This window comes from Campylobacter concisus (assembly GCF_050447445.1).
In the GTDB taxonomy this organism is placed as follows: domain Bacteria; phylum Campylobacterota; class Campylobacteria; order Campylobacterales; family Campylobacteraceae; genus Campylobacter_A; species Campylobacter_A concisus_BI.
This window is the reverse complement of record NZ_JALMFW010000001.1, coordinates 519,044-634,386: the sequence shown is the minus strand read 5'-3', so window position 1 is coordinate 634,386 and position 115,343 is coordinate 519,044. Positions and strand designations below refer to the sequence as shown.

126 protein-coding genes, 4 tRNA genes and 1 pseudogene (2 of these 131 running past the window's edge) are annotated in these 115,343 nt (G+C 36.2%); 71 read left to right on the top strand and 60 right to left on the bottom strand.

The window, feature by feature from the left end:
- From MTT30_RS03320 to MTT30_RS03270, 11 genes and pseudogenes are all read left to right on the top strand, one after another.
- Positions 1-1,362, top strand: partial view of a C4-dicarboxylate ABC transporter gene (locus tag MTT30_RS03320; protein ID WP_429800976.1) — the 3' portion only. Its footprint begins 159 nt before the window's first position; 1,362 of the gene's 1,521 nt are visible here — the last part of the coding sequence; the start codon falls outside the window, past its left edge; the stop codon is at positions 1,360-1,362.
- Entirely contained in the window at positions 1,359-2,006 is a 648-nt protein-coding gene (locus tag MTT30_RS03315; protein WP_429800975.1) for a type 4a pilus biogenesis protein PilO, read from the top strand. The genes MTT30_RS03320 and MTT30_RS03315 overlap by 4 nt, the downstream gene beginning before the upstream one ends.
- On the top strand, positions 2,006-2,419 hold the full coding sequence (locus MTT30_RS03310; protein WP_167496254.1) for a hypothetical protein: 414 nt from the start codon (positions 2,006-2,008) through the stop codon (positions 2,417-2,419). The genes MTT30_RS03315 and MTT30_RS03310 overlap by 1 nt, the downstream gene beginning before the upstream one ends.
- Positions 2,397-3,917, top strand: coding sequence for a pilus (MSHA type) biogenesis protein MshL (mshL, locus tag MTT30_RS03305; RefSeq protein ID WP_429800974.1), 1,521 nt, complete (start codon positions 2,397-2,399; stop codon positions 3,915-3,917). The genes MTT30_RS03310 and mshL overlap by 23 nt, the downstream gene beginning before the upstream one ends.
- Positions 3,910-4,737 (top strand): ATP-binding protein, encoded by an 828-nt coding sequence (locus MTT30_RS03300; protein ID WP_054196616.1) that lies wholly within the window; start codon positions 3,910-3,912, stop codon positions 4,735-4,737. Before mshL ends, MTT30_RS03300 begins: the two co-directional genes overlap by 8 nt.
- Complete coding sequence (locus tag MTT30_RS03295) at positions 4,730-5,608, top strand: CDC27 family protein (RefSeq protein ID WP_429800973.1); 879 nt, start codon at positions 4,730-4,732, stop codon at positions 5,606-5,608. The genes MTT30_RS03300 and MTT30_RS03295 overlap by 8 nt, the downstream gene beginning before the upstream one ends.
- Entirely contained in the window at positions 5,605-6,144 is a 540-nt protein-coding gene (locus MTT30_RS03290; RefSeq protein WP_429800972.1) for a hypothetical protein, read from the top strand. Before MTT30_RS03295 ends, MTT30_RS03290 begins: the two co-directional genes overlap by 4 nt.
- A gap of 9 nt (positions 6,145-6,153) precedes the next feature.
- The gene (locus MTT30_RS03285) at positions 6,154-7,905 is read left to right on the top strand and encodes a GspE/PulE family protein (protein ID WP_054196613.1); all 1,752 of its coding nucleotides are present in this window, start codon (positions 6,154-6,156) and stop codon (positions 7,903-7,905) included.
- Positions 7,902-9,140: a type II secretion system F family protein gene (locus MTT30_RS03280; protein WP_429800971.1), complete on the top strand. Its 1,239-nt coding sequence runs from the start codon at positions 7,902-7,904 to the stop codon at positions 9,138-9,140. Before MTT30_RS03285 ends, MTT30_RS03280 begins: the two co-directional genes overlap by 4 nt.
- 22 nt (positions 9,141-9,162) lie before the next feature.
- Positions 9,163-9,663 carry a PAS domain-containing protein gene (locus MTT30_RS03275; protein WP_085657368.1) on the top strand — a complete coding sequence of 167 codons (501 nt, stop codon included), beginning with the start codon at positions 9,163-9,165 and terminating at the stop codon, positions 9,661-9,663.
- Between the two features lie 572 nt (positions 9,664-10,235).
- Positions 10,236-10,925: pseudogene (locus tag MTT30_RS03270) on the top strand (methyl-accepting chemotaxis protein); the annotation flags it as partial.
- Between the two features lie 9 nt (positions 10,926-10,934).
- On the opposite strand, the gene MTT30_RS03265 reads toward MTT30_RS03270, so the two are convergent.
- From MTT30_RS03265 to MTT30_RS03255, 3 genes are all read right to left on the bottom strand, one after another.
- Positions 10,935-11,429, bottom strand: coding sequence for a SixA phosphatase family protein (locus MTT30_RS03265; RefSeq protein WP_149717767.1), 495 nt, complete (start codon positions 11,427-11,429; stop codon positions 10,935-10,937).
- On the bottom strand, positions 11,429-12,238 hold the full coding sequence (locus MTT30_RS03260; protein WP_429800970.1) for a ferritin-like domain-containing protein: 810 nt from the start codon (positions 12,236-12,238) through the stop codon (positions 11,429-11,431). The genes MTT30_RS03265 and MTT30_RS03260 overlap by 1 nt, the downstream gene beginning before the upstream one ends.
- Before the next feature lie 108 nt (positions 12,239-12,346).
- The gene (locus MTT30_RS03255) at positions 12,347-13,027 is read right to left on the bottom strand and encodes an NlpC/P60 family protein (protein ID WP_087580055.1); all 681 of its coding nucleotides are present in this window, start codon (positions 13,025-13,027) and stop codon (positions 12,347-12,349) included.
- A gap of 139 nt (positions 13,028-13,166) precedes the next feature.
- On the opposite strand from MTT30_RS03255, the gene murA reads away from it, so the two are divergent.
- From murA to MTT30_RS03180, 15 genes are all read left to right on the top strand, one after another.
- Entirely contained in the window at positions 13,167-14,435 is a 1,269-nt protein-coding gene (gene murA, locus MTT30_RS03250; protein WP_087580054.1) for a UDP-N-acetylglucosamine 1-carboxyvinyltransferase, read from the top strand.
- Between the two features lie 2 nt (positions 14,436-14,437).
- On the top strand, positions 14,438-15,598 hold the full coding sequence (locus tag MTT30_RS03245; protein ID WP_429800969.1) for a molybdopterin molybdotransferase MoeA: 1,161 nt from the start codon (positions 14,438-14,440) through the stop codon (positions 15,596-15,598).
- A gap of 51 nt (positions 15,599-15,649) precedes the next feature.
- A tRNA-Gly gene (locus MTT30_RS03240) sits at positions 15,650-15,724 on the top strand.
- A 65-nt stretch (positions 15,725-15,789) separates the two neighbouring features.
- Entirely contained in the window at positions 15,790-16,596 is an 807-nt protein-coding gene (gene flgA / locus MTT30_RS03235; protein WP_429800968.1) for a flagellar basal body P-ring formation chaperone FlgA, read from the top strand.
- A complete protein-coding gene (locus MTT30_RS03230) occupies positions 16,593-17,144 on the top strand; it encodes a UbiX family flavin prenyltransferase (protein ID WP_429800967.1) in 552 nt (183 codons plus the stop codon). The genes flgA and MTT30_RS03230 overlap by 4 nt, the downstream gene beginning before the upstream one ends.
- Positions 17,141-17,611 carry a pantetheine-phosphate adenylyltransferase gene (gene coaD / locus MTT30_RS03225; protein WP_012001782.1) on the top strand — a complete coding sequence of 157 codons (471 nt, stop codon included), beginning with the start codon at positions 17,141-17,143 and terminating at the stop codon, positions 17,609-17,611. Before MTT30_RS03230 ends, coaD begins: the two co-directional genes overlap by 4 nt.
- A gap of 1 nt (position 17,612) precedes the next feature.
- Positions 17,613-18,200, top strand: coding sequence for a dTMP kinase (gene tmk / locus MTT30_RS03220; protein ID WP_429800966.1), 588 nt, complete (start codon positions 17,613-17,615; stop codon positions 18,198-18,200).
- 28 nt (positions 18,201-18,228) lie between these two features.
- Entirely contained in the window at positions 18,229-19,455 is a 1,227-nt protein-coding gene (gene hisS, locus MTT30_RS03215) for a histidine--tRNA ligase (protein ID WP_429800965.1), read from the top strand.
- Complete coding sequence (gene speA, locus MTT30_RS03210; protein ID WP_084041350.1) at positions 19,452-21,287, top strand: biosynthetic arginine decarboxylase; 1,836 nt, start codon at positions 19,452-19,454, stop codon at positions 21,285-21,287. Before hisS ends, speA begins: the two co-directional genes overlap by 4 nt.
- An 11-nt stretch (positions 21,288-21,298) precedes the next feature.
- Positions 21,299-22,477, top strand: a complete 1,179-nt coding sequence (locus MTT30_RS03205) for a pyridoxal phosphate-dependent aminotransferase (RefSeq protein ID WP_429800964.1) — start codon at positions 21,299-21,301, stop codon at positions 22,475-22,477.
- On the top strand, positions 22,477-22,680 hold the full coding sequence (thiS, locus tag MTT30_RS03200; protein WP_103604620.1) for a sulfur carrier protein ThiS: 204 nt from the start codon (positions 22,477-22,479) through the stop codon (positions 22,678-22,680). Before MTT30_RS03205 ends, thiS begins: the two co-directional genes overlap by 1 nt.
- Positions 22,681-22,687: 7 nt before the next feature.
- Entirely contained in the window at positions 22,688-23,539 is an 852-nt protein-coding gene (gene thiF / locus MTT30_RS03195) for a sulfur carrier protein ThiS adenylyltransferase ThiF (RefSeq protein WP_429800963.1), read from the top strand.
- The gene (locus MTT30_RS03190) at positions 23,493-24,305 is read left to right on the top strand and encodes a thiazole synthase (RefSeq protein ID WP_374220221.1); all 813 of its coding nucleotides are present in this window, start codon (positions 23,493-23,495) and stop codon (positions 24,303-24,305) included. The genes thiF and MTT30_RS03190 overlap by 47 nt, the downstream gene beginning before the upstream one ends.
- Positions 24,305-25,459: a 2-iminoacetate synthase ThiH gene (gene thiH, locus MTT30_RS03185; protein WP_429800962.1), complete on the top strand. Its 1,155-nt coding sequence runs from the start codon at positions 24,305-24,307 to the stop codon at positions 25,457-25,459. Before MTT30_RS03190 ends, thiH begins: the two co-directional genes overlap by 1 nt.
- Positions 25,446-26,066 carry a thiamine phosphate synthase gene (locus MTT30_RS03180; RefSeq protein ID WP_429800961.1) on the top strand — a complete coding sequence of 207 codons (621 nt, stop codon included), beginning with the start codon at positions 25,446-25,448 and terminating at the stop codon, positions 26,064-26,066. Before thiH ends, MTT30_RS03180 begins: the two co-directional genes overlap by 14 nt.
- Positions 26,067-26,370: 304 nt before the next feature.
- Here MTT30_RS03180 and mog read toward each other — a convergent pair whose 3' ends face one another.
- The 10 genes from mog to MTT30_RS03130 all read right to left on the bottom strand — a co-directional run bounded on the left by mog (position 26,371) and on the right by MTT30_RS03130 (position 37,269).
- On the bottom strand, positions 26,371-26,910 hold the full coding sequence (gene mog / locus MTT30_RS03175) for a molybdopterin adenylyltransferase (protein WP_429800960.1): 540 nt from the start codon (positions 26,908-26,910) through the stop codon (positions 26,371-26,373).
- 10 nt (positions 26,911-26,920) lie between these two features.
- Complete coding sequence (locus tag MTT30_RS03170) at positions 26,921-28,573, bottom strand: ATP-dependent metallopeptidase FtsH/Yme1/Tma family protein (protein WP_429801803.1); 1,653 nt, start codon at positions 28,571-28,573, stop codon at positions 26,921-26,923.
- A complete protein-coding gene (gene mtaB, locus MTT30_RS03165; RefSeq protein WP_429800959.1) occupies positions 28,560-29,798 on the bottom strand; it encodes a tRNA (N(6)-L-threonylcarbamoyladenosine(37)-C(2))-methylthiotransferase MtaB in 1,239 nt (412 codons plus the stop codon). The genes MTT30_RS03170 and mtaB overlap by 14 nt, the downstream gene beginning before the upstream one ends.
- Positions 29,798-31,387, bottom strand: a complete 1,590-nt coding sequence (locus tag MTT30_RS03160; protein ID WP_429800958.1) for a mechanosensitive ion channel domain-containing protein — start codon at positions 31,385-31,387, stop codon at positions 29,798-29,800. The genes mtaB and MTT30_RS03160 overlap by 1 nt, the downstream gene beginning before the upstream one ends.
- Entirely contained in the window at positions 31,384-32,421 is a 1,038-nt protein-coding gene (aroB, locus tag MTT30_RS03155; protein WP_087577007.1) for a 3-dehydroquinate synthase, read from the bottom strand. Before aroB ends, MTT30_RS03160 begins: the two co-directional genes overlap by 4 nt.
- Before the next feature lie 2 nt (positions 32,422-32,423).
- Positions 32,424-33,842: a COG3400 family protein gene (locus MTT30_RS03150; RefSeq protein WP_429800957.1), complete on the bottom strand. Its 1,419-nt coding sequence runs from the start codon at positions 33,840-33,842 to the stop codon at positions 32,424-32,426.
- Positions 33,843-33,935: 93 nt separating this feature from the next.
- Entirely contained in the window at positions 33,936-34,496 is a 561-nt protein-coding gene (locus MTT30_RS03145) for an ABC-type transport auxiliary lipoprotein family protein (protein WP_148798557.1), read from the bottom strand.
- Positions 34,493-35,425, bottom strand: coding sequence for an MlaD family protein (locus tag MTT30_RS03140; protein ID WP_429800956.1), 933 nt, complete (start codon positions 35,423-35,425; stop codon positions 34,493-34,495). The genes MTT30_RS03145 and MTT30_RS03140 overlap by 4 nt, the downstream gene beginning before the upstream one ends.
- Positions 35,426-36,166 (bottom strand): ABC transporter ATP-binding protein, encoded by a 741-nt coding sequence (locus tag MTT30_RS03135; RefSeq protein WP_087585848.1) that lies wholly within the window; start codon positions 36,164-36,166, stop codon positions 35,426-35,428.
- Entirely contained in the window at positions 36,163-37,269 is a 1,107-nt protein-coding gene (locus tag MTT30_RS03130) for an MlaE family ABC transporter permease (RefSeq protein ID WP_429800955.1), read from the bottom strand. The genes MTT30_RS03135 and MTT30_RS03130 overlap by 4 nt, the downstream gene beginning before the upstream one ends.
- A gap of 77 nt (positions 37,270-37,346) precedes the next feature.
- On the opposite strand from MTT30_RS03130, the gene tgt reads away from it, so the two are divergent.
- Both tgt and MTT30_RS03120 read left to right on the top strand, forming a co-directional pair.
- On the top strand, positions 37,347-38,477 hold the full coding sequence (tgt, locus tag MTT30_RS03125; RefSeq protein ID WP_429800954.1) for a tRNA guanosine(34) transglycosylase Tgt: 1,131 nt from the start codon (positions 37,347-37,349) through the stop codon (positions 38,475-38,477).
- A complete protein-coding gene (locus tag MTT30_RS03120; RefSeq protein WP_429800953.1) occupies positions 38,467-39,165 on the top strand; it encodes a CorA family divalent cation transporter in 699 nt (232 codons plus the stop codon). The genes tgt and MTT30_RS03120 overlap by 11 nt, the downstream gene beginning before the upstream one ends.
- Before the next feature lie 202 nt (positions 39,166-39,367).
- Here MTT30_RS03120 and rplS read toward each other — a convergent pair whose 3' ends face one another.
- The 17 genes from rplS to MTT30_RS03035 form a co-directional block, all read right to left on the bottom strand.
- Positions 39,368-39,724, bottom strand: coding sequence for a 50S ribosomal protein L19 (gene rplS, locus MTT30_RS03115; RefSeq protein WP_021090978.1), 357 nt, complete (start codon positions 39,722-39,724; stop codon positions 39,368-39,370).
- Between the two features lie 8 nt (positions 39,725-39,732).
- Positions 39,733-40,425, bottom strand: a complete 693-nt coding sequence (gene trmD / locus MTT30_RS03110) for a tRNA (guanosine(37)-N1)-methyltransferase TrmD (RefSeq protein WP_429800952.1) — start codon at positions 40,423-40,425, stop codon at positions 39,733-39,735.
- Complete coding sequence (rimM, locus tag MTT30_RS03105) at positions 40,422-40,952, bottom strand: ribosome maturation factor RimM (RefSeq protein ID WP_429800951.1); 531 nt, start codon at positions 40,950-40,952, stop codon at positions 40,422-40,424. Before rimM ends, trmD begins: the two co-directional genes overlap by 4 nt.
- The gene (locus tag MTT30_RS03100; protein WP_072594183.1) at positions 40,945-41,187 is read right to left on the bottom strand and encodes a KH domain-containing protein; all 243 of its coding nucleotides are present in this window, start codon (positions 41,185-41,187) and stop codon (positions 40,945-40,947) included. The genes rimM and MTT30_RS03100 overlap by 8 nt, the downstream gene beginning before the upstream one ends.
- Positions 41,187-41,414, bottom strand: a complete 228-nt coding sequence (gene rpsP / locus MTT30_RS03095) for a 30S ribosomal protein S16 (RefSeq protein WP_009293992.1) — start codon at positions 41,412-41,414, stop codon at positions 41,187-41,189. Before rpsP ends, MTT30_RS03100 begins: the two co-directional genes overlap by 1 nt.
- A gap of 72 nt (positions 41,415-41,486) precedes the next feature.
- A complete protein-coding gene (gene ffh, locus MTT30_RS03090; RefSeq protein ID WP_429800950.1) occupies positions 41,487-42,827 on the bottom strand; it encodes a signal recognition particle protein in 1,341 nt (446 codons plus the stop codon).
- Positions 42,828-42,889: 62 nt separating this feature from the next.
- Positions 42,890-43,648, bottom strand: coding sequence for a pseudouridine synthase (locus MTT30_RS03085; protein WP_429800949.1), 759 nt, complete (start codon positions 43,646-43,648; stop codon positions 42,890-42,892).
- Positions 43,645-44,781 (bottom strand): lipid IV(A) 3-deoxy-D-manno-octulosonic acid transferase, encoded by a 1,137-nt coding sequence (gene waaA, locus MTT30_RS03080; RefSeq protein WP_429800948.1) that lies wholly within the window; start codon positions 44,779-44,781, stop codon positions 43,645-43,647. The genes MTT30_RS03085 and waaA overlap by 4 nt, the downstream gene beginning before the upstream one ends.
- 8 nt (positions 44,782-44,789) lie before the next feature.
- A complete protein-coding gene (locus MTT30_RS03075) occupies positions 44,790-45,497 on the bottom strand; it encodes a zinc ribbon domain-containing protein (RefSeq protein WP_429800947.1) in 708 nt (235 codons plus the stop codon).
- 17 nt (positions 45,498-45,514) lie between these two features.
- Complete coding sequence (locus tag MTT30_RS03070; protein ID WP_429800946.1) at positions 45,515-46,237, bottom strand: Nif3-like dinuclear metal center hexameric protein; 723 nt, start codon at positions 46,235-46,237, stop codon at positions 45,515-45,517.
- Between the two features lie 6 nt (positions 46,238-46,243).
- A complete protein-coding gene (glyQ, locus tag MTT30_RS03065) occupies positions 46,244-47,104 on the bottom strand; it encodes a glycine--tRNA ligase subunit alpha (RefSeq protein ID WP_021090594.1) in 861 nt (286 codons plus the stop codon).
- Positions 47,105-47,122: 18 nt separating this feature from the next.
- The gene (locus MTT30_RS03060) at positions 47,123-48,661 is read right to left on the bottom strand and encodes an AbgT family transporter (protein WP_429800945.1); all 1,539 of its coding nucleotides are present in this window, start codon (positions 48,659-48,661) and stop codon (positions 47,123-47,125) included.
- A 5-nt stretch (positions 48,662-48,666) separates the two neighbouring features.
- Positions 48,667-49,086, bottom strand: coding sequence for a GyrI-like domain-containing protein (locus tag MTT30_RS03055; RefSeq protein ID WP_429800944.1), 420 nt, complete (start codon positions 49,084-49,086; stop codon positions 48,667-48,669).
- 3 nt (positions 49,087-49,089) lie between these two features.
- Positions 49,090-49,563, bottom strand: a complete 474-nt coding sequence (locus MTT30_RS03050) for a DUF3972 domain-containing protein (RefSeq protein ID WP_084041391.1) — start codon at positions 49,561-49,563, stop codon at positions 49,090-49,092.
- 12 nt (positions 49,564-49,575) lie between these two features.
- A complete protein-coding gene (gene purE, locus MTT30_RS03045; RefSeq protein WP_429800943.1) occupies positions 49,576-50,070 on the bottom strand; it encodes a 5-(carboxyamino)imidazole ribonucleotide mutase in 495 nt (164 codons plus the stop codon).
- On the bottom strand, positions 50,067-51,326 hold the full coding sequence (locus tag MTT30_RS03040) for a peptidase U32 family protein (RefSeq protein ID WP_429800942.1): 1,260 nt from the start codon (positions 51,324-51,326) through the stop codon (positions 50,067-50,069). Before MTT30_RS03040 ends, purE begins: the two co-directional genes overlap by 4 nt.
- On the bottom strand, positions 51,326-52,084 hold the full coding sequence (locus MTT30_RS03035) for a chemotaxis protein (protein ID WP_429800941.1): 759 nt from the start codon (positions 52,082-52,084) through the stop codon (positions 51,326-51,328). The genes MTT30_RS03040 and MTT30_RS03035 overlap by 1 nt, the downstream gene beginning before the upstream one ends.
- Before the next feature lie 135 nt (positions 52,085-52,219).
- On the opposite strand from MTT30_RS03035, the gene MTT30_RS03030 reads away from it, so the two are divergent.
- The 3 genes from MTT30_RS03030 to MTT30_RS03020 all read left to right on the top strand — a co-directional run bounded on the left by MTT30_RS03030 (position 52,220) and on the right by MTT30_RS03020 (position 56,462).
- A complete protein-coding gene (locus tag MTT30_RS03030) occupies positions 52,220-52,999 on the top strand; it encodes a histidinol-phosphatase (protein WP_429800940.1) in 780 nt (259 codons plus the stop codon).
- Between the two features lie 88 nt (positions 53,000-53,087).
- Entirely contained in the window at positions 53,088-54,518 is a 1,431-nt protein-coding gene (gene glnA / locus MTT30_RS03025) for a type I glutamate--ammonia ligase (RefSeq protein ID WP_429800939.1), read from the top strand.
- A gap of 306 nt (positions 54,519-54,824) precedes the next feature.
- Positions 54,825-56,462 (top strand): DNA polymerase III subunit gamma/tau, encoded by a 1,638-nt coding sequence (locus MTT30_RS03020; protein ID WP_429800938.1) that lies wholly within the window; start codon positions 54,825-54,827, stop codon positions 56,460-56,462.
- Here the strand turns inward: MTT30_RS03020 and ccoS are convergent.
- Positions 56,459-56,689, bottom strand: coding sequence for a cbb3-type cytochrome oxidase assembly protein CcoS (gene ccoS / locus MTT30_RS03015; RefSeq protein WP_087578757.1), 231 nt, complete (start codon positions 56,687-56,689; stop codon positions 56,459-56,461). The two genes, MTT30_RS03020 and ccoS, sit on opposite strands and share 4 nt — an antisense overlap.
- Positions 56,689-59,070: a heavy metal translocating P-type ATPase gene (locus MTT30_RS03010; RefSeq protein WP_429800937.1), complete on the bottom strand. Its 2,382-nt coding sequence runs from the start codon at positions 59,068-59,070 to the stop codon at positions 56,689-56,691. The genes ccoS and MTT30_RS03010 overlap by 1 nt, the downstream gene beginning before the upstream one ends.
- Before the next feature lie 289 nt (positions 59,071-59,359).
- Here MTT30_RS03010 and rho point away from each other — a divergent pair, with 289 nt between their 5' ends.
- From rho to MTT30_RS02995, 3 genes are all read left to right on the top strand, one after another.
- A complete protein-coding gene (gene rho / locus MTT30_RS03005) occupies positions 59,360-60,700 on the top strand; it encodes a transcription termination factor Rho (RefSeq protein WP_429800936.1) in 1,341 nt (446 codons plus the stop codon).
- Positions 60,701-60,846: 146 nt separating this feature from the next.
- A complete protein-coding gene (locus MTT30_RS03000; RefSeq protein ID WP_429800935.1) occupies positions 60,847-61,317 on the top strand; it encodes a hypothetical protein in 471 nt (156 codons plus the stop codon).
- Between the two features lie 90 nt (positions 61,318-61,407).
- Positions 61,408-61,860 carry a hypothetical protein gene (locus MTT30_RS02995; protein WP_429800934.1) on the top strand — a complete coding sequence of 151 codons (453 nt, stop codon included), beginning with the start codon at positions 61,408-61,410 and terminating at the stop codon, positions 61,858-61,860.
- Between the two features lie 54 nt (positions 61,861-61,914).
- On the opposite strand, the gene MTT30_RS02990 is transcribed toward MTT30_RS02995, so the two are convergent.
- Positions 61,915-62,394 carry an N-acetyltransferase family protein gene (locus tag MTT30_RS02990; protein ID WP_429800933.1) on the bottom strand — a complete coding sequence of 160 codons (480 nt, stop codon included), beginning with the start codon at positions 62,392-62,394 and terminating at the stop codon, positions 61,915-61,917.
- Positions 62,394-63,497: a transcription termination factor NusA gene (gene nusA, locus MTT30_RS02985; protein WP_429800932.1), complete on the bottom strand. Its 1,104-nt coding sequence runs from the start codon at positions 63,495-63,497 to the stop codon at positions 62,394-62,396. The genes MTT30_RS02990 and nusA overlap by 1 nt, the downstream gene beginning before the upstream one ends.
- 173 nt (positions 63,498-63,670) lie before the next feature.
- Here nusA and MTT30_RS02980 point away from each other — a divergent pair, with 173 nt between their 5' ends.
- From MTT30_RS02980 to MTT30_RS02945, 8 genes are all read left to right on the top strand, one after another.
- Positions 63,671-63,913, top strand: a complete 243-nt coding sequence (locus tag MTT30_RS02980) for an HP0268 family nuclease (RefSeq protein WP_002941786.1) — start codon at positions 63,671-63,673, stop codon at positions 63,911-63,913.
- Positions 63,913-65,214: a tRNA (N6-isopentenyl adenosine(37)-C2)-methylthiotransferase MiaB gene (gene miaB, locus MTT30_RS02975; RefSeq protein ID WP_103576345.1), complete on the top strand. Its 1,302-nt coding sequence runs from the start codon at positions 63,913-63,915 to the stop codon at positions 65,212-65,214. The genes MTT30_RS02980 and miaB overlap by 1 nt, the downstream gene beginning before the upstream one ends.
- Positions 65,195-65,974, top strand: a complete 780-nt coding sequence (locus MTT30_RS02970) for a lysophospholipid acyltransferase family protein (RefSeq protein ID WP_103576346.1) — start codon at positions 65,195-65,197, stop codon at positions 65,972-65,974. The genes miaB and MTT30_RS02970 overlap by 20 nt, the downstream gene beginning before the upstream one ends.
- Entirely contained in the window at positions 65,964-66,410 is a 447-nt protein-coding gene (locus tag MTT30_RS02965) for a hypothetical protein (protein WP_429800931.1), read from the top strand. The genes MTT30_RS02970 and MTT30_RS02965 overlap by 11 nt, the downstream gene beginning before the upstream one ends.
- A gap of 60 nt (positions 66,411-66,470) precedes the next feature.
- Positions 66,471-67,475, top strand: coding sequence for a hypothetical protein (locus tag MTT30_RS02960; RefSeq protein WP_021090634.1), 1,005 nt, complete (start codon positions 66,471-66,473; stop codon positions 67,473-67,475).
- Entirely contained in the window at positions 67,472-67,993 is a 522-nt protein-coding gene (locus MTT30_RS02955; protein ID WP_103577260.1) for a hypothetical protein, read from the top strand. Before MTT30_RS02960 ends, MTT30_RS02955 begins: the two co-directional genes overlap by 4 nt.
- Positions 67,986-68,522 (top strand): hypothetical protein, encoded by a 537-nt coding sequence (locus tag MTT30_RS02950; protein ID WP_429800930.1) that lies wholly within the window; start codon positions 67,986-67,988, stop codon positions 68,520-68,522. The genes MTT30_RS02955 and MTT30_RS02950 overlap by 8 nt, the downstream gene beginning before the upstream one ends.
- Before the next feature lie 379 nt (positions 68,523-68,901).
- On the top strand, positions 68,902-69,222 hold the full coding sequence (locus MTT30_RS02945; protein WP_429801802.1) for a 2-hydroxyacyl-CoA dehydratase: 321 nt from the start codon (positions 68,902-68,904) through the stop codon (positions 69,220-69,222).
- Between the two features lie 37 nt (positions 69,223-69,259).
- Here MTT30_RS02945 and MTT30_RS02940 read toward each other — a convergent pair whose 3' ends face one another.
- From MTT30_RS02940 to MTT30_RS02925, 4 genes are read right to left on the bottom strand one after another with little or no spacing between them, the layout of a single operon-like run.
- A complete protein-coding gene (locus MTT30_RS02940) occupies positions 69,260-69,883 on the bottom strand; it encodes a tetratricopeptide repeat protein (protein ID WP_429800929.1) in 624 nt (207 codons plus the stop codon).
- Positions 69,884-70,537 carry a tetratricopeptide repeat protein gene (locus MTT30_RS02935; RefSeq protein ID WP_429800928.1) on the bottom strand — a complete coding sequence of 218 codons (654 nt, stop codon included), beginning with the start codon at positions 70,535-70,537 and terminating at the stop codon, positions 69,884-69,886. It lies immediately after the preceding gene.
- A gap of 10 nt (positions 70,538-70,547) precedes the next feature.
- Positions 70,548-71,888: a dihydrolipoyl dehydrogenase family protein gene (locus MTT30_RS02930; protein ID WP_429800927.1), complete on the bottom strand. Its 1,341-nt coding sequence runs from the start codon at positions 71,886-71,888 to the stop codon at positions 70,548-70,550.
- A 2-nt stretch (positions 71,889-71,890) separates the two neighbouring features.
- The gene (locus tag MTT30_RS02925) at positions 71,891-72,211 is read right to left on the bottom strand and encodes a hypothetical protein (RefSeq protein WP_021090811.1); all 321 of its coding nucleotides are present in this window, start codon (positions 72,209-72,211) and stop codon (positions 71,891-71,893) included.
- A 77-nt stretch (positions 72,212-72,288) separates the two neighbouring features.
- On the opposite strand from MTT30_RS02925, the gene MTT30_RS02920 reads away from it, so the two are divergent.
- Positions 72,289-72,840: a tetratricopeptide repeat protein gene (locus MTT30_RS02920; RefSeq protein ID WP_429800926.1), complete on the top strand. Its 552-nt coding sequence runs from the start codon at positions 72,289-72,291 to the stop codon at positions 72,838-72,840.
- 21 nt (positions 72,841-72,861) lie between these two features.
- On the opposite strand, the gene prfB is transcribed toward MTT30_RS02920, so the two are convergent.
- The gene (prfB, locus tag MTT30_RS02915) at positions 72,862-73,962 is read right to left on the bottom strand and encodes a peptide chain release factor 2 (protein ID WP_429800925.1); all 1,101 of its coding nucleotides are present in this window, start codon (positions 73,960-73,962) and stop codon (positions 72,862-72,864) included.
- 120 nt (positions 73,963-74,082) lie between these two features.
- Here prfB and panC point away from each other — a divergent pair, with 120 nt between their 5' ends.
- From panC to tilS, 3 genes are read left to right on the top strand one after another with little or no spacing between them, the layout of a single operon-like run.
- Positions 74,083-74,904: a pantoate--beta-alanine ligase gene (gene panC, locus MTT30_RS02910; RefSeq protein WP_429800924.1), complete on the top strand. Its 822-nt coding sequence runs from the start codon at positions 74,083-74,085 to the stop codon at positions 74,902-74,904.
- Positions 74,905-74,906: 2 nt separating this feature from the next.
- Positions 74,907-76,217 carry a 30S ribosomal protein S12 methylthiotransferase RimO gene (gene rimO, locus MTT30_RS02905; RefSeq protein ID WP_429800923.1) on the top strand — a complete coding sequence of 437 codons (1,311 nt, stop codon included), beginning with the start codon at positions 74,907-74,909 and terminating at the stop codon, positions 76,215-76,217.
- Positions 76,214-77,194: a tRNA lysidine(34) synthetase TilS gene (gene tilS, locus MTT30_RS02900; protein ID WP_429800922.1), complete on the top strand. Its 981-nt coding sequence runs from the start codon at positions 76,214-76,216 to the stop codon at positions 77,192-77,194. Before rimO ends, tilS begins: the two co-directional genes overlap by 4 nt.
- Positions 77,195-77,254: 60 nt before the next feature.
- Here the strand turns inward: tilS and MTT30_RS02895 are convergent, their stop codons facing one another.
- Complete coding sequence (locus tag MTT30_RS02895) at positions 77,255-78,181, bottom strand: ribose-phosphate pyrophosphokinase (RefSeq protein ID WP_429800921.1); 927 nt, start codon at positions 78,179-78,181, stop codon at positions 77,255-77,257.
- 227 nt (positions 78,182-78,408) lie between these two features.
- On the opposite strand from MTT30_RS02895, the gene MTT30_RS02890 reads away from it, so the two are divergent.
- A complete protein-coding gene (locus MTT30_RS02890; RefSeq protein ID WP_429800920.1) occupies positions 78,409-78,768 on the top strand; it encodes a DUF488 domain-containing protein in 360 nt (119 codons plus the stop codon).
- A 9-nt stretch (positions 78,769-78,777) separates the two neighbouring features.
- Here the strand turns inward: MTT30_RS02890 and MTT30_RS02885 are convergent, their stop codons facing one another.
- From MTT30_RS02885 to gmhB, 14 genes are all read right to left on the bottom strand, one after another.
- Entirely contained in the window at positions 78,778-79,602 is an 825-nt protein-coding gene (locus tag MTT30_RS02885) for a pyridoxamine kinase (protein WP_429800919.1), read from the bottom strand.
- A complete protein-coding gene (locus MTT30_RS02880; RefSeq protein WP_429800918.1) occupies positions 79,603-80,520 on the bottom strand; it encodes a radical SAM protein in 918 nt (305 codons plus the stop codon). It abuts the gene before it with no gap.
- A complete protein-coding gene (gene hemE, locus MTT30_RS02875; RefSeq protein WP_429800917.1) occupies positions 80,510-81,532 on the bottom strand; it encodes a uroporphyrinogen decarboxylase in 1,023 nt (340 codons plus the stop codon). The genes MTT30_RS02880 and hemE overlap by 11 nt, the downstream gene beginning before the upstream one ends.
- Before the next feature lie 92 nt (positions 81,533-81,624).
- Positions 81,625-82,131 carry a YqhA family protein gene (locus MTT30_RS02870; protein ID WP_429800916.1) on the bottom strand — a complete coding sequence of 169 codons (507 nt, stop codon included), beginning with the start codon at positions 82,129-82,131 and terminating at the stop codon, positions 81,625-81,627.
- Between the two features lie 16 nt (positions 82,132-82,147).
- Entirely contained in the window at positions 82,148-83,173 is a 1,026-nt protein-coding gene (locus MTT30_RS02865; RefSeq protein WP_429800915.1) for an aspartate-semialdehyde dehydrogenase, read from the bottom strand.
- A gap of 49 nt (positions 83,174-83,222) precedes the next feature.
- On the bottom strand, positions 83,223-84,377 hold the full coding sequence (locus MTT30_RS02860) for a sigma-54-dependent transcriptional regulator (RefSeq protein WP_429800914.1): 1,155 nt from the start codon (positions 84,375-84,377) through the stop codon (positions 83,223-83,225).
- A gap of 11 nt (positions 84,378-84,388) precedes the next feature.
- Positions 84,389-84,781 (bottom strand): hypothetical protein, encoded by a 393-nt coding sequence (locus MTT30_RS02855; protein WP_429800913.1) that lies wholly within the window; start codon positions 84,779-84,781, stop codon positions 84,389-84,391.
- A complete protein-coding gene (locus tag MTT30_RS02850; RefSeq protein WP_429800912.1) occupies positions 84,757-85,257 on the bottom strand; it encodes an LPP20 family lipoprotein in 501 nt (166 codons plus the stop codon). Before MTT30_RS02850 ends, MTT30_RS02855 begins: the two co-directional genes overlap by 25 nt.
- A gap of 43 nt (positions 85,258-85,300) precedes the next feature.
- Positions 85,301-87,919 carry a DNA gyrase subunit A gene (gene gyrA / locus MTT30_RS02845; RefSeq protein WP_429800911.1) on the bottom strand — a complete coding sequence of 873 codons (2,619 nt, stop codon included), beginning with the start codon at positions 87,917-87,919 and terminating at the stop codon, positions 85,301-85,303.
- A gap of 98 nt (positions 87,920-88,017) precedes the next feature.
- On the bottom strand, positions 88,018-88,413 hold the full coding sequence (locus MTT30_RS02840) for an SseB family protein (protein WP_429800910.1): 396 nt from the start codon (positions 88,411-88,413) through the stop codon (positions 88,018-88,020).
- A 1-nt stretch (position 88,414) separates the two neighbouring features.
- The gene (gmhA, locus tag MTT30_RS02835; protein WP_429800909.1) at positions 88,415-88,984 is read right to left on the bottom strand and encodes a D-sedoheptulose 7-phosphate isomerase; all 570 of its coding nucleotides are present in this window, start codon (positions 88,982-88,984) and stop codon (positions 88,415-88,417) included.
- Entirely contained in the window at positions 88,959-90,377 is a 1,419-nt protein-coding gene (rfaE1, locus tag MTT30_RS02830) for a D-glycero-beta-D-manno-heptose-7-phosphate kinase (RefSeq protein WP_429800908.1), read from the bottom strand. Before rfaE1 ends, gmhA begins: the two co-directional genes overlap by 26 nt.
- A complete protein-coding gene (gene rfaD / locus MTT30_RS02825) occupies positions 90,370-91,359 on the bottom strand; it encodes an ADP-glyceromanno-heptose 6-epimerase (protein ID WP_429800907.1) in 990 nt (329 codons plus the stop codon). The genes rfaE1 and rfaD overlap by 8 nt, the downstream gene beginning before the upstream one ends.
- Positions 91,356-91,871, bottom strand: a complete 516-nt coding sequence (gene gmhB / locus MTT30_RS02820; protein WP_429800906.1) for a D-glycero-beta-D-manno-heptose 1,7-bisphosphate 7-phosphatase — start codon at positions 91,869-91,871, stop codon at positions 91,356-91,358. The genes rfaD and gmhB overlap by 4 nt, the downstream gene beginning before the upstream one ends.
- Before the next feature lie 91 nt (positions 91,872-91,962).
- Here gmhB and MTT30_RS02815 point away from each other — a divergent pair, with 91 nt between their 5' ends.
- The 4 genes from MTT30_RS02815 (at position 91,963) to MTT30_RS02800 (ending at position 93,528) form a co-directional block, all read left to right on the top strand.
- Positions 91,963-92,265, top strand: coding sequence for a c-type cytochrome (locus tag MTT30_RS02815; protein ID WP_072594134.1), 303 nt, complete (start codon positions 91,963-91,965; stop codon positions 92,263-92,265).
- 444 nt (positions 92,266-92,709) lie between these two features.
- A complete protein-coding gene (locus MTT30_RS02810; protein WP_429800905.1) occupies positions 92,710-92,832 on the top strand; it encodes a hypothetical protein in 123 nt (40 codons plus the stop codon).
- A gap of 127 nt (positions 92,833-92,959) precedes the next feature.
- Positions 92,960-93,253: a type II toxin-antitoxin system RelE/ParE family toxin gene (locus tag MTT30_RS02805; RefSeq protein WP_103649333.1), complete on the top strand. Its 294-nt coding sequence runs from the start codon at positions 92,960-92,962 to the stop codon at positions 93,251-93,253.
- Positions 93,250-93,528, top strand: coding sequence for an addiction module antidote protein (locus MTT30_RS02800; protein WP_054196527.1), 279 nt, complete (start codon positions 93,250-93,252; stop codon positions 93,526-93,528). Before MTT30_RS02805 ends, MTT30_RS02800 begins: the two co-directional genes overlap by 4 nt.
- Before the next feature lie 6 nt (positions 93,529-93,534).
- Here MTT30_RS02800 and MTT30_RS02795 read toward each other — a convergent pair whose 3' ends face one another.
- Positions 93,535-94,344 (bottom strand): hypothetical protein, encoded by an 810-nt coding sequence (locus tag MTT30_RS02795; protein ID WP_429800904.1) that lies wholly within the window; start codon positions 94,342-94,344, stop codon positions 93,535-93,537.
- 2 nt (positions 94,345-94,346) lie between these two features.
- Entirely contained in the window at positions 94,347-94,565 is a 219-nt protein-coding gene (locus MTT30_RS02790; RefSeq protein WP_054196526.1) for a helix-turn-helix domain-containing protein, read from the bottom strand.
- Between the two features lie 258 nt (positions 94,566-94,823).
- On the opposite strand from MTT30_RS02790, the gene MTT30_RS02785 reads away from it, so the two are divergent.
- The 9 genes from MTT30_RS02785 to MTT30_RS02745 all read left to right on the top strand — a co-directional run bounded on the left by MTT30_RS02785 (position 94,824) and on the right by MTT30_RS02745 (position 102,776).
- The gene (locus MTT30_RS02785; RefSeq protein WP_429800903.1) at positions 94,824-95,201 is read left to right on the top strand and encodes a hypothetical protein; all 378 of its coding nucleotides are present in this window, start codon (positions 94,824-94,826) and stop codon (positions 95,199-95,201) included.
- Positions 95,202-95,292: 91 nt separating this feature from the next.
- On the top strand, positions 95,293-95,514 hold the full coding sequence (locus tag MTT30_RS02780) for a hypothetical protein (RefSeq protein ID WP_429800902.1): 222 nt from the start codon (positions 95,293-95,295) through the stop codon (positions 95,512-95,514).
- Positions 95,515-96,036: 522 nt separating this feature from the next.
- Positions 96,037-97,254: a hypothetical protein gene (locus MTT30_RS02775; RefSeq protein WP_429800901.1), complete on the top strand. Its 1,218-nt coding sequence runs from the start codon at positions 96,037-96,039 to the stop codon at positions 97,252-97,254.
- Positions 97,255-97,438: 184 nt separating this feature from the next.
- Positions 97,439-97,855, top strand: a complete 417-nt coding sequence (locus MTT30_RS02770; RefSeq protein WP_429800900.1) for a hypothetical protein — start codon at positions 97,439-97,441, stop codon at positions 97,853-97,855.
- Between the two features lie 2 nt (positions 97,856-97,857).
- A complete protein-coding gene (locus tag MTT30_RS02765) occupies positions 97,858-98,997 on the top strand; it encodes a zonular occludens toxin domain-containing protein (RefSeq protein WP_429800899.1) in 1,140 nt (379 codons plus the stop codon).
- Positions 98,948-100,090, top strand: coding sequence for a type II secretion system protein GspD (locus MTT30_RS02760; protein ID WP_103644431.1), 1,143 nt, complete (start codon positions 98,948-98,950; stop codon positions 100,088-100,090). The genes MTT30_RS02765 and MTT30_RS02760 overlap by 50 nt, the downstream gene beginning before the upstream one ends.
- Positions 100,091-100,319: 229 nt before the next feature.
- A complete protein-coding gene (locus tag MTT30_RS02755) occupies positions 100,320-101,660 on the top strand; it encodes a rolling circle replication-associated protein (RefSeq protein ID WP_429800898.1) in 1,341 nt (446 codons plus the stop codon).
- 10 nt (positions 101,661-101,670) lie between these two features.
- Positions 101,671-101,904, top strand: a complete 234-nt coding sequence (locus MTT30_RS02750; protein ID WP_429800897.1) for a hypothetical protein — start codon at positions 101,671-101,673, stop codon at positions 101,902-101,904.
- A complete protein-coding gene (locus MTT30_RS02745; protein ID WP_429800896.1) occupies positions 101,904-102,776 on the top strand; it encodes a tyrosine-type recombinase/integrase in 873 nt (290 codons plus the stop codon). The genes MTT30_RS02750 and MTT30_RS02745 overlap by 1 nt, the downstream gene beginning before the upstream one ends.
- A gap of 46 nt (positions 102,777-102,822) precedes the next feature.
- On the opposite strand, the gene MTT30_RS02740 is transcribed toward MTT30_RS02745, so the two are convergent.
- The 4 genes from MTT30_RS02740 to flgL form a co-directional block, all read right to left on the bottom strand.
- Positions 102,823-102,897: transfer RNA gene (locus tag MTT30_RS02740), tRNA-Met, on the bottom strand.
- 26 nt (positions 102,898-102,923) lie between these two features.
- Positions 102,924-102,998: transfer RNA gene (locus tag MTT30_RS02735), tRNA-Gln, on the bottom strand.
- Positions 102,999-103,105: 107 nt separating this feature from the next.
- Entirely contained in the window at positions 103,106-105,187 is a 2,082-nt protein-coding gene (locus MTT30_RS02730) for a DNA translocase FtsK 4TM domain-containing protein (protein ID WP_429801801.1), read from the bottom strand.
- A gap of 142 nt (positions 105,188-105,329) precedes the next feature.
- Positions 105,330-107,645, bottom strand: a complete 2,316-nt coding sequence (gene flgL / locus MTT30_RS02725; RefSeq protein ID WP_429800895.1) for a flagellar hook-associated protein FlgL — start codon at positions 107,643-107,645, stop codon at positions 105,330-105,332.
- Positions 107,646-107,783: 138 nt separating this feature from the next.
- Between flgL and MTT30_RS02720 the strand changes: the two genes are divergently transcribed.
- The 11 genes from MTT30_RS02720 to MTT30_RS02670 form a co-directional block, all read left to right on the top strand.
- A complete protein-coding gene (locus MTT30_RS02720) occupies positions 107,784-108,530 on the top strand; it encodes a YaaA family protein (RefSeq protein ID WP_429800894.1) in 747 nt (248 codons plus the stop codon).
- A 123-nt stretch (positions 108,531-108,653) separates the two neighbouring features.
- Entirely contained in the window at positions 108,654-108,956 is a 303-nt protein-coding gene (locus MTT30_RS02715) for an HU family DNA-binding protein (RefSeq protein WP_012001719.1), read from the top strand.
- Between the two features lie 68 nt (positions 108,957-109,024).
- Positions 109,025-109,111, top strand: a tRNA-Leu gene (locus MTT30_RS02710).
- 163 nt (positions 109,112-109,274) lie between these two features.
- Positions 109,275-110,702 (top strand): hypothetical protein, encoded by a 1,428-nt coding sequence (locus tag MTT30_RS02705; protein ID WP_429800893.1) that lies wholly within the window; start codon positions 109,275-109,277, stop codon positions 110,700-110,702.
- Between the two features lie 419 nt (positions 110,703-111,121).
- Entirely contained in the window at positions 111,122-111,337 is a 216-nt protein-coding gene (locus MTT30_RS02700) for an FAD-binding protein (protein WP_087578718.1), read from the top strand.
- Between the two features lie 472 nt (positions 111,338-111,809).
- Positions 111,810-112,625, top strand: a complete 816-nt coding sequence (locus tag MTT30_RS02695) for a DUF932 domain-containing protein (protein ID WP_429800892.1) — start codon at positions 111,810-111,812, stop codon at positions 112,623-112,625.
- An 11-nt stretch (positions 112,626-112,636) separates the two neighbouring features.
- Complete coding sequence (locus tag MTT30_RS02690; RefSeq protein WP_429800891.1) at positions 112,637-113,227, top strand: siphovirus Gp157 family protein; 591 nt, start codon at positions 112,637-112,639, stop codon at positions 113,225-113,227.
- A gap of 10 nt (positions 113,228-113,237) precedes the next feature.
- On the top strand, positions 113,238-113,903 hold the full coding sequence (locus MTT30_RS02685; RefSeq protein WP_429800890.1) for a Rad52/Rad22 family DNA repair protein: 666 nt from the start codon (positions 113,238-113,240) through the stop codon (positions 113,901-113,903).
- A gap of 151 nt (positions 113,904-114,054) precedes the next feature.
- Entirely contained in the window at positions 114,055-114,258 is a 204-nt protein-coding gene (locus tag MTT30_RS02680; protein ID WP_429800889.1) for a hypothetical protein, read from the top strand.
- A 5-nt stretch (positions 114,259-114,263) separates the two neighbouring features.
- Positions 114,264-114,701, top strand: a complete 438-nt coding sequence (locus tag MTT30_RS02675) for a type II toxin-antitoxin system VapC family toxin (protein WP_429800888.1) — start codon at positions 114,264-114,266, stop codon at positions 114,699-114,701.
- Between the two features lie 139 nt (positions 114,702-114,840).
- Positions 114,841-115,343, top strand: the 5' portion of a protein-coding gene (locus MTT30_RS02670; protein ID WP_429800887.1) for a hypothetical protein. The gene runs 115 nt beyond the window's last position; 503 of the gene's 618 nt are visible here — the first part of the coding sequence; it begins with the start codon at positions 114,841-114,843; the stop codon falls past the right edge of the window.

The following is a 115,343-nucleotide window of genomic DNA, read 5'->3' as shown; positions in this document are numbered from 1 at the left end:
ATAATAACAGCTACCATAAACATCTCAAGAACAATAGATGATGAGGATATTGAAAACAATATCTCTATCAAAATTTACGAAGAGCTCTCTCTTGATCCTGCGATTGACTATAAAATAGTTTATTTTGAAAGCAATGTTGAAAAAGAAGATAGAATTTTTAATGTTTTTATTGCTACAAACGAAACTATAAATAAAATTTTTAAAAATATTTCTAAAAGAGCGCCTTTTATAGATTATGTCGTTGTAGAGCCACTTTTATATAGTGCTATATATAAAAAAGGCTTGCTTCCTAGCACTCAGAGTGATTGTTTTTTGACATTTAGGGCCGATGAAGCATTTATAAGCATTTATGTAAATGGAGAATACCTTACATCAAGAGGTTTAAGATACACACTAAATTATCTAAAAGATAAATTTATAGAGCAAAGTGGCGAAAGAGTAAGCCTAGTAAGCTTTTTGGATATCCTAAAGACAAGAGGACTTTTAGATAGCAATGAAGAAGGCTTTAGCTACGATCTAAATACTGTTTTTGAGGACTATATATTTTACGTAAATGACACGATAAATGTTGTCAATAGAATTTATAGCATAAATATAAAAAATATCTATATTGACTGCGACTATAAAATAGAGCGTTTTGAAAAATTTATCAATACAAAGCTCGGCACAAATGCTACGAAATTAAATACAAGCACTGTAATAAATTCTAAAAATTTAGCCATTAGTGAACGATATAACATGATGGCTTTGTATGCAAATTTTTATAAAAAAGAGGCCTTTAATGCTGATTTTAACTTCTCAAATTTGCTTAGACCTGATCCATTCACAAAAAGAAAAAGTGGTAAATTTATACTGACATGTGCTGCTGCTTTTTGCCTAAGCATGTCCTATCCACTTTATAATTATATAGCTGGCAGTATTTTAGAGGCAGATTCGCAAAGACTAAGCGATGAGCTTGATGTGCTTAATGCACAAGCAGAACAAATAAGAAGTACTCTTGAAAGACTAAAAAAAGAGCAAAATGATATAAAAGGATTAACTGACAAAGAGGAAGAGAAGTTAAATTTTAGAAAAGGGTTGCTTCAAGAAATTGAAAATAAAAAAGATCATTACGTAATGAAAGGTTTAAATCTTTTTGAGATTACCGATATGATAAACAACAATAGCATTTTTATAACAAATATTAAAAACAACGATAAAAATTTAACAGTAACAGTTGTTAGCGATAATGAAAAAAGGATTACACAGCTAATAAAAGATATCAGCAAGATGCCTAAATATTCAGTAAATACAAAAAAAATTAAAGAAGATAGGCAAAACAACGAGTATGAAAGCAATATAAGTATAGAGATTAGACAATGAGACAAGACGTTTTAAGTAAAATAGATAAGTATTTTGACGCAAAAAAACAAAGCGAAACAAATATAATTTTTTTGGGTTCAGCTTTAATTATTATTTATATTGTTTATATGCTTTGCTTTGATCCGTCGCAAGATTTTTATGATGAAAGATTTAATTCGCATACTAAAATTAGCAATGATCTTTCAAGAACAAGAGATTATTTAAGATCGACCAGCTCACCTAGCGGGGATAAAAATTTTAAAATAAATGAAGAGTCCAAAATACTTGAAACGCTTAAAGGCAAATACTCTAGTGTTTTAAATTTTAATGCTCATTTTGATTCAAAGCTAAAAGAACTATCGTTTTTATTATTTAACGATCAAAATTGGGCAAATTTTTTAGACAACATCGTATCTTTAGCAAAGCAAAATAATATAAAAATTTTAGAATTAAAAAGTGATATAAAAGAGCCAAATTTCCAAAAGATTGAGCAAATTTTAAATATTGACTTGACATTTTTGGGAGGTTTTAAAGATATGCTTTCATATATAAATGGCCTTGAAGAATCAAAGCTAGTAGTTGATCTTCATAAAATGGATGTAAATTCTACCCAAAAAGAGCTTGGCGCTAAGATCTCAATATCTGTTTGGGGGATGAAATACTAATGAAAATAAAAATTTTATTGGCTTTTTTATTTTTAAATATTGCTTTTGCTAATCAGCTTCAAGAGGAAATGGACTCTTATGATAAAATTTTTGAAAAAATAAAGGAAAAAAGAAGCGGTCTTAGTGATATTGAGCTTTCGAGCATAAAAAATCCTTTTAAGCAAGAACCTATCAAGACGGTAACAGATCAAAATTTATCAATTATCACTCAGGCTTCAAAAGGGCTTAGTTTAAAAGCAATTTTATTAAACAAAGCAAATATTGATTCCAAATGGTATGCTGTCGGTGATATTGTTGATGGTTACAAAATAGCCAACATTACTAGAAACAGTGTTTTTTTAGTAAAAGGCGATGAGAAACAAGAGCTAATTTTAAAAAATGGAAGTAAAAATGTTGAGATTAAGATTAAATAAAATATTAATAATGGGTGCACTCATTTGCTTAAATATGAATTATGCTAGTGCTAATGAGAGTAGTTGTTTAAGCAAGAATTTTAATATGAAAATTTCAGATGATGTTGCGCTAGTAGATGTGTTAAATCAGCTTTCAGAGATGTGTAACTTTAGTATTGTTGCAAAGGACACTTATAGCAAAACAGAGCTAAAAGATAAAGTTTTTGGCGTTAATATCAGAAATATGAGTCTTAGCGAAGTTTTTGACCTACTTTTAAGTGAGAAAAATTTAAGCTACGAGTTTTCAAATAATGTATTAAAAATTTCATCTTTAAAAACTCAAATTTTTAAACTAGATTATATAACTTCTATTAGAGAAGGAACTGCTGTCACCCAAGCTTCAGTGGATGCCACTCCATCTGAAATTTCTAGTGGTTCAAGTAGTAGCGATAATTCCCAAGATGATAGTTCTCAAGGCTCAAGCAACCTTATAAAAACTACTGAAAGGTTTGACTTTTGGGAAAAACTAGATGCTGAGCTTAAAGCTATTTTAAATAATAGTAGCGAACATATCACAGCGCCTGATCCTATCATAAATCAAAATGCGGGCCTTATCACTGTTACGGCCACTCCTTCTCAACTTAAGCGAGTCGAAAAATATATAGATGAAATGCAAAAAAGACTAAAAAAACAAGTAATTATTGATGTTTCTATTATCTCAGTTGAATTAAATAATGAATATAAGCAAGGCGTCGATTGGAGTAAATTTGAACTTGGATTTAATACATACATTGGTAATTCAAGAAATAATCCGAGCTCAAGTGCTACTTGGACAAATAAAGGAAATAGCCTAAGTGATGGATTTGGACGTACATTAAATATCGCAGCTAATTTAAATTTTAGCCTTGATGGAATGATAAATTTTCTTGAGACAAATGGAAAGACAAAGGTTATATCAAGCCCAAAAGTAACAACACTTAATAATCAACAAGCACTAATCTCAGTTGGCGATAACATAAACTACCGTGTTCAACAAAAGACCGATAATGGAAACAGCAATAGTGATAGGCTGACAACTACTTATAAACAATACTCTGTTTTTATAGGCATATTATTAAATTTATTACCAGAAGTTTCTGATAATAATAAAATCATGCTTCGAATCAATCCATCACTTAGTAACTTTAAATACGCTGAAGACGACACAAGACAAAATGCGTTAAGAGAGATTGCTCCAGATACAGTACAAAAGAAGCTTTCAACTGTTGTTCAAGTTGATAGCGGTGATACTATTATTCTTGGTGGATTAATAGGTCAGACAAAGGGTAAAAATAATACTTCTGTACCTCTTCTTTCTGATATCCCCCTTATAGGTGGTGTCTTTAAAAGTACAAGAGACAATATAAAAACAACAGAGCTTATATTTGTCATCACTCCTCATGTGGTTGATTTTGACAAAAAAAAGTCACTTAATCAATCATTAAAAGACTTAGGTTTTTCTAAAACGATCTATGAATAACAAGAATATTTATACAGATATAAAAGATATCTTTATCAACGAAGATGAAGTAGCTGATTTTGTTAACCTAGATAACTCAATCACTTGTTACAATAAGATCGTCTCGGCTCTAAAAAAGCCATTAAAGCTTATACTTTTTTATGGCAAGCCTGGTAGTGGAAAGACCTTTTTGTTAAATAAGATAGCCTCTGATCTTCAAAAGGATAAAAAATTAATTTTTTTCCCGCATCCTTTTTTTAGCGAGGCTACTTTTATAGAAGCTCTTTGTGAAGATATATACGGAAATAAGCTTGATAATATAAATAATTTTGAAAGTTTTGTTGCACACTACTCAAAAGAATTTAAAAATAAAGATGAAATTTTACAAAACCAAATAGTCGTTATCTTGGATGAAGCGCAACTTTATCCTACTGAATTGATCGAAAAAATAAGGCTGATGGCCGATACAAGATTATTTAAATTTCTATTTACGATTCATAAAACTGAAAATGAAGATGTGTTAGCAAAGGACTATTTTCAAACTAGAATTTGGGAGAGTATAGAGCTTGGAAGTGCAAACACGAATGAAATCATAGTTTATTTGCAAAGAAAAATAGGACAAAAAGGCTACGATAAATACCTAAATTTTCAGAAAAAAGACTATGACAAAGCCTATGAGCTTTGTTGCGGAAATCTACGCACACTAAATAAAATTATGTATAAATTTTATGAAATTTGTGAATATTACGAACAAAATCAGCCATCAAAATTAAGTAGCGAGGACGCAAATATTAAAATTTTGACAATGTCTGCACTTGATACAGGAATAATTCATGCTTGAATTACAAGAAATTCAAAGGCTAGAAAAGCTCTATGAAGAGTACGAAAAAAAGAATAAAAATAGCCTTTTAAAATTGTTGTCACATAAAAAGCTAGGTCTTTTGATAATTACGATCTTGCTAATTGCTTTTATCTTTGGTATTTTTTTATTTTTCTCAAACGCCAAAAACAAAAAAGAGACAACCAATACTCCAACTTTAATTGAGAAAAATTTGACAATACAAACAGATATAAAAGAAAAAAATATAACCTTTGCTGAAACTAATGTCAGCAAAAATATTTTAGAAGATGGCAAACAAAAAAGCGAGCAGGCAAAAGAGAGATTTGAATCAGATAAGAAGCAAGATGAGCTTGCCGAGAAAATAGCCAAAAAGCTAGAACAATCTATAAAGCTAAATGAAGACAATAAAGAGCAGGCATCAGATAAAAAACAAAGAAGTAGTGGCGGTTGGCTAAAGCTAAATTTACCAACTGAAAATGAAAATATACAAAATGAACAGCCTCTACCAAATGAAGAGATAATAGAATTAGAACCAAAGGCAAAGCCAAAAATTGATATTCAAATTTCAAGTGAAAACAATGAAATTTCTATGCTAAAAGAAAATTTTAATAAAAGCAAAAATCCAGAAATCGCCCTTAAAATAGCAAGAAAATGCTATCAAGATAAAAGATATATCGACACTATAAAATGGGCACTATCAGCAAATAATTTAGATAGTAGCATTGAGGAGTCTTGGGTCATGTTTGCTAAGGCAAAATATATGCTAAAACAAAAAGATGATGCCTTGCGCGCATTAGAAGAATATAATAAAAATAAAAATAAGCCAGAAATAAATGAGCTAATAAATAAGATAAAAAGTGATACGTTGTGAAATTTTTACTTGTTATATTTTTATCATTAAATGCCTTTGCACTTGGGGCGGCTGACATTAAAAGTTATTTTGAAAAAGCTGAATATCCTAAAATTTGTAATCAAAAAATACAAGATCTTTTAAAAGATTCACAAAATGAAGAATTTCTTAATATCTTTGGCATATCTTGCTTAAAAACAAATGATATAGATAGGCTCGCTCTTCCAGCAAGCAAACTATCAAAAACACAAAGTTCAAGAGAGAATGCAGCATATTTTGCTGATATATTGCTTAAAAAAAAGCTATTGCTTCATGCTATCTTGGATGGGGCTGATATAAGCTATATTAGGCTTCCAAAGAGCGATTACATTCTTTCATTTATATTTGATAAATTTGTCAAAAAAGAATACGTTGAGGAGCTTGGCGTATTTATTTTTGAAGAGCCAAATTCAGATACAAGATATGAGCTTAGTGCAATCGCTGGCTCAAATTTTGCAAAAATGATTTTAAAAATTTTTAAAAATGACGATCTTACTTCGCAGATTGAATATAGATAAAGAGAAGAGATGAATAATTTAGAAAATTTAACACTTAAAACATTAGAGCAACTTAATAAACTAAATGATGAGCAAATTTTAAAGATTATAGAGATAAAAAAGATAAACGAAAAAAGTCTTTTGGCTATTTTGCTTGAAGAAAATATGCTAGAAGAAGAGATTTTTTTTGAAATTCTATCTGATATTTATAGAAGAGGACACACTGACATTGATGAAATTTCGACTAGTCTTCAGATAGATCAAAAGCGCTTTATTCAATATGTATGTGATAAATTTAAAATCACATTTTTTGATCTTGATGATATAGATATCGACTACCGTATCAGTGAAAAACTAAGCACCTCGCAGCTAAAATCATATAACGCCATACCCGTAAAAGAAGACGAGATAAGCGTTTATGTTGCTTTTAAAAATCCTTTTGACGTGATCATTCAGGATAAAGTTCAAAATTTATTTAACAGAAAGCTATTAAAAGTAGCTTGCGCCGATCCAGCCCAGATAGAAAAATATATAAACAAAATAGCTCTTAATGAAAGCATAAAGGACGTTATTACAGAGATCAGAAAAGAGCTTTCAAGCTCTAGCAGCCAAGGGCAAAGCACAGAAAGCTCTGGAATTTTAAAGCTAATTGAGATAATTTTAAAAACATCTATTCAAAGCAGAGCGAGCGATATTCACATCGAGCCAACCGAGACAAACTGTATCGTAAGAAGCAGGATAGATGGTATGCTAAGTGAGACATTTATATTTGATAAAGATATCTATCCGCCGATGGTAAGCCGAATGAAGCTACTTTCAAACATGGATATCGCGGAGCGCCGCCGCCCGCAAGATGGTAGGTTTTCAGCTCAAATTTTAGACAAAGAGTACGATTTTCGTATCTCTACGCTACCTATCTTAAATGGTGAGAGCATAGTCTTAAGAATTTTGGACAAATCAAAAGTTATCATAAACATTGAAGACCTTGGTATGCATCCAGATAACTTTGCTAAGTTTAAAAAGAGCATGAAAGCACCTTATGGCATCATCCTAGTTACTGGTCCGACAGGATCTGGAAAAACGACTACGCTTTATGGTGCATTAAATGACATAAAAAGTGTAAAAACCAAGATCATCACTGTTGAAGATCCAGTCGAGTATCAGCTAAATATGATCCAACAAGTACATGTAAATGAGAAGGCTGGGCTTACTTTTATCTCAGCTCTTCGCTCTATTTTAAGGCAAGATCCAGATATTATCATGATAGGTGAGATCAGAGATCAAGAGACGCTTAGGATCGCGATTCAAGCAGCACTAACTGGTCACCTAGTTTTTTCCACGCTTCATACAAATGATGCTATTAGTGCTTTACCTCGTATGGTTGATATGGGCATTGAGCCATATTTAGTAAGTGGTGCATTAGTTTGCATTGAGGCTCAAAGGCTTGTAAGAAAGCTTTGCCCGTATTGCAAACAAAAAGTCACGCTATCTCAAAAAGCTCTTGATGAGATTAAGAAATTTCTTCCTGAAGATTATCAGTTTTATAAAAGCGTAGGTTGCCAACACTGCTCACAAACCGGATATCTAGGGCGTGAAATGATAAGTGAAATATTATCTATCAGTGATCACATAGCAAGTATCGTAGCAAATAACGCTTCAAAAGAAGAGCTTAAAAAGGCCGCCTATGACGAAGGCTTTATAGATATGTTCCATGATGGCGTTATACGCGCAGCAAATGGTGTAACAACAATCGAAGAAGTATATAGAGTTGCCAAGATATGAAATTTTACGAAATAGAATATATAAAAGATGGCAAACGCAAAAAGATGAGCTTAAAGGCTAATAGCAAAAATGATGTAAAAAATCGTGCAAATATTCAAGGTATGATAGTAAAGATAAAAGAAACTCAGGTCTCAAGTATCAACAATGATTTTTTGGACTTGCAAGAAAAATTTAACAAAATTTTCTCTTCTTCGAAAGTAAAAATTCCAGCTCTAGTCGCTACCATAAGGCAACTTAGCGTTATGACTAATGCTGGTATATCAATACATGATGGCATAAAAGAGACAGCAAATGCTACTGAGGATAAAAGGCTAAAAACAATATTTCAAACATTAGATGAAGACCTAAATCAAGGTGCAAGCTTAACTCAAAGTATAGAAAATTTTCAAGAAGAGCTAGGCGATGTCACTGTCGCCATGGTAAGACTTGGAGAGAGTACTGGTAACATGGCTGACGCATTATCAAAGCTAGCTTCTATCTTGCAAGAAGTCTGGGATAACCAGCAAAAATTTAAAAAAGCTATAAGGTATCCAATAACCGTAATATGCTCTATAATTTTGGCTTTTATTGTGCTTATGACATCAGTTGTTCCACAATTTCGAGAAATTTTTAGCCAGCTTAATGCCGACCTCCCTCTTCCTACTAAAATTTTACTAAACATTGAATACATAATGAGCAATTACGGTATATACATAATAATTGTTCTTGTCGCATTTGCTTTTTTGCTAAAAAGGCAATATTCAAATGATGAAAATTTTAGGGATAAGGTCGATAAATATCTACTAAAAGTCTATCTTGTGGGCAAGATAATATTTTTTGCAAATATGAGTAGATTTAATCTAATCTTTACAGAGCTTGTTCGCGCGGGACTTCCTATCGCTGATGCGCTAGATACTGCCGTTGTAACTGTTTCAAATCAAGACATAAGAAATAAGCTAACTGCTGTAAAAGTACTGGTTGGTCGCGGCATAAGCTTAACCGAGGCCTTTAGGCAAACTGGGCTTTATGAGGGTATGCTTATACAAATGATAGGCGCTGGCGAACAAAGTGGTAGCTTAGATGATATGACACAAAAAGTTACTGATTATTATAGAGTAAAATTTAATGATATTATTGATAATATTTCAAACTATATTGAGCCGATACTACTAATATTTATCGCAGCTATGGTGCTTTTGCTCGCCCTTGGTATATTTATGCCAATGTGGGATATGGCAAAAGCTGTTAAAAATTAAATCAACATTTAAAGGAGTAAAATTGTCTATAGAAAAAGAATATGGCGTTGATGAGAACGCATTTTTAGTTTCAAAAACGGATACAAAAGGAAGGATCACTTATTGCAACGAGCCTTTTTTAAATATCGTAGGAGTAAAACAAGGTGATCTCTTGGGAAAACCGCACAATATAATAAGGCACACTGATATGCCAAGAGTTATTTTTAAGCTACTTTGGGAACGCATACAAAATAAAGAGGAAATTTTTGCCTTTATTAAAAATAAAACTCTCAATGGTGGATTTTACTGGGTATTTGGCAATATCACAGCCTCGCTTGATCAGCAAGATAATATCGTTGGATACTATTCTGTTAGACGTAAGCCAAACGCAAAAGCAATAGAGACCATAAAACCACTTTATGCAAAACTACTTGAGCTAGAACGAGATGGCGGTATTGAAGCGTCTAAAAAATATTTATTAAAATTCTTAGAAGAAAAATCAACAAGCTATGATGAATTTATAAACAACTTACAAAGGTTCTAGATATGTTTAAGAAAAAATCAAATGCAATAAATGAGATTTTAAGTGTTGTCAAATCGGCAAGCAATGGCATACTAGAGCCTCGCATTGTAAATGTTGGAGAAAAGGACGAGATGTATGAAGTCGCCCTTGGCATAAATGATTTGCTAGATCAAGTTGAGGCGCTTCAACGTGAAATTTCAACCTCAGTCCAAGCTGCACAAAACTCAAAAACATATAGAAATATATTTGTAGAAGGGTTTAGGGGTTTATTTAAACGAAATGCCATATCTATGAGCAAGGGTGTCACAGGTATAAAAGACGGCCAAAAAAGCAAGGTTAGAGGTCTTCTATCAAGCGAGCTTGACAAACTTGGAAACGGTATAAATGGTATAAATTATGTAAGAGATGATCTAAATGAAAGTATCAAAAATTTAAGCCAAACAGCAACAGATGCTAAACAAACTGCACAAATAGCAAAAGAAAATATGTCAAACATCGCCGAACTTAGTCAAAACATGGGAGAGCTTGATGGTCTAGTACAAAGCTGCTCAAATGCTACTGGCATGCTAAGCACTAGGGCTTCTGAAATAAGCTCTATTTTAAATTTAATAAAAGATATTGCCGATCAGACAAATCTGCTTGCTCTTAACGCCGCCATTGAAGCTGCCCGCGCAGGAGAGCACGGACGTGGTTTTGCTGTAGTTGCTGATGAGGTAAGAAAGCTAGCTGAAAACACACAAAAAGCTGCAAGTGATATCGAAGTAAACATAAAAACACTTCAGCAAGAGGTAAATGATATCGACGAAAATTCTAAAAAAATCGATGAAATTTCTAAGCTAACGACACAAAATGTAGAAAATTTCAAAAAGGTATTGAGTGAGTTTAATGCGAACGCACAAAATACTGCTCAAACATCAAAATATGTCGAAAATAAAACCTTTGCCATAATCGCAAAAATTTCGCAAATTGCCTACAAAACTAAAGTGTACTCTGATCTTATAAACGAGCAAGGATGCAGCGAGGAAATACGTGATTTAGCGCAAAGTCTGCTAGATTGGTATGAGAACGAGAGTATAAGCGAACACAAGCAAAACAAAAATTTTGATAAGTCAAAAGAGCTTACATCGTCGCTAAATAATGAAATCAAACTCTTGCTCGAGAAGTCAGCCTCTGGCTACAACGAACAAAATTTGAATTATTTTGTTGATAAGTCTAAAAAAATAGAAGATCTAAGCGAGCAAATTTTTACTTCGTATAACGAAATTTTTAAAGATAAAAAATAAAGCAATAAATTATCTTTGATGTTTTTTGGGGTGGTCAAAAAATAACGCTTTTGCACTACCCTCTTTTAACTCACTAAATTTACATCCAAACTCAACGCAAAATATTCCAGAAGTTGGGATATTGTCTATTGATGAATCGCTTAAATACTCGCAAATTTCGGTTATGCTTGGATTGTGCGTGATGATAAAAATCTCATCCAAACTCTCATCTATATTTTTGACAAATTTTAAAAGATCTTCAAAGCTTATATCATAAAGCTCATCTATAAGACTGGTCTCTTCTTTAAATTTTAAAGTTTTAGCGATAATCTTTGCTGTTTGTTCGCACCTTTTAGCACTGCTTGAAAAGATGGCTCTTGGCATCACATCATACATTTTTAGCCTATTTGCCATAAATTTAGCGTCCTCTTTGCCTTTTTGACTAAGCTCCCTTAAGGCATCTTTAGCTCCATCCTTATTCTCATCAACCGCTTTTGAATGTCTTATGAAATAAATTTTACTCACTATCTCTCCTTTGAGAAATTCTTTATCAAGCAAAGCTCTTCTTTGCTAAATCCAGCTTTTAAGCGATCTTGCTCATTGATATCTCTAACATTTTTAAATGAATTTGGATACAAACTTAAGATAATGTCAAAGTAACTATTTTCATCAATGCCCTCTTTTTTGCAAGAAAATTTAAACCACTTATCGCCTTTATAAACATGAGAGATTTCTTCTTTTAAGATGACCTTCAGGCACTCAATGAGCTCTTCATTTCCGCCCTCACCTTCGAGCCTTTTTATAATATGAGCGTTTGCATCAAGTCCATTTGCCTCCATATATCTTGGCAGTAGCGCCATACGGCTAGTTAGACTACTTGAAGTCTTTTGAAGTGCGATAAAAAGCCCATCATGCACACTTAGCTCACCATATCTACCGCCTTGTTTTAAGAGCAAATTTTCTATCATGCAAAAGTGTCTGATCTCATCTTCAGCTACTTCTAGCCAATCTTCATAAAATTCTCTTGGCAAATTTCTAAATCTATAACAAGCATCAAGCGCGATGTCAATAGCACTAAATTCAATATGAGCTACCGAGTGGATAAAATTTAAATTTTTATCCTTTGGCTTTACTTTTTTGTTTAGCTCTTTCATGCTAACCACTTCACAAAATTTTGCATAGCTAGGCGTTATTAACTCATTTGGTTTAGGGCTTTCACAAAAATTTATATTAAAATCTCGTTTAAATTTTTCATAAAATAGCTCAAATTTTAAAAATTTAAGCCCAATCTCGCCTTCATTTAAAATTTCCCAAATTTCATCGTAAAAATTCATATTTTCTCTTTATATAAATCTGTATTTACGAGTGTAAATTTATATAAATAATGCTTAAAATTTGAGCCTAGTATTTGTTTTAAAAGGTCTTTAGTAAAAATTTCTGATTTATTTTGCTTTGCCATATCCAGCAAATCTATTTGCTGCCAAGCAACTTGAGTTTGAACATCTTACAAGGTAGCTATTTATCTCTTGATTTCCTTTTAGATGCACGTTTTTTTGTTTTAGATTCATATAGCTATGAATTATCTTTCCGCCAGAATTATGTATAAATTTTACTGTCTCATCGCCAAGAACAGCCGTAACTATGCCAACATGAGTGATATTTTTCTTATCTTTATTTTTCTGAACACCCTTGCCAAGAGTATTTGAGAAAAATACAAGATCGCCTATTTTTGGATTTTTATGAGTAATTAAATTTTTACTTTCATAAAAATTATAGATCGCTTTTGACTTTCTACCGCCATTATCGTAGTAGCGATTTATTATCTTTTCATCAAAATACATATTTTGATACTTTGCATTTACGATAGAAACGAATCCTGAGCAATCACCGCCAGCTCTTGTATTTAGGTATTTTTTAAAAAAAGAACCAAATTTTTTATCTTCTCTATCATTATCTTCATCTATGATTTCACCAATCATTTGCTCACTAAAATCAACGCTTGAAGTTACGGTCTGATTTGTTTCATTTTGCGGAGTTGTCGGTTGATTAGAGGTAAAAGAACAACCTGTAAAAAATATAATGCTAAGTATAAAAAAGATTTTTTTATTTATTGAATTTGACATATTTATATCCAAAATTTTAGTGTTTGCAATTTTAACTTTTAAACGTAAATGAACCGGAAATAGTGCTTTGCTTTCTTTATTCTAAGTTAAAAAGCAATATAATATCGGCAAAAAACATATTTTCTTAAGGCAAAAAACAATGATGCACTATTTAAAGATAAAAGGAAATGCCAAATTAAGTGGCGAAGTAAAAATAAGCGGTGCTAAAAATGCTGCTCTACCTATTATCGCCCTAACCTTACTCGCAAAAAAAAGTGTAAATTTAACAAATATCCCAAATGTTGCTGATATAAAAACGCTTTGCCAACTGCTAACTAATCTAGGAGCAAGGTGCGAATTTAAAGATAAAAATTCACTAAGCATAGACACAAGCAGTGTAAGCTCGACGACTGCAAACTATGACATCGTTAGAAAGATGAGAGCATCAATCTTAACGCTTGGACCGCTTCTTGCACGTTTTGGCCACTGCGAAGTGAGCCTTCCTGGAGGCTGTGCGATCGGACAAAGACCAATAGACCTGCACCTAAGTGCACTTGAGAAAATGGGCGCAAATATCGAAATAAAGCAAGGCTACGTCATTGCAACAGCACCAAATGGACTAAAAGGTGCAAAAATCGTTTTTGATAAGATCACTGTAACTGGCAGCGAAAATATCATCATGGCTGCAGCCCTAGCTTACGGTACGACAGAGCTTTTTAACGTCGCACTTGAGCCTGAAGTAGTGCAAATTTGTGAAATTTTGGCAAAAAGTGGCGTTAAAATAGAAGGCATCGGCACAAGTGAACTAAAGATAACCGGAAGCGGTCAAAAATTACTTGAAATTTGCGATATTGAAGTCATCCCTGATAGGATCGAAGCTGGCACTTACCTTTGTGCTGGAGCTATAACAAATAGCGAAATTTCAGTCACAAAGGCAAATGCAGCCCATATGACAGCCATTTTAAATAAATTTGAAGAGATGGGCTTTGGTATCGAAGTAGACGGCGACAAGATCACGATATTGCCAGCAAAAGAGATAAAACCAGTGGAGATAAGAACCACCGAGTATCCGGGCTTTCCAACAGATATGCAAGCTCAATTTATGGCACTTTGCCTTGCAGCAAATGGCGTTAGCACGATAGATGAGAGACTTTTTGAAAACCGCTTTATGCACGTTAGCGAGCTTGCTAGAATGGGAGCGGATATTAAATTAAATGGGCATATTGCAAGCGTTTATGCGCCAGCTAAGCTAAATGCAGCCGATGTAATGGCGACAGATCTTAGAGCCAGCTCAGCGCTGATACTAGCCGCTCTTATAGCAAATGGCGAAAGCTTGGTACATAGAATTTATCACCTTGATAGAGGATATGAAAATTTAGAAGAGAAATTTCAAGGCCTTGGTGCAAATATTATTAGGCTTGAGGAGTAAAAATGCTACTAAATGATGCATTAGATGCGCTTAAATCTAAATTTAAATTAAAAATAGATAGTGAAATTTTACCTATCAGCATGGCTCTTGGTAAAACATTGGCAAATGATGTAGTGGCGGTAAAAGACTTGCCATGTTTTGATAACTCTGCGCTTGATGGCTTTGCTGTGAAATTTGAAGATAAAGATAAGCCATATAAAATAGTTGCAAGTGCCTTTGCAGGCGATAAAGAGCAGCTAAGCATCGGCAAAAATGAGTGCGTTAAGATAATGACTGGTGCGAAGATGCCAAAGGGTGCTGATACAATCATAAAGATTGAAGATTGTGTTGTTGATGGAAATTTTATAAAAGCACCAAATAATCTTAAAAAAGGTGATGGGTATCGCTTTAAAGGCGAAGAGGTAAAGATTGGTGAAATTTTGCTAAAAAGTGGCGAGGTCTTAAACACTAGAGGCATAATGATGCTAGCAGCACAGGGCATAAGTTTTATAAATATTAAAAAACAGCCTAGTGTTGGAATTTATTCAAGTGGAAACGAGATCATAGAGCCTTGGCAAAGAGCAAGCGAGGATGAAATTTACAATGCAAATGCCTTTGGCATCGCTGCACTTTTAAGTTCTATTGGGCAAGATAGCTCATATCTTGGCATCATAAAAGATGAGCTAAGTGCTGTCAAACAGGCATTTTTAAACGCTGTAAACTACGACATAGTTATCTGCTCTGGTGGAGCAAGCGCTGGCGAGGCTGACTTTATGAAAATAGCTCTAAGCGAGCTTGGATACAATGAAATTTTTTCAAATATTGATATAAGACCTGGCAAACCTTGCAAGGCTTATGAAAAAGATGGCAAACTTATTTTTGTTCTCCCTGGAAATCCAATGGCAGCTTATGTTTGCATGATGATGCTTGCTTTGCCTCTTTTAAAAGAGGATTGCTTTGTGATGCAAAATGCTACAAATGCGCAAAATTTAAAGGTAAAATCAGGTAGGATCAATGCCATTTTTGGAAATATTGAAAATGATAAATTTATAGCAATAAATGGTGGAAAATACGGCTCTGGCATGATAGATCATATTTTAAAAAGCACTTTTATGTTTTTAACTAGCCCAGATCAAAGCGAAATTTTACAAAATAGTGAAATTTCTCTTATAAAACTTCCATAAAATCTTGACAAATGAAAAACAATCTGATAGAATGCGGACTTCATTTTGACTGCGGGAATAGCTCAGGGGTAGAGCACAACCTTGCCAAGGTTGGGGTCGCGAGTTCGAATCTCGTTTCCCGCTCCATCTTTTTTATACTCATTTTTTTACTTTCCACAAAACTTTTTGCAAATGAAGTCAACATCTATCCGATGTATTGCATCGTGAATGATCAAATTTCACTTCGCACACTCGGCTTTGACGGCGAAGATAACGAAATTTTAAACCTAGAGGGCAAAAGAGCTGCCAAGATAGATAGCAAAAAACTCTATGAAATTCTAACAGCAAATTTTAAAACATATAAAGATAAAAGCGGTGGAAGCGTTGCTTTTGTAAAAAACTGCTCTATTATGGACGAGATTCAAATGCAATTTTTAAGATCGATTAGTGATGAATATCCTGGTATCAGCATAAGTGATCTTAGTATTAGCCCACAAAATAAGCTTCCAGCAAATTTCAAAGAGTTCGTCCTAAAAAATATCTTTTTAGGTGATCAAAATAGTCAAAAAGGTACATTTAGAGCTTCATTTGAGGATGTTGATCTGAGCCTAAAAAGTATCTATTTTAAATTTAGCTTTAACGCTAAAATGCCAGCCTTTATAGCAATAAATTCAATGAATACAAACCACATTTTAAGCCTGCTTGACTATCAGCCAACGATGATTGAGTTTGGCAAATGGCCAAAAGATGCACTTTCTAGCTCAAATAGCTTAGCTCTTATAACAAAAGCGCAGATAAAAAGCGGTGAAATTTTAACCAAGCGTCAGTTTAATGCCATTAGTTTAGTCAAAAAAGGTCAAATGCTAAATGCAGTTTTAAGCGAAGGTGGTGTCAAGATAATCGCTGAAGTAAAGGCGCTTGAGGATGGAAATTTAGGCGATATGATAAAGATAAGAACAAAAGAAAATAAAATTTTACAGGCCACAGTTTCAGGCAAAGATGAGGCAGTTATAAGATGAAAAAAGTAGTTTTTGCAGCCACTGGAGCAAGCGGGGCTGGGCTTTTTCTAAAGCTAATAAATGCCACCAAAGATAGTTGCGAGGCGCACGTCATAGTTAGTAAAAATGCCATGAAAGTTTTAGAAGCTGAAGAAAATTTGAAGCTAAATTTAAATGATCTTGGCGTAAAAATTTATGATGATCAAGATCTTAGCGCAGGTCCAGCTTCTGGCTCGTTTGGCACGGATGCTATAATCATAGCGCCCTGCTCTACTAATACTTTGGCAAAGGTCGCAAACGGCATAAGCGACACGCTCATCACAAGAGCCGCAAGTGTCGCGCTAAAAGAGAGACAAACCTTAGTTTTGGGCGTTAGAGAGATGCCATTTTCTACCATTGCGCTCTCTCAGATGCAACTTCTCTCATCTCTTGGAGCTACCATCGCTCCGCCAGTTTTAGGCTACTACGCAGGCATAAAGAGCCTTCAGGATATGGAAAATTTCATCATCGGCAAGTGGCTTGATGCCTTAAAAATCGAAAATAATCTTTATAAAAGGTGGCAAATTTGAAAAAATCTTGCATCTATCCAGGGACCTTTGACCCCATTACAAACGGCCATTTAGACGTCATTATAAGGGCTACAAAAATTTTTGACAAGGTAATCGTCGCAGTTGCAAAAAGTGATAGCAAACAGCCGATGTTCGCACATGAAAAGCGCATAGAGATGGCAAAAGAGGCAGTTTGCGAGCTAAAAAACGTGAGCGTGCTTGGCTTTGATAACTTGCTTGTTGATTTTGCTAAGTCGCACGGCATAAACACCGTCATCAGGGGGCTTCGTGCGGTTAGTGACTTCGAGTATGAGCTACAAATAGGCTATGCAAACGCTGCACTTTGGGATGAATTTGAGACGGTTTATCTTATGCCAAGCTTAAATAACGCCTTCATCTCAAGCTCGATCGTCCGCTCAGTCTTGCGCCACGACGGCGATGTGAGCAACCTAGTGCCAGCAAAAATTCTAAAAAATTTAAAGGCGTAAAATGTATGTTTTATTTGAAGGCATTGACGGCGTTGGCAAGAGCACGCAGATAGAAATTTTAGCTTCTAAATTTAGTGATGCCATCGTCACAAAAGAGCCAGGTGGCACGCAGCTTGGTGAAAATTTACGAGAAATTTTACTAAATTCGAGCATAAAAATAGGCAAAAGGGCTGAAATTCTACTCTTTTTAGCTGATAGGGCTGAGCATTTTGAAAAGCTGGTTGCTCCAAATTTAGGCAAATTGATTTTAAGTGACAGAGGCTTTATCTCTGGCATCGCCTACGCTTTGGCAAATGATGAAAGCTTAGATGAAAACGTGCTTTTAGAACTTAATAAATTTGCACTAAATGATAAATTTGCAGACAAGATCATCTTTTTTGAAGCAAGCCATGAGCTAATAAATGCGCGGCTAAAAACAAGAGGTACAAGCGATAAGATCGAGGCTCGCGGGCTAGAGTATCTTTTAAAAGTGCAAAGCCTGATGAAGCAAATCCTTATCAAAAATGGCTTTGAAACGCTTTTTATAGACGCATCTAAAAGCATAGAGCTAATTTCAAAAGAGATAGAAAATTTTATAAATTTTAAGTAAAATCACAAAAAATAAAAAGGATAATGCGATGATAACGGCACTTCGTGGCATGAAAGATATGCTTCCAGCTCGCGCAAAACTTTACGCACAGATAATCAAAACCTGCGAGGAAGTCGCAAAAAACTACGGATATGAGCAAATTTTGACCCCACACCTCGAGGAGACGGCGCTTTTTAAAAGAAGTGTCGGCGAGAGCAGTGACATCGTGGGCAAAGAGATGTATCAGTTTGAAGATAAAGGCGGCAACGACGTTTGCTTGCGTCCTGAGGGCACGGCTGGCGTGGTTAGAGCCTTTATCGAGGCAAAACTTGACAGGGCAAATGTGACAAAACGCTGCTTTTATCATGGCTCGATGTTTCGCTACGAGCGCCCACAAAAAGGTCGTTTGAGAGAGTTTCACCAGTTTGGCTGTGAGTGTTTTGGCGAGGGTAGCGTCTATGAGGATGCGAGCATTATCTTAATGGTGAGTGAAATTTTTAACAGACTAAATATAAAAACAACCCTAAAGATCAACTCGCTTGGCGACGAGAGCTCGATGAAATCTTATAAAGAAAAACTTGTTAAATTTCTAGATGAAAATGACGATAAAATCTGCGAAGACTGCAAAAGACGCAAGCTTTTAAACCCTATCCGCGTGCTTGACTGCAAGGTCGAGAGCTGCCAAGAAATTTATAAAAACGCTCCAGTTATCACTGATAGTCTAAGTGATGAGGCGCAGGCTGATTTTGCAAAACTGCAAGAAATTTTAACGGCAAATGGCGTTAAATTTGAGATAGACACTAAGCTCGTTCGTGGGCTAGACTACTACTGCAAGACGGCGTTTGAGTTTATCAGCAATGAGATCGGCTCACAAAGTGCAGTAGCAGGCGGAGGCAGATACGACAGGCTAGTCGAGTACCTTGGCGGTAGAGCAAGTTACGGCGTTGGCTTTGCGATGGGCGTTGAGAGGATAATGGAAATTTTAGGTGAAGCTGGGGATGAGCGAGACGGAGTTTATCTTTGCGCGCTTGATGCGGCGAATGTTGATTTTATCTATAATCTTGGCTCAAAACTTCGCAAAAAATATCAGGTTGAAATTTCTTATGAAGCTAAAAAACTCCAAAAACATCTGCAAAATGCCGACAATAAAAATGCAAAAATTTTCCTTTGCGTGGGCGAAAACGAGATGAAAGAGAATAAAATTTGGTATAAAAATTTAGAAACCAAAGATGAAAAAACGATAAATTTAGATGAGCTTGAAAAGGAGCTGGGATGAATGATTTTGGACTTAGCATTTGGGGCAATTCAAATTTTGTTATAGAAGATGGCAAAGTCTGTATAAATGCAGCCAGCAAACCAGCGATCATAGACATCGTAAAAGAGATAAGAGACGACGGATATAGAGGGCCACTACTGCTTCGCTTTCCGCACCTTATCCAAAAGCAGATTGAGCAGATCCACGCAAGCTTTGCAAAGGCAAAGAAAGAATTTGCCTACAAAGGCAGCTTTAATGCCGTATTTCCACTTAAAGTCAATCAATATCCTGGCTTTGTAAAAAACCTAGTGCGTCTTGGCAAGCCCTATAACTACGGCCTTGAAGCTGGCAGTAAGGCTGAGCTACTTTTAACAATGGCTTACAATAACGAAAAAGCTCCCATAACCGTAAATGGTTTTAAAGATAAAGAGATGATAAATATAGGCTTCATCGCCGCTGAAATGGGACACAACATTACGCTAACGATCGAGGGCTTAAACGAGCTTGAAGCGATAATCGCCATCGCAAAAGAGCGCTTCAAACCAAAACCAAAGATCGGACTTAGAGTAAGACTACACTCTACAGGATCGGGTCTTTGGGCAAAGAGTGGCGGCATACACTCTAAATTTGGCCTAACATCAACAGAACTAATAGAAGCTGTAAAGATGCTAAAAAAAGCAAATTTACTTGAAAATTTCACGATGATACACTTTCACATCGGCTCTCAAATAAGCGAGATACATCCACTCAAAAAGGCTCTCATCGAAGCTGGTAATATCTACGCTGAGCTTAGAAAAATGGGTGCCTCAAATTTAAAAGCGATAAATTTAGGTGGCGGTCTTGCGATAGAATACTCACAGTTTAAAGAAGAAAGCAGCAGAAACTACACACTAAACGAATATGCAAACGACGTTGTTTATATGCTTAAAACTATAAGCGAGCAAAAAAAGGAGATCGAGCCAGATATTTTCATAGAGTCAGGTCGCTACATCGCCGCTTCTCATGCACTTCTAGTCGCCCCTGTGCTTGAGCTATTTTCTCAAGAATACACCGAAGAGAAGCTAAATTTAAAGAAAAACAATCCAAATTTAATAACCGAGCTAGTCGATCTTTATAAATCAATCAAACCTTCAAACGCACTAGAATACTTGCACGACGCTATCCATCACACAGAGAGCGTTTTAACACTTTTTGACCTTGGATATGTTGATCTTCAAGATAGATCAAACGCCGAGGTGCTTTTAAGACTTATTAGCAAAAAAGCCGTTGTCATGCTTGGCAACAAGAGCAACTCAAGCGATCTGGCCAAAATTCAAAAAGAGGTCCAAGAGAGATATCTGCTAAATTTCTCAATCTTTCAAAGCTTGCCTGACTTTTGGGGACTAAAGCAAAATTTTCCTATCATGCCACTTGATAGGCTCGATGAGCGCCCTACTCTGCCAGCTTCGATCTGGGATATCACCTGCGATAGCGACGGCGAGATCAGCTATGATGACGAGAAAAACCCACTACTTTTGCACGACGTGGATGTGGAAAAAGAAGATTATTTCTTGGGATTTTTCCTAGTTGGCGCATATCAAGAGGTGATCGGCATGAAACACAACCTCTTCACCCATCCGACAGAAGCCACGATAGAGCTTTCAAATGATGGCTACAAGATCACAAATTTACTTGAGAGCCAGTCTATTTTAGACATTATGGAAGACATGGACTATGATATCTACGAGATCCAAGACACTCTAAACGAGCGCTTAGTAAAATCAACTTTGATAAACGAAACACAAAAGAAGCAAATTTTGGGCGAACTTTATCTATTTTTAAATGATAATAGCTACCTAAAAACAATCAATTAAAAAGGAAAACAATGCAACTAGCAAATAGAATGCAAACATTAAGCGAATCAATCACAATCGCGATCAGCACAAAGGCCAAAGAGATGAAGGCTGCTGGTATTGATGTGATCTCGCTTTCAGCTGGTGAGCCTGACTTTATGACTCCAAAAAAGATAAGAGAAACTGTAAAAAACGCACTAGATAACGATAATAAAAGTGGCAAATACACGCCAGTACCAGGTCTTCCTGAGGTGATTGATGCCATTAGAGCAAAGTTAAAAAGAGATAACGGACTTGACTATAAAGCAAATCAAATCGTCACAAACATCGGCGCAAAACACTCACTTTTTAATGTATTTCAAGCACTTATCAACCCAGGCGACGAAGTCATCATCCCATCTCCATACTGGGTTAGCTACCCTGAGATCGTTAAATTTTGTGGCGGCGTTCCTGTCTTTATCGAAGCAGACGAGAGCACAAATTTCAAAGTCACAGCCGAGCAGCTAAAAAAAGCGATCACGCCAAAAACAAAGGTCTTTTCGCTAAATCACCCGACAAATCCAACTGGAGCTGTATATACAAAAGATGAGATCGCGGCATTTGATGAAGTTTTAAAGGGCACTGACATTATCATCACAAGCGATGAAATTTATGAAAAAGTGATCTACGGCAAGAAATTTCACGCAGTAGCCTCCGTAAGCGAGGATCTTTTTAAAAGAACGGTCACGATAAATGGTCTAAGCAAGTGTGGCGCGATGCCTGGCTGGAGATTTGGCTACATAGCAAGCTCGATGGACTGGCTGATTGCCGGCATCAAAAAGCTTCAAAGCCAAAGCACAAGCAACATCAGCTCGATCGTGCAAATAGGCGCTATCCCGTCACTTCTTGGCGAAACTGACGATGATATCGAAAACATGAGAAAAGAGTATGAGAGAAGACGCGATGTGGCAGTTGAGATGATAAATGCTATCCCTGGGCTAAGCGTAGTTAAGCCTGATGGCGCGTTTTATCTATTTGTAAAATGTAAAGATGTAGATAGCGACTCACTTAGATTTTGCAAAAAGATGCTTGAAGAGGCGAACGTAGCGACCGTGCCAGGTGTGGGCTTTGGCATGGAGGGATACTTTAGAATTTCTTTTGCGACAGACATCGAGAGCATAAAAAAAGCGATCGAGAGGATCGCAAATTTTGTAAAAAGCTACAAAATTTAATGATCAAATTTAGAGTAAATGGCAAAATTTTCGAGCTTGAAAACGATATAAATGTTTATGATTTTTTAGCTCAAAATGGCTATGAGCTTAAATTTATAGCCCTTGAGCGAGACGGAGAAATTTTGCCAAAAAAGCTTTGGAGTGAGCGCTTCATGAGCGAGGGCAAAGCTTATGAGATCGTCACTTTAGTTGGCGGTGGATGAGGAGAAAATGATAGAGATTGTATTAAACGGCGCAAAATTTAAGGTGCCGGTAAAAAGCCTTGGCGAGCTAAAAGAGCTTGCTCTTGGCGATAAAGAGAGTGAAATTTATAAATTTTTAGAGAAATTTAACGCGACAAAGCCAGATATTTTTATCGTTGATGGCTTTGCCATAAAAGAAGATAGCGAGCTAAAAGATGGCTCAAACGTCGTATTTATAAGGCGTGGCGTGATGCCTGAGCGTGAAGTTTTACGCGCGATGATCGCTTCAAGAAACAGCCCTGAACTAAATTTAGCCCTAAGTAAAGCAGTGATCGGCGTAGCTGGACTTGGTGGTCTTGGCTCAAATATCGCGCTAAGCCTTGCAAGAGTTGGCGTAAAAAAGCTAGTGCTTGCCGACTTTGACGTCGTTGAGCCAAGCAATCTAAACCGCCAGCAGTATTTCGTCCGCCACATCGGCTTAAAAAAGACACAGGCGCTTAAAGAGCTGATAAATGACGTCAATCCCTTTGTCGAAGTCGAGACTCACGATATATTTTTGGACGAAAAAAACGTGGCTAGCGTATTTGGCGAGTGCGAAATTTTATGCGAAGCCTTTGACAACGTTGCTGGCAAGGCGATGATACTAAATGAAGCTGGGGCAAGCTTAAAAGATAAAAAGATCATCGGCGCCTCTGGCATGGCTGGATACTTTAGCTCAAATCTCATAAAAACCATAAAATTTGCCAAAAATGTCTATCTTTGCGGTGACCTCACAAATGAAGCAAAGATCGGTCAGGGGCTGATGGCGCCACGCGTGGCAATCTGCGCAAATCATGAGGCAAATTTGGCCATTAGGCTACTTATGGGTTTGGAGGCGTAAGTTGCAAAATGATAGCTTGATCCTTGGTGGCAAAGAGTTTCAAAGCCGCTTTATCCTTGGCTCTGGCAAGTACTCGCACGAGCTCATCGACTCAGCCGTAAACGAGGCTGGCGCGCAAATTTTAACCCTTGCTCTTAGGCGCATAAACGAGAGTAAAGAGCGCAATATACTTGACTTTATCCCAAAAGGCGTGACGCTTCTGCCAAACACAAGTGGCGCTAGAAACGCCAAAGAGGCCGTTCGTATCGCCCAGCTCGCACGTGAGCTTGGATGCGGCGAGCTTGTTAAGATAGAGATCATAACTGACTCTAAATTTCTCTTTCCAGACAACGCTGAAACCATAAAAGCGTGCGAAGCCTTGGCAAATGACGGCTTTGTGCCAATGCCATATATGTTTCCAGATCTAAATGCCGCAAGAGCGATGCTAAGCGCAGGAGCTAGCTGCATCATGCCTCTAGCTGCACCAATTGGCTCAAACCAAGGGCTAGTTTTTAAAGATATCATTGAGATTTTGATAAACGAGCTTGATACGCAGATCATAGTTGATGCAGGCATCGGTAGGCCCTCACAAGCGTGCGAAGCGATGGAGATGGGAGCGGCTGCGATCATGGCAAACACAGCCATAGCCTCATCTAAAAACATCCCGCTCATGGCAAGAGCTTTCAAAGAGGCGATCATCGCTGGTCGCAACGCCTATCTAGCAGGCCTTGGTGCAAAGAGTAAAAGCGCAAACGCCTCATCTCCGCTCACTGGATTTTTAGACTGATGAAATTTACAAGAACCGACCACATGCAGCTACTACCTCACATGCAGGACGTTGGCAGTGAGATCATGGATGAAATTTTAAAAGAGCGCGCGAACTACAAACCTGAAATTTACACCGAGGCTGACGTAAAGGCAGCTCTTAATGCAAAGCACTGCTCGCTTGAAAATTTAAAAGCCCTGCTCTCGCCTGCTGCAGTGCCATTTTTAGAGCCAATCGCCCAGCTTGCCCAGGCAAAAACAAGGGCAAATTTTGGCTCAAACATCACGCTTTTTACACCGCTTTACATAGCAAACTACTGCGATAACCTCTGCGTTTATTGCGGTTTTAATGCTAAAAATAATATAAAAAGGGCAAAGCTAAGCGACGAGGAGATCACAAGGGAGCTAAGAGAAATTTCAAAGAGCGGCTTAGAAGAAATTTTGATCCTAACTGGCGAGAGCGAGACCAACTCAAGTGTCGCCTACATCGCAAATGCCTGCGCTTTGGCAAAGAAATTTTTTAAAGTCGTTGGGGTTGAAATTTACCCGCTAAACTCAGACGGCTACGCTCTGCTTCACAAAAGCGGCGTGGACTATGTGACCGTCTTTCAAGAGACCTATAATCCCACAAAATACGAGAAAATTCACCTTGGTGGCAACAAAAGAATCTTCCCATACCGCATAAATGCGCAAGAGCGAGCGCTTCTTGGAGGCATGAGAGGGGTTGGCTTTGCCGCACTTCTTGGCATAGATGACTTTAGACTTGATGCCTTTGCGACTGCACTTCACGCAAGCTTAGTTCAGGAAAAGTATCCACACGCTGAGATCGCATTTTCATGCCCAAGACTTCGCCCTATCATCAACAACAACCGCATCAATCCACGTGACGTGGGTGAGCGCGAACTTTTGCAAGTGATCTGCGCTTATAGAATTTTCATGCCAACAGCTAGCATAACTATCTCAACCAGAGAAAAGGCGAAATTTCGCGATAACGCCATAAAGATCGCCGCAAATAAAATAAGTGCTGGCGTAAAAGTAAGCATCGGCGCTCACGGCGAAGAGAAAAAGGGTGACGAGCAGTTTGAGATAAGTGACAACAGAAGCGTGGATGAGATAAAAGCAATGATAAAAGCAAACGGACTAGAGCCATTAATGAGCGAGTATGTCTATGTTTAAAATTCTCTGCGTGGCTGACTTTGAAAGCTATGAGGGTGATGACTTTTTAAAGAGAATTCAGCTACTTTGCAAGGCTGGCGTGGATGAAATTTTACTTCGCGCAAAGGGGCTAAGCGAGGCTAATTTTTACGATCTTGCTAAGGTTGTGGCTCAAATTTGTGAAAACTACCGCAAGAAATTTATCATTAATCAATTTTTTGACGTAGCTTGCAGGCTAAAGAGCAACTTTTGGCTCACTTCAGCACAGCTTAACTTTTTTAAAAATCACAGCATTTTTTTGGATGAATTTAAAAAAACAGCTAAAATTTACGCCCCAGCTCACGACTTAGAGCAGTCTAAAATTTCAGCCTCTATCGCTGACGTGCTAGTTGCTTCTCATATATTTGCTACTCCTTGCAAAGAAGGCCTAGAGCCAAAAGGGGTAAATTTTATAAGCGAGCTAAAAAGCTTTTATAAAGAAATTTACGCACTTGGCGGACTAGATAGCAAAAACTACAAAGAGGCCATAAAAGCTGGCGCAAGTGGCGTTTGTTTTATGAGCCTAGCAATGAACGGCGATCTAGAGCTTATAAAAAAGATAACAGAGAGCAAAAACGAGCAAATTTAGCTTACAATGCTTAAATTTTATATAAAATAATACATAAAATTTTACTAATTTTTCTAGTGATATAACCATTTTATATCTAGTATATGTAGTGCTATAAAGCCTGGTAACACATATAGTAAGAGTACAAAAGCATCAATAAACTAAAGAAGTGAAAAGATGACAAAAAACAAATGCGACTAAACATGGAGATATAACCTGTTCTAGCTTAAAATAAGTTAACACACAAAAAGCTAAATTTTAATAAAAAACCACTGCCTATCCATAAAAGCAGTGGCTTTAAATTTAGCCTCTTTGATAAACTAATTTACGAAATTTTCTTTTGTTTTGGACGAAATACTTTCATGACATTTTCGTCAGTTTTAATAAATGCCCCCTCAATCAAGTCAATGCAGTATGGCACCGCTGGAAATACCGGCTCCAAGCACTCTTTTATCGCTTTTGGCTGACCTGGTAAATTTATGATGAGCGCGTGCCCTCTGATGCCTGCTGTTTGGCGTGATAGGATCGCTGTTGGGACGTATTGCAGGCTTGCAGCTCTCATTAGCTCGCCAAAGCCTGGCATCATCTTCTCGCAAACCGCCTCAGTAGCCTCTGGTGTCACATCTCTAAGAGCTGGCCCAGTACCGCCAGTAGTTAGCACAAGGTCGCAGCCAAGCACGTCCACCATGTGCACAAGCCTCTCTTTTATCAGCTCAAACTCATCTGGTATAACCTCGTAAAAGTACTCACGCTCGCTCACTATCCAGCTATCAAGCACATCTTTGATCGCTGGGCCTGATTTGTCCTCATATGTTCCTTCGCTTGCACGGTCTGAGAGAGTTAATATACCTATTTTTGCTTTCACTTTTTCTCCTTTAATAGTTTTCGTTTAAAATTTTTGCCAGCGTCTCTTTATCTACACTCTCGTACGCTAGCAGATATGAACTGATCTTTGCAATCTGCTCGTTTGCACCCTTTAAAAAAGACATAATCTCTTCTTTTGCTTGTTTTAAAATTTCTTCTACATCATTTGGATTAGGGACAAATGAACTTCCCATACCGTATTCATAAACCATTTTTGATGCGATCTCTTTGGCTAAATTTAGATCACTGCTCGAGTTTGAAAAAATATCATTTTCATCTATTTCAAGCTTACACATGCCAGAGATTAATACTTTAATGCGAGATATCATCTGCGACTTAGACTCGATCTCTTGCTCGGTTGCCATAAAGCGGTCTTCAATGAGTGAAATTTTTTCAAATTTTACATCAAACCAGTATGCACTAAGCGCCTTTGCACCTTGATAGACGGCTTGGATTTTTTTCTCACTCTCGCTGTAGCTTAAAACCTTTTTCTTGCCGAGCAAGACCTTGTTTAAAACAGCCTCAAAGTCCCTTATCTTAAGCACGCTCTCGCCGTTTCTTAGGGCATTTATCGCAGCTTCATTTACAAGCGTACTAAGTGCCGCACCTGAAAAGCCAACGCTCATTTTGGCGATATCCTCAGCGGCCACTTCGCAGTTTTTATCTTTTAGATATGTGTTTAAGATCGCTACTCTGTCGTTAAAATCAGGCATAGAAAGAAAAATTCTCCTATCAAAACGCCCTGATCTAAGTAGTGCCTCGTCGATCATTTCGATCCTGTTTGTTGCGGCTATCACTATGACGCCCGAGTTATCTTCAAAGCCATCCATCTCGGTTAGTAGCTGATTTAGAGTGGCTTCTCGCTCGTCGTTTCTAGTCCCACCCCTGCTCTTACCAACGGCGTCTATCTCGTCGATAAAGATGATTGAGGGCGCATAGGACTTGGCTCTACTAAAAAGTTCTCGTACTCTTTTTGCACCCATGCCAACATAAATTTGAACAAAGCTTGCACCGTTTTGATAAAAAAATGGTACATTTGCTTCGCCAGCAACTGCCTTTGCTACAAGCGTCTTACCAACGCCTGGAGGGCCGATCATCAGTACGCCTTTTGGCATTTTAATACCAAAATTTCTATATTTTTGTGGATTTTTTAGAAAATCAACTATCTCGCTAAGCTCGCTTTTGACCTCACTAATACCTGCCACATCGCTAAATCTCACATTTGAGATGACTGGCATAGTGTTTTGATTTAGCACGCTTTCTATCTCAAATGCGCCCTCTTTTTTGCTAAGCAAGCCCTCCTCTTTTTTCCTGATACTTCTAAAGATATAAGCGTACCAAAGCACGAAGCAGACAAAGATGATAAAACCCCAGATCATGCCAGGAGTGATGTATTGCTTAGTCTTTTCAACAGGCACTTTTTTAATAAGCTCTTTTAGATCGATGCCCTCTTTTATGATTGAAAAACGATTGTTTTGTGCATAAAGCACGACTTCATCATCATTTATTACAGCGCGGTCTATAAAATTTCCATCCATTAGCTGCATATATTGCGAATATGTGATATTTCGTGGCTCTTTGCTAACGGCAAATAACAGCACGCTGATTAATGCGATAGCTGCGATTATTAGGATATTTTTTTTATTAAATTTAAATTTTTGCATAATTGGCATCTGGCTTAACTTCATATTCGCTTACCTCCACCCACTCTTTTGTTATATCTTTTTGGCTTAAAATTTTAGCTTTGTTGTAAAACTGATCAAAACCTTCGTAAAATTCACCATTTTTTTGCTCGACTAAAATTTTCAAAGCTCCGTTATGTTTTTTTCTAAAATTTTCATTATTTTGCAAAGTAATGCCTTGTAAAATTTTTAGCCTACCTTTTGCCACATCGCCACTAACGTTGCTTTTTAGCGTTGCTGAGTGCGTATCACGCCTTGGCGAATAGACAAAAGCATGCAGATGTGTGATAGGAAATTTCTTAAAATTTTCCACAGCCTCTGCCCAAATTTCCTCACTCTCACCAGGATGACCCACGATATAGTCCGTACCAAGGGCAAAGCCAAGTGAGCTAAGCTCATTAAAAAGCTCCAAATCGCTAAATGCGTTATTTCGTCTTCGCATGATCTTTAACATCGCCTGACTCGTGTGCTGAAGCGCGATGTGCAAATGACGCTCCAGCCACTCTTCTTTTAAAATTTCTCTAAAGCTCTCATCTATCTGGCTTGGCTCAATACTTCCGAGCCGAATACGTCTAATGCCAGAAATTTTACCCAAGTTCGCCAAAAGCTTACCAAGAGAGCTATTTGTATCTTTACCGTAACTGCCTATATTCGTGCCAGTTAGCACAAGCTCATTATATCCGTTTTGAGCTAAAATCTTTGCCTCTTTTAATATCATAGCCTCATCCATGCTTCTAGCCCTGCCGCGCACTGAAGGGATGATGCAGTAGCTGCAGCTAAAGTTGCAGCCTTCTTGAATTTTTATAAAAGCCTTTGTGTGATTTTCGTAATTTGTAACTATATTTTTATCAACTGAGTTTAAATTTCCAAGCTCAAAAAATGGCTTTTCTTGCTTTAAAAGCTCATTTAGATCGCTCTTTTTACTAGCTCCAAGCACGCCAAATATACCGCTATTAAATAGCTCTTTGCCCTTGCTAACCGCACCACATCCAGTCAGCACCACCTTTGCCCCACGCCTTTTTACGCCGTTTATGTAGTTTCTGACACCGCTATCGGCAGAATTTGTAACAGTGCACGAGTTTATGACCACAATATCAGCGCTCTCTTCGTCGTTTGTGATCTCGTAGTCCTTGATGTAGCTTTTTAAAAGCTCAGTATCATAGATATTTGTGCGACATCCAAATGTTTTAAAAAATATCTTTTGCATTAAGAATTTTCGCTCTCTTGCTCACTGTGAGCGGTATGATCGCTTGGATTTTCTTTTTTACCTATAAACATGGTTTGTGTTGGATAAGCGATCTTTATATCATCTTGAGATAAAAATGCCTCTATTATCTCTGCACTAATAGTGCTTCTAAGAGCCAAAGTCGCATAAGAATTTGCCATATACCAACATGAGACATTTATACCATAAGGCTCAAAAAATGTATAAATTCTTGGCTCGACATTTGGATTTTTGATACTGTATTGGCTTCTTAATTTATTCATTTGACGTTTTGCGATATCAGTATAGCCTTTTGAGTATTTTTTAACGACATTTCTTGCTAGATACACAGCTTTTTTATGATTACTATCAAAGCTAATAACGATATCTATACCATCCCAAACGGTCTTCATACCATAATGAGCATAGTTTGCGATGAGGTCGGTAAAGATATAGTTATTTGGCACAAAGATAATTCTACCTGCACGGCGGTTTGTCTTATAAGTCGAGTAGCTAACATCCTCAAAAACGGTCAGCCTAAGTAAAGAGATGTCGATCACATCACCTACAAATTCACTACCATCATGAAGCACCCTTATCCTGTCACCTACATGTATAGAGCCACCAAACATGATCACCATCCAACCAAGCATGCTCATAAACATATCTTTCATCGCAATGGCGATACCAGCTGAAGCAAAACCTAGCACGGTTACTAGATATGTGACGTTTTCGATATACGAAAAAAGTAAGATTATAATGATAACGGTGATATTTAAAACGTTTAAAAATTTATTGACCGTGTAAAATCTCTCATTATCAGTAATTGTTCTTTTAACGATAAATTTGGCGATAAAGGTTAGTCCGATAGTCAAAAGAATGATGATAGCTGTATAGCCCATACTTAAAAACTGAGCTTTTATATCAGAGGTGGTTAAATTTATAGCCTCATCAGCCCTTTTTTCATAGACATTATAAGTTGTATCAGCAATCTGTTTTGCCGCTTTAAAGTCGCCTATTTCTTGTTTTACCAAGTTTAGACTTTCCCTATTTTGTTCATTTTCTTCTATCAAATTTAGTCTATTTAGTAAATTTTCTTTTGTTTCAAGCTTTTCCAAAAGCGTATCAAGCTCTTTTATATGCCTTTGATACTCGATCTTATCGCTCTTTATCTTTTTGATATACGAAAAGCCAGATATAAGTGCAACAGGACTTGTTATCCTTGGTGGAGTATCCATTTCAGGAGCTGCTAGCATATTTGAAAATGGCGTCTTTTCATACTCTTTTAGTAAATTTATCTGCTCTTTTAGAGTTTGGATTCTCTTTATGATATCGCTGCCTCTTCTTGAGCTTTTGTCCAGTTTCTTTAGTTCATTCTCGTTTTTTTCAAGCTCATCAATAAGCCTTTGATAAGTGTTATAGTTAGCATATCTTGTGATCCAGATATTGTTTTTTAAGGAGTTATCTAGATTTGAAATATCTTTTATAAGCTCGTTATTTTGTAAATTTTGCGAGATATTTTGCTCAAGCGTAACGTTTTCTTCAGCATAAAGGGCAAAGCAAAAAAGTATTAAAACTAGGATCTTTTTCATTTAAATTCTCTTAAAATTTTTAAAACGTCTTCTTTTTTGACGTCATTTTTGATGATCGCACTGCCGATTTTATCTGCAATGATGAAATTTATCTTATCATCTTTTGTCTTTTTATCCATAAAAAATGCCTCGTAAAATGCATATTCATTTTCTATTTTGTAGCTTACTGGAAGGCCAAATTTTACCAAAACCTGTTTGACACCCTCTGCTTCTGCCTCGCTCATGAGCCCTAGTCTTACACTTAAGCGATTTGCCATATTCATGCCTATTGCCACCGCTTCGCCGTGTAAAAATTCTTTATAATTTGTCTCATTTTCTATAACGTGAGCAAAGGTATGGCCGTAGTTTAGGATAGCTCTTAGCCCCTTTTCCTTCTCATCTTGCTCAACCACTTTTGCTTTTAAAATTACCGACTTTTCGACTAGCTTGGCTAAATTTTCATCATCTAAATTTACGATCTTTAGCCAATCAAACATCTCTTTGTCAAAAGTTATCGCCATTTTTAAAGCCTCAGCCACGCCAGCTGCAAATTCTCTTTTTGGCAACGTTTTTAAGAAATTTATCTCGCAAAAAACTGCTTTTGGCTGACAAAATGAGCCTATTAAATTTTTACCAAATTTGTTATTCACACCGGTCTTTCCGCCCACACTCGCATCAACTTGTGCCAAAAGTGTAGTTGGGATATTTATGAAATTTATCCCTCTTTCATAAATGCTCGCCGCAAAGCCAGTCATGTCGCTTATGACGCCACCACCAAAGGCGATTAGCGTAGATGAGCGATCAAATTTACTAACAAAAAGCTGCTCTAAAATTTGTTCTAACGTCTTTAAATTTTTATACTCTTCGCCGTCAGGAATGCTTATGATAAATTTCTCATCGCACTTTAGAACGCTAAGTAGTTTTTCAAGGTGAAGACCGGCCACTTTAGCATTTGTAACGATACCAACCTTGCCTTTTAGTTCTAGTCTCTCAAGCTCGTTTATATAAATTTTATAGCTTGACGCTTTTTCTTTAAGATTTAAATTTATCTGCATTTTTACTCACTTACTGGCACAAAAAGCTGTGCATTTTGGCTTAGTTTTTTATAAAGCCTATTTAAATTTGTCGATAAAAAGGCAAATGCCCCACCATTTGCCACGCTTTTAGTAAACATTACAAAATGAAGCAAATCTTTTGTATTTTTTAGTTTTACAAGCGGATTTTTAAGATTATGATTTTCTATCTTTATACGCTTAGAAAATAGCGCGCTAATGCTCTCAAAATGCTCTCTTAACGCCTCATCATCGCTGTGTTTATTGTCAAAATAGTAAAATTTCATCTCCAAATCAAGCTGTGCACAGCAGTCAGTTATCACAGCTGATTGATTCTCCACTTCTTGACTTTGATCGCCTAGTATCACGCCCTCTTTTATATTTGAGAGCAAAATTTTACCCGTTTTTAGCACTGGAAGTTTTAGCTCGTAAAACAGCTTTTTAAATTTAAAAAAGTATTTATCATCGCTTAAGATTAGGCCGATGTCGTGCTTTAAAACATCATATTTTATAGATTTGTTATCACTATTAAAATAATCCATCAAAACGATGATACTTTTCTCTTTTATCGCTTTTAAAGTATCTAAATTTTCACCTAAAGTTGGATTTATCACTCTAAAAAAAAGGCGTTTATTATTTAGCTTTGAATGCAAATACAAGCTATCATTTATGAGCTTGCTAACACGTTCTTTATCCATTGAGATCATATCGATCAGCACATAGATATTGCTACCAAACGGGCTTGGAAACTGTCCACTTTCACGCTTGATCGAGCGGTAAACATTTTGAAGTACGTTTGGATCGCCGACAATTAGTAAAATATCGCTTGGCTGTATCATTACATTTGGCTTTGGCAAGATGATCTCGCTGCCTCGATATATGAGAGCTATTCGCCATTTCTTTTGAGCTACTGAGCTAATGTGACGGTACATATAAGAGCTACCTATTGGCACCTTAACTTCCATGATCTCGCCCTCACTAAGCCCGATATTATCAGCTAAAACCGGCAGATCTGGTAAATAGTCCATAAGCCTTGATGCTGCAATATCTCTGATATCAACCACGCTTAAGTGTTTATCGTTTGCAAATATTTCTTTGCATTTTTCATCAAGCTCCCATGAGCTCATAAAAACAGTCTCGGTCTTTGTGCTGATCTGTCTTAAATTTTCATAAACAGCAACCGCCTCATTTTTATCATCACAAACTATACAAAACTGACTAAAATAGCCATCACTTATGCTTTTTAGCTTTGAAAGACTAGTTGGATCAAACTGGTAAAATGTAAAATTTTCATAATTTGATTTTTGGCTGTAATCTTCGCTTGAAACAACGATATAGTGATGTAAATTTGATTTTGTTTCAAGCAGTCTGTTTAAAAAATTTCTTGCAAAAGTTCCATCTGCGATTATTAAAATTTTCTTCATCAATTCTCCGTATTTTAAAGCTCACATTATAACAAAAGGTCTTTAAAATAAGCTATTTTGGCTATAAATTTAGAAATTTACAGCCAAGAAAATTTAAGAGATTATTTCAGAGATTAGTGTGTCGATTGCTAAATTTGTAGCCTTATTTATCGTATCAAAAATAGTACTTGAGCTTGGATCTGGGCAGAAAATTTCTTTTGTGATCATGCCTGATTTTAGCGAAGTGTTTGCATTAAACAGCTCATAAGCTAGCGAAACTTCGGCCTTGTCGCCTCTTATTTGAAGAGAGATGATGCTTACTTTTAGTCTAAGATCTTTTGCATTTGGTGAAAATATCGGCTTAGCAGCACAGTTTGAATAAAGCCCTTTTACAAGCGATTTATAGACCATTTCGCTTGGCTCAGAGACAAATTTAGCATCACTTAGATATCTGATTTTATTATTTTCAGCCACGATCAAAATTTTTCTAGTATCGACCATATCAAGGGCGCTCACATTTTCGATAAAGACATTTTTTAGCTCTTTTTGCTTGTTTTCAGCTGAGCACTCTTTGTTTGAATAGTGGATTTCATACATCGTAGCTTGCGGTACATCTGTCTTTAGTGAGCAGCCAAAAAAGAAAAAAGCAGCCGCTATGTATATCAAATTTCTCATTTCTTATCTCCTTTGTCGTTTAAGACCGGATTTGTGAAGAAAAACTCGTAAGGATTATCTTCGAGTCTTTGAAGCGCACCTCTAAACTCCCGAAGCGTCTTGTCAAATCCATTTAAAAAATCACTCGCTTCTCTTAATAACGGTCCAACTGTATTTCTAAGGTCGTACTCGCCGTCTTTTGCTTTTGCGGTGATAAGTTCTTGCAACGAATTATATCCATTAATAGCCGAATTTGCCGATATAAAAACTTGGTTTGCATTTGAAATTAGAGTGTTTAAATTTTTAACAAGCTCTTTTGTGTCGGTTTTGTTTAAACTATCTGTAAAATTTTTCACATTTTTAACGATACTATCAACCTCACTTAGCCCCTCCTCATCTGTTAAAACTTGTGTAAATTTATCAATATTTTTAAGGATCGACTCAACGTGTTCGATATTTTCAGGAGAGAAAAAGTTATCTACTTTATCGAGTGTTTGATTTATCTTTAAAGTGATGTTTTCTGCATTGTTTCCAAGTTTTGAAAACAAGCTCTCTTCAAGCTGCAAGATAGGCTTTTGATCTGGTGAAAAATCCTTAGTGCCACGGCTTATATTTATACTAGCAACGCCACTAATAGCCTGAACTTCAATACTTGCAATACTGTCAGCCTTGATCGGCAGATCTTCTCTTATCTTCATCGTGATATTTATAAGAGCGTTTTTATCATCAACAAAATTTATATTACTGACCGTTCCAGCTGGTACACCGATAAATTTAACTGTTGAATCAACCTTTAGACCACTTGGTAGCTCGGTTGTATGGATGTAGTACTCTTTAAAATCAACCTTTGTGTTGTTTTTGCTAGTCATCCACCAGATAAATATCGCAAATACTGTAAGGCAAGCCATAAAAAACATGCCAACAATGGTATAAGAATTTCTATTTTCCATCTACTTTTTCCTCATTTTAAATAGCTCTTCAAGTGGGTTGTTTTTAAGATATTCAAGCTCTTTTATATTTCCCTCAAAGGCTATTTTTTTGTTATCTATTATCAAAAATCTATCCAAAATATCAAAAATACTATCAGCATCATGAGTCACCATGACAACAGTCACGCCGATACTATCACGAAGCTCTTTTATGAGCGCGTCCATCTGGCGTGAGCTAACAGGATCAAGGCCGCTGTTTGGCTCATCTAAAAATAGCACCCTTGGGCTTAGAACCAAAGCCCTTGCTAGCGCGGCTCTTTTTTTCATACCACCACTTAGCTCACTTGGATAAAGCATAGAAACCTCTTTTTTGAGTCCAACTTTTTGTATCCAAAACATCGCTATCTCATCAATCTGACGTTTGTTAAATTTAGAGTACTCATGAAGCAAAACGCCCACGTTATCAAGGATCGTCATCGAGCTATAGAGTGCGCCAAATTGAAACATCGTTCCACTTTTTAGCTTTATCTCTTGCTGCTCCTCTTGACTACTTTTCCACATATTGACGCCATCAAAAAATATATCGCCCTCGCTTGGCTTTTTTAGATATATCATCGTCTTCATAAGCGTCGTTTTACCAGCACCACTACCGCCTAAAAAGCCGTAAATTTCAGCCTCTTTAACGCTCCAGCTCACATTATCGTGCATTATCTTGTCGCCATAACTTGTTGTTATGTTTTTTCCAACTATTATCTCGTTCATATCTTTAGCCACATAAAAATTATCGCGAAAAAGGCATCAAGCGCGATAACCCAAAATATCGCATTTACGACGCTAACTGTTGTCATTGCTCCAAGGCTTTGGGCGTTTTGACTCACACCAAAACCTCTCATACACCCAATGATCGCTATTACCGCACCAAAAAATGGAGCTTTTATCATACCAACGGTAAAATGTCTAAGCTCAACCATCTCACGAAATCTATTTAGATAGTCACTAAAACTGATATCAAGTATCGTTTGACAAATGATCATCTGCCCCAAAATACTTATCGCATCAGCTATAAAGATGATGACTGGCATGCAAAGCACCATGGCGATGATGCGCGGCAGTACCAAAAAGTTAAACGGCTCAAACCCCATCGTCTTCATCGCATCTATCTCTTCAGTTAGCTTCATAGCACCTATTTGTGCAGTAAAACTGGAAGCTGACCTACCTGCAATAACGATAGCAGCTATAAGCGGAGCCACTTCTCTAAGCGTAAGCATCCCCATGATCTCGACTATAAATATACTTGCCCCAAAGTTTGCAAGCATCGCACTACCAAGATACGCAAGCACGACACCTATCAAAAAAGCGGTGAGTGATACGATAAAAACAGCATTTACGCCACCATCTTTTATATAGTTGCTAAATTCCCTAAATCTAAGACTGGCTGGATTAAATAAAATTTTTACGCTTTTTATCAAAAATTCGCCCAAAAATGTACCAAACTCAGCTAAATTTACAAAACCTTCACAAATTTTTTCACCAAGTCGTGAGAAAAAATTTAGACTATTATGCGGTGGCATATAATTAAAATCGATCTTTTCATCATTTAAAAGTTCGCCCATCGCCCTTATCTTCTCGTCATTTGTAATAATCTCAAATTTCTTACCGCTTAGTGCATTTCTTAAAAGTATCAAAACAGCGTAATCAATGCTTTTGAGCTCACAAAAATCAAATTTAACACTACCTCTAAATCGCGAAATTTTCTTAAAAATACCTTGTAAATTTTTCGCATCTTTATAGCTAAACTCACCTATAAATTTTATAGTCTGAGTGCTATTTGCTTTGGTAAAAATGATGTCATTTCTCTTTTGCAAAAAGTTCCTTTGCCTTAAAATTAGCGGATTATATTATAAATTTGTTAAAATAGAAAATCAGAAAATAAGGGATAACAATGAAATTTGAAGTTATAAAAAAAGATGATAACGCAAGACGTGGCGTACTAAAGACAGCCCACAGCGAGATTCAAACGCCAGTTTTTATGCCAGTTGGCACGGTTGGTGCGGTTAAAAGCTTAGACGCCTTTGATATGAGTGAAATTTTAGACGCAAAGATAATCTTAGCAAACACCTACCACATGTATCTGCGCCCCGGAAGCAAGGTCGTGCGCGAGTTTGGCGGACTTCATGGATTTTCTAAGTTTGAGCGCTCTTTTTTAACAGATAGCGGTGGATTTCAGGCATTCTCGCTTAGATCAAACACCAAAAACGACGATGGTGGGATAAAATTTAAAAGCCATATCGACGGCAGCACGCACTATTTTACGCCAAGATCCGTTCTTGATACGCAGTACGATCTAGGTAGCGACATTATGATGATGCTTGATGATCTGGTCGCCTTGCCTGCTGAGCCAAAAAGAATCGATCTAAGCATAAAACGAACGATAAAATGGGCAAAAGAGGCGATTGATTATCACAAATTTATGCAAAGCAGGGGCGTTGGCTTGCAGCAAAATATCTTTGGCATCGTCCAAGGCGGCACCGACTATGAGGCACGTAAATTTTGCGCGCAGGCGCTAAACGAGATGCCATTTGACGGCCTTGCGATAGGTGGGCTAAGCGTTGGCGAGAGCAATGAGGCGATGTATGACACGGTTGAGGCAGTTATGCCATTTATGGATGAGCTTAGACCTCGCTATCTAATGGGCGTTGGCACACCAGAAGATCTTGTAGAAAACGTGGAGAGAGGCGTTGATATGTTTGACTGCGTCATGCCAACTAGAAACGCAAGAAACGGCACGCTATTTACTAGCTTTGGCAAGATAAATATAAAATCAGCCAAATTTATAAACGACCACGCGCCAATCGACCCACAGTGTCAGTGCTATACCTGCAAACGCTACTCCAGAGGCTACCTAAACCACCTTTTTAAGGCTAGGGAGCTAACGTTTTTTAGACTAGCAAGCCTTCACAACCTGCACTACTATCTAAATTTGATGAAAGAAATGAGAGAGGCGATCGAGGCTAGCGAATTTACCAAATTTAAGAAAAATTTTTATGCTAAAAGGGTAAAAAATGAGCTATAAAAGTTCAGTTTGTGGATATTTTTATGGCGATGAATACGACTATATTTTACTTGTTTCTTTCACACAAAAACAAAGCTATAAATTTTTATTTAAAAATAGCAAAATTTACAAAGAAGATTTTGATCACGAATGCGATAAAAACGAGTTTGAAGCGGCCCTTAAAAAACTATGTAATGAATATGCAAATAAAATTTTAGAGCATCAAGATGAGCTAAATGAGTATGAAAAAATTTATGCTAGTCGAAAAAACTTTAATCAATTTATCAAAAGACACCACTTTTTAAAATACGAGATTAGAAAATTTCAAAACAAGATATCTCACTTTTATGAGACACTTTCGATTTGTCAGAGCGAGCAACAAAATTTAAAAAAAGAGCTTAAAAATAGTACTCATGAGGCAAATGTTTTTAGAACAATGGCCAATGAATATGCCTGCAGAATAGATGATATTTATACATTTATACAAAGTATAAAAAACGACAAAATCAATCAAAATATTTACATTTTGACAATGATATCAGCTGTAATGCTGCCACTAAATCTGATAACTGGTTTTTTTGGCATGAATACACAAGGCTTACCATTTAATGAAACTAAAAATGCTACTATGATAGTTGTATCAATAATGTTTGGAGTAATTCTTTGTTGTGTTATTTTTTTATTTTGGTATACAAATAAGAAGAAGTAGAAAATAAATAAATTTAGTATATAAGATAAGGTATCTGAAACTTTATATAGAAATTTTTTATATATTTTAAATTTTTATATAGTGGTAAAAAATAAATGGATTTTTATTAATATTAAAAACGATAAAAATATTTAACAGAAAATAGAAATTAGATTTAAAAAGGTTGAAAAGTCCTGAATAGGCTTCAGGACAGATAGTAAGATTATTTTCTAAGTTCGCGGATTTTAGCAGCTTTACCACGAAGGTCACGTAGATAGAATAATTTAGCTCTTCTAACACGACCTTTTCTAAGAACTTTTATCTCTTCGATAGAATCACTAAAAATTGGAAAAATTCTCTCAACGCCAACACTATTAGCGCCAATTTTTCTAATGATAAATGTTTCACCAGTACCGCTACCACGTCTAGCTATACAAATGCCTTCAAAATTTTGAATTCTAGTTTTATCGCCTTCGTGAATACGAGTAGCAACACGCAATGTATCTCCTGCACGGAAGTCAGGAATATTTTTACTAGCAATTTGAGCATTTTCAAATGCTTCAATGTATTTATTTCTCATGTTTTTCCTTATTTATGTGGCTTAAGCTTTTGATATAAATCAGGGCGAAAAAACCTTGTTTTGCAGTGAGCCATCTTATTTTTTAAAGTGTGGATTTTAGCATGGTTACCCTTTAAAAACTCTGAAACCACAAAGATTGATCTAAAATTATCAGGCTTTGTAAAAGATGGAGCCTCAAGCAAATTATCCTCAAAACTCTCAACTTCAAGGCTCATGTCATTTCCTAAAACTCCAGGTACATTTCTTGATATTGCATCACTCATACAAAGCGCAGGAAGCTCTCCGCCAGTTAAAACAAAATCGCCTATGCAAAAAACTTCATCCGCCCAAAGCTCAACAACTCGTTCATCAAGGCCTTCATATCTACTACAAACAAAACAAATATGTTTTTTTTTGGAGAGCCTCTTTGCGTCATTTTGATTAAATCTTTTACCAGCTGGCGTTAAAAATATCACATGAGCATTTTTATCTTTTTCTTTTAAAAATTTAATCGATTCATCCAAAGGCTGTGGAAACATCAAAAGCCCTGCTCCACCTCCGATCATATAATCATCAACTTTATTATGCTTATCCTTAGTAAAATTTCTTGGATTTATAAAATCAATTTCAATAATTTTATTACCAATTGCACGTTTTAAAATAGAATCACAAAAATAAGGTTTAACTAAATTTTCAAAAAGTGTAATAAACGTAAATGTCATGAATTTTCTAAAATGGCTCTAGCACCCTTTACCAAAATCTCTCCACTATTCAAATTTACACTTATAATAAAATGCTCTAAATATGGAATGTAAAAATTATTTGGTTTACCACCCAAGGTAAGCTCTTCGTCTGTTTTTATATATAAAAGTGAATTTGCAAAATTATCTTGGATATCTTCTACAATACCCAAGATTTCACCATTTTCTATAACTTTTAAGCCAATAATATCAAACTGAAAAAATTCATTTTTTTTTAATTTGCAGTTTTTTCTAGTGAGCTCTTTTGTGGTATATATAGTTCTATTTACAAGCGTTTTAGCAAGATCTAAGTCATCAAAATTTTCAAATAAAACCAGCTCTTTTTGTCTATTATAGTCTTTTATGACGAGCTGATCATTGTTTTTGTCAAAAAAGGTTGCACCTTTTTTAAACTGTTCTGGGAAGTCGCTATTATTGTGAAGCTTTAAGTAGCCCTTTAAACCAACACATTTTCCGATGGTAGCGACTTCAACAATATCACTATTCAATAGCTTTTACCGTTACCCTATAACTTGTATTATCTTTGGCTTTACAACCAATAATAACGGTCTTTATAGCGTTTATCATTTTGCCATCTTTACCGATAAGTTTTCCTGTATCAACCTTGTCTGCACTTATAATTATCTCAGCAAAATTTTCACCAAGTTCCTGACGATCAACACTTACTTTATCAGGAAAATCAGCAATCAACTTGGCATATTCGTATAAAAAATTTTTAACCATTATTTTGTAATTTGTGCAACTCTATCGCTAAGTTTAGCACCAACGCTTTTCCAGTAATCTAATCTCTCTTTATTGAAATTTATAACATTTGGCTCAACCATAGGATTGTAATAGCCAATACTTTCTATCCAGCCACTATCACGTCTTTTTCTACTATCTGTAACAACTATACGATAAAAAGGTCTTTTCTTACGTCCCATTCTTGTTAGTCTTACTACTGTTGCCATATTATATTTCTCCTCTTGTTTTTAAATAAAGCTTAAATTTGGATAACAAATATCCAAATTTAAACCCTTTTATTAAACAGGTCTTTTAAGATTTGCTTGAGAAAGCATATTTGCAAGTCCTTTTGCTCCACCTTTTCCTGAAAATTTCTTAGCAAGTTTTGAGGCATTTTCAAACTGCTTTAAAAATCGATTTACCTCTATCTGAGAAAGTCCAGAACCAGCCGCTAAACGTCTTTTTCTACTATTATTCAAAAGTTCAGGATTTTCACGCTCTTTTTGCGTCATAGAGTTTATCATAGCCTTAATATGTAAAATTTCTTTTGAATTATCAAGATCTATATCTTTTATCTGATTTGCAATATTTGAAAGACCAGGTATCATCCCCATCAAAGACTTCATGCTACCAAGCTTTTTAACGCTTTCCATTTGATCTAAAAAGTCATTAAAGTTAAACTGACCTTTTTTTATCTTTTGATTTAGGCGTTTTGCCTCTTTTTCATCGATAATAGTCGATGTTTTCTCTACCAAAGTAGCTAAGTCACCCTCACCCATTATACGGCTTACAATGCGGTCTGGTATAAAACTCTCGATATCAGCTACTTTCTCGCCGGTACCGACAAATCTAAGTGGAATATTTAGCTGTTTTGCAATACTAATAGCTACGCCACCTTTTGAGTCAGAGTCAAATTTAGAAAGGATAACTCCAGAAATTCCTAAAATTTCATTAAAACTTGTAGCTGTTTTTACTGCATCTTGTCCGCTCATGGCGTCAGCTACGTAGAAAATTTCATGTGGATTTATTGCATTTTTTACATCTTTTATCTCTTGCATCAACTTTTCATCGATCGCAAGACGACCAGCGGTATCCACTAAAATCACATCATAAAGGCCACTTTTTGCTTTTTCTAGTGCTTCTTTAGCTACTTTTATAGGATTATTTTCATTTTCTATATAAAAAAGATCGATCTCATTTGCAACGCAAAGCTGCCTTAACTGCTCAACTGCCGCTAATCTTTGCAAGTCACAAGCAGCAACTAAAACTTTTTTCTTTCTTAGTTTTAGATAGTTTGCAAGTTTTATAGTTGTCGTTGTTTTACCGCTACCTTGCAAACCAGCCATTAAAACAATGGTCGGTGCAACTGACGCATATACAAAGCCTTGGTTGCCAGGAGCTGTTAAAATAGTCGTCAAATTTGATTTGATCGCATCTAAGAAATTCTTTTGACCAACACCAGTTTGCTTTAGTTCGCTTTCGATAGATGTGAGTAGATCTTTGGTGACTTTATGATAAACATCAGCTTTTAAAAGAGCTTTTTTGAGCACGTCAAGTGCGTTTTTTAGAGCTTTTTCGTCATCTATAAAACGTATCTTACTAACGGCTAATCTAAAAGACTCGCTAATTTGTTCGAACACTAATCACCTTTCTAAGTTGTTATTAAAGGGCGTATATTACTAAATAATTTCTTTATTGCTCTTTAAATTTCAAATTTATTAAATAGCTCAAATCCAAGAGAGCTGAATTCTTTTAGGATAGGCGCTTTAAATTTATAGTTTAAAAGAGCGATAGAATAGGCATGCAAAAACATTCTATTTGCCCTATTCTTGCCGTATTTCTCATCGCCAACGATAGGTAAATTTAAGCTAGCCAAATGCACTCTTATCTGGTGCGTTCTGCCTGTTTTTATGGCAACTTTTACAAGCGTTTTTTTACCTGTAACCATGAGTGGTGAAATTTCGCTGATCGCCTCTTTGCCATCTTTTGATATCTTTGAAAAAGCGCCATTTTTATTTTTTATCGTTAAGATCGGCTCATTTACGACCACTTCCTCGCTCATAATACCTCTAACTGCGGCCACATAAATTTTCTCAACCTTCATCTTTTTAAACTCATTTATGGCAAGCGCTGCGAATTCATTATTTTTTACAAGAAGCAGCACGCCACTCGTATCTTTATCGAGTCTATGAAGGAGTGGAAATTTATAAATTTGACTGATTTTTTCACTAGTTATGGTAGCAGGCTTATTGATGGCTATTAAATTTTCATCCTCAAAAATAATGCTTGGCTTTGGCATCTCTTCAACGCTAAATTTGGTATTTTCACTCATCAAGGCACGAGCGATCATCACTTTTTGGCCTTTAGCATAGACTAGACCGCTATCTATTAGCTCCTTTGCCTCGTTGTTTGAGATATTTTTTTGCTTAGCTAAAATTTTATACGCTTTTTCTTCACTCATAAAGTGCTCCTTATATCTTCTATGATCGCATCAGCGCTTGCTTGCACAGCGATCTTGCTCTTTTTAGCATCACTACCCATTATGCCACCGATCTCGCTTGCCTTTGCGATATAGATGTTTTCAACTAGGCTAAATAGCGCCTTTTGGTTAAATATAAACTCGCCACTTATTATTACTGGGTTAAATTGTGCGCACTCGATTGGATTATGCCCACCGATATTTGGCACAAAACTGCCTCCAAGCACGACTATATCGCTAATAGCATAGACATTTACAAGCTCACCTAAAGTGTCAAGCAAATTTACTTTAGCTTCAAATTTATACGTTTGACTAAATTTCGCAAAGCTAAAATCATGCTTTTTAGCGTAGTCGCCTGCTATCTTCTCAACCTCTGCGAACCTCTCAGGATGGCGTGGTGCGATTATTAAAAGATCATTTTCTTTTAAATTTAAATTTTCTAAAACCATCTCTTCTTCGCCAGCATGAGTACTTGCCAGCACGATCACTCTTGCTTTTGGCTTTTCATAAATTTTACTCACGCTTGGCAAAAACGCAGCTTTTATGTTGCCAACAACCTCTATTTCACCTGCTCCAAGCGACTTTAGCCTCTCTTTATCAAGCTCGCTTTGGACGTAAATTTTGTCTATAAATTTAAAAAGATATCTATAAAAAAAGCCAAATTTTAAATAACTTTTATAGCTTCTATCTGAAATTCTAGCGTTTATCAGTATTACACGGCTACCCTTTAGCTTTGCCATGAAAACTAGCATGAGCCAAAGCTCAGCCTCAAAAATAACTAAAATTTTGCTCTTTTTTAGCCAAAATGGCAAAAAAATTTCAAATGGCAAAAATCTCGTGTTGGAGCAAATTTTACTTGCCGCTTCAAAGCCCGTATTTGTCACCACGCTTATGGCTTTACTGTCAAATTTTTGTATCAAAGGTTTAAGCGCTTGCACCTCGCCAAACGAACAAGCGTGAAAATGCACATCTGCATCTTGAAATTTAGGATTATTAAAGAGGAAAAAACGTGCTGGAATCGACTTATGATACTTTTTTTTAAAACTTAAAATAAATAGAAAGATAGCCCCAAAGAGATAGAGTATTGAGGCTAGAAAGTAATATATTATTATCACGAAATGTGTTATTGCTCTTGTTTATATAAAATTCTGCCACAATGAGGACATGTAACGATATCTTCGCCCTTGATAACAGCAGAGAAAGTTTTGTCATTTATCTGCATAAAGCAACCATAACAAGCTTGTTTTTTTACAGGAACAACGGCTGTGTTATGAGCCCATTTTCTAATTTTTTCATAAAATGCGAGAATTTTTTGATTCATAGTGGCGATAAGCTTGTCTTTTTTAGCATAAACTTCTTCACGTTCTTTCCCGATATTTTCAAGCTCAGATAAAGTTTTGCCTTTTATATTTTTTAAATTCTCTTCAAGTTCAGCTTTTTTTGCACCAAGCTCATCTTTTTGACTATTTTTACTATCTATTAGCTTCTCAAGTCTAGCGATCTCCTCATTTGCAGCCTCAAGTTGCTCTTTTGCAATATCCTCTTCAAGACTTAGAGCTTTTATCTCCTTTTCGCTTTTTGCACTTGAGCTTTTTTTAGCTACATCTTTTATCTTTGCACTAAACTCGGCAATATGAGCATTTGTGCCTGATTTTTGAGACTTTAAGTCGCTTACCTCTTCATCTAGTCTTTCTATATTAACCGTTATAGTTTCGCACTCTTCTTCTATATTTTTATAAGCCTTTTCTATATCCTGAATGCGTGGTATAAAGCCATCTATTTGTTTATCAAGGTCAGATAATTCAACTAATTGTTGTAAGTATTTATTCATAATGTTTCCTTTTTTTGTTAGCAATATGTAAATGGATTTTTAGAATTGCGTATTATAACTTCAATTTTCAGATTTTGCAAATATTTTGCTAAAAAATCACCAAAATAACGTTCACTTTCATAGTGATTTATATCGATTAAATTTAGCCCATTTTCCTTTGCATAAAGGGCTTGGTGATATTTTAGATCACCCGTTAAAAAGACGTCTGCTTTTACATCTTGGATGAGATCTCCGCCACTTCCAGTGCAGATACAAATTTTAGAAATTTCATCTTTTGCATGAACCACTCTTAAATTTTCTATCCTAAGTTTTTCTTTTACAAATTTGCAAAGCTCAATAAATTTCATCTTCACATCAGAGTAGATCAAAAAGCCCTCTTTGCTTGAAATTTCAAGCCCCAAAACCTGCATCACAAATTTTTCATTTAAAAATGCAAGGTCAGCGTTTGTATGAAGCGAAATAAGCGAGATATTTTTTATCATCATCTCTCTTATGAGTGAGCTTGGATAAAAGCTGTAGTCTAGGCTTTTTAGCCCCTTAAAAATGAGTGGATGGTGAGTGATAATAAGCGAATTTGGCAAGACATTTTGCAAAAGTTCGCTATCTAAATCAAGACTTAAATAAATTCGCTCAAATTCGCTATCAAATGAGCCAACTTGTAGGCCACTATTGTCCCAGGACTCTTGGCTCGCAAATGGGCAAATTTCATCTAGAATTTTATAAATTTCAGCTATTTTCATAAAATTTTACTTTTGCTCTAGGCTCTCTTTATAAGTTAGCGCACACTCTTTTGCAAGCTCTCGAATTTTTAGGATATAGTCTTGCCTTTGCGTTACACTTATCGCTCCGCGCGCGTCAAGGACGTTAAATGTGTGAGCCGCAAGCATGCAGTAGTCGTAAGCTGGCAGTGAAATTTTAGCCTCTAAGCAGCGTTTGCACTCGTTAAATGCATTTTCAAACTGGTTAAAAAGCATATCGACGTTTGCTACTTCAAAGTTATATTTACTCCACTCATACTCACCTTGTTTATGAACGTCGGCATAGGTTACGATGTTTCCATCCCTGTCGTCCCAAACGATGTCGTAGACACTATTTACATCTTGTAGATACATGGCCAAACGCTCAAGGCCGTATGTTATCTCACCAGAGATCAGCTCACATGCGATGCCACCCACTTGTTGAAAATACGTAAACTGCGTCACCTCCATACCATCTAGCCAGACCTCCCAGCCAAGTCCCCAAGCGCCCAGAGTCGGGCTCTCCCAGTTATCCTCGACAAAGCGGATGTCATGATCTTTTAAATTTAACCCAAGTTTTTCAAGGCTTTTTAGATAAAGCTCTTGGATATTTTCTGGGCTTGGTTTTATGAGTACTTGAAACTGATAATAAGCGCCTAGGCGGTTTGGATTTTCGCCGTATCTGCCATCAGTCGGACGGCGGCTTGGAGCTACGTATGCAGTAGCCCACGGCTTTGGTCCGAGGCTTCTTAAAAAAGTCGCTTGATGATAAGTACCAGCGCCAGCAGGCATGTCGTATGGCTGAAGTATAACGCAACCTTGCTCTTGCCAATAGTTTTGAAGGGTTAATATTATTTGTGAAAATGTCATTGCTTTCCTTTTAAAATTTTACTTTACATAGTGTATAACTGCACCAGGTCCTAGCGGTAGATCAAAAATGTACCAAAACGACATTAGTGCTGTCCAAGAAATTAAAAATGCAACCGTATAAGGAAGCATAATAGAAACAACTGATCCGATTTTTAACTCTTTATTGTATTTTTGCATAAAAGCTACTATCAAAACAAAAAACGGCATCAAAGGCGTTATGATATTTGTAGTAGAGTCGCCTATTCTAAAAGCAGCCTGTGTAAGCTCTGGCGAGAGTCCAAGATTCATAAACATTGGTACAAAAATCGGAGCCATCATCGCCCACTTTGCAGAATCAACAGCTATAAATAAATTTATAAAAGCGATCAAGAAAATAAAAACTATAATAAGGCTAAGTCCAGTTAATCCGACCTCTTTTAGAAAAATAGAACCTTTTATAGAAAGTACTAGCCCAATATTTGAGGTATTAAAAAGATATGTAAACTGAGCTGCGAAAAATATCAAAACCAAAAATCCTGATAGCTCAGAAATAGATTGCTCCATAAATTTTATGGCATCATTACTGCTTTTTATACTCCTAGCGCCTACACCGTAAGCTACGCCTACCACTATAAAAAGTAACATCATAAAAACGACAATAGAATGCATAAAAGTAGATTTCATAAAGCTTTCATTGCCTTTTGCTCCAAATAAAGAGCCTGAAGGTAAAATAGCCACAAGCAATAAAATTACAAAAACAATCAACGCTATTAGCGAAAATTTTAAGCCACGTTTTTGCTCTGCACTTATCTCGCCATGCTCTTGTAAGCTAAAATCACCCAAAAAATCAAATTTTCCAAGCCTAGGCTCTACGATTTTATCTGTCACAAACCAGCCAACAAATACGATCAAAAATGTCGAAGCGATCATAAAATACCAATTTGCAGTTGCTAGTACCACATAATCCGGATTTAACACGCTAGCTGCTTGCATAGAAAATGCCGCAAACATAGGGTCATTTGTACCGATTAATAAATTTGCCGACCAGCCACCGCTAACACCAGCAAAAGCAGCAGCTAGTCCAGCAATTGGATGGCGACCAAATCCAGCAAATAAAATAGCTCCAAGCGGAATTAGCACGACATAGCCAACCGAGGAAGCAACATTTGACATTACGCCAAGAAAAATAACGATTGGGGTTACCCATATTTTGGAAGATTTTAAGGCAATCTTTGTCATAAGTGCTGATAAAAGTCCGGACTTATCTGCGATACCAATACCTAGAATAATTGCAAAGACTACTCCCAAAGGATAAAAACTAGTAAAATTTTTAAGCACAGACGAAACAAAAGATCTAAGACTGTCAGCAGAAAGCAAATTTATAACATTTGCATTAAGCTGTGATATTTGTCCGTCTTTGATAGCCTGATAGCTTACGCCAACACCCATCTTTTCTAATACAAACGATATTATTATCGTAATAATCGAAAGATAGATAAAAAGCATAGTTGGATTTGGCAATTTGTTACCAAAATTTTCGATAAAACTTAAGATTGAACTATTATTTTTTTTATTCATTTTTCCTAACCTAAAATAGATATAAAAATTTTTATCTCGTCGCTATCGTAAAGCTCAAAGTCCATTTCATAGGCTCTTTTTAGCTCACTACTTTCAAAATATCTCCAAATTTCACCCCAAAATTTTGCAACATTTTGTGGCTCATTTGCAAAGCTAAAAAGAGCGTACTTTCCGCTTTGTATATTTAAATTTTCATCACCTTTTTGGCATGATCTTGTGCCTATGAAGTTATAGTAATGTCCATTAAGATCACTTTCGTAGTTGCAGTAAACGCTATAAATTTCACTCTTGCCATCATAGTATTCACTCATAAATTTAGACCATAAAGCTGGAATTTTACCCTCACCGCCTATCTCGTCTTCATTTTTAGTACGAGTTTTTACTCCGTAAATTTCAAAGCTTTCCTCTAAATTTATAATCTTCATAAACTACTTTTGTCCGTTAAAATTTTCAACTGCTTGATTCCACATGAGCTTGTATTTTCGTTTTAGAAATTCAACTTCATCCTGTGAAATTTTAAGCTGCTTTGTAAGCGTCTCGACCGTTTTTCTATCTTCGTCATAGAGCTCTTGCATAGAAATGAGCGCCTCTTTTAAAAATTTATTCTCATTTCTTAGGGTTTCAAGCGTCTCATCCTTTGCGTCAAGCACCTTTTCATGTAAATTTAATATCGTTCCAATCGTCTTTTCAACAAAGCTGATGCCATCTTGGCCTTGCGGTTGCAAAGATAAATTTTGCGAAACACTAGGCACCACACTCATTGTTCCCTCGCTCGCTTCTATCAAAATTTCTCCATTTTCCTCTTTGGTTTTCAAAACGCCACGATTTATCATATCTTCGATAACTTCACGCTCCAAGTGCACAAGTTTGCAAAATTCATCAACACCAAGATAGGTCTGCACCGCTTCTCCTTTTTACAGTATCACTTCAACCTTTGAAGAATCTTCCTCTAAAGCCTTTATCTTTGCCTCTCTGTCAGCTTTTAGGGCACTTGCCAGACTGTCATCTTCAAGAGCCAAAATTTGCACCGCCAAATAGGCTGCATTTATAGCACCGGCCTTGCCGATAGCTAGAGTCGCTACTGGCATGCCACTTGGCATTTGTACCGTTGAGTAAAGTGCATCAACGCCGCTTAAAGCTGATCCTGCCATTGGTATGCCGATAACTGGCTTGGTTGTATTTGCAGCGATCGCTCCAGCTAAGTGAGCTGCCATGCCTGCAGCTGCGATAAAGACCTTTGCACCCTTTTTTTCAGCATTTGTGACGTACTCACTCGTCCTTTTTGGACTTCTGTGAGCTGAGCTTATTATTAACTCATATTTTACACCAAATTTTTCAAGAGTTTTTGCCGCCTCACTAACTATCTCATAGTCACTCTTACTTCCAATTACAATAGAAACAAATTTCATATTTTCTCCCTCAAAAAGCTAAATTTTGGTAGCTTAACACCAAGGCTTATCTCATTTTCATTGCCACTGTGAATTTCACCCATGACCTTACCTTTTTTGGTGATGAGCTGTTTAAATTTGATAAATTTCTTGCCCTCTTGTGAATAAACCTTTGAGATTTTATTTTCACTATCTTCTATAACCGATCCAGTAGGAGCCACGATCTCATAGCTATTGCCTGGAAAAATTTTATATTTACACTTAAAAAACTCGCCATCTTCGCTTATGGCATTTACCTGATGTGTGCCCTCTTCTAGGCTACTAACGTGATTTTGCGTATCGGTTCGTTCATAAGGTCTATGCACTAAGTATCCATCCGTAAAGCCACGATTTTTCAATGTATTTATCTCATTCTCATAAATTTGTGCGTCAAATTTATTATCCATGGCATCATCTATCGCCATTTTGTAGGCTCTTGCTGTGCAGGCCGCGTAGTACTCACTCTTTGTGCGACCCTCTATCTTAAAGCTATCTATCACACCGCTATCAACGACCTCTTTGATGTGCGATATTAGACAAAGATCTTTTGAGTTCATAATATGAGTGCCGTTTTCATCCTCTTCTAAGCGGAAAAGCACGCCACTCTCTTCATTTTTAGCGTAAAGTTTATACTTAAACCTGCAGTCGTTGGCACAGCTACCGCGATTTGACATACGTCCGCTTTGCACTGAGCTCACCAAACACCTACCAGAGTAGGCAAAGCACATCGAGCCATGTACAAAAATTTCAATATCAAGAGTTGGAATTTCTTCTTTTATCTTTATAACATCTTTTAAGTTCATCTCACGTGCTACGACGATACGTTTTGCGCCCATGTCATGATAAATTTTTGCATCAAGCACATTCATGACATTTGCCTGAGTTGAGAGATGTATCTCGATATCAGGAGCGATGGCTTTTGCTAGACTCATAACGCCTGGAGTTGCGATGATAAAGGCATCTGGCTTCATCGCCGAGATAACCTGCAAGTGCCTTTTTAGTGGCTCGATCTGCGAGTTAAAAGGAAAAGCATTTATGGTCGCATAAAATTTCTTTCCCTTTGCATGTGTGTAGTCTATCGCCTCTTTAAATGTTTCAAGGTTAAATTCCCTCGCCGATCTAGTCCTTAGCGAAAAACTAGCCACTGAGCCATAAACAGCGTCGGCTCCATACTCAAGGGCGATTTTAAGTTTTGTTAAATTTCCAGCTGGAGATAAAAGCTCAGGCCTTTTTAGCACTATTTTTTACCCAAACTTTCTATCAAAGCTTCGATATCGTCGTTGCTGACAAGATTTTCAGTCGTTGTATCACCAGCGATGTGAACAGCAGAGCTAACACGCTTATCATCGTCGATTTTACCTTCAAACAAGGTATTCATATATTTGCTAAGTGCTCTCATAACGTTGATAACACGCTCGATCTTTTGCCTATGGATGTCTTGATACTGCATCATATCCATAGCCATCATGATCTCATCTTGTCCCATTTGTAAATTTCCGATGATATTATCGATCGTGCCAAGAAGCGAGTTGTTTTTCTCTAAAGCCTCGCTAAATGCGGCAATCTTTGGAAATTTCTCACTTAGTGTCGTAAATAGCTCAATGTTTGAGTTTATCGCGTCTTTTAGGCTATTTGAGTCGCTCTCAGCGTCCATGAAAAAGTTATTTATCGTCTCAAGCTTGTCAAACATCTGAGTAGCTTTCTCTTCGCTATCTCTTGTTACATCGTCAAGCTGATGAACCATTTTGTGATCTTCCGTTGGTGGTGGTGGTGGCCAAACACCATCTGCACTCACTCTGTAATTTTCCGCATTCTTTGAATTGCTTTCTGATTTTGACTGTGGTTCATCTTTAGTATCGATTGCTTCTGCAACTTCTGCTACCTCGTCCGTATCCTCTTTGACGTCCGCAACCTCTTGGCCAGCATCTTCTTTAGCATTATCTAACTCATCATCTAGCCCACCTGCCATAAGTGCGTCAAGTTCCTCTTGGGTCATAAAAGCTCCTAATAAAATTTGGCTTGATTATATAGGATTTAAATAAAAAGTAAGTTTAAAGGCAATGCTTTTATCTTTAAATTTATAAATTTTTAGATAGCATTTTTAAAAATAAACGACCTTAAAAGGCTAAAAATGACCGTCGATCTTCACAACCATACGCCACTTTGCAAGCACGCAGTTGGCGAGCCAAGAGAGTATGTGCAAAACGCAATAAAAGCTGGCACAAAATACTTTGGCTTTAGCGATCACGCACCGATGAACTACGATGAAGCTTACAGAATGAGCTTTGATGAAATGCAGGGCTATGAAGATAAAATTTTACATTTAAGAGATGAATTTAGCAGTGAGATAGAAATTTTGCTTGGCTATGAGATGGATTTTTTAGATGGATTTATGGATGAGCGAGTTTTTGCTAGAAAGGTTGATTATCTAATAGGCTCTGTGCATTTTTTTAATGGCTGGGCATTTGACAATCCAGAATTTATCGGTGGCTACGAGGGCAAAGACTTGGATCAGATTTGGCAAGAGTATTTTGATCACGTAGAAAGATCAGCCAAGCTTGGCAAATTTGACATTATGGGACATATCGATCTTTTAAAACTTTTTAAATTTTTGCCAAAAAAGGATGTTAGGATTTTGGCTAAAAATGCAGTAAATGCAATAAAAGAAGCAAATTTAGTTGTTGAGATAAATGCCGCTGGCTTTAGAAAACCTATCGGCGAGCAATATCCAAGCGTAAATTTACTTGAACTAATAGCCGAAAAAGATATAACCATCACCTTTGGCTCAGACGCTCACACAAAAGAGGATATCGGTAAAAATGGTGAAATTTGCGAGCAAATAGCTAGAGATTTAGGTTATTCAAAATGTGCAATATTTAAAAATAGAGATAGAGAATTAGTAAAATTTTAGATTGGGTTCAAATAAAATATAAATTTAATCTTAAATATTAGGTTTTATGATAGAATACGAAAAATTTAAAAATTAAAAGGAGAAAAAAGTGGGAAAATTCGTCCAAAATATAGATCATTTTTTTGATTTTTGTAAAGAAAATGAAGTCAAATTTGTAGATTTTAGATTTACTGATTTAGGTGGTGCTTGGCATAGCATTAGCTACAATATAAAAGCTGTTACGAAAGAAAATTTTATAAATGGCATCCCGATGGACGCTAGCTCTATGCATGGCTGGCAACCAATCGATAAGAGCGATATGATAATGAAGCCAGAAGCTACAACTGCATTTTTAGACCCATTTACTTCTGATATTACAGTTGTTGTTTTTTGCGATATTTACGACATTTACAAGGGTCAAATTTATGAAAAATGCCCTCGCTCAATAGCCAAAAGAGCAATGCAGTACGTAAAAGATAGCGGTCTTGGTGACGAGGCTTACTTTGGCCCTGAGAATGAATTTTTTGTCTTTGATAACGTCAAAATCATCGATAGCCCAAACTGTGCGATGTATCAAGTAGATAGCGAAGAAGGCGAATGGAACGATGCTACTGACTTCAAAGACAGCTACAACACAGGTCATCGCCCACGCAGAAAAGGTGGCTACTTGATGACTCAGCCAATCGACAGCATGGTCGATCTAAGAGCTGAGATGATGCAGGTTTTAGAGCAAGTTGGTCTTGAAGTATTTTTAGGACACCACGAAGTCGCACAAGGTCAAGGCGAGATCGGCGTGAAATTTGGTAACTTAGTCGAAGCTGCCGATAATGTACAAATTTATAAATATGTAGTTCGCATGGTGGCTCACCTAAACGGCAAAACTGTTACGTTTATGCCAAAACCACTTTACGGCGATAACGGTAGCGGCATGCACGTACACCAATCAGTCTGGAAAGATGGCAAAAATTTATTTTATAAAGAGGGCGGATATGCGAATTTAAGCGACTTTGCGAGGTACTACATCGGCGGTGTTTTAAAACACGCAAGAAGTGTCGCAGCCTTTACAAACCCTAGCACAAACAGCTACAAACGCCTAATCCCAGGCTTTGAAGCGCCATCTATCCTCACCTACTCTAGCCAAAACCGCTCAGCAAGTATCCGCATACCTTATGGCTCAGGTGAAAAGTCAGTTAGGGCTGAGATGAGATTTCCAGATAGCACAGCAAACCCTTATCTAGCCTTCTCAGCAATGCTAATGGCAGGACTTGACGGCGTCAAAAACAAATACGAGCCAGTTGGTCCGATGGATGAAAATTTATTTAAACTTCATCTTGATGAGATCAGAGAGCGTGGTATAGAGCAGCTTCCACACACACTTCGTGGTAGCCTTGAAGCGCTAATTCGCGATAATGAATACTTAAAACCAATAATGACCGATCTTTTCATAGACACCTATCAGCACTTCAAATTTGAAACTCAAGTTTGGCCTTACGAAGCACGCCCAACCGCTTATGAGTTCAAAACTTGCTTCTCTTGCTAATCTAGCAAATTTTGCCTTGGCATACACGCCAAGGCATTTTTTAAAAATTCATACAAAAATACAAAATATTTAACATAAAATTTTATGTATTTTTATTATAAATTTTAAATCTATACAGCTATGGATCATTATAAAAAGGGATATTTTTTTTGCAAATACACTAGGAATTTTATGAAACATATAAAAATTTATCCGCCTTCATTAAACTAAAATAAAAAATTTTAAAGACAATTAAATATATAAATAATCATAAATTTATACCTTTTTTTATAAAATCAGCAAATAAAAATTGCAAAAGGAAAGCAGTTGCAAGCACTAGCTTTAAAATATCGCCCTAAAAATTTTGATGAACTTATCGGTCAAGAAGCAGTTAGTAAAAGTCTTATACACGCACTTGACGAGGGTCGTATAAGCCACGCATATCTGTTTTCTGGGCTTAGAGGAAGTGGTAAAACTTCAAGTGCCAGGATATTTTCAAAAGCTTTGGTGTGCGAAAAAGGACCTACTTCAAAGCCATGTGAAGTATGCCCACAATGCATAATGGCAAATGAGTCAAGACATATGGACATCATCGAAATGGACGCAGCTAGCCACAGAAAGATAGATGACATAAGAGAGCTAATCGAGCAAACAAAATATGCTCCAGCAATGGCAAGATATAAAATTTTTATAATCGATGAAGTGCATATGCTAACCAAAGAGGCATTTAACGCTCTTTTAAAAACGCTTGAAGAGCCACCAAGCTATGTAAAATTTATCCTAGCGACAACTGATCCATTAAAACTCCCAACAACGGTGCTTTCAAGAACGCAGCATTTTAGGTTTAAGCAAATAAGCAGATACAGCATCATTAAACATCTTGAGTTTATTTTAAGTAAAGAAGGTATTAGCTACGAAAAAGAGGCACTTGAAATTTTAGCAAGAAGTGGCGGAGGATCGCTAAGAGATACTTTGACGCTTCTTGATCAAGCTATAATTTATGGAGCAAATAATGTCACGGCAAATGGCGTAGCATCGATGTTAGGGCTTCTTGATCCAGAAAAGATCGAAGAGATAATAACTCATGTTTTAAATCACGATAAAAATGCTATTAGAGTGCTTGTAAGCGAACTTGAAAGCTACGATCCAGAGATGATAATAGATGAAATTTTGGCAAATTTAAAGCAAAAATTTATAGAAAACGACTCAAAAATTTCACTACTTGTTTATGAGAGATTTTTTAGGATTTTGGCACAAGCTAAAGGTATGCTAAATGTAAGTAGCGACAATGGCTTTGTGCTAATGCTAATGCTTTTTATGATGATAGAAGCGCTAAATTTACAAGATATCGATGACGCTATAAATGAAGTGATCTCAAAAAATAACGAAAATTCCACACAAATCACAGAAGTCATCACTCAAAAAAGCCAAGTAGCTCCTGCTAAAATGCAAGGTCCATACGAACTCTTCTTAACAAAAATTTATGATAGAAATTACGATCTTGGCGAGTTTTTTAAAGAATTTGTAGAATTTAGCTTCTTTAATAACAATGAGCTTGGACTGATAGTAAATGCAAAAGATGAAAATCTAGAATATTTTAAGAAAAATTGGAAAATTTTAAATGAGATATTGCGTACGCTTTTTGGACAAAATGCAAAAATAGTAAATGCAAAGAGTGATGAGCAAAAAACACAAACTAAGACGCCTAAAGCCTCTTTAGAAAATAATGAAAAAAGCGAACTAGACGAGCTTGATGAGGAAATTTCAAGACTAAATGCAAATAACGTTGAAACTAAAAATGAGTCAAAAATCGAGATAAAAAGCGAGCTGCAAAACGAGAAAAATAACTTTGCTTTGATACTAAATAAAGAGCCAAAAACGCCAGAAGAGCTTCAAAGACAAAGAGAACAAGGTGCGCTAAAAGAGGCTAATAGACTTTTTGGCGAGCCAACGATTGAGAGCTAAATTTTATCTTTATTAGATTTTGCTCTTTTTTTTAGGGCTTCTTTTTTGCGAAGCTCTAGCTCATAAGCTTCATTTAGTGCATCTTCATCGTCCAAATTTGCTCCGTCTAAAAATTTTCGGTAGTCCTCAAATTGCTTATTTTTTATCCCCCAAAGCACGCCAAAAAGCAAAAATGCCCCCATCAAAACTGAGATAAAAACTAGCATCGCAAGTGTCGCGCTATCCATTATTTTTCCTTAAATTTTCTAACAATATAAAGCGAGTTTAAGATAACACTTAGCGAGCTAAGCGACATAAAAAGCGCAGCAAATAGCGGAATGACGTAGCCACATACGGCAAATGGCAGAGCAAGAACATTATAAAGAAGACAAAAGAGCAAATTTTGCTTTATCGTTTTGTAAGTAAATTTTGAGATTTTTATGGCCTTCGCTAGACTTTTTAAACTATCATCAAGCAGTACCACATCGCTTCTTTCTAGGCTTATCGCCGCCCCACTTCCCATGCAAATAGCGATATGAGCAAGGCTAAGCGCTGCTGCGTCGTTTATGCCATCTCCTACCATTAGCACCTTTTTACCGTGCTCTTTTAATTTGCTTATAAATTTAGCTTTCGTTTCAGGCAACATCTCTGCTCTAAACTCACTCACGCCAAGCTCATCTGCTACGTTTTTTACTACTTTTTGTACGTCGCCACTTAAGATACACACTTTCATGTCAGCGCTCTTTAGCTCGTCTATCAAGGCCTTTGCTTCAGGTTTTACGCTATCTTTTAGGTAAAATTTCGCCACTAGCTCACCATTAAGCCCCACAAAAAAGCTCACATTTTCTTCAGCTTCATCAAAAATAATACCATTTTCAACTAAAAATCGCTTGCTTCCTGCATAAAATTTTTTACCCGAAATTTCAGCCTCAACACCCTTTGCCACGCTTAAATTTGTATTTTTAAGCTCTATTTTCCTTGCGCCTTTTTGCTTTAGAAGTTTAGCCACTGCCACGCTTATTTGATGATTTGAAATAAGAGCCAGCGAATAAATTTCATCTAAACTTATGCTTTCTTTTATGAAAAAATCACTAACTTCAAATTCCGCCTTTGTGAGCGTACCAGTCTTGTCAAATACCGCTACATCGCACTTTGCAAGGCTTTCAAAAAATTTAGCCTCCTTAAAAAGCACTCTATTTTTAAAAGCCACACCAAGGGCGCAAACACTGCTAACTGGCGTGGCAAGAGCAAGCGCGCAAGGGCAAGCGATCACGATGACGCTAACAGCTGTGACAATAGCTTCTGAAAAGCCAAATTTAAAGTACCAAAACCAAAATGTAAAAAATGCTAGAGTTAGCACACTAAGAGAGAATTTCGAGGCGATTTTATTGACTGCTAGCTCGATATTTGGCTTTTTTAGCTCTGCGTTCTGGAGTAAATTTATGAGCTGATTGAGGTATGAGTTTTTAAAAATTTGCCTTGCTTCGTAGACGATCTGCCCATTTAGGCAAACGACGCCGCTTTTGACCTCGCCGCCAGCTCCCAATAAAACCGGTAAACTCTCGCCTGTTAAGCTTGAGCTATCCATGCTCGCCTCACCACTAAGTACCACACCATCAAGTAGCGCCCTCTCGCCTGATCTGAGCACGATCTTTTCGCCTAAATTTACATCTCTTGGCTCTTTTAAAATATCCTTACCATCTTCTAAAACGCACACCTTTGCAAGCAGCATATCATTTAAGAAATTTGAAATCTCAAGCGCCTTTTTCTTACCCAAAATTTCTAAAAATTTACCGATAAAAACAAAGGTGATGATCATCGCAACTGAGTCAAAATAGCTCTCACCACTCCTCGTAAACATCGCAAAAATGGAGTAGATATAGGTTATGCTAGCTCCGGTGATAACGAGCAAATCCATATTTGGCGAAGCGTTTTTTATGGCTATCTTTGCCACTTTGAAAAACTCGCTACCAGTATAAAAAAGCACAGGCGTTGCTAATACAAACTGCGCAAAGCTTAAAATATCTTTTATATCGCCTCTTATGCCACTAAAATACCCACTATACTGAGCAATAGCTAGCCACATAATGTTCATCGTAGCAAAGATACCAACTAGTGCTTTTGTGTAAAAATTTCTTCTTTTCTTAGCTAGCTCGTCCTCTTTTTGACTCGTAGCATATGGCTTTGGAACATAGCCAACGGCATAAATTTTTTCAATTATCTGCTCTATTAAAAGCTCTTGCTCATCAAAGACAATGACCGCTTTTTGATTAAGCGAGTTGATATTTACCTCCAAGACGCCAGGTAAGCTAAAAAGTGCCTTTTCAAGTAGCCAGATGCAAGCTGAGCAAGTGATACCATCGATTAAAAATGAAATTTGACTAAAGTCGCCCTCTTTTGTCACAAGCTCGCTAAAATTTGCCGCTAAATTTTTGATATTTGCACCGTTGCTCGCCGGTGTAAGTGTATTTTTACCAAGACGCTCATAAAACTCACTAAGCCCATTTTCATTTAAAATTTCATAAACGCCTTTGCAACCAACACAGCAAAATTTAAGTCCGCTTTCATTTGAGATCATCACGCTTTCATCAAATTTTAATCTACAATGAGCACATCTACTTTGTGGCATTTTTACTTTCTTTTATCTAAAATTTTTACTAATATTATTGCATCACATGCCTATTACGTACCATATAAATTTATGGTAGGCAAACTGCAAAAATAGGCATAAATTTCTTCTTTTGTTATCGTTATAAAATGGCGAGATTATAGCAAATCAACCATTTTTGAGCAAAAATTTTATTTTATACCATTTCTTGACAACAAAGTTTTATTTTTATAAAATGCCAAAACTTTCAAAAACTTCTTTTTGAAACCTAGAAATTCTGCAAAATTATCCCCGCATTTAAAGAGGAAAAATGGAAAATAATCAAACCGAGCAAAGTGCTACTCAAAACACAAAAACTATAAAAAAACATCAAGCATCAAGAACACACATACCAGTAGACGGACACAAGATCGAAGAGCTAAGAACGCTTAGTTTAGATGAGCTAGTGCAGATCGCAAATAGCGTTGGCGTCGAAAATCCGCGAGAATTTCGCAGGCAGGATTTGATATTTGAGATACTAAAAACCCAGACAAAACAAGGTGGCTTTATACTATTTACTGGAATTTTAGAGATCACAAACGAAGGTTATGGCTTTTTAAGGGCTGTTGATGCGAATTTAAGCGACAGCTCAAACGACGCTTATGTTTCAAACTCTCAAATCCGTAAATTTGCACTTCGTGTGGGCGACATCATCACAGGACAAGTAAGAGAGCCAAAAGATCAAGAAAAATACTACGCTCTTTTAAAGATCGAAGCGGTAAATTATATGCCTCTAGCAGACGCAAAAGAGAGGCCACTCTTTGACAACCTAACCCCGCTTTTTCCAACTGAAAAGCTAAATTTAGAGTACGATCCAATGAAGCTAACTGGCCGCGTACTTGACCTTTTCACGCCTATTGGCAAGGGTCAGCGTGGCCTCATCGTCGCACCTCCAAGAAGTGGTAAAACAGAGCTTATGAAAGAGCTAGCTCACGGCATCGCCAAAAACCATCCAGAAGCCCAGCTAATGGTGCTTCTAGTAGATGAGAGACCAGAAGAAGTTACAGACATGCAGCGCTGCGTAAAAGGCGAGGTATTTAGCTCGACATTTGACCTGCCAGCGCTTAATCACGTCCGCGTGGCGGAGCTAGTCATCGAAAAGGCAAAACGTCTAGTTGAGATGGGCAAAGACGTCATCATCTTGCTTGATAGCATAACCCGTCTAGCACGCGCCTACAACACAGTGACCCCGCCAAGCGGCAAGGTGCTAACAGGCGGCGTGGACGCAAACGCACTTCACAAGCCAAAACGCTTCTTTGGCGCAGCTAGAAACATCGAGCACGGCGGCTCTCTAACCATCATCGCAACTGCTCTTATTGACACTGGCTCACGCATGGATGAAGTGATATTTGAAGAGTTTAAAGGCACTGGAAACAGCGAGATCGTGCTTGACCGCAATATCTCAGACCGCAGAATTTACCCAGCCATCAACGTGCTAAAATCAGGCACCAGAAAAGAAGAGCTACTTCAAAAGCCTGATGAGCTTCAAAAAATTTGGGCTATCCGCTCTGCGATCGCGACAATGGACGATGTCGAAGCACTTAAATTCTTATACGCAAAAATGCTAAAAACAAAAGATAACAAAGAGCTTCTATCTATCCTAAACGAGTAAATTTAACTGAGCTTGAAGCGCTTGCTTTGAGCTCAAATTTTTACATCAATTTTCTCAATAAATCTTTCATAGTTATACTAATTTAAATTTTTCAGTTTTATTTTTTTGTAAAATCCAAATTTCTAACTTCTACAAAAAGGGAAAATATGAAAACAAAAGTCGCTTTTTCAAGCATTACAGCAATACTTGCTCTTGCACTAACTGGATGTGGCGAGCCAACTACTCTGGCTGAAATTTGCAAAGCTGACATGGGAAGTATCAAACACTTTAAAGGTGAAGTAAAGGTTTATAAAAGGATAAGTTATACGACCAAATACGACTATATAAAAAACCGATCGAGCCTAGAAGAAAATGGAAAAGGTTATTTTATAGTAGATAAAGATACGAAGGTTGATCTAGACAAATTTAATGAAAAAGAATCAGACGATTACAAGGTTATAAAAAATAGCATAACACAAGGAACACCTTACTATTACTGTGAACAAAAATATGGCGAGATAGGTGACGAAAATGCGACAGAATTTTTAGCAACATTAGAAACGCTAAACCCAAGATGTATAAAAGGTGAGGAAATAAAGCTAAACCGCAAAGACACAGAACTAACTCCGAAAAAATAACAAAAGGTGGGCTAACCACCTTTTAAAAACTTATATCATCTCGCTTTAAATTTTATATAACATATCCCGCCTATAAGCATCTCACTCTGTTTGATAAGCTCATCAAATTTTAGACTAAAAGCTGGCTACAACTTTGATAGTTTTAGAGTTTATGGAGCTTACATTTACGACTTTCAAGCCAAAAAGTCACTTGGTGATGAAGATGGCACAGTAGTAAAATGGAAAACTCATAAATTTATAGTTGGAGCAGACTACACTCCAAGCGTAGCAAAAGATCTTAAACTAGTTCTTGGTGGCTATACTGGTTTTTCAAAACTTAAAATGGATGTGTTTGACACACATGATGGCTCGGAGAAAGCTAATACAAATGGCTGGATACTAGGTGCAAGAATTGGTGCAGAATACTCTATCAACGAAAATAATGCGGTTGAGTTTGGTGTAAAAGCAGATAGAACAAAATATAGCTCTATAGTAAAATATGATAATTCAAAAATAAAAGAGACAAACGTGGGTCTTTATTTGGGATATACATATAAATTTTAGTGTTCAAAAAGCTCAAATTCAAAAGGAAATTTGAGCTTTTAATTTCAAAATAAGCTATAAATTTACTAGTTTTTCTAAATTTTTGCCGTCTAAGCGGTAGGTTCTCCACTCATGAGATTGATTTTTAGCTCCCATACTTTCATAAAATTTAATGCTTGATTCATTCCAGTTTAGGCAGCACCACTCAAGCCTCTTTAAATTTTCATTCTTACAAATTTGAGCTAAGAATTTAAAAAATGCCTTTCCAATGCCTTGATTTCTAAACTCTTTTTTAACGTAAATGTCCTCAAGATACATCCCACCAAGCCCTAAGAATGTGGAGAATGTATAAAAATAGATAGCATAACCAATAGCCCTGCCCTCACTCTCGCAGACAAGGGCTTTTGCGTGGTTTTTATTAAAGATAGAGTCTGCAAAAATTTCATTTGTAAAAGTGACTTGATCGCTCAAATTCTCATAGCTAGCAAGCTCCCTTACAAGCTCGCATATCACGTCTATATCGTCAATAGTCGCTTTTCTTATTTGAAATTTCATTAGTTATCACCAAAAAGTGCTTTTAAATCTTTGATTGGCTCATTATTTTCTGCATTACTACTAGTTTTTGAGCCAAGTTCATTTAGCTCGATCTCATAGCCAGTTAGCATGCTTGCTAGGCGGATATTTATGCCGTTTTTACCGATCGCTTTGCTCTTTTGCTCACTTGCAAGTGTAACAATCGCTTTGTTTTCCTCTATCTTTACCGATGTGATGATAGCTGGTCCCATCGCACGAGCGACAAATATCGCTGGTTCGGTGGCATATTCGATCGCATCGATGCTTTCGTTATGAAGCTCTTTGCTTACGGCATTTATCCTAACGCCCTTTGTGCCGACTGTTGCGCCGACTGGATCGATGTTTGGAGTGGTTGAGATGAGTGCTACTTTGGCCCTTTCACCAGGGATTCTAGCACTTCCTTGAATGATAATACCGCCATCTTTTATCTCAGGCACTTCAGAAGTCAGCAGTGCTTCAAGAAATTTTGGTGAAGTTCTTGAAAGCTCTACCTTTATGCCTAAATTTTTATCTGTAAAAACTTTTCTAATGACAGCTTTTACGACGTCTCCTACTTTAAATTTCTCGCCTTTTATACGGTTTTTACGTGGTAAAACAGCGCGAAGCTCGTCAATTTCAATAAATGTATTTTCATCATTATCGACTCTGACAACTGGCCCAAAGACCATGTGACCGCTCATCTCATTATATTTTTGTAAAATTTTCTCTTCAACTAGGCGCTGGATATGATATTCAAGCTCCTTATGAAGTGTTTGGGCTGCGGTTCTTCCAAGGTTATCAAGGCTTAGCTCATATGTGAGCTCATCTCCGATCTCTACGCCACCATCTATCTTTTTAGCCTCTTTTAAGCTTAAAAAATGCTCATTATCCTCTTCAAGCCTCTCATCGTCGTTTGCTACGATTGAAATTTTTTGATAAAGCTTTAAATTTTTATTTGCATCGATACTCACATCATATTCATAATTTTCGCCATAAACTCTTTTTGCAGTATTTATCAAGGCTCTTATAACGCGCTCTTTTACATCTTCTATCTCTAAATTTTTTTCATTTGCAATTGACTCGATGATATCTGAAATTCTTTCCATTTTTTTCTCCATTGTGACGATAAATTTTGGGGATTTTTCGTGAAGTTTTGAAATTATACATAAGCCATACTTTTAATAACTTTAAGCTTATTATTAACTTTTATTTAATCCTTTTTTTATGATGTTTTGGATATATTGACCGATTAAAATTTAAGATTTCGAAAGGATTAAAAATGGAGCTAAAACTTGCAAGAGCCGAATTAGACGCAAAACCAAAAACGATTTCACTAGAAAAGATAGAGGCAGCTGTCGAAAAAGAGGGTCAGAAAATTTTCTATTTTGATAAAGAAAACACACACAAACAACTAATCGCCTTGGTCGAGCACTTTGAAGAAAAAGGGCTAAGTGTTTATCACAGAACCGTAAAATACGGACTTGATGATAGCGACTACATGTATGAAGTGCATATACTTTAATGAGTAAAAAACTCTTTATCCAAACTTTAGGCTGTGCTATGAATGTTCGTGACAGCGAGCATATCATAGCCGAGCTCTCACAAAAAGAAGACTACTCCTTAACACAAAACATCGAAGAAGCTGATTTAATCCTTATAAATACCTGTTCGGTTCGTGAAAAGCCAGTTCATAAGCTCTTTAGCGAGGTCGGAGCCTTTGAAAAAGCCAAAAAAAGAGGTGCAAAGATAGGCGTTTGCGGCTGCACTGCAAGCCATTTGGGTAGTGAAATTTTTAAGCGCGCGCCTTATGTTGATTTTGTTCTTGGCGCAAGAAATGTTAGTAAGATCACAAAGGCGGTAAATACGCCTAAATTTATCTCAACCGACATCAACCACGACGAGAGTGAATACGCATTTGGCGAATTTAGAGGCTCGCCATACAAAAGCCATATCAACATCTCGATCGGCTGCGATAAAAAATGCACCTACTGCATCGTCCCGCACACCAGAGGCGATGAAATTTCTATCCCCTCAAGCCTCATCCTAAAAGAGATAGAAAAGGCTGCAAAAAGCGGCGCAAAGGAGATATTTTTACTAGGGCAAAATGTCAATAATTACGGCAAAAGATTTTCGGGCATGCAAGAAAATATTGATTTTAGCGACCTGCTAGTAAAGATAAGTGAGATAGATAGTGTTGAAAGGATAAGATTTACAAGCCCACACCCACTTCATATGGATGATAAATTTCTTGAAATTTTCACTAATAATCCAAAAATTTGTAAATCAATGCACATGCCACTTCAAAGCGGAAACACCAAAGTTTTACGCGAAATGAAGCGCGGATACACAAAAGAGTGGTTTTTAGACCGCGCGCTAAGACTTAGAAAGATGTGCCCAGACGTGAGCATCTCAACTGATATCATTGTCGCATTTCCGGGCGAGAGTGATAGCGAGTTTGAAGATACAATGGACGTGCTTGAACAAGTTAGATTTGAGCAAATTTTTAGTTTTAAGTATTCGCCTCGCCCTCTTACAAAGGCAGCTACTTTTACAAATCAAATAGATGATAAAACCGCTTCAGAAAGGCTTACGCGCCTGCAAAATCGCCACAATGAAATTTTAGACGAGATCGTGGCAGCACAAAAAGATAAAATTTTTGATGTCTATTTTGAAGAGCTAAGGGCAAATGGCGGCGTTGCTGGACGAAGTTTTAACAACTTTTTGGTTCAAGTTGATGGCAGCGAAGAGCTTCTTGGCACTACACAAAAAGTAAAGATCACAAACCCAAAACGAATGGTTTTGTATGGCGAGCTGCAAATTTAAAAACACCCTTGAAAAGCTTGCCATGAATGTTGGCGTCTTTTTCATCTACATTTTGATGTGGCTCATTTTCCTAACCTGCAAAAAGAGCTACACTCCAAATTTCTTACCACAAAATGGCTGCGTCGTCGTCTTTTGGCACGGAAGACTTAGCTTTATGAGCTTTGCCTATAGACGCTGGTGGAGCAAGCAAAATAGAAAGCAAGGCAAGGTGATAATCAGCGACCACAAGGATGGCGAGCTAATCACTAGAATAATCAAATTTTTTGGCATCGGTACCATTAGAGGCAGCAGCTCAAAAGGTGGTGCAAGGGCGCTTATAGAGGCTTTAAGAGAAATAAAGCAAGGCCACGACGTCATCATCACGCCAGATGGCCCACGCGGACCAAGACACAGCGTGGCAGACGGAGCTGTGGTGATCGCGCAAAAGTCATCTTGTGAAATTTATGCTCTAAATTTTGAAGCAAACTCGTTTTGGGAGTTTAAAAGCTGGGATAAGATGATACTTCCTAAGCCATTTTCAACTATAAATTTTAGCCTTTCAGCCCCATTTAGCGTGGCAAATTTAGGGCAAAAAGAGGCAAAAGAGAAGATACAAAACGAGCTTTGGCAAGCCTCGCAAAATGACGGCGGCAAGAGCGTGCTACAAAATAAAGAGGACTTTAGGTCAAATTTAAAAATTTGGTGGAAAAAATATGCTCACAAAAATCCGCAAATAAGCGATGAGATAAGAGAAATTTTGGATGAAATTTATGAAAAATAAACTATCTATTTTTATAGCCATCTTTCTAATTGTTTTATTCGGACTATTTTTTTATAGTGACAACTCCTATAAGCTCGCTCTTGAAGCAAAATTTTTATACGAAAACAAAGAATACGAAAAGGCCTTAAATTTAAGCCAAAAAGCACTTGATATAGATATTTATAACAAAATGGCAAATACTGTGCTAAACCAAAGCAAGGCTGCTATTAAATTTAACTCATACATAAAAAATGGCAAAGAGTATCTTGAGCGTATCAAAAAAATGAGCCAAAGTAGCGTCAGCAAGGCTGATAGTGAACGCATTAAGATGATGTGTGATGTGATGATAGATGGTTTTGACGACCTTAAAAACTTGGCCTTACTTGATAGTGAACTAAAAAATGAAGCTTTAAATACAAAAGAGATTTTCGTTAAACTTAAAAACGAGCTGTTTTAAACTTATTTAATCCCTTTTTAGCTACCATAACGAAAATTATGCACTAAATTTAGGAGATTTATGTCTTTTAGCGTTAAAAAGCTTTTTTCTAACCTTTTTTTAAGCGTCGTGTTGGAGGGCAATGAGTGCATATTCTTCGGTCAGGTCTTTAGAAATGGCAAACTTTTAAAAACTATAAACGCTAAATTTACAGATATAAATATCGATAGTATCGATGAAAAAATCATAAAATACATAGAAGAGCAAGAAAAAGCATATTTTGGTGTATATGTTTCAGTTTTTTTTAACGACGACTCGCAAGGCGCGCTTCCTAGTGTTAGCTTTGATGAATACAAAAAATTTAATATAAATACTAAAAATCTTACAAGCCTTATCATGCAGGATAGCTGGAGTATTTATGCAAATTTAAATGCTATAAAAAAATATAAAAATTTATTTGGACAAGATAGTGTAGATCTCATCTACTCACCTATCGCCCTACTTTTTCACGAGCTTTTAAAACGCGGAATTTCTCCAAAAACTACACTTTATCTTTATATCCATGCACATTCGTTTACGCTTGCGATATTTAAAGATAAACAAATGAAATTATCCACTTTTTTAAATATGGCTGGTATTGAGGAAACTAATCAGGAAGCTGAAAGCCTAAAAGAAGAAGATATAACAGATATTGACAACTTAATCATTAAAGAAGAAAATGACGCAACATCTCTTGATGATTTTAAAAGTTTAGATGATTTTTTAAGTGATGATAAGCCAAAAGAATTTGAAGATCTAAACTATGAACTAAATATGCCAGTTTCTACAAATGTAGAAAAATCAGTTGCTATTTTTGGGTATGACATGAAGATGTTTGATTACATCGTAAAGGCTGTAAAAGAATTTTACGAAAATCCTCTCTACGGCGGCGATTTTATTGAACAAATCATTGTTTTTGAAAATACAAAAACAAGTGCAACCTTTTTACAATATCTGCAATCCGAGCTTTTAGTGGAGACTTCGGTGTATCCAGTGAATACAAACCATATTATGAATGAAATCATGCAAGAAGAGATAATATTATGAGATTTAGCTTTATTGCTCCGGAACCAAGACCACTTATATCTATCTTTAGCAAAATTTGGCTAAGTCTTATAGGCTTTGTTTTTGTAGCTCTTTTGGCAACAAATTTCTTTATACTTTACAAAAATTATTCAATTGAAAAAAATATAATTTTTTTATCAAATGAACAAAAAGAGCTTAGTCAAAAAATAGTCACAACAGATGAAATTTCAGCTAAATTAGCCGTACAAATAGAATCTGCAAATGATATTTTCACATCAAATTCTATTCTCAAGCAAAGCTTGCACAATCTTTTTGATCTAGTGCCTGATAGTATAACGCTCGAAGAGGTTTTTATGGATAAAAACTCACTCATCATTCGTGGTATAACGCCGACAAAAGATGTATTTAATCAGCTTCTAGCCTCACCTTTAAGATCTATTTTTACAACTTCAAATACTAGCTTTTATCAAAGTAAAAACGGCTGGTACGGCTTTATAAGCACAAATAAAATTGATAATTCTGAGGGATACAATGAGTAAAAAAGATACGAGCTTAGAAAAAATAGATCCCGTCAAGCTTTTACTTTTTATATTTGCTTTTATTGTAGTTTGCTTCATTATGATATTTGGTTTTATCGTGCCAAATATAAAAGAATTTAAAAGCCTAACTAGACAAAATTATTCACAGACCTCATCTTATACAAAAGTAAAAAATGAATTTGAAGCTAAATTTAAAGCCCTTGAAGCAACCAAACAAAAAGATGGAGCTATCATTTCAGCTTTTGAGGCTAAATTTGATAAAGATAAATTTATAGAATTTGCCTCCAAATTTTTTAGTGAAGTGAGCCTTAGCAAAATAGAAGAAAGTGATAATAACGCTAGTGAGAAATTTTTCAGATTTCGTCTAAATGTAACCAGCTCTCTAAGGACACCACAAAAATTTTATGACTTTTTAGATGCGCTTAGCAGCTATGACAGTATCGTAAAGACTGAATTTCCTATCGTCATGAAAGGCGAAAAGGATAAAATCCATACTACATTTAATATAAAAGTTTTTGGATTGAAGTAAAATTTTAGATTTCATTTAATAAAAAGCTACAAATAGATAACATTTCTCTCAAGTTCTTAGTTATAGAAATTATATTTTTATAGACATAAATTTATGTATTTCATCGGTATTGATATAAGCTCAACATCTACAAAAGTAGCAATACTAGATAATCAAGATAATTTTTGTGATCTATTTTTGTTATCAAGTAGTTTTAGTACCATAAAAATAGTACGCAATATAAAAGAAATTTAGAATAAAAAGGCTATCAATATGCCTCAATCGCAGCTACTGGGTATGGAAGAGCAAGTGTAGAAGCGGATGTAGTAGTTTTTGAAAACTGTATAGGAACTAAAAATTTAAAAATAATATGAGTACATAAGGCGACCTTGTAGAAAATATCGCCAAACATTACTTAAAGATACCCTGTTCTGTAATATACAAAAACGACGCAATATCTGACGTTATTAAAAAATTTGTAGATGAATATAAAGCAGATGATGTAATAGACATCGTTTTAAGTGGCTGTCACACTTATGCAATAGAAACAAACAAGATAAAAGAAGCCAGCAAAGAAGCTAGCGTAAGCTATATGAGTCTTGAAACTGACTACTCCAAACAAGATGTATGTTGGCCAGATCCGCACACGTTTGAAGGTATTTTTAGAATTTCTCGAACAAAACATCAAATTTTAAAAGGCTCAAAAAAGAGCCTTTGTTGATTTGTTACGAATTTTTAGAACAGTATTTTGACTAGTATTACTTTTTATCCACGCACTTACCAAGCTGGCAAGCTCTTTTGTAAAGTGCGTCTGCCTTTGCTTCATTGCCGCTTAGCTTTGCAAGCAAAAAGCATGACTGAGCATACTCAAGCTCGCAGCTCTTTGCCAAAAGCCTCAGTACTCTAGCCTCAGCCTTAGTTCTATCTATCTTATGAGTTTTTAAATTTTCGCTTTCGATGTAAGACTTTAGCCCCATAGCCTCGTTATAGCAACCAACGCCATCACCGCTATCACAAGCTAGTTTATAAAGTTTTAGAGCTTTTTCCATATCTTTTTGCTCATCAATAAGCCCTTGCTCATAGATTTGACCTAAATTTGAGCAAGCCGTAGCAAGCCCAGCATTGCAAGCCTTTTCATAGTAGCTTTTTGCCTTTACAAAGTCTTTTTCGTTGCTAAAATTTACAGCTAGATTGTTGCAATCGATGCTATTTCCAGCATTGCAGCTTTGCTCCATCTTCTCTTTTTCAAGCTCAAGACGCTCTGCCCTGCTCTCTTCTTCACTTTGCCAAAAGCCAAAGCTTACCATCTTTTGCCACGACCAGCAACCACTAAGCATAAAGCCCATGGTCAAAATAAGACCAAAATTTAAGACCTTTTTCACTTACATTCCTAGCTTTGAGCCTAGTCTTTTCATCTGTGGGCATGCCTTGCTTAGCCCACGAAAGCAAGCAACTTTATAAATTCCATAAGCCCTTTTTTCGTCTTTATTGACACCAAGACCAAGCTCATACATCGCTCCGATATTGGCACAACTTGGCAAATCGCCAGCATTGCATGCATTTGTATAAGCTTGCATTGCTAAGTAATAATCTCGCTTAACGATTTCGCCCTTTCTATAAGCATTGCCTAAATGATAGCAAGCTTGCATGCCTCCGCCATTGCAACTTTCTTTATAAATCGAAACTGCCTTTTTTGGATTTTTTTTAACTCCAAGTCCAAGCTCATAAAGAGTGCCCAAATTTGCACAACCGACTTGTACCTTAGCATCGCAAGCTCTTTTATAATTTGTTAAAGCATTTTCATATTCTTTTAAAAGCTCGTAATTTACACCCAAATCGTTGCAAGCTTCCGCATCGCCTTCTTCGCATTTTGGTATTAAAATTTCGATTGCATTTCTTGAAATTTGCTCTTTATTTTGCACTATTTTTTCATCCTTTGGTTGCTGCCACGAATCATCTTGTTTTTGTCCTATACCAATCACATTTAAGCAGCCAGTGAAAAATAAAGCCGATAAAAGCAATAAATATTTTTTCATTCTTTTCCTTTTAAAATTGTCCAAATAAGTCATTTAGTGCTTCACTGATACTTGGATGAGTGAAAATTTGATTTTTAAAGAAATTTGCATTTGCTTTTAAATTCATCGCAATTGCAATTTCATTTATCAGCTCATTTGCATAGATGCAGTGAAAGCTAGCTCCTAAAATTTCTCCACTTTGTGCATCAACGATAGCTTTTAGCATGCCTACATCGTGATTTAGTACTTTTGCGCCTGGTACTGTTGCCATGCTAAGCTTTAGCTCTTTAAAATTTAGCCCAAGCTTGCTAGCCTCTTTTGCATTTACTCCAACTCTTGCTAGCGGAGTGTCGGTAAATAGCACATTTGCGTGAATACTTCTATTTTTAGTATTTCTCTTTTTATCACCAAAAATTTGTGAATAAACTATCCTAAAATCATCTAAGCTCGTATAAGTAAAAAGCTCTCCGCCGCGCACGTCGCCTACCGCATAGATGTTTGGCACATTTGTTTGAAGGTTTTCATTTGTCTTTATAAAGCCTTTTTCATTTAGCTCAACTCCAGCAGCTTTTAAATTTAAATCATCTACATTTGCCACTCTGCCAAGCGCGATCAAAAATGCATCGGCGCTAAGGCATCTTTGCTCACCATTTTGCTTGAAATTTAATATATTTTCTTTAATGCACTCTATCTCGCAATCCTCTAAAATTTCAACGCCTTGAACTCTAAGAGCTTCTTTTACGCTATTAGCTATATCATCATCTTCGTTTTTAAGTAGTTTTGAACGTCCTATGATAGTTACTTTTGATCCAAAATTTGCAAACATCGATGCAAACTCTATACCGATAAAACCGCTACCGATAATAACAAAATGCTTTGGTAATTTTTTTAGATCAAGCAGCGTTTGGCTTGAAAATACATTTGAGCTTACAACCTCAAAAGGAGCATCTGCCTCTTTTGAGCCACTATTTATGATGATAAAATCGCCCTCTATTATCTTTTTCTCACCACTTGGCGTTGTTACAAGTACGCTATTTTCACTAGCAAATGAGCCAACACCATCGATCACATCGATATTTTCTTTATCATTTAGCATTGCGTAGTTTTTAGCATTCAAAGCTGAGATTAGCTTATTTTTATTTTCCACACTAAGCGTGTAATATTCGCTTTCAACGCTATTATTTACAAATTTTGCCTCTTTAGCGGCTGTTATTAGACGTTTGGTTGGTATGCAGCCAACATTTATGCAAGTACCTCCATACATCTTTGGTGATCTCTCTACAAGAGCCACTTTTTTGCCAAGTGCGGCAGTCTTAACCGCTAGCGTTTTGCCAGCCTTTCCAAAACCAATAATTACAATATCATATTTCATTTTCAGTCCCTTATCTTTCCCATTACATAGTAAGTTGTTTCATTTATCTTTTTTAGCTCCATTTTATATTTATTAGCCCAGTTTTTTATGATTTCATCAACTCGCTCTTTTATTTCATTAACGGTAGCTACATTTTTTATCTTTAGTCTATCTTCACTTCCACTCATCGCTACAAAACAAAGGTGCGGCTTTAAATGATCGTTTAATTCAATTATGCTCTTTGGCAAAAGACCATCAGTATTGTTTAAAATTCTACACATTTGAGCAGTGGTCGTTTCATTGACGTTATAGCCAAGCTGGATTAAAAGTGCATTATGATCCATATCGTTCCTTTTGCTTAAAATTTGCGGGCATTATAAGATAAAATTGGATAAAATCGCCTAAATTTTCAAGGACAAATATGAAAAAATTTATCATTTTTGTGTTTAGTGTTTTGCTATTTTGGGGATGTTCGTTAGATCAAATTTCACAAAATTTTGGCCTTAGTGAGCCACCACTTGATCCAGAGGTCGAGCAAATAGCAGACGCTATCTATTTATACAATGAAGGCAACTATCCAAAAGCTTGTAAGAGATTTTACGACTACGCAAAAGATGGCAATGTCCTAGCCATGCAACAAACTGGCGCATGTTTTCGTGACGGCAAAGGCTTTAGCAAAGATATTTTAAGAGCACTTTTTTGGTTTGAGACAGCTGGCAGATACGGCAACATAGACGGCCTAAGAAGTGCTGGATATATCTACGAGTACGGCCTCGGGGTCAATAAAAATTTAGAAAAAGCGATATATTTTTACGAAAAAGCTACAAGCCTTGGCTCAAGTGAAGCCAGCTACGATCTAGGGCTCATCTACCTAGGTAAAAACGACTATAAAAAAGCGAAAATTTATCTTGATGAGGCTTGCTTTAAAGGCAAAGAAGAAGCTTGCACAAAGCTAAAAGAGATGAAATTTTAGCTCTCATCTCTTTTAAATTTACTACCCCTCAGCCTTTTGAGCGATCAAGACGCCTTCTATCATCTTTTTGATGTCCCCATCAAGTATCGCATCAGTTTGAGAGTATGCCTCGCCGCTGCGGTTGTCTTTTACTTGCTGATACGGGAAAAGTACGTATGATCTTATCTGATGCCCCCAACCGATTTCGCTTTTTTCGACGCTGTTGCTCGCTTCTTGTTGTTTCATCAGCTCAAGCTCGTAAAGACGAGATTTTAGCATTTTCATCGCTGTGGCTCTATTTTTGTGCTGACTGCGGTCATTTTGACACTGCACGACGATGCCAGTTGGTATATGCGTGATGCGAATGGCTGATTCAGTTTTATTTACGTGCTGACCGCCTGCACCGCTTGCTCTATAAGTGTCTATCTTTAGATCTTTTTCCTCGATCTCGATCTCTATATCATCATCTACTTCAGGGCTTACCATGACGCTAGAAAAGCTTGTATGACGGCGCCCTGCACTATCAAATGGGCTTGTGCGAACGAGCCTGTGGATGCCATTTTCTGCCTTGAAGTACCCATAGGCATTTTCACCTTTTACAATAAAGCTCACATCCTTTAGCCCTGCCTCATCGCCCTCTTGAAAGTCAAGAGTCTCGACCTTAAAGCCCTCGCGCTCGCAAAATCTAAGATACATCCTATAAAGCATGCTCGCCCAGTCATTACTCTCAGTGCCGCCAGCTCCAGGATGGATCGATACGATCGCATTTTTGCCATCATCTTCGCCACTTAAAAGCATAGAAATTTCAAGATTTACTATCTTTTCATCTAAATTTTTAGCGTCATCAAAAAGAGAATTTATAGTCTCTTCGTCATTTTCAGAATTTGCTAGCTCAAAAAGCTCCTTTGCATCACTTACTGCCTGATTAGCGTCGTTAAATTTTTCAAGCATATTTGAAATTTTAGTTTTTTCTTTATTTAGCGCCCCTGCTTTAGCGATATCTTGCCAAAAATCAGGATCTTGCTCGGTGGCCTCGATCTCTTTTAGTCTAGCCTTTATCTCGTCAGGCTTTACGATAGAGCCTATGTTTTCAACTTTTGTTTGTAGCTTCTTTAAAAGCTCGTTGTATTCGTAACTATCCAAGTTTTTCTCCAAAAATTTTTGGCGATTTTAGCCAAAAGTTGCTTACATTTTTAAATTTACGCCCTTTTAATCCTTTTTTGTTAAAATACCAAGTTAAATTTTTAAACCAAAAGAGTCAAAATGCAAATCATAAAAACCGCAAAAGAACTTGAAAATTTCGTCTCTAGCACAAGCGCAAAGATCGGTTTTGTGCCGACCATGGGCGCACTTCATGACGGACATGTTAGCCTTATCAAAAAATGTGTGAGCGAAAATGAGATAAGCATCGTCTCAACATTTGTTAATCCAACTCAATTTTTACCAGGCGAAGATCTAGACAAATACCCAAGAAACGAACAAAACGACATGAAAATTTGTGAGCAAAATGGCGTTAGCGCTATTTTTATCCCAGATGCTGGTGAGCTTTACTTTGAAGATGAACCTCTAATCGTCGCTCCAAAGAAATTTTCAGCCATCTTAGAGGGCAAAACTAGGCCAGGCCACTTTGATGGCGTCTTAAGGGTGCTAAACAAGCTATTTCGCCTAACTCGTGCAAATAGCGTTTACATGGGCAAAAAAGACACACAACAACTAATCATAGTACAAAACATGATAAAGACATTTTTTATAAATGCCAGCCTAGTGGCTTGTGATATCGTTAGAGAGCCAGATGGACTTGCACTTTCAAGTAGAAACGTCTATATCTGCGACGAAGATAAATGTAATGCTCTAAGGCTTTCAAGATCGCTAAACAAAGCACAAAATTTGATCCAAAATGGCGAGGAAGACGCAAGTGAGATCAAAACAAAGATGCTTGAGGTGCTAGAGCCGTTAAAGGTTGATTATGTCGCTATTACGGATAGAAATTTAAATGAAATTTCCAAAATAGAAAAAAATAACACCATCATTTTAGTGGCAGCTTATGTTGGCAAAACTAGGCTAATAGATAATATCTGGATATAAAAATGCCAAAACTTCACTTAATTTCACTTGGCTGTAATAAAAATTTAGTTGATTCAGAAATAATGCTTGGCAGATTGCAAAACTACGATATTACGGATGATATCGGCGATGCTGACGTCATCATCGTAAATACCTGCGGCTTTATCAAATCTGCCAAAGAAGAGAGCATACAAACCATACTTGAGATGCACGAAGCTCGTAAAAATGGCTCTTTGCTGGTAGTAACTGGTTGTCTTATGCAGCGCTACAAAGACGAGCTTATGAAAGAGCTACCAGAGGTCGATCTCTTTACTGGTGTGGCCGACTACGACAAGATAGATGAGATCATCTTGAAAAAGCAAAATTTATTTAGCCCGCAAACTTATCTGCAAGCAAATGAAGAGCGTGTGATAACTGGCTCAAACTACCACGCCTACATCAAAATTTCAGAGGGCTGTAACCAAAAATGTAGTTTTTGTGCCATTCCAACTTTTAAAGGCAAACTAAAATCACGCTCGCTTGAAAACATCGTAAATGAGGTTAAGAATTTAGTCAAAAAAGACTACTATGACTTTAGCTTTTTATCTCAAGACTCAAGCTCATATATGCGCGATCAAGGCGTTAGCGACGGGCTTATAAATTTAATAGACGAGATAGAAAAGATAAAGGGCGTAAGGAGTGCCAGGATACTTTATCTCTATCCAAGCACTACCAGCAAGGAGCTAATTGAACGTATCATCGCCTCGCCTGTCTTTCACAACTACTTTGACATGCCGATTCAGCACATCAGCGAAGACATGCTAAAGATAATGAAGCGTGGAAGTGGCACTAAAAAAATCAAAGAGCTTTTAAATTTAATGAGAAATGCCGAGAATTCATTTTTACGAACCGGTGTCATCGTGGGTCATCCAGGAGAGAGCGAGGAGGATTTTGATGAGCTTTGCAAGTTTTTAGAAGAGTTTAAATTTGATAGAATTTCAGCCTTTGCCTACTCAAAAGAGGAAGATACTGCATCCTTTGAAATGGAGCAAATCCCAGCTAAGATCATCTCAAAAAGACTAAACAAGATAGAAAAGATCACCAAAAAATCGATAAATGAGAGCTTGCAAAAAGAGATAGGTAAGCAAATTTATGCTTCTCTTGAGGGCGAAAGTAGCGAGGGTGAGATGTTTTACGCAGCCAAAAAAGATATCTGGGATAAAGATATAGACGGCGAAATTTTAATAAATGAAAGTGACGTAAAAGAGCTTGAGATAGGCTCACTCTATCTTTGTGAAGTAAACGATGTGGTCGATCAAAAACTGATCGCTAAAATCATCAAAAAAGCAAAATGATAAGCCAAAATGTGCGAGAAAAGCTAAACTCAGGCTCAAATCTACTAGCCTTCTCGCACGGTATAGACAGCACTGCACTTTTTTACATTTTAGAAGATGCTGGGATCAAATTTGATCTAGCGATGGTTGATTACAATGTTCGAGAGCAAAGTAAAAGCGAGATAAAAAGCGCAAAAAAACTCGCGGATAAATTTGGTAAAAAAATTTATACCAAAAGCGTTTTTTTAGATAAGTCAAATTTTGAAAAAAACGCGCGCGAGGTAAGATATGAATTTTTTGGAGAAATTTGCCAAAAATTTAACTATGAAAATTTGATCCTAGCACACCAGTTTGACGATAAATTTGAGTGGTTTTTGATGCAGCTTAGTAAGGGCGCTGGACTAAAAGAGCTCTTCGGCATGAGCGAGCTTGAAAAGAGAAAGCACTTCTGGCTAGTTAGGCCGCTTTTAAATTTACGCAAAAAAGAGCTTCAAAGCTATCTTGACGAGAGAAATTTACACTATTTTATTGATGATACAAATTTAAAAGGCGAGTTTAAAAGAAGCTTCATGAGGCTAAATTTTAGTGAGCCATTTTTGGATAGATATTTTAGTGGCGTGCAAAAGAGCTTTGAGTTTTTAGAAGCCGATAGACAAATTTTAATGCCAAATATCACAAAAATAAGTGATGAAATTTTTATCATAAAAAATGATAGCAACGTTGTGCGAGGCGTTGATATGGCAGCAAAAGAGCTAAACGTGCTTCTAAGCAAAGCGCAAAAAGATGAGCTAAGCACAAATTTAGCAAAGCAAACAAGCGTGGTACTAAGCGGCAAGATTGCTGTCGGATACGCAGACACTTACCTTTTAGTAACTCCATTTTGTAAAACCATAATGCCAAAAATTTTTAAAGAGAAGGCTAGAATTTTAAAAATTCCAGCTATAAATAGAGGCTATCTTTTTGCTATAAATTTTGATTTATCAAAAATTAAATTCTAACAAATATTGAAAGATTTGGCTTTTTGCCTGAAACAACTCCAAAGCAAAAGCCAAGATTAATTAAAATAAGCTATTTACGCTTTCATTGTGATAAACACGGCGTATCACTTCGCCAAACAATGAAGCAGCACTTAGCACTTTTATACAATGAAGCTCCTCAGCTAGAGGTATCGTATCAGTAACAACTAGCTCATCCAAAAAGCCAAGTCTTAGCCTATCGTAAGCTGGCCCACTAAGGACTGGATGCGTGCAAAATGCCATAACACTAGTTGCGCCACGCTCTTTAAAAATTTCAGCTGCTTTTATGATCGTGCCAGCTGTATCTATCATATCATCAACTAAAATCACATCTTTACCATTTACGTCGCCGATTATATTCATCACTTCGCTTTCATTTGCTTTTTCGCGGCGCTTATCTACGATAACCATGTCAAGATTTAGATTTTTAGCCAAAGCTCTAGCACGAGCAACGCCACCTACATCAGGGCTTGCAACGATTGGATTTGGTAAATTTTTGGCTCTTACGTAGTCATTAAAAATGATACTTCCATAAAGGTTATCAACCGGGATATCAAAAAATCCTTGAATTTGTCCTGCGTGAAGATCCATAGTGACGACTCTATCGATGCCTGCTGTTTGCATCATATTTGCCACTAGTTTTGCAGTGATCGGCACTCTAGGAGCTGCTTTTCTATCTTGTCTAGCGTAGCCAAAATACGGCACGATCGCTGTTATTGAACTTGCACTACTACGTCTTAAAGCGTCAGTTAAGATAAGTAGCTCCATTAAATTTGTGTTTGTCGGTGCACATGTTGGCTGGATAACAAAAACATCTTTCCCACGCACGCTTTCGCCGATCTGCACGCTGATCTCGCCATCGCTAAATCTTTTTATACTTGCCTCGCTAAGTGGAAGCGACAGATATTGTGAAATTTTCTTTGAAAGCTCAATATTAGCCGTTCCTGAGAAAATTTTATAGCCTCTCATAATGATAACCCTTTTAGTGATTTTTATGTTGGGATTTTATCGAAACGAGCTTTAATTTAAATTTATTCTTTTTAGGACTATTTTCTAGCCCTAGTTTAATTCTTATCGCCACAATCAAAAATTTGAGCTTTGATTTTACAAACCTTAAAATTTAAACAAGTATAAAAAATATAAGATAACTAAGAATATTTTTTTATTTATAAACATTATAGGATTACAATCACAACATGTTTAAAGCTTATAGAATTTATGATTTTATCAAAGATGATAGTTTGGATATTAAGGCGGCTTTTGTTGATAGACTCTATCCAAGGGGCATAAGAAAAGAGATATTTTCAAATTTTCTTTGGTTAAAAGATATCACACCAAGCGCTACTTTAAGAGAGTGGTTTCATGAAGATAGAGAAGCTAGATTTGATGAGTTTTGTGAGAAATTTGAGCTCGAGCTTGATAATGAAAAAGCGCAATCTTGCTTTAAAATGCTAAAGAAACTAGAAAAAGAGCATGGCGATATAGCACTTCTAACAGCTAGCAAAGATATAAATCTTTGCCATATCGTTGTGTTATTAAAAATTTTAAATAAGTAGTTTGCTAGCCTATTTTGAAAGAGTGCCAAGCACCTTTTCAAACTGCACACCATACCATGCACGACTCTTATCTTTTAGCGTGACTTTAATGCTACTAAGCACAAAGTTTGCTGCCTTTTTTATAGAATTTTGCATGCTTTTGCCATTTACTAGCGAACCAAAAAGCACAGAAGCAAATATATCTCCGGTTCCACTCGTGTGAAATGGCAAAAACTCGTGAAAATACTCTACTTTCTCTTTTGTCTTTGCGTCGTAAGCTATGATGCCGCATTCATTTTGCTTGTATCTAATACCCTTTAACACAATCTTTCTAGCTCCAAAGCTAGCCAAGCCTTCAAGCAACTCTAAAATATAATCTTGCGTATAGTCACTGCCAAAAAACGGCATCCCGCACATAAAGCTTGCTTCTGTTATGTTTGGTGTGATGACGTGAGCCTTTGTGCAAAGCTCACGCATTTTCATAACAAATTTTTCATCAAATCCGTGATAGAGCTTGCCATTGTCGCCCATGCAAGGATCTACAAGTATTAGTGGAGCAGAGTCATTAAATTCATTAAAAATTTTCTCTATCAGCTCAAGCTGACTAAAGCTACCTAAAAATCCAGTATAAATTCCATCAAATGTGATATTTTCTTTGTGCCATACTTGTGTTATCTCGTCAAATTCATCAGTCAGATCACGAAATGTGAAATTTTTAAAGCCGGTATGAGTCGAAAGTAGCGCAGTAGGCAATATGCACGTCTCAATGCCTTGAGCGCTAATTATTGGAAGTGCGACAGTAAGGGAACATTTGCCAACGCACGAGATGTCTTGTATTGTAAGGATTCTTTTCATTTATACTCTTAGTTTGTAAAATTTTACTCCAGCAACATCGACTAGATAAACCACATCTTGTTGCAAGAGCTTGTTTAAAATTTGCTTTGAGTGTTCTGAGAAATTTTCTTCAATATTTGCAATAGTTTGCGGACGACGCCTTAGCATTTCTAGAATTTCATCCTCACTAAAGTTATACTTTTGCTCTATTTTGTGAGCTTTAGCTATATTAACCGGTACGCCACTTATCTGCTTGGCTAGCTCCTCTAGTTTTTTGGCATCTACACCCTTTACATTGTAAGCTGGTGGGCGATCTATCGTGCCAATATCCACTCGGTGCGGAGCTATCTCATTTATCGCTGCATTGAGTGCTATAAATTCCTCTTCTTTGTCGTTAAATCCAGCCACAACCAAAATTTCAAGCACAAGCTCGCCCTTAAATTTCTTGCGAAATTTAGCCATTGCTTTTATAAGTTCATTTACTTCTATGCCACTTTTGTTGCGGTCTATCTTTTTAAATGTGCTTTGCACGGCGCTATCAAGGCTAAATTTAACTATATCAAGCCCTTGCAAGGCTTCACAAATTTTTTGATCTCTCGCGCCTGAGCCGTTGCTTAGGATGAGAGTTTTTGCCTTGCCTTTTATCTCATTTACTTTTGCCACCAGCTCTTTTAAGTGCGGATAAAGAGTTGGCTCGCCATTTGCTGTAAGCGTGATGACGTCGATGTTTTGATGAGCTTTTAATGCTTCTTTTAAAGCGCTTATGATTTCATTAACACTTGGTGGATTTTCTATCTCTTCAACTGGCTTTGCACCCTTTAGCTCACAATAAACACAGTCAAAATTGCATGATTTTTGCTTTGGGCTTAGATCGATACCAAGGCTCATGCCAAAACGGCGAGAATTTATCGGCCCAAAGACAACAGTGCTATCTTGCACTTTTTCTTTGAACCTCTTTTATGAAATATTTTGCGTTTTCAACTGGCACATCAGGCAAGATGCCATGACCAAGGTTGAAAATGTGCGGTGCGCCTTTCATCGTGCTTAAAATTTTATCCACGCCCTCATCGATCGCCTTTTTGCTATATAGCCTTGTTGGCTCCATGTTGCCCTGAAGGACGTATCTTGGGCTAAGTTTTGCTTTGGCTAGCTCTATCGGTGTACTCCAATCAACGCCAAAAACATCAAAGTTTCCTGAAATTTTATCTAGATAGCCACTTATTCCTTTTGGAAAAACAATGACCGGAATTTCTGGAAACTCAGCCTTGACGCTATCAACTATCTTGTTTATGTAGTTAAATCCAAACTCAAAATAAGCCTGCTCTTCAAGTGCAGCCGCCCAGCTATCAAAAATTTGCACGGCATTTACGCCTGCTTTTATCTGCTCTTTGACGTAAAGAATGAGTGCTTGCGTCACTTTTTCTAAAATTTGATGTAAAAATTCTGGATTTTGATAGAGCATCTTTTTGCAGATTGCATAGTTTTTGCTGCCGCCACCCTCTATCATATATGTAGCTATCGTCCAAGGTGCCCCGCAAAAGCCAATAAGCGCCTTATCTTTAGCCAAATTTTCTCTTGTAAGCTTGATCGTGTCATAGACGTATGCTAAGCCTTTAACCGATCTTTCGATACTAAGCGCATCAAGTGCGGCCTCATCACGCAAAGGCTTTGCAAAAACTGGTCCCTCGCCCTTTTCAAAGCGCAGATCCATGCCCATTTCAAGTGGCACGACAAGGATATCGCTAAACAAAATCGCCGCATCAACGCCAAGAATTTCAACTGGCTGAAGCGTGACCTCACTAGCCTTTTTATAGTCTTTGCAAAGCGATAAAAAGTCCCCTGCTTTAGCTCTTACAGCCATATATTCTGGCAGATATCTACCAGCTTGGCGCATCATCCAAACAGGCGTATATGGGGTCGGTTTTTTAAGGCAAGCGTCTATGAAAATCATCAAATTTCCTTTAAATTTTTAAATAGATATTATCCAAAAATAGCTAAAGAAAAGATGTAGGAGAAATTTTAAGCGTAAAAACGCTTAAAATTTTAGTGATCTCCCTTGTGAAGGAAGTAAAGTCCGAGGCAAAGTGCAAGAATAGAAGCCGCAAGATAGGCCATTTCAAGCGGAGTTGTGAAGTTTGCATGAAGCACTCTTTGGAAGAAATTTACGATTAAGACCATTACGATCACTTTGCCAAGCTTGTCTTTTAGCTCATCAAGCGAATGCACTTCAAGCACCTTGCTCTGCTTTGACTGCTTTAACTGTGTGATCTCTGAGATGAAAAGCTCGTAAATTCCGAAGCTAAATATATAAAGAACAAGCGCCATCAAGTATAGATCGATCGCTCCAACGATCTCACCAACGACTTCTGAGTGGAAATTTTCAACGTGAAAATTCTCTACAAAGAAATATTTATAAACCTCTAAAAGTACTTTGCCGACGTCGTAACTTGCAATGATGAAAAGCACGATCGCACCTAAAAGTCCAAAAACTACTGGAAAAAGTGTAAAGCTGTTGCTTGCAAGCAAAATTTTTTCAAATATCTTACGCAATAAAAATCCTTTTTATTTACTCTTGCATCGCGATCCACTTTTGTGCGATCCTGACGGCATTTGTAGCAGCCCCTACGCGGATCTGATCGGCACTACACCAAAGATGAAGCACATTAGGTCTGTAATTATCAACTCTGATCCTGCCGACATAAGTCTCATTTGTATCACTTGAAATGATAGGCATCGGATACTCTTTTTGCGCTGGATTATCGACTACGACGATGCTTGGCGCTTTGTTTAATATCTCTCTTGCCGCATCTGCGCTCACGTCTTTGTCAAAATGGATGGTGATCGCCTCAGAGTGGCTTCTAAGCACTGGCACACGCACACAGGTAGCGCTAACTTCTATATCTTTGTGAAGAATTTTTTGCGTCTCATTGACCATTTTCATCTCTTCTTTTGTATAGTCATTGTCCAAAAAGACGTCGATGTGAGGGATCACGTTTAGCGCTAGGCGGTGCGCAAAGACCTTTGGCTCGCACTCATCAAGCTTAAACTCAAAAAATTTTTGCATCTGGACGACAAGCTCTTCCATACCCTCTTTACCAGCACCGCTTGCTGCTTGGTATGTAGAGACATCGACTCTATTGATACTAAAAGCGTCGTTTAGTGGTTTTAAAATTTGCACCATTTGGATAGTCGAGCAGTTTGGATTTGCGATGATGCCGCGGTTTTTCCACATGGCAATGTCGCTTGGATTACACTCTGGCACAACAAGAGGGATATCTTTATCCATCCTAAAATGGCTGGTGTTATCGATGACTACTGCGCCGCTGTCAGCTGCAAATTTGGCAAATTTCTCTGAGACTGAACCGCCCGCACTAAAAAAAGCTATATCGATCTCGTACTCACTAAAAATCTTTTCGGTTAGCTCTTTTACTTTGTAATATTTGCCATTAAATTCGATCTCACTACCAGCACTTTTTGCGCTAGCAAGCGGCAAAAGCTCTCCAACTGGAAACTCAACCTCTTCCATCACTCTAAAAAGCTCTTCGCCGACCGCTCCAGTAGCACCAACGACAGCTACGTTAAATTTTCTCATCTGTTCTCCTTATCTTTTTTAATTTTTGTAATTTTACTTAAATTTATGGCTATTTTTTGCTTCTGGCTTGTAAAAATAGATCTTTTGGCAAAATTTCATCGCCCTCGCTTAGTATCGCTGCACGCTGCACGACTGAGATGAGCTCCCTTATGTTGCCCGGATAGTCGTAGCTCAAAAGCTCTTCTTTTGCTGCTTTTGAGAAATTTTTAGCCTCAAAGCCATACTCTTTACAGCACTTCTCTAAAGCATCCTGCGCGATAGGTAAAATTTCATCTTTTCGCTCGCGAAGTGGCGGGATGAAAAGCGGGATCGTATTTAGGCGATAGAAAAGATCTTCTCTAAACCTACCCTCTTTCATCGCAAGCTCTAAATTTGCATTTGTAGCGCAGATGATGCGAACGTCGATCTTTTCGCTCTTTGTGGCGCCAAGCCTTGTTATCTCGCGCTCTTGAATCGCACGAAGCAATTTTGGCTGTAAATTTATAGGCATCTCACCGATCTCATCTAAAAATAGCGTTCCGCCATTTGCCAGCTCAAACTGCCCTTTTTTGGTAGCCGCAGCGTCAGTAAAAGCACCTTTTTCAAAGCCAAAAAGCTCACTTTCTATCAAATTTTCAGGGATCGCCGCCATGTTTAGAGCTATAAATGCAGCGTCTTTTCTTGGCGAGTTTGCGTGGATAAATTTAGCAAAGACTTCCTTGCCAACGCCACTTTCGCCACTAAGCATGACTGAAGCATCTGTTCTTGCCGCTTTTAGCGCGATATTGAGCGTAGTTTCAAGCGCCTTTGAGGTAGCTAAAAACCCTGTAGTTTCGCTTTTTGTTTCTATTTTTTTTATAGTTTTTGGAGTCTTTTGCTTAAGAAGCTCGACCCTTTTTATCGCCTCGTAAAGCGTTGAAACGTCAAACGGCTTAGTTAAAAAGTCCTTCACGCCAAGCCTAACGCTTTCGATCGCCTTGTTAAGTGTCGCGTTTCCTGTCATTATGATGACGTCAAATTTACCGTTTAACTCTTTAATAAACTCAAGTCCGTCCATCTTTGGCATGTTTATGTCGGTGATGATTAGATCAGTGTCGTCGCTTAGCTTTTTTAGGGCCTCAACTGCGCTCTTATAGCTTTTTATATTTAGCTCTTCATACTCGCCAAGTGCGATCTCAAGCGACCTTCGCATATTGATGTCATCTTCTACTATGACGATATTCATTTGATCTCTTTTTATTGAAGTATGCCGATAATAGCGGATTTTGGCTTAAATTCCACCATAAATCTAACTGGTAAAATTTTCAAATTTGAAGTGTGTGAAATGTCATTATTTTTTCTTTTAAATTCATTTTTTACCATCACTTTTTTTAAAACAAAGCAATCAAAAATTTCATCTTTATGCAAATTCAAAAAACCAATAGTTGTAGTGTTTTCATCTTTAAAAGCATCTATCTGGCAAAGAAATTTTGGTTTTGGATTCGGTGTGAGAGTCATCGCTCGTGAAAAAGAAATTTCTTCGTGAGCGATGATTTGGTTTTTTGTATTAACATTTGCCCAAAAGATAAACTCCTCCAAGCAAAAGGCAAAATTTAAAAGTATCGTTAGTAAGAAAAGACTTCTCGCCACTTATCTTCGTCTATCTTAAGCTCCATATTTACCTTATAAAGCCCATCTTTGAAATTTTCACTTACAATTCTTGCATTTTTAACAAGACCTTGCACCTTTGAAGTGATAGATGAATCATTTAGCATCGCATCTCTTACAGTATCTTCAGCGTTAATCTTTACGCCATAGAGCTTGCCAGCAAGCTGCGAATAGGCATCGGCCATTGCTGCTCTTTTTGCTAAAGTTACAGACTGAGCATAAGAGAGCGAATTTAACGGAGCTATACCCTCACCTGTAGCTCTAAAAGTAGTCTCTCTTGGAGCGCTATCATATATCATCTTCTCTTTTTTCATCACCTCTCTAAGATCGTCTTTATCGACCTTTTGGATGACTACGTTGCGATTTGATGTGCTTGTCGGCTCACCCATAAAGCCGTTAAATGTACAACCACTAAAAAGTGTCGCCATTACAGCAAAAAATAAAATTTTAATCTTCATAAACAACCTTTTTATGCTTTTATTTAAAATTTAACAGCAAATTTTATTCCAAAAGCCCCATATCTTCGCCTGATGCTTCTTCATCATCACCATCTTCAGCCTTAGGGCATCTTGCGATACTTACAACATCATCGCCATCTACATTTACAACGATCACGCCACTTGTGTTACGTCCTGCTTTGCGGATGCTTTGCATATCGACCCTAATCATTTTGCCGCTTGATGTTAGAGCCATTAGATCTTGCTCTTCATCAACCATTACAACGCCGATTAGATCACCCGTTCTGTTTGTTAGCTTCATACAAATTACGCCTTTGCCGCCACGATTTGTCAAGCGGTACTCGTCAGCAGTTGTGCGTTTGCCGATACCTTTTTGAGATATGCTTAAAATTTCTTGATCATTGCTTTCGATGACTGCTGCGCCCACTACCTCGTCGCCTGGCTCTTTAAATTTAATGCCGGTTACGCCACGAGCAGTTCTTCCCATTTGGCGAACCTTGCTGATCTTAAATTTAAGGCACATACCTTTTTTAGTCACCACAAATAGCATTGTCTCATCGCTTGAGCTTGTGTCATCTTCAGCATTTGTATTATCTTCATCGATCTCATTTTGAAGCTCTTCAACTTCAAGTACCTCTGTCTCAACGCTTAGCTCATTTTCAGGGTCAGTCACTGGCATATCATCATATGTTTGAGCGATGAGAGCAGTTACCAGCTCGTCGTTCTCATCAAGACTGATCGCTCTTACGCCAACTGAGCGGATGTTTTTAAATTCGCTTAAATTTGTGCGTTTTACGATACCGTTTTTAGTAAAGAATGCTAGCGATTTGCTCTCGTCAAAGTCAGTCGTTGGGATGATCGCTTTTATCTTCTCATCAGGCTGCAACTGGATCAAATTTACAACTGCTTTGCCCTTTGCCGTGCGGCTTCCCTCTGGGATTTTGTAGACCTTTAACCAGTATAGCTGTCCGCGGTCTGTCACAAACATAAGCGTGTCGTGAGTATTTGAAGTAAAGAAACTCTCTATAAAGTCATCGTCGTATGTCGTGACCGCTACTTTACCCTTGCCACCACGTTTTTGCTTCTCGTACTGCTTGCTTGGCACACGCTTGATGTAGCCGCGGTGAGTTATGGTTACAACCATATTTTCATTTGGTATGAGGTCTTCGATATCGATGTCATCGTAGTCATCAACGATCTCAGTAACTCTTGGTACTTTAAATTTATTTTTGATCTCAAGAAGCTCTTCTTTGATCAAATTTTCAAGCAATGTCTCGCTTTTTAAAATTTCATCAAGTCTTGCGATCTCAGCCATAAGCTCGGCCAGCTCAGCCTCTAGTTTCTCGCGCTCAAGACCCGTTAGCTTGCTTAGCCTCATATCTAGGATAGCGTTTGCTTGAAGCTCTGAGAGGTTAAATTTACTCATCAGCCCTTCTCTAGCAACCGCTGTATCGGCACTATTTCTAATAAGCTCGATCACTTCGTCGATATTATCAAGTGCGATCTTTAGACCCTCTAATATATGAGCCCTTGCGCGCGCTTTTTCAAGCTCAAATATCGTTCTTCTAATGATGACCGTTTTTCTGTGATTTAAAAATAGCTTAAGTAGCTCGATAAGGTTAAATACCTTTGGCTCTTTGTTATTAATAGCAAGCATAATAACGCCAAAAGTGCTCTCCATCGTGGTTGATTTAAAGAGGTTGTTTAGCACGATGTCGCTCATAGCGTCGCGTTTTAGCTCGATGACGACGCGGATACCATCCTTATCAGACTCATCTCTAACCTCGCTAATGCCCTCTATCTGCTTGTCTTTTACAAGCTCAGCGATCTGCTCGATAAGTCTTGCTTTGTTTGTTTGATATGGTAGCTCGTCGATGACGATGACGTCTTTGTTTGGCTTTTTTTCTATGTGAGTTTTGGCTCTTAGTTTAACCCTGCCACGACCTGTGCGGTAGGCTTCTATGATGCCCTTTTTGCCAAAGATGATACCGCCAGTTGGGAAGTCTGGGCCTTTGATAAATTCCATCACCTCTTCAAGTGTTGCTTCTTTGTTTTCAAGAAGGAGCAAAAGACCGTCTATAAGCTCATCGAGGCTGTGTGGTGGGATATTTGTCGCCATACCAACAGCGATACCGCTTGAGCCATTTAATAATAAATTTGGCACACGGCTAGGCAAAACATCTGGCTCAACCTCTCTATCATCGTAGTTTGGTACAAAATCAACCGTGTCTTTGTCGATATCTTTTAAAAGCTCTTCAGTAAGCATAGTCATTCTAGCTTCGGTATAACGCATCGCAGCTGCGCTGTCGCCATCGATCGAGCCAAAGTTTCCTTGTCCATCAACGACTGGATAGCGCATAGAAAATTTCTGAGCCATACGAACAAGTGCGTCATAAACCGCTGTGTCGCCGTGTGGGTGGTACTTACCGATGACTTCACCGACGATACGAGCTGACTTCATATAAGCACTTCTGCTGCCAACGCCGAGGTTATCCATAGCGTATAAAATTCTTCTATGAACTGGCTTTAGTCCGTCTCTAGCGTCAGGCAAAGCACGTCCGACGATGACGCTCATAGAGTAGTCAAGATAGCTAGTTTTTATAGACTCTTCGATATCAACAGACGCGATATCTTGGGTTAATTCAAGTAGGTTGTCTTTCATTTTTTTCCTTAAATTTAGCTTGGCTGATTTTAACCAATAATTGATAAAAACTTGCTAAATAGCAAATCAGCGACTTTGGCAATAGTGCGATGAAAATTTTAGTCTAAAATTCTTGCCATCTGCTCTTTTTTAAGAATAAAATCATAGCTAAATGCATCTATCACAACTCCAGCATAGCTGCTCTCTTGTAGCATCGCAAGATACTCTTTTAGCCCTATCTCGATGCTCTCTTGCTCACTATCGTTTCGCCAAAGCTTCATCGCCTCTTTGCTAGTAAATGCCGGAAAGTAGCTAAGCTTCTCGCCCTCATCTTCAAGCAGGATAAATTTGATATTTGAGCCCTCCTCCTCATAAACTACGCCACCATCAGGCTTTGCAAGCGCTTGGTTTAAAAGCACCGGAGCAAAAAAGCTAGCCTTTTTTAAAGCCGATATCAAATTTATCTCATTTTTCTCGCTAGGATCACTTAAAAATTTATCCATCGCTTCTTGCATTTTAGCTCCTAAAAGCCTCATCTACGGCCTGGCAGATCGTGTGTATGAAAAAGATGTGAGACTCTTGAATTCTTGCTGTATCGCTTGAGCTAACGACTAAATTTAGATCACACCCTTCATTCATCGCACCACCGCCTTTGCCGCTAAGTCCAAGCACTGATGCGCCCATTTTCTTGGCACTTTTTATAGCTTCAAGGACATTTTTGCTGTTGCCGCTTGTTGAGATCGACACGAGCAAGTCGCCTGACTGAGCTAAAGCCTCAAACTGGCGTGAGAAAACATAGTCAAAGCCGTAGTCGTTGCCAATGGCCGTAAGAGCTGAAGTATCGGTGGTTAGCGCGATGCCTGGTAGTGGCTGGCGCTCGCTTTTATATCTGCCAGTTAGCTCGGCTGCAAAGTGCTGTGCATCCGCCGCAGAGCCGCCGTTTCCACATATCAGCACCTTTTTGCCATTTTTGAGCGTATCAGCCACCATCTGGCAAGCGCGCTCTAGGCTACCCAGCAAATTTACATGCTCACTAAAGGTCTTTTGGTGAGCCTCGAGCTCATTTTTTATCATCGTTTTTAGCATCTTTTATCCTTTTTATTATTCCTGTTGTGCTTTTGCCCTCGACAAAGTCAATGAGCCTGACCTCTTTTACGATCTCGCTGCCAACAACCTCTTTGCCTTTGTAATCAGCCCCTTTTACAAGCACGTCAGGCTTTATCTTTGTTATCAAATTTAATGGCGTATCCTCGTCAAATATCACGACATAATCGACAAACCCAAGCCCACTTAGCACGCAGGCTCTATCATCTTGCGAGTTTATAGGCCTCGCCTCGCCTTTTAGCCTCTTAACTGAAGCATCAGAATTTAGCCCGACAATCAAAAGATCGCCAAGCTCCCTTGCTCGCGCTAGGTATTTTACGTGCCCAGCGTGCAAGATATCAAAGCAGCCATTTGTGAAAATAACCTTTTTTTTGTCCTTTTGGCTCAAAATTTCTTCTAGCTCCTCAACGCTTTTAAGCTTGTGCTCGAAATTTGCCCCAAATGAGCTATTTAGCAGCTGCTCGATCTCGCTAAAGCTAGCCGTTGCACTGCCGATCTTTGCCACGACGACGGCTGCTGCGAGGTTTGCTATCTTTATCGCCTCTTTTATGTCAGCCCCATTTGCCAGCATATAGCCAAGTGTAGCTAGCACCGTATCCCCGGCACCTGTGACGTCAAAGACCTCTTTTGCTTTGGCGGCAAAGATGTGTAGCCTATCATCATATAGCGCGATGCCCTCTTCCGAGATCGTGATGATCGAATAGGTCAAATTTAGATCGTCTTTTAGCTGTTTTATCGCCTTTTCAAGCTCAACTTTGTCTTTTATCTTTAAATTTGTAGCCTCGCTCGCCTCTTTTTTATTTGGCGTTAGAAGGGTAGCGTTTTTATACTTTGAGTAGTCGCTGCCTTTTGGATCTATAAGAACTGGGATATTTAGTCTCACGCACTCGTTTATGATCTCTTGGCAGACTTTTTCGCTAAGCACGCCTTTGCCGTAGTCGCTTAGTAAAACAGCCTTGAAATTTGCAAGGTTTTCTTTGACCTTTAAGATAAGCTCATCTTCTAAATTTATCTTGACTACGCTCTCTTTATCGATCCTGACAACTTGCTGGTGAGACGCCATGATACGGCTTTTTATCGAGCTTTCACGCCCTTTTTCAGTAAGGATCAGCTCATCTTTTACATTTAACTCAGCAAGCCTTTCTTTTATCTTTTTACCAGCCTCATCATCTCCCAAAACGCTAGCCACACTCACATTTGCGCCAAGGGAAAGCAAATTTCTCACCACATTGCCAGCGCCACCAAGCGTATAGGTTTCGTCATTTATCTTTACTACCTGCACTGGTGCTTCAGGAGAGATGCGGTCGCAGCTGCCCCAAATATAGTGGTCCAGCATGAGATCGCCGACAACTAAAATTTTAACTCTCTTAGCCATTTATCTCTTCCTTGTAGATTCTCTTTATTTCTGGCAAGTAGTCTTTTATCGCCTCTTCCAAGCTCCACGTAGCACTAAAGCCAAATGCCTCGCGAGCTGGGGCTACGTCGGCCTCGGTGTGAAACTGATACGAGCCGATAAATGGGTTTTTTATGTATTCGTTGCCTAAATTTACGCCGATCTCACGCTGCAAGATGTCAGCGATATCTTGAAAGCTTCTAGCCTTGCCAGTAGCTGCGTTATAGACACCACTTGGCACGTCAAGTGCTTTTATGTTTGCATCAATGATATCTTTTATGTAAACAAAGTCTCTTTTGATCTGATCGCTGCCCTCAAAAAGCCTTGGGGTCTTGCCAGCTAAAATTTGCAGACCAAACTGAAGCACCATCGAGGCGGTTTTGTTTTTGAAAAACTCGCCCTTGCCAAAAACGTTAAAATATCTTAGTCCAACCACGCTCACACCACGCTTTGCGTAAATTTTATTGATATTATCCATACTTAGTTTGCTAAAGCCATAAACGTTGTTTGGCGCTTCGCATTCACCGACGGTTTGTGGGCTCTTTGCGTTGCCATAAGTCGCTCCAGAGCTTGCATAGATCATCTTTGCGCCTAAACTCTCGCAAATATCAAGCAAATTTACAAAAGCGTTTACATTTGTTTTTATTAGCTCGTCCTGCTCTTTTACGGTCGTATCTGAGATCGCCGCTTCGTGATAGATGACGTCTGGGCGAAAGTTTTTTATCTTCTCAAGCGTACTCTCATCATTAATGTCGCCAGCATAAATTTCACCCCTAAATCCAAGTAAATTTTTAAAATGGCCAAAACTTTTTAGGTTGCCGTTGCTAAATGTCTCGTCGTTTCTAAATTTATCCACGACAAGTACGTGAGCATCTTTAAAATTTTCATCAAAATAATGCGCCAGCGCCGAGCCTATAAAGCCAGCGCCGCCAGTTATAACTATCTTTTTCCCATTTAAATTCATAGTGATTTTTCCTTTTTTAGCTTATTTAAAACATCTCTTACATCTTTAAAATTTATCCCATCAAGCAAGAAATTTCTACCAACACCTGCCCTTTTGCCAGCCTCGACGTCGCTTGGCTTATCGCCTATCATGAGCGAGTTTTCAAGGTCGATATTAAACTCATCGCAGGCATCAAGTATCATTTTTGGATTTGGTTTTCTGCAAGCGCAATCTGCCTCTGGGGCGTGCGGACAAAAGTAGACTTTGGTGATAAAAATTTGCTCTTTTTTGAAATTTTCTAGCATAAATTTGTTTAGAGCGTCAAACTGCTCCTGCGTGTAGTAGCCTCTACCGATGCCTGATTGGTTTGTCACGACAAAGAGCTTGTAGCCAGCATCGCTAAATTCTCTCAATGCGTCAAAAATGCCATCAATAAATTTAAAGTCTTTGATCTCGCAAACATATCCAGCATCTTCGTTTATTACGCCGTCTCTATCCAGAAAAAGTGCTTTAATAGGCTCATTTTTATTCATTTGGTGATTATAGCCAAAATATTTTAACTAGCTTCTTGCGAATTTACCTTTTTGTACTATAATGCACAAACTTTTTTACAAAGGATGAAAAATGAAAAAATTACTAATTGTTTCTAGCGTTGCGGCTCTACTTTCAACTGCTGCCTTTGCTGCAGATGGTGCTGCTATCTACAAAAAATGTATCGCCTGTCATGGTGCAAAAGCTGAAAAAATGTTTAATAATAAAGTTCCAGCTTTAACATCTCTTGATGCAGCAGCTATCGAAGAGGCACTAAAGGGTTATAAAACAGGAGCAAATAAATTTGGTCTTGGCGCTATGATGAAACCAATCGCTACTCCAATGAGCGACGAAGATGCAAAAGCAGTAGCTGAATACATCCAAACTTTAAAATAATAATTAGGGGCATTCGCCCCCTTCTATATTTTTAAATTTATACTAATAACCCATAAAATAATACTAAGTGGAAATTTCTCTTTTTATATTTAAAAGTTATGAAACCTATTTTTACTAATCTCCTTTTTACATATTAAAACAAAACTATTCTAGTCTTCAAAGCCATAAAACAACGCTTAGAGATAGCTAAGAGCGTAAGTAAAATAGAGGCACGCAAACTCTTTACTGAAACAAAAGACGACCAAGTGCTTCGTATGGCTTACTACTGGGTATCTCAAGGGGCTTATGACAACTGCAAAGACCTACCCTTAAACAAGTGCCCTATAACTCATCTAAACCACGATACAGCAAATCGTATGTGGTGGGCTGTAAGAAACCATCTAGGATATAAGGGAGAAAACAATATATATATTACGCCATACAGTGGCTTCTAGGTTAGTGAGTTTGAAGGGATTTAATGCTCATAAACTGATGGCTTTTATGGGTCACAGGGATATTAAAAGTAGCCTACATTACGTCCATCTAAATGTTGATGATATACGTGATGGTGTGGGGGTTGGTGCATAGTTTTTAGATGATAAAGATATGAGGCATTTGGTTGCGGAGGACGGATTTGAACCGCCGACCTTCGGGTTATGAGCGTTATGGTCTTTTATAAGTAGCCATTAAGCTACATTTTTTTAAAATCCATTTTATGAAAATATTAAAAAGCACTACATTTGACAAATGGTTACATAAATTAAATAATCCGGTTGTTAAAATTTCTATTTTAAGAAGATTAGATCAAATAGAAACTAAAGATCATTTAGGAGATTATAAATTTATTGATACTGATTTATATGAGCTTAGATTTTTTAATCGTGGTGGAATAAGAATATTTTTTACTTTTAATGGCGATGAAATAATTATATTGTTAAATGCTGGTGATAAAGACAGTCAAAGCGATGATATTAAAAAAGCAAAAGAGATATTAAAGGATTATAAATGAAAGAAGAATTTACAAAATTTAATTTAGAAGACTATTTAACAACCGATGAATTAAGAAAAGAGTATTTAAATCAGGTTTTGTCTGATGGCGATATCGAAGAATTTAAAAGGGCTTTGTTTTATATAGCAAAATCAAAAGGTATTGAGAAAGTTGCGAAAAAAGCAAATTTAAATAGGGAAAGCTTTTATAAGATGTTTAAAGAAAATTCAAAACCTAGATTTGAAAGTATATTTAAGGTTGTAAATGCCCTTGATATTAAGCTCGTTTATGCTTAATATATCTTAATCAAGGTTTAATTTAATCCCAAATTTTAAAAGCTCTTTTGGTAAAAAGTCATCTATATTGTTTATTATTTCATTATCTATTTCTATTAAATTTAAACCATATTTTTTATAAAGGTGTTTCTTCTTTTCCTTTCTCGCTAAATATTTTTCATCTTCTTCGTATCCCCAAAATTCTATATAAATTTTTCCTTTTGGTATATAAAAATCGCAATACATATCTTCTTCTATTGGAACTCTTTTTTCATAAGCGTGTGCTATACACTCCCCAAATAGCCAGTTTGATATAATTACTTCAGCCCTGCTTCTTACATAGTGTCCATCATTAGTTCTATACTCTGCCTTAAATTTATCTCTAAAATTTTCTTGCTTTTCTTGCTTTTCTTCTTTCTGTTCTTTTTCTTCTTTTTCTTCTTTTTCTTCTTTTTGTTCTTTTTTTATTTCGTTTATAAAGATATCATCTTTTAGTATTTCTTCTGTCCATCTAATATTTGCTTTTCCCATATAAAAATTTTGCTCTCCACCTTTACTTTTTCCAAGTTGTGTTACTGTATATCCATTACTACATTTTTCGGCATAACCTATATTTACAAAAGCTTCGTTTATCTCTTTTGAATTTTTATTAAATGCTTCTGCTATTTGTTTTGCTGTTATAATTTGCATAAAATTCCTTTTTTTAAAATTTGTTTTTCTTACTTGTTTTTCTATAAAATTTATTATTAATTTTATTAAAAATATAAATAATAAAATAGGCATTACAGATATAAAAATTTTTATGAGTGGAATAATTAGATTTAAATTTTGTTCCAACATTATTCCTCTGATTTATTTATCTTAGTATTTATTTTTCCATTGTTTGCTTTTTCTCTTATTTTTTCTAATCTTTCTAGAAATTTTTTGGTTTCTAAAATTTGTTCATCTAGTGCTAAACCTTGATTTATTAATCGTATTAATTCTGGCTTTTCTTTTTCCCAATTTGTGAGTGTATTTCTAGTAATATTTAATTTGTCTGCTAATTCTTGTCTAGTCATTTTTCATACTTTTTGACAAATTATTTTGCATTTTATTAATTTTTAAGGGTTTTTTATTTAACATTTCATTATCCAAATGCACAATTATTGTGCATAATTTTTTGATTTTTGTTCGCAACAAAATTATATCAAAAATTGCATAGGTTTTGCCCTGAATATGGCATTAAACTATTCTGGCTCCGTTTGGACGAAACACCTTTTCGGAGCCAAGTTAAATGGTGTTTCAAAAACAAAAAATAAACTAAAAAAGGTGTTAAAATGGAAATCGTTAAGTCTGAATATGATTTAAAGTATATTCTTAAAGGTGGTCTTGTTAGAAGTTCTGCTTCTGGTAAGTTTGAAGGTAATGATTACTCTTCTTCAGTTCGTATTTCTTCATCAAATATCTATGATGTTGTTAATGAAAAGACCGGCTTTACTGATGAAGTTGAGCAAAAAGTAGTTTTTAAAATTATCTGCCCTGATAACAATACCGCTGGACTTGTAGCGGCTGCAATAAAAGAAAAATTTAAAAAAGGCGAAGAGATACCTGTTCAAGGTGGCTTCCCTAACGATCAAAGAATAATTACGATCGCTAATCCAGTTGAATACTTCCTATTTGATACAAAGCCTGCAAAAAAACCTGAAAATAAATAAAGGGGTTTATCCCCTTTAACTACTTATTTAAGTCCGTGTTTCCTTAAATAAGTAGTTAAAGGCTACTAAATTTTAACAAAAAGGGTTAGAGATGAAAAAAATTCTTTCTTCTACTAAGGCTAAGGTTTTAGGTGGTGTTGCTGCTGTTAGCACAATGTCGAGCAATGCTCTTGCAGCTGGTATAACAATGGGTGCAGACGGCACAGTAACTGGCGATCTTAATATCGCTCCATTTATGGGCGTAGCTGGTGCAGTCATTGTTGTTTTGGCTGCAATTTTTGCTGTTAAAAAAGGTCTTTCTCTTTTAAAATAGCTTGTTCCCCTTTATTGGGGGGCTAATTTTTAAAAAGATTAAAAGTGTATTTTGATTTTATAGATGTTACGAAATTAGGAATTTTTTTAAATTCTTTCTTTGCTGTTGTAATTGTCTTTTTTGCTTGTGTTACTGCCATTACTTCCGCTTTTAGTCTTTTTAAAAATTAGCACGTAAATTTTAAAGCTTAAAGCAGAGTGCAAAGCAAAGCTTTAAGCCGACAAACGGAGTGCGTCAGTAGTTTTTGGGGTTTAAATTTATGGATAAAGTCTTTCTTAATTTAACAATAGAGCAATATAACTTCTTGATGTCTACCACTGGTACTTTATGCGGTTTCTTGCTTTGTTTGTTTATTTTCATAATTCTTTCAAGAATTTAAAAAAGGTGTTTAAAATGTTTAACGTTATTGGTATTCCGGCTTTTGATTACTTTTTTTCTATCTTTATATGGTTTATGGTCTTATCTTTACCCATTTGTGCTGCTTTAACTCTTTTAACAAAAAGATTTTTTTAAGGCTTTGTGATGAAATTTCTAGTTAGATTTTTCATTTTCTTATCTCTTTTATGTTCTCTTGCTTTTTCTAAAAATTGTGCTGGCAGTGGCTTATGTTTGGCTGTGCTTGATCGTAACTTGGATAGTTCTTTTAAGCCTATTGATGGCAAATTTTTAAAAGGAAATCATTTTGGTATTAGGTCGCCTGAATATGGTTATTACTTTATCTATTCTTTTATAATTAGAGATGAAGCTTATTATTTTGCTGGCTCAAAAGCTCCAGGTTTTTATAAGGGGTTTGGTGGTGATTATTCCTATATAAATAGCAAACCAAAAACTGGTCGCTTTGGTCAACGTGGCGGTGTTGGCGATTATGAATATTATGTTGCTTCCGATTATCCAAAAGACCCAGTTTTTACTTATTATGATTTTATACTTTTTAATTCAAAACAAATAGCTAAATGTTCTTTAAATCAAGAATTTAACACCGATACTATGCAATGTGTCGATGCTTGTCCGGCTGGTCAATTATGGAATGTTGAAACTAATGCTTGTGTTGTTGATTGTACCGATGAAGATAATCATAAATTTTTTACTTCTGATTATACTTGTATAGATTGTTCTAGTGCTTTAACAATAGATGATATTGCAAGGTGTTATTGTTCTGGTCTTGGCTCTTCTTATAATCCTGGTTATGCTTGGGATCCTGAAAAACCTAATATTGTTAATGCTCATTGCAAAGATGAAAGATTGATTACTTTCAAATTTGACAAAAGTAAAGAAAATCTAAACAAAGATAAAGATAAAGACAAAGACAAAGAAGATCCAAATAAGGATAAAGACAAAGACAATAACAATTCTACGCCTGGTAATGGTAATAATAGCGGTTCTAGCGGTGGTAATAATAACGGCTCTGGTGGCAATAATGGCGGTTCTGGCGGTGGTTCACCTGGCGGAAATGGCGGCTCTGGTGGCGGTACTGGTGGCGGTTCAAGCGGCGGCAATAATCAAGGAAATAACGGACAAGGTGGCGGACAAGGAAACAATGGCAATTCTGAAAACGCTACACCTGGCAATATAGATTATGGCGAGCTTGAAGAAAGAACTGCTGATCTCGCAAATACGTATAAGGAAAATATTAATAATCTTTTTGAGCCTATTGATGGTATTAAAAAAAGCTTAAATGATACTATCTCAAAAATCAAAGATGGCAATCTAATGAGCTTAAAAAAAAGGCGGTATTCCTAATACTTGCCCTTTAAATTTTGATGTAGATATGGTTTTTTTCAGTAAAAAAGTTGTCTTTGATTTTTGTAGTATTCTTTCGCCGATTGCTTCTTCTCTTTATGTCTTTTTCTTTGTAGCTTTCTTTTTGTTGTTTTTATTTTTAATAGCCAAGCTATTTATTTTTACTTTTATGGGGTGGTAAGATATGCAAGCAATTATAGCTACTATTGTTTTATTCTTTCGCTTTTTTAAATGGGAAAATGCTATTAATTTTGTTTTTAAAGCAATTACATTTTCTAAAATGGTTGTTATTAACGTAATTTTAGGTGCTCTTGTTTTATCTTATGCTGCTGCTGTTATTTATATTATTAATTTCATCTATTCTAAGATTAACTACATTATTGATTATGTTAATAATCTCTCTATTGGTAGTGATAGGATCGTTACGACTGCTTTTTCTATTTTAAAATCTCTTGGTGCCTGGAATGCTTTTTGTGATGTGTTTTCTATTTTTTCGCCTATTTTGCTTTCATTTTTTTTAATTTATGCGACAAAGATAGGCATTACTATTTTTAGATTTATTCGCGAAACTTTAGTTACATTTATTTTGGCAAAGCTTTAAAAATGATTACTTATTTAGTTGGCAATCCTGGAAGTGGTAAAACATATTACGCAGTATATATGATTTACCAGACCTTTTTATTTGAGCCAAAGAAAACATTTTTATCTAAATTTGTTAAGCCTAAAGAAAAGCCTAGCTATTTATTTTGCTATACAAATATAAATGAGTTTAAGTTTGAATTATCAGATAAATTTAAAAAGTTCGATTTTGATGAGTTTTATTTAGGTTTAAGAAACTTATATGCTTTATATAAGACTGGTGCCAGCGATAATGAAGTTAATGAGAAAGCCAAAGATCTAAATTTATATGGATGCGTATTTGTTCTTGACGAGTGCCATAACTTTTTTAAAGACAAAAAAGATGAAATTTTAGTTTGGTGGCTTACCTATCATCGCCATTTATACCAAGATATTTATTTAATTACTCAAGATTTAACCCTAGTCAATAACGAATATAAACGTATAGCAGAGAAATTTTATAGGGCTGTTGATAGCGCAAAAAGATTATTTTCAAAGAAATTCCGTTACGAAGTTTTTGCATCTTATAGGCTTTATAAAAAAGATAGATTAGAGATTATTAATATTCCATATCTTGAAGAAGTATTTAATTTATACCACTCTGGACAAAGTTCAAATAAAAAATCATTTGTAAGATTTTATTTTTTACTAGCTATTTTTGTTTTAATATTTCTTTTAATTTATTTTTATTTTGTTGTTATGTCTTTTTTTAAGCCTGACACTCCAGCTGAAAACAATTTATCAAATCAAGATAAAACTTCTTTTCCAAATTCTCAAAAAAATAGCATTTCAGATTTTCCAGATATATTTAAAGATACTTCAAAACATAACATTAAAAATAGTTCCGATATACCAGAAATTCATATATATAACATTACTTGTGTTAATTCATCTTGCCATTTCGATGACGACTATCATTTATATCCATTATCATTAATCAGCTACATATCTTCAATGCACACGCCATTATATTTTTATTATGAGCCAAAATCTCACGAGCTTGTCAAATATTACTATGTATTTGACAAGCCAGTTTTTCAAAATTTAATTTCAAAAAATAACAAAGGTGTTTCCGATGAAAAGTTTAATCAAGTTCCTAGTTCTTCCACTTCTGTTTTTAAATAGTTTGTTTGCTGCTGAAATTTATACTGATCTTTTAGATTTCGCACGTCTTACAAGTAAGGCTAACAATATAGCCATTGTAACCGATGAAAGCATACACCAGGGCGAATATTATTTCATTTATGAAGACGAAGTTAAGATCACTATTGCAATGTTTAGAAAAATGCTTGAAGCCAAGAACTTATATCTTTATAAAAAGGATAATTTCTACTACGTAAGCTCTCAAAAATTGCCTGATTATGATCTTAGGCGTATCGAGCTAAAAAATTATGTTTATGATGACGTTAATAAAATTCTTAGCCAGTTTGATTTAAATGCTACTTACTCGACGTCTTCTAATTCAGTTTTCTTTAGGGCTGATGACTATATATTTGATCAAATTAAAGAAGCCATTTTAAAGATTGATAAGAGCCTGGAGCAAGTAACTTTTAAGCTGACTATCACTGAAACAAATTTAAAAGACATTAAAGATTTAGGCACAAATTTAAAAGGCTTACTTAAGCCACTTAATCACGGCGATTTAGCTTATTATATTAACCTGATTACTTCCCCTTATATTTCTAATTCAAATATTATTAAAAATGATGATAGAGCCTTTTTTGGCATATTAAATTTTCTTGATACGAATGGCATTACAAAAATTATCTCATCGCCAGTATTGACGGCAAAAAATCACACCGAAGTTTATTTTAGTTCCGTTCAAAATATCCCTTATTTAGTTTCAAAAACTGATATATCTAATTTAAATTACCAAAAGACTGATAGTTACGAATATAAAGACATTGGTTTAAAGATAAATTTAAAGCCTATCATTTTATCTGATCACATTGATTTTGACTTACATTTAATACTTGAAGATATTCTCTCTCAAAGTACATCATTAACGCCCATTGTTTCAAAAAAGGAGCTTAAAAGCTCGTATTCTTTAAAGCGTGGCGACGTTCTAGTTCTTAGCGGTATTAATAAAACGACTACTTCTAAGCAACGTAATGGCGTGCCTATCCTTAAAGATATATGGTTTTTAAAGTATCTTTTTTCAGTCGAGCAAGACAGCGAAATAAACTCTGTTCTAACGCTCACAATTCAAATTATTTAATGTTTTAGGGGTGTAGGGGTTTTCCCCTACAAAAGGCGAGAAATAAAGCTTATTGGCATGTTTTGCTTAATCGAGCCGTGCAGCTAATATGCTTTTCGGGTTTAAAACACCCCTTTCGCCTATATGTGTTTTGGCGTAGCCAAAAAAGGCTGCCATGGGCGGACGAAGTCCGCCACAATGGCTGCCCTTGTCAAATTAATAAAAAACTCTTACGTTTAAGGAAGCGATTATGCGAGCGAGAAATTTATATGGTGTTTCTCCCCTTGACGTTGAGCTTTGCCAAGCAAAGCTTGATAGCCAAAGGGAATATATGCGCTCTTTCTCTTTTGTTAATGTTAATGGCCAGGTTAGAAATTTGCTAGATATTTCAATGTCGGCCAACTTTAGCGATAAATATTACGCCGAAGTGTCTAATCGTGTGAATGTGTTTAGCTCTTTTGCTATTGATTATTTTCAAGTCCCAGTATTTTTAACCATTACCCTTAACGGCTGCTTTAGGGGTGCATTAAATGGCGATTATTCTAAATTTATGCCGATTGATTATAGATATTTGCCTGATGAAGTTAAATATAAGGCTAAAAATTCAGCGCCTTTAAGTATTTCTGATTTAGTAGCCGTTCTTAATCATCAGTGGAATTTATTTATTATGCGTTATTCAAAAAGATTTAAAAAAATCGACAGAAGCTATATAAGGTGTTTTGAGCCACACAAAAAAGATGGCGTGCCACATATTCACGCTTTATTTTATGTCCCAGCTTACACGATCGATTTCATGAAAAAAATTTATAAAGATATTTTTTATGCTCCGCAAAACCTAAAAACAAATGCTATCACAAGCGAGCAAGAGAAAAATGGCGAGTTAAACGGCTTTCAAACCAGCATTAATAATCCCAGCGGTTATGTTATGAAGTATATTCAAAAGACTTTCATCAACTTAAAAGAAACGCAAGATTTTGATGAGCTTTCCGCCTGGTATGTAAAGCATAAGGTAAGACGTTTTTTGAGTTCTCGCACTAAAGTGCCATTATGGGTATATAGGAAGATTAATTTTATTAGCACGATGCAAGACTTTTATCACTTAAACGACTTAACAAACGATCATAGGGCTATTTTAGAGTGGAATAAAAAAGATGATTACATATATATAAATTTGCCTTTTAACAAAGAAGAAATTATTTATTTAAATGGCAGATTGGAGCATTACATAAGTGGTAGGCTTATGAATTTTTACGATAGATTGAAAATTGATGGCCAAAAAGATGAAAACGCACAAGATGAAATAAAAAGCTTTGGCACTAATTTAAAACAAAGACAAATTTTAAAGCTTTGTGATGAGCTTTTTAAAAGCGATGAAAAGCCTAAACCAGTAAGCAGAATGAAAGATTACGAGTTAGTTAATTATTATCAAAGCTTGGGCGGCGATGTAAATGCCCAGCATTTAGCCTATGTTGAGAATTTAATGCTTGATAGAAATTTAGATAATTTTACACACTATCATGAAAGGCACGATCTAAATGCCCCTGATATTGATAGCTTTGTAGATAGATTTTTGATTTGTAATGAATTTTAAGGAGTATATTATGAAAAAATTATTAGTTGAGTGTTCTTGTTATCCCTATTGTTTTTTCCCGCAATTAGATTTAGACATTGTTGTAGAAGAATTTGAGTCATATGATTATGAAGATTTTGATTATGTCTTTTTTAAAACTTATTATTCTTTTTTTGAATATGGGTTATGTGATTTTTCTAGTTTTGATGATTTTCTTGATGCCTTTGCTAAAAAATTTGATTATGATAGTTTTGAGCATATTTAATGACACTAAATGAGCTTTTTAATAATTACATTAGCTTTTATGAGCTTATTTTAAGCCCAACCACTCTAAGAAGTGATATAGCTACTTATAACAAGCATTTTAAAAACTTACTTGGCTTAAGAGAAATAGAAGATATAAATTTTATCGATATTCAAAAGTTTTGTAATGATCTTATCAAGCAAGATTACAAGATAAAGACTATTAAAAATATCGTTGCAAAGCTAAAGGTTATTTTCAAACTGGGTATAAAGCTGGAGTTAATAAATAAAAATCCTTGCGATTTTATTGAGCTACCAAAGTTTGATAATAAAAGGTATTTTGATTACTCGATCGCTATTCAAAAACGTTTTATTAAAGCTATTAGTGAAAATACCGATGCAAGCTCTGATATATTCTTTTTTCTACTGCATGGCAGACGAAAAAATGAAGTATTAAGCTTAAAATTTAGCGATATAAATTTTAAGACCAGGACCTATATTATCCCCTTTAAAATCAATAAGGCTAAAAGAAATATGATTTATAAGATGAGCGATGAGCTTTTTAATCGTCTTTACAAAAGATTTTTGATAGCCAAAAAAGAAAATAGGCTAAACGATTATGTCTTTATTAATCCTATGACTAACGATAAATTTAAGGATTTGCGTAAAAGCTGGGCTTCACTTCTTAAAAAGAATAACTTACCTAAAATCAGGCTTCACGATATAAGGCATCTAATTGGCACATATTCAATTAATTATTTAAAAATTCCCATCGAGCAAGTATCATTTACATTGGGGCATACAAATATAACTACAACACAAAAATATATTACTGCAAACGTTAAAAAATCTAAAGAAACTATCGAAAATTTACTAAAATCAATTTCAGATTAATTTAAGCATTTTTAAAAGTGTTTCAAATATCGATGAAATGGGCATTTGGTTGCGGAGGACGGATTTGAACCGCCGACCTTCGGGTTATGAGCCCGACGAGCTACCACTGCTCTACTCCGCGATAAGTATTATTTTGGATTTAAAAAGTGGATGGGGTAAGAGGATTCGAACCTCTGAATGACTGGACCAAAACCAGTTGCCTTACCGCTTGGCGATACCCCAATGTTTTTAAGAGTTGTAATTATATAGATTTTAATGTGCTTTGTCAAGACTTTTTAGAATTTTAATAAAAATTAAAATTCTAAAATTAAAGCAATTTATGACTTTAGCTATAAAATTTCCCTTTGCCCTTTTGCATTCACTGGGCTTAAAACACCCATTTTTTCCATTTGTTCAATTATATTTGCAGCTTTGTTATAGCCTATTTTTAGACGTCTTTGTAAGTAGCTTATTGAAGTTTTTTGCTCGCTCAAGATGATCTCTTTTGCCTCTTCATAAAGCTCATCAAGCTCATCTTCTCCCAGCGCTCCAGCAGCCACACTTCTACTAGAGCCTTCTTCTACTAAAAATTTCTCGTCGTAGATAACTTCTTGTTGCTCTTTTAAGAAATTTACGATCGTCTCTATCTCTTTTTCACTGGCAAATGGTGCGTGAAGTCTGATCACTCCAGGACTTCCAGGAGGCGTAAATAACATATCGCCACGCCCTAGCAAACTCTCGGCACCCATTTGATCAAGAATAACCTTGCTATCGATCTTCTGCCCTACCCTGTAGCTTATCCTACTTGGTAAATTTGCCTTGATAAGGCCAGTCACGACGTCGACACTTGGACGCTGGGTTGCCACTATCAAGTGTATACCGCTAGCCCTTGCCATCTGTGCCAGACGGCCAATATAAAGCTCCACATCCTTCCCACTAGTCATCATAAGATCAGCGAGCTCATCGATAATCACAACAATGTATGGAAACTGCTCACCACCTTCACTTTTCATCTTTTCATTATAGCTTTCTATATTTTTCGTGCGAGTTTGACTCATTATCTTATATCTTCGCTCCATCTCAGCCACCATATTTGCAAGTGCTGTGATAGCCTTTTTCGCCTCTGTTATGACTGGTGTTAGAAGATGTGGAATATCGTTATAAATACTAAATTCAAGCATTTTTGGATCGATCATCATTAAACGCAAAGTTCGTGGGCTATTTCGGTAAAGCAAGCTTAAAAGCATCGCGTTGATACCCACACTTTTACCTGATCCAGTTGTTCCAGCTATAAGTAAATGTGGAAGCTTTTTAAGATCGGTCACAAAAGGTGCACCAACAATATCTTTACCAAGAGCCATGGTTAGCGGACTGCTAGCGTTTTTAAATATCTCGCTCTCTAAAATTTCTTTTAGATAGATTGTTTCCAAATTTTGATTTGGCACCTCGATACCTACGACGTCTTTGCCAGGGATCGGCGCTTGGATGCGGATCGTTTGAGCCTTTAATGCCATCGCTAGGTCATCTTGTAGGGTCAAAATTTTACTTACCTTGATATGCGGAGCTGGACGAAACTCAAATGTCGTGACGATAGGGCCAGTGTAAGTTCGTACCACATCGCCATCTATCTTGAATTTGCGCAGCTTATCTAGTAAATTTGAAATTTGCTGATCAATCTCGGCTTCGTTGACATTGTGCGAGCGTTTTGGCGGATCATTTAAAAATTTAAGTGGTGGCAAAACAAAGTCTTTTGGTTTTTCGACCTTGCCTCGCTCTATTTGATCAAGTAGCTTTTTATTTTCAGCCACTTCATTTAATATTTCTATGCCATTGATTGTCGATGTCTTGCTCTCTTTTACTGGCTCAGGCTCCAACTCTTCATCTAAATTTTGCTCATCTTCATTTACCACCTGAGCATCTATTAGCTCTTCTTCTTTTATCTCTTCAGATTTTGATCTCTTGCGTTCTATCTTTGGGATTTCTCTTGGTTTTATATCCTTTAAATTTTTGCTCTCCTCGTAGCTTTTTGGCTCTCTATCGACAAAGGCCTTTCTCAAAACGATAATAAAATTTTCTCTAAAGGCAAGCCCAAGCGAAATAATAAACATCATGAGTATAGTAACTGCAGTCCCAATAGTGCCGATAACCTCTTTTAATGCGCCGACTATAAAGCTTCCGACCAAACCAGCATTTGCACCAGAGGTGCTTAAGGCTTGAAACATCAAGAATGTCATAAAAAATAGGAAAATTCCTATTACGAACTGAGCAAAATCAAAGTCGAATTTCTTAAAATTTTTATAAACAAAATAGCCAAAAATAATCAATAAAAACGGATAAACATATGCGATAAGTCCAAAACATTTTATATTTAAAACGCCAAGACTTTGCCCAAGTGAACCGACAAAATCAGCAGTTGGGGCAGCTGTAGCTATACCAAAATATACAAAAATACAAACAAAAATAGTAAATAATATATGTCGTAAAATTTTAGATCCTTTATAAAAAGGCTTATTATAGCACGCTAGAGTTTAATTTTTAAAAAAATCAGCAAGCCAGGCCTGCTGATTTATAATTTTAATTTAAGTAGTTAAGTAAACTTAGTTGATTGATCTTTGCACTTGCTTGAAGTGTAGCTTGATATGAAAGCGAAAGTTGCGTAAATCTCAAATACGACTCCGCATAGTCTGCATCGATTACACTGTTTTTAACAGTTTGTACATTTACTTTCATTACTTCAGCTCGTTCTTTTGTCGCTGTTAAAAGTCTTGATTGAGAGCCGATCTTTGTAAGCTCTTTATTTGCATGATCTATTAGATGATCTAGTCTCTTTAAAGCACCTTGCATGCCAGTATTTCTCGGATCATTATTATCAGCATCAGCTCTATAATATCCTTTTCTAACAGCCTCTATCATCTTATCAAGATCTTGAAAAACACTAGTGCTTGGCTCATCAATAGTTAAAGCATTATTTTCATTAAAGCTAAAAACAGAGCCTTTTCCTTGAGCGTGTCCAGCATTGCCAGCTGTATCTCTGCCGGTGCTATCTCCATCAAATTTATCACTATTTTTTGAATCATACATAGTTACTTCTATGTTTGTTACTGATTTTGTCTTATCAGTTAAAACCATTCTGCCTTTATCATCTAAAGTTGTCTCTACTGCGCCCTTTGTTTTTGACAAAGCCTCTTTATAGGCATTATAGTTTTGATCTCTTTTTACTTTTTCTATATCTGTATCAAAATTTGCATTTTCTGCATGTGGAGGATTTGGGATATTATCACTTGCTGCCATTGCAACGATATCCATGAGCTGCCTATAAGTAAAATCGCTAGCGTAAGTTCTGTAACTTCCAAACTCATCTGAGTTATAAACAGTTAAAGTCCTAGTTGCAGAAGGTGTACCGCCTGGTGGTGTAGATGTTATTTCAAATTGTACTGGAGTATTTGTACCCCCTGCTGTACCCATTTTTACCTTTATGTCATATTTTGTACCAGTGATTGACTTTACTTGTAAATTTATCTCTTGGTTGTCGATATTAAAAAGCTCTCTCTTTCTAGCATCGACATCTTTTGGATATAAATTTCTATCGTAGCTCTCTTTTGTACCAGAGACTTCGCTTAGCTTTGTCTGATCTGTTGCATATTCGCCCGTTCTTCTAGCTACTTGAGGCAAATTCGCGATTAGTTCATTATCCTTTCTTTCAAATCTAACCTTATCATAGTCAAATGCATTTGTCGCGTTTCCATCTTTATCAGTATATTTACTCTTTATAAACTCAGTGATGTGAACCGTTTTTGGAACGTTATTCGCCATTGTTTCAAGATCTTCAAGAGAATTTACCGCATCAAGCGCATTGTTTTGAGCGATTGCACCACGATTTGGTGCCACTGATGTAGCTGCAACCATATGAAAGTCAATAGTTTGGTTGCCTTTAGTAAGATCTTTTATATTAAATTGTCCATCGTTATTTATGCTTACATCAACAACTTTTGTTGTTTTTGTATTGCCAAATTCCATACCGATTTTTTCCATAAGTCCAGCCATGGTTGTATTTGCACTCATCTTAAATTTGCTAGTAAATGTCGTGCCATCTGGCTTTTTGCCTTGCATGAAAAAATATGTATCTGGAAAATTTACATTTGAATTATCTAAAAAATCATAATCCGGATTTATTGTGCCATTGTAAGAGCCATCACTTCTAACCACTGAATCACTAGCGTAATTTAGTCCGATCATATTTTTTATCTTGCTATTGTCGTTTAGAAATTTTGGCGCATAAGCGATATCGGTTCTAGTTTGATCAGCTAAACGAACATTTGTGGTCAAAATTTTACTGTAATCACCATCTTTTCCTAAAAACAGATCATATCCTGGGATATTATAAGGAAGCTCGACTTGTGCACCAGCTGATGTTTTCATATAATCACGATTACCTTGATACTTTCCAGCACCATCTATCGGCTTTGTATCAACTGCGCTTCCAGAAAACAAAAACTGCCCATTTATCGAAGTATTTGCTATATTTACAATGTGATTTTTGATGCCTTGAAGGTCATTTGCTAGAGCCTCCAAAGATGTTTTGCTATGTACGTCGCTAGCCGCTTGAATCACTTTTGTCTTAAAATTTTCTAGTTGTTTTTCAAACTCTTGCAATGCATTGTCTGTATTTTTTGAAAAATTTGCAGACTTACCAGTGGCATCAACCACTTGAGTAAGGGCAGTTGCTTCATAATCAAGCCTCATCGCATCGTTATAAATAGCAGCACCGTCATATGGATCTTGAATTTTCAAACCATTTGAGAGTTGCTGATAGCTTTTATTTACGCCAGCCATATTTTTTTGATAGTCGTGCAAAGTCTGACTAAAACGTAGTTGGTTTGTTATTCTCATAATTTTTTCCTAAATTTTTATTCACTCTAAGCAAAAATGATTCCGCTTGTTTTTATATCGGTAAAAATTTGATTTTTTTTAGCATAAAAAGTTTATTGTATAATCCAACAAATTTTATATTTAAAATAGGTAAGAACAATGGCACTAAAAATTCTCTTTTCTCCAAGCGAAAGTAAAATTTCTCTAAATACGAATAATAAATTTAATGGTAAGGATTTGATATTTCCAAAACTTTTTGGCAAAAGAGTTGAAATTTTAAACAGATACGATGAGTTTTTAAAAAACGCAAATTTAGACGAGATAAAAAAGCTTTTTGGACTAAAAGAGCTTGAAGAGAGTAAGCAGCTGCGAGAAAGCCTATCTCAAAAAGGCAGCATAAAAGCTATCTTAAGATATGATGGCGTAGCCTATAAACATCTAAACTATCGTGGTTTAGACAATGAGGCGCAAAAATATATAGATAATAATGTTTTAATATTTTCAAATTTATTTGGGCCTATCTTAGCAAAAGATGAGATACCAGAATACAAACTAAAGCAAGGTGAAAAGCTAGGTGGCTTTGAAATTTCAAAATTTTATGAAAAAAATTTTAGTAAAGCGGTTGACGAGTTTTTGCAAAATGATGAGATTTTAGACCTTAGAGCTAAGTTTTATGAAAAATTTTACACTATAAAAAAAGAATACATAACTTTTTGTTTTGTAAAAAATAAAAAAATAGTGAGTCATCACGCAAAAGCATATAGAGGCGAAGTCTTGCGCCAGATAGCAAATAAACTTATAAAAAATAAAGATGAACTAATGAGCTTAAATTTTAAAAATTTAAGGCTTATTGATATGAAAAAGATTGGTCTAAAGACCGAGCTTACGTTTGAAATTTGCGAGTAAATTTTTAAAAAAATGCATTTTTTGTTAAAAAAACGTAAAAAAGAGCTAAATTTAGGGAAAAAGTATTGTATTTTTTTTTAAAAGAGTGTAATATAGCCACATAACTTCTTAAAAGGATGGTTCATGAAAAAAGCTGAATTTATTCAAGCTGTTGCCGATAAGGCTGGTCTTTCAAAAAAAGATACTCTAAAAGTTGTTGATGCTACTTTGGAGACAATCCAAGCAGTTCTTGAAAAAGGCGATACAATTAGCTTTATAGGCTTTGGTACTTTCGGTACTGCTGACAGAGCTGCAAGAAAAGCTAGAGTTCCTGGAACTAAAAAAGTTATCGATGTTCCTGCTAGCAAAGCAGTTAAATTCAAAGTTGGCAAAAAACTTAAAGAAGCAGTTGCTGCTGGTGCTGCTAAAAAAGGTAAAAAGAAATAATTTCTTTTTAGGGGAGCAAGTCTCCCCTTTTTCCTCTCACACAAAAATTAACTTTCAATCTTACTTTAGCCCGAGTGGTGAAACTGGTAGACGCGCCAGACTCAAAATCTGGTAAGGGCAACCTTGTGTCGGTTCGAGTCCGACCTCGGGCACCATCGATAAAATCGGCTTCCAAACGCTTTCAGTAACTTTTAAAAATTCTAAAAATTAATCTAGGGTACACATTAGGGTACACTTTTTTTGGTATTTTCTAATTTTGGCCATAATGATTAAAAATAAATGTTGTATAATTTTGTATTTTGGCTTTAAGGAAAATATATGCGACCACACTCGGTAGAATATACTGGATACAAACTGCAAACAAATAATAATACAATAGTATACAGCTCTGTACCACTTTATAATTTTCCATATTACAACACACTGATTGACGCTATTCAAGCGAGCCACAACATTTTAATAGAATTAGAACAAAAATTTAGCATTTTTTGGCTCGATAAGGCAGGTAAGATATGCCATTGCAGTAATAATATAGTTAGAATCGTTAATAAAAATGACTTATCTCAGCTTTTGTCGTCGCTTCTCGGTAGGGATATATATGTTTTTAGAGATAAGCTGGAATTAGAAAACAAAGCAAGAAAGAAACAGTTGCCGATAAACGACATATTTCTTGTGTCTGCTCTTCGTATTGTAGATGAATATGTATTTACTATTGATGACTACTCAGGCTTTAAAAATAATATTTTTGTAAATAATGTTTATTCTAGAAATATTTTTATACGTTCTATGTATCTAAATACAAACAAAAGAAGTGATATACAATTTTCGATTATTATAGAATATCTATATTATATCTCTAATCGTAATATAAACAAATTTAATCATATTATGAGTTGGCTATCTAATTTTGTTAAACGCATAAGTATGGTAACGGATACACCTACTGACTATCCTACAAATAATATATTGATTTTTGTTGCAAATGAATATACTGGAATAGAAATATTACTAAATAAAATTTTAATTCCCCTATTCGGGGAATATAATTGTGTAGAAGTAAACGATGACACAATAAGCAAAAAAGACACAAAAGAACAAATTAAAAATAAAATTTTATATATTATTAAAGATATAAGCCAAAAAACTATAGCAAATAAAAACAAGAAGGAGCTGCTAGAAAAAATTATCTGCCCTGATGATAATCTTTTTTTTAATAATAATCTCAAAATTATTATTACCAAAGAAAATTATTTGCCTTATAATATCAAATGGGAGTATGCTACTTTTAAAATTTCTAATCGTATAGATGATTTTTTACCAAATTTTGGCATCAGCACAATTGAAGAATTGGAAACGCAAACTTTTATAGATGTAGGCAACTTTGCTAATATTTTAAGAGCCTATATCCTAACAGATTATACTGCACTTACAAAACCAAAAGACATAGATATAACAAAAAAACCAGGCCTGAAAGATAGTATTGCCAAATTTGCAGATGAACTTAAAAATGACCACAATTTATTTGCCAAGCTACAAGAGTTGTGCTCTGAAAAAGACTATATAAAAATAGCAAAACTTTACAAAAGACACAAAAAAGTTGAAAGAAAACACATATATCAACTTTTTAAATACAGATACGATTACGATATTAGTGCCACTGCTTTATATAAACATTTGGCTCAAATAGACGCAATCTCCTTTGAGACAGTTAAAGCTCCTGGCGGAGCAAAATGTTTTGTACTTTGAAAATTTAACTAAACAGCTAGTAATTTTATATTAAATAAATATTTATAAGATATTATATTATAAGAAACAATTTGTTTTGTTTTTTATGGTGTTTTTTGATTGTTTTTATATAGTTTCTAAAAATATAGTAGAAACAAAAATTTTGTTTCTATATTAAAATAGAAATATTTAAGAAATTAAATAGAAATATATTATAAATATCTATATATAAGTGATTTTATTATTTTTTGTTTCTATTTTTATAAAAACATATCATAGCATAAAAAATATATAAAAATACAACTATTTAGCCGTATTTTATCAAAATATAAAATACAATACTATTTGTTATATTAATATATAACAGTAAATAAAAGTTATATATTTTTTATTTTTACAAACACACTTCCATTGATAAAATCAAATCTAAGGATTTTAAAATGGAAAACTACACAGACTATGATTTATTACTCCCAAAGGGTTTGCTATTTAGCATAAAGGATATTGAAGACATGAGCTTGATAAAATCTGATATGCTAAAAAAGCTAATCTATAATAGAGAGATAGAAGTTGTTAAGATAGGTACTAAGAATTTTATAAGCAGACAGGTGCTTATAATGTTTTTAGAGAAAAATACCATAGCTGCCCTAAACTAAACCAAAACCTTATAATCTAAATTTCACATACAAATCAAACATATTACACTACAAAAGCTATTTCTGTCTAGTGCAGACCCACTCCTGCGGCGTTATTTGCCGTAGGAGTGGTGCAAAAATGCAAAGTGAAAAAATTTCAATTATATATTATTTATATAGGCATATGCCAAATATCTTTAAAAAGGAGCACAAATGAAAAAAGGTTGCTTTTATCCAAGAAAGCGAAGGTCTTGGCTTAAAGAGCTGTTTTGTAAATTAATACGCAAAATATGCGGAGGTAATAGGTATGAGTTTTAATGTTGTTGAGCTAGACATGGATAGTTTTAGAACATTAGGTTTTGGAATTTTTCCATTTAACAAAATGATAAAAATAAACATACAAGGAGTATAAAATGGGTTTAATCTTAACCATAGCGATAGCTGTCGCTGAGATTATAAAAGAAAATTTAGACAAAAACACAGGAGGTAAGATATGAAAATTTTTAACGAAGCATTAAGCAACGAGCAGTTAAAGAAGTTAGCTCCATCTTTGTTTGCGGACGAACCGTATTTTGAAGCAAGCGAGAAGTATCATTTTATATCCACGATTGATGTTATAGAAGCTATCAGGGGGCATTCGTGGTATCCAGTAGGTGTTAGCGAAGCAAGTGTGAGAGACGAGAAAAAAGACGGCTTTCAAAAACATTGCGTTAGGTTTCGCCACCTAGATGACCTTTTAAAGCCTAGCGAAAATTCAGTCGAACTTTTGCTCTTTAACTCTCACGATAGAAGCAAAAGTTTTAGTATAAGCTTGGGTGTGTTTAGGTTTGTGTGTGCTAATGGCTTGGTGGTAGCTGATGAAATTTTTGGCTCGTATCAGATTAGGCATTTGGGCGAAATAGATAATGACGTGTCATTTGCCATTGAGCATATAGCCCAAGCTAAGCATCAAATTTTAGATAAGATAGATTTGTTTAGCAAAATAGAGTTAAGCAAAGATGACAAAGCTAGTTTTGCAAAAGCAGTCATACCGCTTAGGTTTGAAAGTCATTTACAAGTTGATTTTAACGATTTATTAGTGCCACATAGGATAGAAGACGAGAAAGATGACCTATATACTACGTTTAATACCATACAAGAACACCTAATAAGAGGCAATCTAAGTGTCATCAATACGCAGACAAATAGGCGTTTTACAAGTAAGGAAATAAAGTCTATCAGCACTGATACGCAGATAAATCAAAGACTTTGGAGTCTAGCAGAAAATATCGCCAAGATAAAATCAACAGCAAACAGACAAGTAGCATAAAAGGAAAGAGTGTGAAACTACTAAATTTTCAACTACAAACCGATATAGAACGGTTAAGTCCAGACAAGCCAACGCAATATTTTAAAGAGCATCTTAGAAGTATTTTACAAGATACAAGTACAAGCTACTTTAAAAAGTGCGACTATGTAGGTTTATCCCTAGCCGAAGTGCAAAATAAAATTGACAGTATATCACGCGATATACAAGAGCTAGGAGAGCTAAAACGAAACTTAGCACAAGCCTTAAATATCGCTAAACAAATCACGGCTGAGATTTTTATGGAAAATGGCATTGACAGAATTGACGGTAATGTCATATCATCACTAACCTTAACAAAAGAGAGTGTAAGGGTCAAGGACGAAGTAAAAATCATAGACGAAAACGCACTTTTAACACTTGGCTATGTTAAGCATGAGCTTGACTTAGAAGCCGTCGAGCAAGCTTTAAAGGGCGATAAAAGATCCAAGATAAGCAAATTTGCTGAAGTTTTAAGCACTAGAACCATAACACCAGCTAGGGTTAAAATCAATCAAAAGCGAGAAACAAAAACCGAAATAACTGAGATTTCGCCACTAGATGAGCCATTTGCGGTGGCAGTATAGGAGAGCAAAGATGTTTAACGAAAAACAAAGTGAAATTCTAGCCAGCAAGCTAGACACCAGCAGGATAAAAACTAGACAAAAAGCCAACGTAAGCCTTTCATACTTAGAAGGCTTTGATGTTATAGAGAGTGCAAATACCATATTTGGCTTTGGTAATTGGAATTATAGTATTATGGCACTAGAACAAGTATCGCAGGAAATAAACAATAATCAAAATTTAGTTATCTGCTATAAAGCGATAGTAAAAGTTGAAGTTTTTAACATAGACCACGTTAGTTTTGTAGTCCGTCAAGATGTAGGCTTTGGTACTGGTGTGGCACGAAGCCCAGCGGATGCACACGAAAATGCTGCCAAAGAAGCAGTAACAGATGCATTAAAAAGAAGCTTACGAACCTTTGGCAATCAGTTTGGTAACTCGCTTTACGACAAAAGCAGACAAAGTCAAACACAACAAAACAAAACACAGCCAACTCAAAGCACAAGAATACAAGCCCAAAGACAAACAAACGACCAAATAGCCTTACGAAATTTAGGCTTACAAGCGATAGAAAAAGACGGCTTTTTACTACTAAATGGCAAAGATGTGTTTGCCAAAAGAGACGAGATAAAGCTACTTGGTTTTAAGTGGGATAATAGCACAAAGCAATGGTATAAAACCATGGCAAATGCCGCGTAGTCAATACACTCAAAGTCTAAAAAGGCTTTGAGTGTATTTATTTTTTGTTAAATTTTATATTTATTTGTATATACTTTTAAAAATATATATAAAGACTTAAAATGCAAACAGCAAAGATGTTTAAAAGTGGTGGCTTTATGGCTCTATACGCATGCCAAAGTCTATAAACTTAGGCGGTATAAATGAGTTTGTCATCACCCAAAAAACCAAAAAAGAGATAACACTCACACCCGTTTTAAAGCAGGATGAGTGGAGTGAACTACCTACCACGCTTGATAAGATGAAGCAAAGCAAGGAAGAGCTAAAAATGCCAGAGCGTTTAGCACCACAAGAGCGAAATTTTGGATTTGAGTAATATTTTTGCTAGATACAAATATTTGTAGTTATCTCATCTCACAGACTGAGCCTTATTTTAAAAACATCTTGAACCACCTTTTAAAACAGGATAAATCGGCTGTGTTTATCTCATCTTTAAGCGTTGCAGAGCTACTTTATGGAGTGGAGAATTCGAGTCACAAAGAGCAGAACTTAGCCCTTGTAAATGAGTTTTTAAGTCATTTTAACATAGTTAATTTTGACAGCAAGCGTGCCAAAGCCTACGCAAAAGTCCACAAAGCAGTAAAAGATAAAAATAGAAACGCAGGCGAGATAAATATGCAGTTAGCAACAACCGCCATAGCAAATAATCTAACGCTTATCACAAACAATGAAAAAGATTTTAACTATATTGAAATTTTAAATACTCAAAACTGGGGCAAATACCCCAAGTTTGTATCTCCATTTTATTTTTTGTCATAACTCTGTATATCTTTGATATTTAAAACATCAATATTTTAAGCTTCATTTTCTATACACCTGCTCTACCCTATCAAGAGTTTAGAATTTAGCTTATAAATATTATTTAATTTAAATATAAATTAAATATAAAGGATATAAGATGTCTAAGAAAAGAAAGATACAAAGAAGACAAGAGAGTTTAAATGGATATATAGATATGATGATAGAGACTAACTCTAGACTAGACATAGTTAGACTTGATTTATATTACAAACAAGAAAGCAGAGATGAGATAAGCTTAGAAAGTTTTAGTAATGATATAAATCATCTTAACTCTAACAAGCGTAGCAATGCCATATTTGACAACATCAAAGGCTATATCATTAAGATAGAACAAGGTGATAAAGGAAACAATCACCTACACGCACACGCTTTGTTTTTCATTAACGGACAAAAACACAAAGAGCAAAATGCTGTAAATAAAGCCAATCAGATAGGCAGATACTGGAATGATGTCATTACCAAAGGTAAAGGTGCATATCATAACTGTAACTTAAACGAATACAAACACAATGCGACAGGCAGGATTAACTACGACGACCATAAAAAGATAGAAATTTTAAAGCAAAATGTAGTTAGCTATCTTTGCAAAGGCGAACAAAG

Excerpts from the sequence above, each read along its gene's own strand:
- MTT30_RS03315 (WP_429800975.1), top strand. The coding sequence starts at position 1,359 with ATGAGACAAGACGTTTTAAGTAAAATAGATAAGTATTTTGACGCAAAA.
- MTT30_RS03310 (WP_167496254.1), top strand. The coding sequence starts at position 2,006 with ATGAAAATAAAAATTTTATTGGCTTTTTTATTTTTAAATATTGCTTTT.
- mshL (WP_429800974.1), top strand. The coding sequence starts at position 2,397 with ATGTTGAGATTAAGATTAAATAAAATATTAATAATGGGTGCACTCATT.
- MTT30_RS03300 (WP_054196616.1), top strand. The coding sequence starts at position 3,910 with ATGAATAACAAGAATATTTATACAGATATAAAAGATATCTTTATCAAC.
- MTT30_RS03295 (WP_429800973.1), top strand. The coding sequence starts at position 4,730 with ATGCTTGAATTACAAGAAATTCAAAGGCTAGAAAAGCTCTATGAAGAG.
- MTT30_RS03285 (WP_054196613.1), top strand. The coding sequence starts at position 6,154 with ATGAATAATTTAGAAAATTTAACACTTAAAACATTAGAGCAACTTAAT.
- MTT30_RS03280 (WP_429800971.1), top strand. The coding sequence starts at position 7,902 with ATGAAATTTTACGAAATAGAATATATAAAAGATGGCAAACGCAAAAAG.
- MTT30_RS03260 (WP_429800970.1), bottom strand. The coding sequence starts at position 12,238 with ATGAATTTTTACGATGAAATTTGGGAAATTTTAAATGAAGGCGAGATT.
- MTT30_RS03255 (WP_087580055.1), bottom strand. The coding sequence starts at position 13,027 with ATGTCAAATTCAATAAATAAAAAAATCTTTTTTATACTTAGCATTATA.
- murA (WP_087580054.1), top strand. The coding sequence starts at position 13,167 with ATGATGCACTATTTAAAGATAAAAGGAAATGCCAAATTAAGTGGCGAA.
- MTT30_RS03245 (WP_429800969.1), top strand. The coding sequence starts at position 14,438 with ATGCTACTAAATGATGCATTAGATGCGCTTAAATCTAAATTTAAATTA.
- flgA (WP_429800968.1), top strand. The coding sequence starts at position 15,790 with ATGTATTGCATCGTGAATGATCAAATTTCACTTCGCACACTCGGCTTT.
- MTT30_RS03230 (WP_429800967.1), top strand. The coding sequence starts at position 16,593 with ATGAAAAAAGTAGTTTTTGCAGCCACTGGAGCAAGCGGGGCTGGGCTT.
- tmk (WP_429800966.1), top strand. The coding sequence starts at position 17,613 with ATGTATGTTTTATTTGAAGGCATTGACGGCGTTGGCAAGAGCACGCAG.
- hisS (WP_429800965.1), top strand. The coding sequence starts at position 18,229 with ATGATAACGGCACTTCGTGGCATGAAAGATATGCTTCCAGCTCGCGCA.
- speA (WP_084041350.1), top strand. The coding sequence starts at position 19,452 with ATGAATGATTTTGGACTTAGCATTTGGGGCAATTCAAATTTTGTTATA.
- MTT30_RS03205 (WP_429800964.1), top strand. The coding sequence starts at position 21,299 with ATGCAACTAGCAAATAGAATGCAAACATTAAGCGAATCAATCACAATC.
- thiS (WP_103604620.1), top strand. The coding sequence starts at position 22,477 with ATGATCAAATTTAGAGTAAATGGCAAAATTTTCGAGCTTGAAAACGAT.
- thiF (WP_429800963.1), top strand. The coding sequence starts at position 22,688 with ATGATAGAGATTGTATTAAACGGCGCAAAATTTAAGGTGCCGGTAAAA.
- MTT30_RS03190 (WP_374220221.1), top strand. The coding sequence starts at position 23,493 with ATGAGGCAAATTTGGCCATTAGGCTACTTATGGGTTTGGAGGCGTAAG.
- thiH (WP_429800962.1), top strand. The coding sequence starts at position 24,305 with ATGAAATTTACAAGAACCGACCACATGCAGCTACTACCTCACATGCAG.
- MTT30_RS03180 (WP_429800961.1), top strand. The coding sequence starts at position 25,446 with ATGTCTATGTTTAAAATTCTCTGCGTGGCTGACTTTGAAAGCTATGAG.
- MTT30_RS03170 (WP_429801803.1), bottom strand. The coding sequence starts at position 28,573 with ATGCAAAAATTTAAATTTAATAAAAAAAATATCCTAATAATCGCAGCT.
- mtaB (WP_429800959.1), bottom strand. The coding sequence starts at position 29,798 with ATGCAAAAGATATTTTTTAAAACATTTGGATGTCGCACAAATATCTAT.
- MTT30_RS03160 (WP_429800958.1), bottom strand. The coding sequence starts at position 31,387 with ATGAAAAAGATCCTAGTTTTAATACTTTTTTGCTTTGCCCTTTATGCT.
- aroB (WP_087577007.1), bottom strand. The coding sequence starts at position 32,421 with ATGCAGATAAATTTAAATCTTAAAGAAAAAGCGTCAAGCTATAAAATT.
- MTT30_RS03150 (WP_429800957.1), bottom strand. The coding sequence starts at position 33,842 with ATGAAGAAAATTTTAATAATCGCAGATGGAACTTTTGCAAGAAATTTT.
- MTT30_RS03145 (WP_148798557.1), bottom strand. The coding sequence starts at position 34,496 with ATGAGAAATTTGATATACATAGCGGCTGCTTTTTTCTTTTTTGGCTGC.
- MTT30_RS03140 (WP_429800956.1), bottom strand. The coding sequence starts at position 35,425 with ATGGAAAATAGAAATTCTTATACCATTGTTGGCATGTTTTTTATGGCT.
- MTT30_RS03135 (WP_087585848.1), bottom strand. The coding sequence starts at position 36,166 with ATGAACGAGATAATAGTTGGAAAAAACATAACAACAAGTTATGGCGAC.
- tgt (WP_429800954.1), top strand. The coding sequence starts at position 37,347 with ATGAAATTTGAAGTTATAAAAAAAGATGATAACGCAAGACGTGGCGTA.
- MTT30_RS03120 (WP_429800953.1), top strand. The coding sequence starts at position 38,467 with ATGAGCTATAAAAGTTCAGTTTGTGGATATTTTTATGGCGATGAATAC.
- rplS (WP_021090978.1), bottom strand. The coding sequence starts at position 39,724 with ATGAGAAATAAATACATTGAAGCATTTGAAAATGCTCAAATTGCTAGT.
- trmD (WP_429800952.1), bottom strand. The coding sequence starts at position 40,425 with ATGACATTTACGTTTATTACACTTTTTGAAAATTTAGTTAAACCTTAT.
- MTT30_RS03100 (WP_072594183.1), bottom strand. The coding sequence starts at position 41,187 with ATGGTTAAAAATTTTTTATACGAATATGCCAAGTTGATTGCTGATTTT.
- rpsP (WP_009293992.1), bottom strand. The coding sequence starts at position 41,414 with ATGGCAACAGTAGTAAGACTAACAAGAATGGGACGTAAGAAAAGACCT.
- MTT30_RS03085 (WP_429800949.1), bottom strand. The coding sequence starts at position 43,648 with ATGAGTGAAGAAAAAGCGTATAAAATTTTAGCTAAGCAAAAAAATATC.
- MTT30_RS03075 (WP_429800947.1), bottom strand. The coding sequence starts at position 45,497 with ATGAATAAATACTTACAACAATTAGTTGAATTATCTGACCTTGATAAA.
- MTT30_RS03070 (WP_429800946.1), bottom strand. The coding sequence starts at position 46,237 with ATGAAAATAGCTGAAATTTATAAAATTCTAGATGAAATTTGCCCATTT.
- glyQ (WP_021090594.1), bottom strand. The coding sequence starts at position 47,104 with ATGACATTTTCACAAATAATATTAACCCTTCAAAACTATTGGCAAGAG.
- MTT30_RS03060 (WP_429800945.1), bottom strand. The coding sequence starts at position 48,661 with ATGAATAAAAAAAATAATAGTTCAATCTTAAGTTTTATCGAAAATTTT.
- MTT30_RS03055 (WP_429800944.1), bottom strand. The coding sequence starts at position 49,086 with ATGAAGATTATAAATTTAGAGGAAAGCTTTGAAATTTACGGAGTAAAA.
- purE (WP_429800943.1), bottom strand. The coding sequence starts at position 50,070 with ATGAAATTTGTTTCTATTGTAATTGGAAGTAAGAGTGACTATGAGATA.
- MTT30_RS03035 (WP_429800941.1), bottom strand. The coding sequence starts at position 52,084 with ATGACCCAAGAGGAACTTGACGCACTTATGGCAGGTGGGCTAGATGAT.
- MTT30_RS03030 (WP_429800940.1), top strand. The coding sequence starts at position 52,220 with ATGACCGTCGATCTTCACAACCATACGCCACTTTGCAAGCACGCAGTT.
- ccoS (WP_087578757.1), bottom strand. The coding sequence starts at position 56,689 with ATGGATAGCGCGACACTTGCGATGCTAGTTTTTATCTCAGTTTTGATG.
- MTT30_RS03010 (WP_429800937.1), bottom strand. The coding sequence starts at position 59,070 with ATGCCACAAAGTAGATGTGCTCATTGTAGATTAAAATTTGATGAAAGC.
- rho (WP_429800936.1), top strand. The coding sequence starts at position 59,360 with ATGGAAAATAATCAAACCGAGCAAAGTGCTACTCAAAACACAAAAACT.
- MTT30_RS03000 (WP_429800935.1), top strand. The coding sequence starts at position 60,847 with ATGAAAACAAAAGTCGCTTTTTCAAGCATTACAGCAATACTTGCTCTT.
- MTT30_RS02990 (WP_429800933.1), bottom strand. The coding sequence starts at position 62,394 with ATGAAATTTCAAATAAGAAAAGCGACTATTGACGATATAGACGTGATA.
- nusA (WP_429800932.1), bottom strand. The coding sequence starts at position 63,497 with ATGGAAAGAATTTCAGATATCATCGAGTCAATTGCAAATGAAAAAAAT.
- MTT30_RS02980 (WP_002941786.1), top strand. The coding sequence starts at position 63,671 with ATGGAGCTAAAACTTGCAAGAGCCGAATTAGACGCAAAACCAAAAACG.
- miaB (WP_103576345.1), top strand. The coding sequence starts at position 63,913 with ATGAGTAAAAAACTCTTTATCCAAACTTTAGGCTGTGCTATGAATGTT.
- MTT30_RS02970 (WP_103576346.1), top strand. The coding sequence starts at position 65,195 with ATGGCGAGCTGCAAATTTAAAAACACCCTTGAAAAGCTTGCCATGAAT.
- MTT30_RS02965 (WP_429800931.1), top strand. The coding sequence starts at position 65,964 with ATGAAAAATAAACTATCTATTTTTATAGCCATCTTTCTAATTGTTTTA.
- MTT30_RS02960 (WP_021090634.1), top strand. The coding sequence starts at position 66,471 with ATGTCTTTTAGCGTTAAAAAGCTTTTTTCTAACCTTTTTTTAAGCGTC.
- MTT30_RS02955 (WP_103577260.1), top strand. The coding sequence starts at position 67,472 with ATGAGATTTAGCTTTATTGCTCCGGAACCAAGACCACTTATATCTATC.
- MTT30_RS02950 (WP_429800930.1), top strand. The coding sequence starts at position 67,986 with ATGAGTAAAAAAGATACGAGCTTAGAAAAAATAGATCCCGTCAAGCTT.
- MTT30_RS02935 (WP_429800928.1), bottom strand. The coding sequence starts at position 70,537 with ATGAAAAAATATTTATTGCTTTTATCGGCTTTATTTTTCACTGGCTGC.
- MTT30_RS02930 (WP_429800927.1), bottom strand. The coding sequence starts at position 71,888 with ATGAAATATGATATTGTAATTATTGGTTTTGGAAAGGCTGGCAAAACG.
- MTT30_RS02925 (WP_021090811.1), bottom strand. The coding sequence starts at position 72,211 with ATGGATCATAATGCACTTTTAATCCAGCTTGGCTATAACGTCAATGAA.
- MTT30_RS02920 (WP_429800926.1), top strand. The coding sequence starts at position 72,289 with ATGAAAAAATTTATCATTTTTGTGTTTAGTGTTTTGCTATTTTGGGGA.
- panC (WP_429800924.1), top strand. The coding sequence starts at position 74,083 with ATGCAAATCATAAAAACCGCAAAAGAACTTGAAAATTTCGTCTCTAGC.
- rimO (WP_429800923.1), top strand. The coding sequence starts at position 74,907 with ATGCCAAAACTTCACTTAATTTCACTTGGCTGTAATAAAAATTTAGTT.
- tilS (WP_429800922.1), top strand. The coding sequence starts at position 76,214 with ATGATAAGCCAAAATGTGCGAGAAAAGCTAAACTCAGGCTCAAATCTA.
- MTT30_RS02895 (WP_429800921.1), bottom strand. The coding sequence starts at position 78,181 with ATGAGAGGCTATAAAATTTTCTCAGGAACGGCTAATATTGAGCTTTCA.
- MTT30_RS02890 (WP_429800920.1), top strand. The coding sequence starts at position 78,409 with ATGTTTAAAGCTTATAGAATTTATGATTTTATCAAAGATGATAGTTTG.
- MTT30_RS02885 (WP_429800919.1), bottom strand. The coding sequence starts at position 79,602 with ATGAAAAGAATCCTTACAATACAAGACATCTCGTGCGTTGGCAAATGT.
- hemE (WP_429800917.1), bottom strand. The coding sequence starts at position 81,532 with ATGATTTTCATAGACGCTTGCCTTAAAAAACCGACCCCATATACGCCT.
- MTT30_RS02865 (WP_429800915.1), bottom strand. The coding sequence starts at position 83,173 with ATGAGAAAATTTAACGTAGCTGTCGTTGGTGCTACTGGAGCGGTCGGC.
- MTT30_RS02860 (WP_429800914.1), bottom strand. The coding sequence starts at position 84,377 with ATGAATATCGTCATAGTAGAAGATGACATCAATATGCGAAGGTCGCTT.
- MTT30_RS02850 (WP_429800912.1), bottom strand. The coding sequence starts at position 85,257 with ATGAAGATTAAAATTTTATTTTTTGCTGTAATGGCGACACTTTTTAGT.
- gyrA (WP_429800911.1), bottom strand. The coding sequence starts at position 87,919 with ATGAAAGACAACCTACTTGAATTAACCCAAGATATCGCGTCTGTTGAT.
- MTT30_RS02840 (WP_429800910.1), bottom strand. The coding sequence starts at position 88,413 with ATGCAAGAAGCGATGGATAAATTTTTAAGTGATCCTAGCGAGAAAAAT.
- gmhA (WP_429800909.1), bottom strand. The coding sequence starts at position 88,984 with ATGCTAAAAACGATGATAAAAAATGAGCTCGAGGCTCACCAAAAGACC.
- rfaE1 (WP_429800908.1), bottom strand. The coding sequence starts at position 90,377 with ATGGCTAAGAGAGTTAAAATTTTAGTTGTCGGCGATCTCATGCTGGAC.
- rfaD (WP_429800907.1), bottom strand. The coding sequence starts at position 91,359 with ATGAATTTAAATGGGAAAAAGATAGTTATAACTGGCGGCGCTGGCTTT.
- gmhB (WP_429800906.1), bottom strand. The coding sequence starts at position 91,871 with ATGAATAAAAATGAGCCTATTAAAGCACTTTTTCTGGATAGAGACGGC.
- MTT30_RS02815 (WP_072594134.1), top strand. The coding sequence starts at position 91,963 with ATGAAAAAATTACTAATTGTTTCTAGCGTTGCGGCTCTACTTTCAACT.
- MTT30_RS02805 (WP_103649333.1), top strand. The coding sequence starts at position 92,960 with ATGAAAATATTAAAAAGCACTACATTTGACAAATGGTTACATAAATTA.
- MTT30_RS02800 (WP_054196527.1), top strand. The coding sequence starts at position 93,250 with ATGAAAGAAGAATTTACAAAATTTAATTTAGAAGACTATTTAACAACC.
- MTT30_RS02790 (WP_054196526.1), bottom strand. The coding sequence starts at position 94,565 with ATGACTAGACAAGAATTAGCAGACAAATTAAATATTACTAGAAATACA.
- MTT30_RS02785 (WP_429800903.1), top strand. The coding sequence starts at position 94,824 with ATGGAAATCGTTAAGTCTGAATATGATTTAAAGTATATTCTTAAAGGT.
- MTT30_RS02780 (WP_429800902.1), top strand. The coding sequence starts at position 95,293 with ATGAAAAAAATTCTTTCTTCTACTAAGGCTAAGGTTTTAGGTGGTGTT.
- MTT30_RS02775 (WP_429800901.1), top strand. The coding sequence starts at position 96,037 with ATGAAATTTCTAGTTAGATTTTTCATTTTCTTATCTCTTTTATGTTCT.
- MTT30_RS02770 (WP_429800900.1), top strand. The coding sequence starts at position 97,439 with ATGCAAGCAATTATAGCTACTATTGTTTTATTCTTTCGCTTTTTTAAA.
- MTT30_RS02765 (WP_429800899.1), top strand. The coding sequence starts at position 97,858 with ATGATTACTTATTTAGTTGGCAATCCTGGAAGTGGTAAAACATATTAC.
- MTT30_RS02760 (WP_103644431.1), top strand. The coding sequence starts at position 98,948 with ATGAAAAGTTTAATCAAGTTCCTAGTTCTTCCACTTCTGTTTTTAAAT.
- MTT30_RS02755 (WP_429800898.1), top strand. The coding sequence starts at position 100,320 with ATGCGAGCGAGAAATTTATATGGTGTTTCTCCCCTTGACGTTGAGCTT.
- MTT30_RS02750 (WP_429800897.1), top strand. The coding sequence starts at position 101,671 with ATGAAAAAATTATTAGTTGAGTGTTCTTGTTATCCCTATTGTTTTTTC.
- MTT30_RS02745 (WP_429800896.1), top strand. The coding sequence starts at position 101,904 with ATGACACTAAATGAGCTTTTTAATAATTACATTAGCTTTTATGAGCTT.
- flgL (WP_429800895.1), bottom strand. The coding sequence starts at position 107,645 with ATGAGAATAACAAACCAACTACGTTTTAGTCAGACTTTGCACGACTAT.
- MTT30_RS02720 (WP_429800894.1), top strand. The coding sequence starts at position 107,784 with ATGGCACTAAAAATTCTCTTTTCTCCAAGCGAAAGTAAAATTTCTCTA.
- MTT30_RS02715 (WP_012001719.1), top strand. The coding sequence starts at position 108,654 with ATGAAAAAAGCTGAATTTATTCAAGCTGTTGCCGATAAGGCTGGTCTT.
- MTT30_RS02705 (WP_429800893.1), top strand. The coding sequence starts at position 109,275 with ATGCGACCACACTCGGTAGAATATACTGGATACAAACTGCAAACAAAT.
- MTT30_RS02700 (WP_087578718.1), top strand. The coding sequence starts at position 111,122 with ATGGAAAACTACACAGACTATGATTTATTACTCCCAAAGGGTTTGCTA.
- MTT30_RS02695 (WP_429800892.1), top strand. The coding sequence starts at position 111,810 with ATGAAAATTTTTAACGAAGCATTAAGCAACGAGCAGTTAAAGAAGTTA.
- MTT30_RS02685 (WP_429800890.1), top strand. The coding sequence starts at position 113,238 with ATGTTTAACGAAAAACAAAGTGAAATTCTAGCCAGCAAGCTAGACACC.
- MTT30_RS02680 (WP_429800889.1), top strand. The coding sequence starts at position 114,055 with ATGCCAAAGTCTATAAACTTAGGCGGTATAAATGAGTTTGTCATCACC.